Source organism: Phyllobacterium myrsinacearum, from assembly GCF_014138285.1.
Taxonomy (GTDB): Bacteria; Pseudomonadota; Alphaproteobacteria; order Rhizobiales; family Rhizobiaceae; genus Phyllobacterium; species Phyllobacterium myrsinacearum_A.
The window spans coordinates 1-115,343 of record NZ_JACGXN010000005.1 but is presented as its reverse complement, the minus strand read 5'-3'; the positions used below and the strand labels follow the sequence as shown (position 1 = coordinate 115,343).

The following is a 115,343-nucleotide window of genomic DNA, read 5'->3' as shown; positions in this document are numbered from 1 at the left end:
CGCGGTCAATCTCCGTATCTTCCAGCGGATTACCAAACATACCAAGAGTCGACATGGTTACATCGGCGTCACCGATGGCGTCCTTCAACTGAGATGCAAGTGTTGGAAGGTCTTTATTGACCACCTGCCAGAAAAAAGGCTCGAAGCTCTCAAATCCGTGCGGCAGGATATTTTTGACATAGGCGGCGGGATCCGGCGCATTGCCTCTGACCATGGTGCCAATGCGGATCGATTGTGCCGGGTTGCTCATTCCGAATCCCTTCAGATTGTGATTTCAATACGCCGTCCGGTTTCAGCGCTGTGAATTGCACCGAACACCATGGCGAGGCTTTTGATATTTTCAATTCCAGCGGTTTCCGGCGCAGGGCCGCCCCGGGTTGACGCGATAAAATCCTGCATGACTCCAAGGTGGCCGCCGATGCGGTGGGACGCATCAAGGGGAGGTATCTCGACGGCGGCCACCCCGGAAAACAGGCCATCCTTGCCTGACGTGACGGCTTCGGCCCGTATGTCATCATGCCCGTCCCAGACAATCGTTCCCTTGCTGCCGACAATGCGCCAAGCGCTTTCCCAACTGGTGCGCATACCGTCAGCACACCAGCTCCCGCGATAGGTGAAGATTGCACCATTGATGAATTCAAAGATCGCGGCCGCGGATGAACCCTGACTGTACCAGGAATTGCCGGGCTCCCATTCTCTGGCATAAACGGCATTGGCAGTTTCGCCCGCCAGAAAGCGCGCGGCATCGAACGTATGGATCGCCATATCCAGAAACAGTACATGCCGCATCTCTTCGCGAAACCCGCCAAAATGCGGTCCGAGAAAGAAATCACAATGCAGACTGGTCACATCGCCAATGGCGCCCGATGCGATGAGCTGACGGATGCGGCGGATTTGAGCGAGGTAGCGCCTGTTCTGCACAACGGCATGGATACGCCCCGCGGCATTGGCACGCCTGACAAGGTCGCTTGCCTCATCCATCGTTTCGGCCATCGGCTTTTCCGAAAGTACATGACATCCTGCTTCAAGACCGGCTGCAACGGTCGCATGGCGCGCAGCCGGGACAACGATGTCAAACAGCAGATCCGGATTGGTTCTCGCTAGAATATCAGAGAGATTGTCGGACGCGATTGCCGATGCCAGCGCGAACTCTTCAATGCGCGCTTCCGCGCGTTCCTTGGCCAGATCAACGACACCAACGATGTCGATATCGCCAATCGCACGGGCTGCCTCAAACCATGCTTTGCTCATGGCTCCGCAACCGACTAAAACGGCACGCTGCATTTCCTCTCCTCCCGACGAAATTCACCAGAAACCGAGTAAATCGGTTGCAAATGGCTTCCGTAAACGTTTACGATTTCATATCGGAGAATTATTTTTGTCAATCCCCCTTTCAGTGTTTTAAGAATGAAAGGGAACAGGCGCTGAGTCGTACAGGGAGAAAAAGCGTGAGCATACGGGATCTTGCCCGCCATCTCGATATCTCTATCGGAACGGTTTCCCGCGCCCTCAACGGGAAGGCTGACGTCAATCAGGAGACGCGTGAGCGTGTGCTTGAGGCGGCCAAACGTCTTGGCTATGTACCAAACCAGTCGGGCCGCAGTCTTCGCCAGGGCACTACCAACACGATCGGCTTCATGATTGAATCCACCATCGAAACGGTCGATACCGGCGGCAGCTTTTTCATGCCCGTTTTTGAGGGCGTTCAATCGGTGTTCCGACGCCATCACCTCGACCTTGTCGCGCTGCTCTGTGGTACAGATGAAGAGCCCGCTGCCTATCTCAACCGCGTTGTTGCCCGCCGCTTTGTTGATGGGCTGATCATATCAGCAACAACACGTCACGACCCCCGTATTGATTTCCTGCTGGAACGGAAGATTCCCTTCATCACACTGGGTCGCAGCGAAACAACAGGTGACTACCCTTGGATTGACCTTGATTTCGAGGGCGTTGCAACGGCTGCGGTCGAACGGCTCGCCGGATTGGGTCACAGCCGCATCGCTATTGCGGTACCCGCCAGCGACATCAATCTCGGCTATATCTTTCTCGATGCATACAAACAGGCCCTTGCTGCGAATGGAATCGCTTTTAACCCGGATTATGTATTCCGATCCTATGCCAACGAGGAAGGCGGCTACCAGATTGCAGGCGCCGTTCTTGCACAAAGACAAACGCCAACAGCCATCATACTGGTCAATGAGAATATGGCTCTTGGACTGTACCGGCGTTTCTACGAGTCCGATATTCACCCGGGCCGCAACATCGCCGTCATCGGTTTTCGCGAGAGTATACAGAGCCGGTTTCTGTCGCCCACGCTGACCTGTTTCAGGATTTCTCTGCGTGACCTCGGCATCAAGCTGGCGGAATCCCTGCTCTCAACCATGCCCGCTTATGAAGAGCATTACCCGCATGAGAAGGTGGAGCTTATCTGGCCGCTGGAGTTGGTGCCAGGTGAAAGCGATCAGGGGGAACTCTAGCTGTGCTCACGCCATGGACATGGCTTGATATTGAGTTGGCCTTGAAATAGCCGCAGAGCATGGCCATATGTATTTCACGCCGATGAATATATCCCGGCTGTCTTTGGAGCTCCGTGATGAGCTCAAGTTTTTCCCGCGAGAATGACAATGTTTGCTGTGGCTAGATTTTCAGCTCGCCATGACCAGTTTCCAAAAGACCTATTTTAACAGAAACGCTGCGCGACCTTATCGCGGCAGCCATGGACCAATATGCAAGAAATGATTCAACCAAAAGTCGCCATCACGCGGCCGATACCAATAAACCTGATCGGTCACGATCAATCACAACCCAAGCCTGACGAACACCGGAAAATTACGGCGTCGGGTTTCACACGCGAAGAGTTACGCCGGATTGTAGCGGATCAAATCGACTGATCCTCTCCGGCATTCTAGATCGAATAATCACAGGAGAGCCTCTCTTGGCTCAAACACCATCATGAATATGAACCTAACAAAATCACGTCCATCCGGCGCGCGCGCCATGCCGTTGCCTGGAAAAGCAACGGGTGCGCAATCAAGCCGCCTCCAAAAAGCCCAGCTGAGCTATGAGCGTTATCTTGCACAGGCGCGTGCGGAAGCGCTTGTTGGAAATCGAGTCGAGGCAGAAAACTATTACCAGCATGCCGAGCACTACTTTCGGTCAATTCGCGCGGACGACAAATAACGCGTTTCTACTGCTGGATACATGGATAGACCACAAGCCTGCAGAGGCCCTTCGCTGGCAATAGTGATGGAGCAAACGCCCCGGCCGACATCCTATAGTACACACTATTGTTGGGCATACGGCTATCAACTAGGTGGAACTACGGATTTTCAAAACACGACAACTTGCTAAAGTAGCACTTGAAGATCTGATCTTCATATAAGTGCTGCTTTTCAATGACCTATTCATTTATATAAACCAAACACCGGTCTGTCCCCCAGACCGGTGTTTTTTTATGATCTATTTCACATTCATGGACCGGTATGGGGCAGCTTTTCGGATTCGTTGCTCCATGAGCCTGAACGGCGACATCGCGGGTCGCCCTCCAAGAACGATGCACCTGCGATTGATCACAAATGCGCGAAATTCCACGTCTTCGATTATTCAGCAAGAATATTTTCGAGTTAATCAATAGCTAATATTCACTATACGAACTTCGTTGACGTTGCGTTACTTCATAATCTAGGGAGTTTAAAGTATTATTTGCACATCGCTATCGGGGGAACTTATGCGAAATATAGTATTTATCAGCTGCATCGCACTGATGCTGGCTGGGTGTCAGACTGCGCAGGAATCAGCTGTGGAGGCAAAGAACACATGTGACTCGGCCGGACTGAAACCAGGATCGAAAGCACATCGGCGTTGTGTGTCCGCAAGCTATGAGCAGAACCGCCGGCAATCCAACGAGGCCGGAAATGCGGCGGCCCTTGGTGCCGCGGTGGGTGTTCTGGGGGGCGTAGCGCTGGGAGCCGCAGTCGAGCGAAACCATTATCCAGGTTATTACCGGCGCTGTGGCCCATGGGGTTGCTATTACTGAGAATAAACATCGGGAACCGGGTGCGCCTTGCTCAAGCCAATTGGTATGGAAATGGCAGGTTGCACCGGTTGACCGAACTGACATATTCCCTGCGAACAAGACCGGCATAAAAAGGGTTACTGGCTCTTATGGAAAAGAACGCCGCCTTGGCAGGCTTACTGGCACGGTTGAGAGAATTACTCCACCGATACAAGCGGAAAGAGCAGGACACGGAACGCGCTCAGGCCGTCGTTCGGCTTATCATCATACCATTTTTTGTCAGTTACCTGACCTATGTAGGCCTAGCGCAGAACTCATCTCATGAACTCCGGATTATATACATATCCTATTGGATATATTATGTAATTTCTTCGAAACTTCTGTATTTGAGCATCGTTTTTTGGCCGGGAGTATACTTGCCACGGCGTATTTTCTCGATGTCGCATGACTATCTTGCCATGACATTTGCAATGTCCGCAGGCGGCGAGGCAGCGATGCCGATATATGCCATATTGCTATGGGTGACAGTCGGCAACGGATTGCGTTTTGGGCCCCGCTATCTCATTGCGGCAACAACGGTCGCACTTCTTGCGTTGGCGGCAACCACCTACTTCAACAGTTTTTGGCGTGATGACCCCTATGTTGTCGTGACGCTGGTCATTACTGCGGTTCTCGTTCCTGCCTACATCTATATTTTGCTCAATCGCGTTCACAAGGCCTACAACGCGGCGTTGGAAGCCAATCTTGCGAAATCACGGTTTCTGGCTCAGGCGAGCCATGATCTGCGTCAGCCCATTCACGCCATCAGTCTTTTCATCGCGTGTCTGCGTGACGCCCGGCTGGGCGTTGAAGAACAACAGATGGTCAATAATATTGACCGGTCGCTTCAGAGCGTGTCGAGATTGTTCCAGTCCCTTCTCGATATCTCAACTCTCGACAGCGGCAAGATATCGGAACAACCCGAGGACGTTGCCATAGGTGAAATTCTTCATGACATCGCGCAGCAGAACTCCGAAGCGGCACAATGGGCAGGCGTTGCGCTCAAGGTAGTGACAACGAAGAAATTTGTCCGCACCGATCCCAGCCTCCTGACAACAATGATCCAGAACATCATTTCCAACGCATTGAAATATGCCCCCGGCCACCCTGTTCTGATGGGATGCCGGATCCGGGGCGGGGAGCTATCGATTGATATTCACGACCGCGGTCCGGGGATAGCCGATGAACATTTGCCACGACTTTTTGAAGAGTTCTATCAGGTACGCGAACGCGGCGATAAAGACATAGAGGGTGTCGGTCTGGGCTTGTCGATCGTGCAACGGCTCGCCAATCTCATGGGGCTGGAGGTGTCTTTGCGATCCGTTGAGAACCGGGGCACAACTGTCGTGATCAGTGGCCTTAAAATAGTCGCCCAGCCCGTTCGCAATTTAAGATCGACGCGTGCGAAACCTGCTTCGCTACTGGATGGTCTCCGCGTGCTTCTTGTGGAAGACGACATCAATATCCTTATGGCGACTGGAACACTCTTGGAAAGGTGGGGCTGTATTGTTCAGCAGGAGGACACGCTTCCTGATGGGAAAGATGTGACTTGCGACTTCATCATCACCGACTTCGATCTTGGCGCCAAGACAACCGGTACGGACTGCATCAATTACATCAGGCGAGCAAACGGCCGGAAAATCCCTGCGATTATTGTGACTGGTCACGATGAAAACCGCGTGCGGGATGATGTAGGCGATCCCGAAATACCAATCCTGTCCAAGCCGATACGGCCTGCCGAATTGCGGTCAACCATTCTGGCATTGAAACTGAAGGCAGAGCGGCAAATGACCGACGCTTGATGTCCCTATGAAGCGGCGCCAATATCGAGTTCCCACAACAAGGCGGAACCATAGATGCTAACCGCAAACGGCGGGATATCGAGGGCCGGTCCGATTTCGTTGTTTGATTTTCCCTGCTCAATCAGCTGCAGGATTTCACGCTGACAAAGTCGAAAGACCATCGAAGGTCCACAGCGCCCGTCAACAGTAGTGAACTTGCACTAATGGCTTAGAGCCGAGCCCCATCCCTATACTTTGAATCAGTGGGCCGGGACGCGGTATAAGAGTTGTTTGCTCTGAATATCGTTGCCCGGCCTGGCATATGTAGATCCGACAGACTTCGAGGGGCAGTATCTTGGGCAGTAAAACCAGACCGAAAACATTGAAACTCAATCTCCTAAGCACAACGACATTGGCGCACATGCGCACCGGCATCGTTTCGGGATTGACCTTCTCGACTGTTCTATTTGGAGCAAGTTTCAATCCAGCGCTGGCGCAGACGCAATGTGTAACGACAGGCACTGGCAGTAACGCGATTACCGACTGCACGTTGGCTTCTGGCGCTGATAACTGGACATCTGCAAACGGAACGAATGGCGCTATCAACGGCGATCTGAGAGTGGGGACTGTCAACGGCGTGCAAGCCGACCTGCTGATATCGGGCATCAAAGCATACAGCAAGAACGGGTATATCGGCCAAGGCGGGAGCAAAGGCAATTCTTACTCCGGTGTCGTGACCGTTTCGGGACCCGGCGCCGAGTGGAATCTTACCGGAGGCGACCTCTACATAGGCGGTCTGGGCAATACGTATGGCAAAGGCAAGCTGATTATTGAAAATGGAGGCGTGGTAAACGCCAATTCTGTGCAATTGGCCACGGCGATTTTTGCTGGCTCTCAGGGTGCTCTCGTGGTTAAAGGTGAGGGTTCCATTCTCAACGCCGACGAACTTGTCGGGCTCTCCGGATATGACCGTATTGAGCCCAATCCGATTACGATTCTCGATAAGGGACAAATCGTCACCAACTCTGTTTCTTTGGGCAGGCAAGGCGGCGCAGCGCTTGTAAGTGGTGCTGGATCCCGGTGGCTGAATAGCGGTCATATGGCAAGCCGCAGTGGACTGGCCATCGAGAACGGTGGCGAGGTCAAAACCAAGTCGCTGCTTCTCGAATCATTCAGTAAGGTGACGGGCCAAGGGTCAGTGCTCCATGTCGACGAGGGGTTTGCCCAAGAAGCGGAATTTGGTGTGGGCGGCACCACCGTTTCAAATGGTGGTCGCGTCGAAGCGGCTAGCATTGCGATTAACAGAGGCTACTTCAATCTTGAGAGTGGTGGTCTCGTAACAACCAAGTCGATGAAGGTGAGTGATCTCGGCTCCCTGTCTGTCGCCGGTGAAGGCTCATTGCTCGATATTGACGGCAAGCTGACGGCCGAAGGTTTTGTGACCGTTTCGGATGGTGCTCTTCTGAAAACCAAGAGCGGGATGAGCCTCAATAGTGTTCTCTTTATCGGCGGCGGAGTCAAAGAAGACCAGGACGGAAATACCGTGCTGGCTGATGCGAAAGCAGCTGGCCAGATAAATCCGGAAACCGCCATCAAGTTCGTGAATGACCCTCTTTCCAATACCAAGCTGGTCTTCAACCATACAAACAGCGGATACCTGTTCTCAAACACGCTGACCGGCGGCGGTCAGATTGACGCCTATTCCGGCGAAACAATTGTGACAGGTGATCTTTCGCAGTTTTATACCGGGAATGGCGGTGATGGTACCATCAATGTTGATGGCAAGGACGCGAAACTCGTCATCAAGAGTAATTTGGACACAACCAATCTTGACACGGATGTGGGAGACGAAAGCAAATCCAAATTCGCTGTTAAAAGTGGTACGCTGATCATCGATGGCATTGTAGGGCGCACCTATAAAACCGTTGGTAGCGGAACAGAATTCACGCACTACAGTAACGATATTGAGGTTTGGGGAACCCAATCCAACAATGAATTTGACGATCGTGATCCAACCCTTTTCGGACGGCTTGGGGGTTCAGGTACCGTTGGTTCCGTTACGCTGGAGACGAATGCGCGAATTGCTCCAGGGAACAACTCGGCGGGAACGCTGACTGTCATGGGTGCGCTGGAGTTCAAGGACGGCTCGGTCTATGAGGCTGATGTCGCAGGCAACGGCACCAGCGATAAGATTGTCGTTAAGGATATCGGTCCCAATGCGATTATTGGACTTTTCCGGCCCAGTGGTGTCGCCCAAATCGGAAACAATGTGAACGTCGAGGTGAATGCCCTCGATTCTGCAACAAGCTATCAGAACGGCCAAACCTATACGATCCTGACGGTAGAGAAGGGTATTGATGGTCAATTTGCGCGAGCTGTGTCGAAATCAGCGTTTCTGGATGTGTCGCTGGATCAGAAGGAAAACCAGGTCGATCTGAAGATTGCGGTTAAAAGCACCGGACCAGGACCAGTTGACCCAGGCGGACCCACCGGACCCAAACCCGGTGACCCTGGACCTGGAGAACCTAAGCCAGGTGAACCTGGACCGGGTAACCCGAACCCCCGTCCGGTCAACCATGTATTCCAGACGGTCGCCAAGACGGACAATCAGTACAACACGGCAGGCGCCCTCGGCAGCCTTGCCCAGAGCGGTCCATCGCTGGCGCTGTACAACCGCATTGCAGTGCTGAGCGCTGCAGAGGCCCGCACGGCCTATGGTCGCTTGTCTGGTGAGGTGCATGCTTCGACCAAGACGGCACTGATCAATGACAGCCATCAGTTGCGCAATGCGGTCAATGACCGGATCCGGGCAGCCTTCGGTGATGTGGCTGCAGTGGATGTACCCGTCATGGGTTATGGCCCGGATGCCAAGGCACTTGCACCGGCGGATGTGCCTGTCATGGCGGCGTGGGGGCAGGCATTCGGCGTATGGAGCGAGACAAAGTCGAATGGCAATGCGTCAAAGCTCGACCAGTCGACTGGCGGCTTTGTCACCGGTTTTGATGCGGCTCTTGCCGAAAGCTGGCGGCTGGGTGTGATGGCAGGCTATAGCCGTTCGACCTTCGACGTGGATGCCCAGGGCTCCTCCGGCAACAGCGACAACTACCATGTCGGTGTCTATGGCGGCGGTCATTGGGGTGCGCTGTCCCTGCGCTCGGGTCTTGGCTACAGCTGGCATTCGATCGAAACTGCCCGCTCGGCAGCCTTCTCCGGGTTCGAGGAACATCTGAAAGCCGATTATGATGCGGCAACATTCCAGGCCTTTGGTGAAGTCGGTTACCGGATCGACACGAGCCGAGTCTCGTTCGAACCCTTTGCCAATCTGGCCCATGTCCGCGTGAAGACCGACGGCTTTACGGAAAAGGGCGGCATTGCCGGATTGACGGCCCGCAGCGATACAACCGACACGACCTTCACCACGCTGGGTCTGCGGGCATCGACGCCGTTCTCGCTAGGAGCAACGGATGTGGAGGCACGCGGCACACTCGGCTGGCAGCACGCCTATGGCGATATCACACCGGCCTCAACACTTGCCTTTGCCACAGGCAACGCCTTCTCGACCGCAGGCGTCCCGATTGCCGAGGATACGGCTCTGGTCGAGGCAGGCGTCGACTTCAGGCTCAGCCGCCAGGCGACACTGGGAGTGAGCTACACCGGCCAGTTCGGCTCCGGCCTGACCCAGAATGCCGTTGATGCAAAGCTCGGCGTGAAATTCTGATGAGAATGAAGCATCTGATCCATGGAGTGGCGGCAGGCATGCTTGCCGCCACTCCGCTCCATGCCCAGACAGACACAGTCAAGCCAACAGCCGCTCCCTCATCCCTAGCGGAAACCTATGACGACTGGAGTGTGAATTGCGGGGTCGAGGAAGCCGGCCGCCGTTGTGTCCTGGTGCAACAACAAATGCACAAGAACGGCCAACGAGTTCTGACACTCGAATTCACACCTGAAAGCGAAACGGGATTGAAGGGCAATCTCGCCCTGCCCTTTGGCCTTTATCTCGACAAGGGCGTCTCGTTCCGTATCGATGACAACCCGGCAGGCAAACCTTCGCGGTTCCGTACCTGCACACCGGCGGGCTGCATCGTTCCGCTTACTTTCACCGAAGCGACCACCAAGATACTGCGCAAGGGAAAGATACTGAACCTCGGGGCTTTCGCCAGCGATACTGAAAAGGACATTACCTTTCCGGTATCGCTCAAGGGTTTCGAAGCCGCCCTTAACAGAACAATAGAACTCCTGAAGCAGTAGGAAAGCCTAAGGGTTCAGGTAGGCCAGGACTTCGAGAGATCCCCGATAAATCATCTCCAGGGCGACATAGAGAATGATCGCAAGGCCGATATAGGCAATCCAGCGATGCCGTTGCAGCAGACGGGCAATGAAACTTGCCGCCAATCCCATCAAAGCGATGGACAGCACCAGCCCAAAAACAAGAACCGCAAGATGCTCGCGGGCGGCGCCTGCCACCGCCAGCACGTTGTCGAGAGACATCGACACATCCGCGATAACGATCTGCCATGCTGCCTGGGCAAACGTTTTGCGGGTCGTGCCTTCCTGATCTTCGGCCGTGTCGGAACCATCCGTGTCGCTTCCACCGCCATCATGCAGCTCCCGCCACATTTTCCAACACACCCAGAGCAGGAGAATGCCGCCGGCAAGAAGAAGCCCTATGATCTGCAGCATCTGGCTGGCGACCGTGGCAAAAATGATCCGAAGCACCGTTGCCGCGATGATACCAACGAGAATTGCCTTGTTGCGCTGCTCGCGCGGCAATCCAGATGCTGCGAGGCCAATGACAACCGCGTTGTCGCCGGCCAGAACCAGATCCATCATGACAACTTGGAAAAGGGTTGAAAGTGCCTCGGGAGTAAGGAGTTCGTTCATGCTGCCGTCCCATGTTTCTGCGCCGTGAGTCTAGCCCATAGACGTAATCAGGAACAACCTCGATCGGTTCCTTTTGTCTTCTGCGAAACGTTGATCAACCTTTCACAGCGCCGGATGTCAACCCGGCAACGATCTTCCGCTGGAAGATCAGCACAAGAATGAGCAGAGGCAATGTGACTGTCACCGATGCCGCCATGATCTGCCCGAACGGATATTCGTATCGGCTGCTGCCGGTCAGCAAACCAATGGCAACCGGGACTGTCCGGTTCTCATCGGTCAGAATGAACGTCAGCGCGAAGAGGAACTCATTCCATGCCAGAATGAAAGCCAGCAACCCTGTGCTCGCAATGGCTGGTCCCATCAGCGGTAACAGCACGTGCGTGAGAATCCTCATCCGGGAACATCCGTCGACAAGGGCAGCCTCTTCAAGCTCGACCGGCAAATCACGAATGAAACTCGTCAGGACCCAGGTCGTAAAGGGCAGGATCAGCAAGAGGTAGGAAAAGATGAGCGCTGCGGGGCGATTGTAAAACCCAAGCCAGCCAATCACTTCGAACATGCCGGAAAGAACAACCACCTGCGGAAACACGGATATCATAAGGACGCAAATGAGAACGATCCGGCTTAATTTGAAATGCAGACGCCCGAGCGCATAGGCCGCAAGAAGACTGATGACCAGAGAGAGAATGCTACTGGAAACCGCAACAATGGCCGAATTGACGATCGCTCCCATGAAGATGGGATTGTTGAACAGACTGATGTAATTGCTGAAATCCAGCGATGGCACCAGACTGAAACTGTAGAGGTTCTCGCGGGTTTTGGTCGAGGAGATGATCGCCCAATAATAGGGAAACAGCATATACACGAGGACCAGCGCTACCCCCAGATAGAGGCCGATCCGTTTCACGGTTCTCAATCTGCGATATGTTCTGTTCGAATAGCGTTGTGATGTTTGGGTCATGGGCTGCATCTACGCCGTGTTCCGGTCGAGCCGCAGCAGGCTGACGATCAGGATGGCAACAAGCCCGACGATCAGAAACACCCACGTCGAAGCGGCCGAACCAACGCCGAGATCCTGAAAACCGATGAGCTGATCGCGCGCATATATCGACATCGTCATCGCTTTTTCATTGTTGGCGGCAATCACATAGCTCAAATCAAACATGCGCAGGGCATCAAGTGTCCGGAAAAGAACCGCAACGCCGATTGCGGGCGCGGCCAGTGGCAGGGTTATCGACCACAACCGCTTCCAGGCCGGTACGCCCGACACTTCGGCTGCCTCATAGATCTCCTCCGGGATAAGCTGCAATCCGGCAAGAATGAGCAACACCATAAAGGGCGTCGTGACCCAAATATCGATGAAGATGACCGTTCCAAGGATCAGGGATGAATCGGCGGTCCAGGCGATGCCTTTGTCCAGAAACCCCAGCCAGATAAATGCTTTGTTGATCAGACCGAATTGATCGTTGAGCATCCATTCCCAGATCTTGGCGGAGACAACCATCGGCATTGCCCAAGGCACGAGAATGGCTGCGCGCACCAGACCGCGGCCGGCGAATGCACGGTGCAGTAGAAGCGCTATGGCGAAGCCAAGCACTGTCTCGAAGCTGACGGATAGGACAGTGAAGATCATGGTGTTTTTCACCGCGCCCCAGAAAACCGGGTCTTCCACGACGGTGACAAAGTTTTCCAGACCGACAAAGCTGTACTCGGACGGATTATCCAGAAAGGCATTGGTGAAGGAAAAATACACGTTGCGTGCGAGCGGCCAGACCGCAACAGCCGCCAGTGCCACCAGAAGGGGCACGAGAAAAAGCCATGCTGTCCTTGTCTCCCGGTTGTGCATTGGCATTCCGGTCCTCAACTGCGTACAGCCGCAACGGGACCGCGCGCCGCGGCGGCATCGACGCGTGTTCCGGCCTCATCGAAGAGATAGAGATCCTTGATCTGCCAGCCCAATCCAACGGGCTCGCCCGGAACATATCGCGAAAGAGGTTCCGTTGAACGGACCGTCCAAATCAGATCCCCGGATATGCGGACGTGAGCGATATGTTCGTAACCGAGATCTTCCCCCCTTTCGAAGGTGCCGCGTATGGATTGCGGAGTTCCGGCCTCGACAATTCTCAGCGCCTCTGGACGCAGCCCGAGTGTTGCCGGATTGGAATTTCCGGTGTTGCTGATTGCAAAACTGAAACCGGGCGGGCCCTGCAAAATGCCGGAAGACACATCGACGCTGATCGGAGCGAAATTCATGCGCGGACTTCCAAGGAAACCAGCGACAAATCGGTTTGCTGGCCGGTCATAAAGCTCACGCGGAGTCCCGACCTGTTCGATACGGCCATGATTGAGAATGACGATCCTGTCGGCCAAAGTCATGGCCTCGGTTTGATCATGTGTAACATAGATCATGGTGGTCCCGATCTCGGCATGCAGCTTGGCGATTTCGAACCGCATTTCCATGCGCAGATCGGCATCAAGGTTTGACAGCGGCTCGTCGAACAGGAACAGCTGCGGCTGGCTGACAAGCGCACGTCCGATAGCGACACGCTGACGTTGGCCACCGGAGAGTTGTTTCGGCCTCCGGTCTAGCAGGTGCCCAATCTTCAGCATGTCGGCCACTTTCATGAGGCGCTGACGAATTTCAGCCTTCGCCATGCGCGCGGTTTCGAGCGCAAAACTGATGTTTCGCGCTACGTTCATATGTGGATAGAGCGCATAGGACTGAAAGACGAAGGCAATGCCCCTTTTCGATGCGGGAACATCGGTCACCAGCTCTCCGCCGATAAAGACATCGCCATTGGAAACGGGCACCAGACCGGCAATCGTGCGCAACAGTGTGGATTTACCGCAGCCGGAAGGGCCGACGAAAACAATGAATTCACCATCTTCAATCGTCAGGTCAATCGACTGCAGCACATCGAATGCACCGAAGCTCTTGCTCACTTCCTTGAGAGTGACGGATGCCATTTCGCTGTCCCCGGATATTCGTCGGCCACTGTTTCGCGATGATTGTCGGCCCACCGCATGCAGCAGGCCGACGATGACAACCTAGTTGGCCTTCACGTCGCGCTTCAGCCGCTTCTCAAGCTGCGCCAATTCTGCCTCGATATCACCAGTTCCCGAAATGATATCATGAACAGAGCGGTAGAAAGAACGGGAGACGCGATTGTAATCCTTGCCCGTAACTGCCGATGGACGCGCTACGGATTCTTCAAATGCGCTTTTGGCCATGGGCAGGAAGGGAATTTTGGCAAGGACGTCGGCATCGGTGTAAAGCGCTTCAACCGTTGGGTTATAACCGCCCTTAATCGCCCGCATCTTCTGGTCCTCAAGACCAACCATGTAGCGCAGGAGATCCGCAGCCTTTTCCTTTTTTGTCGAATATTTGGAAACGGCAAGATAGGCGGTCCCAAGTGTGCCGCTGGATTTCTGACCTTCCGCTCCAACAGGGAGAGCAGACACGCCGACCTTGCCTACAAGTTTGCCACCGTCCGCTTGCGACGTGCCCCAGACATAGGGCCAATTGCGATGAAACACTGCATTGCCGCTTTCGAACAATGCCCGCGAGCTTTCCTCGTCATAGTTGAGCACACCCTTTGGAGAAATAGTATCGATCCATGCCCTCGCCCGTTTCAGCGCGGCGACGGTCTGAGGATTGTTGACCGTAACAGCGCCCTTGTCGGACAGAATTGTTCCGCCGCCGCCGGAGGCCATCCACTCGATGGCATCACACGTAAGTCCTTCATAGCTGCGGCCTTGCCAGGAATAACCCCACATATCCGCATTGCCTGCCTTGCGCTCGCTGTCCTGGATCTCCTTGGCCGTCGTCGTCAGCTCGTCCCATGTCTTCGGCGCTTGCTTGCCGTATTTTTCCAGGAGATCCTTCCGGTAGAACATCAAACCCGTATCGATGTAGAATGGCATGGCAATCAGCTTTCCATCGATGCGGGCTGCATCGACAGCTGATGCGAAGTGGGCTTTCACTTCAGCTTCAGGAACAAGTTTGCTGATGTCTTCGAAATGATCCTTCATCATGCCAAGCCAGATGACATCGACATAGAGCAAATCGACATCGGGGGAATTCGAAGCAAACAACTGCTGATAGATTGGAATGGCGTCGTCAAGGTTCTGCGGCGTGCGGTTGATCTTGACTTCATTGCCGGATGATTTTGCCCATTTCTGCGCGCCCTCCTCGCACAGTTCATAATCCGTCGCCGAGCAGAACATGGAGATTGTCTCGGCCTTTGCGGGAAATGCCATCGTCATTGCCAGGATTGCGAGACCTGCGAGTAACTTCAATTTATGTTTCATGATCGTTCCCTGATTTTCTTGTTTATTGAAGTGAACTAGATCGCGGCTTGATACCGTCGATATCGGTGGAGATCGGAATGAAAAGGTAAATTCCGGCCGCCGTAGCCGGTCACAGCCCGCGAGCCGCAGATCACCGCGACGTCGAGTGCGGAATAGAAATCCGGTTCATGCAATAACCCATGCACGAACCCTGCATTGAAACTATCGCCAGCGCCGGTGGTATCAAAGACGTCTACCGCCAGTGCCGGAACGTGGTAGCTTCGCCCTTTTTCCGACGCGATTGCACCGTCCGCACCGCACTTGATCACAACAGTGGGACAATATTGCGCAAGGACAGTCAGCGCGGTTTTGATGTCGGTTTCACCGGTCACCGCCTTTGCCTCGCTCTCATTCGGCAGGAATACGTCAATCTGCCGAAGGGCTTCAATCAAACCCGGCGCTGACAGGTCTATTTCAATGTGCTGACAATCGGAAACCACCTTGATCCCGAGACGCCGCGCCGCATCAACGAGGGCAAGGCGCTCCGGATCTAGCGAAAATCCCTGTAGGAGCAGAATTTGAGGCCGGATACGCTCCAGGTCCGCAGGAACGGGGCTCGGATCACGGTCCTCGCTATAACTGATGAAGCCCCGATCGTGGGTGAAGGAGAAGGCGGAACTGAGACGGCGCCACGGTTTCTGGAAATGTATGAAAAGCCCTTCGTCAATACCTTCACGCCGTGCCTCCTCAATGATCATCTGGCTGAATACATCGTTGCCGAATGCGCACCACCAGCCCACTTTTGTGCCAAGCCTCGACAGCGCCAAAGCCGTCGAAAACGCGGCACCGGGAACCCATTCGAATTCCTTGGCCCACAGGTCAGCGCCAATCTTCGGTATGTCAGGCAGTCCGCGAAAGATCAGGTCGAAGTAATATTCCCCGACAACCATCACGTCATAGTGCACGTCCGATGCGGGGGTCACTTCCATTCTCCCGCATACTGGGCATGCGCGGCGAGATATTCATCGACCAGCGGCACTGCACGGGAGTAGGACAGGACGAGCGGATGCGCCATCAATGCCTCGACTGCGACGTCACGGCTTCGCTCCCGGATAGCCTTGACCGCAAGACGTTCGTATCGCTTCACATTTTGAACAAGCTGGAACTGTGCTTCAGGCATTGCGCCAGTTTTCAGCGGCCTAATTCCGGATTTGTCGACCACGCAGCTCACCTCCACCACATCATCGGCACGCAGTCCATCGATAGCGCCTTCATTGCGGACATTCAGCCCGCTATAGCAAGGTTTACCTGTCTGCAGCGCATCGATGAGATTGAGCGCCACTCCGGCATACCCCTCGCCTTCTTCACCATGGCCTGCCTGCGCAGGAGCATCCGTCAGATGATCCGCCTCTTCCATAGAGGGGGCATTATCGAGCGCGTAATGCATGTAGGTGGCACTGCGCCGACGCTCATAAGCATAATAGCGCGCCAGCGCTTCATCGGCACTCGTTTCAAGATTGATTGTCCCAAGCGTTGCCATAAGCGCCTTGTTGAGATCCTTGACCTCTTCGCCGCGGGTGCGTTCGTCCGCATTCAGGGCAGCAACCGCCTTCTCGGCATAATAGTAATAGTAGAGATACTCGTTGATCCAGTTGCGTTGATGCCGGATCAATTTCGTGTCGAACATGCGTTGCGAGGTCGCATTCAGGAAATTGTCATCATCGAGAAGCGGCTGCAGCACCTCTTCACCATTGATTTTTGCACTGCGTGTGAACGAGAGATGATTCAGCCCGGCAACTTCCGCATGCACGTCATTTTGAGGAACCTTGAACCATCGCGCCAGCGCCTCCTGAGCACCGTTCGCGCCGTCACATATGCCGATCGTGCGGTGATAACCTTCATCCTGGAGCGCCTGAGCGACAAGACCAGCGGGATTGGTGAAGTTGAAAAGCCAGGCATCGGGACTGACTTTCTTCAACAATTCCGCATATTTCAGAATGACCGGGATACTGCGCAAGGCCATGGCGAACCCGCCGGGACCCGTGGTTTCCTGCCCGAGCACGCCGTGGGAAAGTGCAATCCGCTCATCCTTGATGCGGCCTTCCTCATCGCCGGGCCGCACTGTTGTTACAACATAGTTTGCACCTTCCAGCGCCCTCTCGGCATCGCGCGTCATGGAAATTTTCACCGGCGACTGGTTGCGCCGCGCCAGTTCCTGACTGATCCGGCCGAAGAGTTCGAGCTTTGTCTCGTTGATGTCCTGCAGGCAGATTTCCGTCAGGCCGCTTCTTTCCGCACGCCGAAGAGCGGACCCCACAAACAAGGGTGCACGAACCCCGCCACCACCAACCAACGCAAGCTTCATCGATTGCTCCAATGCTTCAATTATGGTATCGGTACTGGTTATAACCAGTTATGTCAATCAAGCCATGACAACAATTTCAGACTTGGATTCCCGATGCTCGAACCGGCATTCACAGGCAAATTTCCCGATAGCTTGTATTGAATTGGCGAAGGTGCAATCTGAATGGCCGATATTGAAATCGCAGAAAGCAAAGAATCGAGATGGCAATGAAAGCGCCGCCCGGTGGCACCCTGATAGACCGCAATCATCCGGAGCCGCTTTACGTTCAGTTGCGCATCATCCTGAAATCCATGATCGACAACAGAGAGTTGCAGCTGAATGACAAGCTGCCCTCCGAGCGCGAGCTCGTGGAAATCTATGGCGTCAGCCGGATTACCGTTCGGCAGGCCATAAAGGATCTGGAGAATCTCGGCTTTCTCCAGACGCGCGCCGGAAAAGGTATCTACGTCAGCGAACCGAAACCCACATACGAAATTGAGATTGTCCGCAGCTTTACCGAAACCGCTGAAGCAAACAACCGCAAACCGGGTATGCGACTGCTGACCGGTGCTGTCATTCAGGCTGATCTGGAGATTACACGCCCGCTTTCGCTGCCTGCCGGGTCGAATGTAATCTTCCTGGAACGGCTGCGTTTTCTGGATGATCTGCCCGTGGTGGTGCAGCGGGACTGGTTTGCCGAAGCAATCGCGCCCGGAATTCTCGATATCGACTGGAACAATGAAAACAGATCACTCTATGCGGAGTTCAACAACCGGTACGGGGTCATACCTACCCGTGGGCAATCAACCCTCAGTGCACGGCTTGCATCCGAACAAGAGGCAAAATTGTTGCAACTGGATCTACCCGCAGCCGTCCTCACGCTGGATCAGATCGCCTACGACAATGAGTATCGGCCGGTCAATGTCAGCTCCATGGCCTATCATCCAGTACGCTATCCGCTCTCCCTGACACAATCGCGGCGCAGGGTGTGAGCTGGACAAAAGTCCCGATCATGGGCTTTGCAGAACAGGCAGCTACGGCTTTTGCGCGGGTTGCGCGGCGGTATTTGCACCAGTCTGCGGGATGTTCGCACGGTTCGGAGTGAGCGTGCCCAGAAAAATGGCAATACCGGCTATCATGACCATAGGCAGGAAGATGATTGCCAGTCGCACCGGCCCGAATGAACGTTCGGCCAACTGGTCCGCCGGAACCGCTCGTGCCTTAAAGTATCCGACAAGCGCTGCAACCAGCATGGTTCCAAAAACCCCGCCCAGGATCAGACCTGTCAATTCGGGGCCAAGGGGAACGGGATTTGCTGTGATTATCCTCAAGCATGTCCCGATAAATCCAAGACCAAAGCCGATACCGATGTAGCGAATGATAATTTCCGTGCGGCGTCTCATTCGGATTCGATCTCCCTTGTTGCAAGCAGGCTCCGGGCACGTTCAGTCAACAGGCACCCTTTGTCCTGCAATATTGCAAGAGCCTCGGCAGCATTCTGCCGGCTGGCTGTGTTTGCTGCAAATGTGCGCATGGATGTTCGAAACTCAAATACAATATTCACGGTACCAATTGCCGTGCGCAGGTCAACCGAAGACACCTCCGTGTAAGGCCGTCGTTTCGCACGGATCACCCTGTATTCCAGATCACTCTCATGCAGCACCAGCAAGGGCGCAATCGACGAACTGCTGCTGGCAACCCAGGGTATGAATTTCCAGCCGCCGAAAGCTGCCACCAAAGGGACGTTGATTCCGCCATCCGGACGTTTCGTCAGACCCTGACTCTGCACCTGCCGCTGTTTGGCACGAAACACAGCAAACAAGAGCCAGAAAGTCAGGCCAACCCCAAGAGCCGCCACGAAGATAAATAGAACAGGCAAGTATGATGGCATATTCATATGGCCGTCCCGCATTGCCATAACCACCACATGTGACGGTCCGCCAACAACTTCTCACTCGGGAAAGGGGCAGAGGAACAGTTCATGCAAGCCTCAGCGGCATGGTGAGCAAAGCCCGAAACCGTGATGGCGATACAGGGCCTGCCACCAAAGTTCCCGATTGGGGGAAGCGCGTCTGTATGCGATGGGCAACGTTGGAAAGGCCGATACCAAGCCCAGTCCTGTCAGGGATGTTTACCTTATCACTGGCTTTGGAATCATTCTCGACCAGCAGCTTCAACGATTGTCCTTCGCGGAAAGCGCTGATGACAATCTCCAGATTCCCGGATGAGTAACCCAACCCGTGCTTCACGGCATTCTCAACCAAAGGCTGCAATATCAAGCTGGGAACGAGTGCTCCTTCAAGTTCGTGAGGAACGTGAAGTGTCACGTTCATCCGGTCCGAAAAACGTTCGCTCTCGACTTTGAGATAGGCTGCCTGCAGCGCGAGTTCATCGGCAAGCGGCAGATCGCGCAACGGATCAAGCTCGAGTGTGCTGCGCAGAAATGACGAGAGTGACATGATCATCCGGCTTGCGCTCGCCGGTGCTCCCTCTTCGATCAGTCCAACGACCGAATTCAGCGTGTTAAAGAGGAAATGCGGGTTAATCTGATAATGCAGTGCTTGCATTTTTGCATTCAGAGCCTCTTCACGGGATGCTGCCAACCGGCGCTCATGTGCACGTATCTCAAGGTTGTACAAATACGCGACAAAAAAACTGGACCACCCAAAGAACAACGAAAGACCATAGAAGAGCGTATAACAGAAATTTGCCAAATTATATTCGATGGCAAGCGATGGATGAACAGCGTTATATAAATAATAATCCAAAACAGATGTGAGCGTTGAGGAAAGTATAGACAGAACAAAGCATATAAATACCTGAATAATCAGGTTTATATTCCTCATATAGGCAATTATATACGTGACGATCAATGTCAGAATAATTGACAGCAAAGAAACCACTGCCTTTATTGGAATATACTCCCATGGACTGACGCCCAGAATGGTCCAAAGGAGGCAGCAAATCATAAACTCCGCCGCCCAGAAGCCGGAAACAAGCAGGAGCGTCATGCGAAAAATTTCCAGTGCACTCCGGTCTATATCTAAATTTTTCATGTCCCGATCTCGAGGTTCGTAGCGGACCTGCGCCGGGGTCAGACCCCTAATGATCACACCCCTGGCTGTGTATCATAAAATGCGTCGACTGAGGCACCACGCGTATTTACGCACTATTGGATAGGAACTGATAGTCGACCAATGCGGGAGACGACGGGACAATCCGCGAACTTCAGACCGAACTATGCGTGGCTGTCAAATCCCGCAAGAACCGCCTTTGCGGCGGCGGCTGATCTTGAGCTTACACTCAAAACACGCAGGAGCGCCGATACATGGATGCTTACCGTGTACGGTGAAATATCCAATTTCCGGCCAATTTCCTTGTTGGTTTTTCCTTCTGCAATCAAACGCAGGACCTCACGTTGCCGTGCTGTGAGAAAAGAAAAATCAGTTCGACGGCTGCTGGCAGACGACATCACCGACGATGATCGTTTGATGACAAACTCGCCGTCTTCGATACTGCGGATCGCAGCGCTCACTTCATCAGGCATCACCGCTTTGCTGATGAAGCCGTTCGCTCCCATGCCTACAATCCGATCGATTGTGGCTGTATCATCAAGCATTGACAGAATGATTATCGAGGAATGTCTGAATTCCTGCCGTAACTCCACAATTGACTTGGCAGGATCGAGACCAGGGAAAACCCAGTCAAGAATGAATGTATTTGGCGCCGGTCCGGTGCGAGCCAAAGCCAGCATTTCATCGAAGGTGCCCGCTTCCTGCACTTCGGCAAACGGATAAAGACGCTGAACGATACGGCACAATCCTTCGCGAAACAGTGGATGATCATCCGCTATAATCGTTCGACTTTTTTCTGACCGTTCCGTCACTTTTATTCCACAGGCAATGGGGCTTCTATCAAGAGCTGAAATGCCCTTCGTATTGGCGCGAGATAGCACCACACACAAAGCGCTACAGCAAACCCAAAACCCGAGGAATTCACCTTTCTACGAACGACATCGTCGCCGGACGAAGCGCTTGGCTTTTCTACGAACTGCTGGTTTTGATCGACGAGTGGTTCTCGACAGAGAGGACGCGTTAGAAGATAAAGAGCATATGGGACAAGTGAGCGATGCAAAGCAGTCAGATGGCGGGTTCTATGGTGCCAACATACGCCGTGCCACGCTTTGGCTGGGTATTTTTTACTGGTCAACCGAGTTCATCATAAGCAGCATATTGTGGGGAATTCTCGGCGTCGACCCCCTCGAATCAGCTATAGGCAAACTCGTTTTGATGCTGTTCAGCATCGGCATGACGTTCGCGATTTCATTCATCATCTACCGGCTGCACAATGTGCATCTGGCGGTCAAAATCATAACCTGTTTCACTTTGGCCCTCGTTGCAGCAGTGATCAACGCCTACATCGATTTCATCATCTACTCCATCTATATGTTGCCTCAAACGGCCGAGTTCAACTGGACCAACTTTGGATACACACTTGTTTATGGCATGTCCGTTTTTCTCGGCTGGTCCTGCCTCTTCGTCGCCCTGCTTTATAGTTTCGAAATAAGGGAAAACGAGCGGCGACTGGCAGCGTCTCGTGAGGAGGCCCTGTCAGCCCAGATGCGGGCGCTGCGCTATCAGGTAAACCCACATTTCCTTTTCAACACGCTCAATTCGATTGCAGGCCTCGTTGAAGAAGGAAATACGGCGGGCGCAGGTCGCATGGTCTTGTCCCTTTCCTCGTTCTTGCGTACCACCCTCGAGCTTGATCCCGTCAATGACGTAAGACTGGCTGAAGAGCTGACATTGCAAACCGGCTATTTGAATATCGAGGGTGAACGCTTTTCGGATCGCATGAGGGTACGTGTCGATGTGGCACAGGAGCTGGAGAATGCGCTCGTGCCTAGCCTCATCCTTCAGCCGCTCATCGAAAATGCCGTCAAGCATGGCGTCAGCGGCAAGCCCGGCATGGTCGAGATTCTGATCACTGCCGGTCGCGTTGGCGAAGTCTTGAACCTCTCCGTCGAGAATGATGTCTCTGATGCGCCGAACCCGCGCCGGATGCAAGGTATGGGTATCGGCCTGAAAAACGTGGCCCATCGCATGGAAACACGCTTTCCGGGTGCAGGTTCATGTATAGCAGGATATATCACCCCAAGCCGTTTCAAAGCCTCCCTGACAATGCCTTTGAGGCTCGCATGAAGGACCTCTCGGTACTTATCGTTGACGATGAACCATTGGCGCGCCGGCGGCTGGTTCGCATGCTGGAAGCCGTGCAGGGATTTCGCACAATAGGAGAGGCTGGCGACGTCCGTCAGGCTTACAGCCGTGCCAGGGAATTATCGCCCGATATCATGCTGCTCGATATTCAGATGCCAGGCGGCAGCGGGTTCGATGTGCTGGACCAACTGGGAAAAGATGTGCCTGTTGTTATCTTAGTGACAGCATTTGATCACCACGCCCTTCGGGCTTTCGACGCAAGCGCCGTTGATTATGTTACCAAACCCATTGAGCCATCCCGGTTGCATTCCGCTTTGGCTCGCGCCCGTCTGGCCGTGGAGGCACGCAATGGTGTCGAACGTGTCGAAGAACTTCAGGAAACAATTCTTGCCTTGCGCCTGGCCTTGCGCAAAGACCAGGCGCGGCAGACTGATCTTTGGCTCAAGCACCAAGGCGACGCCATCCGGCTTCCGCTGGACAAGATAAACTGGATCGAAGCGGACCGGGATTACGTCCGCATTCACACCAGCGATCGATATTTTCTCCACCATGAAAGCCTCGCATCGATGGAACGACGGCTTGATCCCACCGAATTCATGCGCATTCATCGCGGGGCGATTGTGCGCCGGAGCTGCATTGCCAGATTGAAGCAAGCGCCCTTCTCGGCATTGATTGCGGTTTTGGCCGACGGCAGCGAAATTCGTGTCGGCCGGACATACTCAAGAACAGTTCGCATGTTTACCGGCGTCTGATCGTCATGATGGAGCGTCAAACGCTAGCTTGTTCTTTTGAGGCAGCGACGGAAATGCAAGTGCGATAGCCGCCGCTCCAAGCCCAACCAGCGCCGATCCGATGAACAGCCACGAATAATTGTGGAACGTGTCAAATATCCAGCCACCGATAAGCGGTCCGAATGCCATGCCGATACTGGAGAGCATTGTTGCAGCGCCAAACACCGTCCCTATGATACGAGGGCCGAAATACTCTCGGGCCAATACCGCATAGAGGGGCATTACGCCGCCGTAGGCGCTGCCAAAAATAACCGCGAGGGTATAGAACTCGCCCAGCTGGCTGACAAACAGATATGCGGAAAGGGCGACCGCCTGTACGAGCAGCCCTGCAATCAGAACAGGTTTCACACCAATCCTGTCAGCAAGTCCGCCATAGAGCAGGCGTCCCCCAAGACCGGCCAGTCCCTCGACGCTGTAGATGCTGACGGCAGCCATCGGAGCAATGCCGCAGATGGTGGCGTAACTCACCATGTGGAAGATCGGTCCGGAATGGGCGGCACAACAGGCGAAGAACGTAAAGCCTAGGACGAGAAATTGCGGCGACCGGAACACGCTGGACAGCGAAGGTGTCACATTCCCTGAAGAGGAGGCAATCCCGGGATCGTCAACTTCTGCCGGCGCCCGGCGCACAAGCAGTGCCGCGGGCAAAAGCAGCACCCAGGCCGAAACACCGATGATGAACATGGCGGTTCGCCAGTCATACGCAGTAATGAGCCAGCGCGCGAACGGGGAAATGGTCATTGGCGCAACGCCCATACCGGCCGATACGAGGGAGACTGCCAGGCTTCTGTTCGTATCAAACCAAGCAGTCGTAGCCGCAATCATAGGTGCAAAGAATGTGCTCGCGGCCAGACCAACAAGGATGCCATAGGTCAATTGAAACTGCAGAAGCGAACTGGCGCGGCTTGCCAGCACAAGCGCAAGCCCCAGCAGGACTGCCCCGATGAGAACAACAATGCGGGGACCAAAGCGATCACTTGCGGCGCCCCACAGGAAACCGCCAATCCCCATGACGATGAAGTTGAGGGTCATCGCGCTGGAGATACCGACGTGTGACCAGCCGGTATCCGACGCGATCGGCTCCTGAAAGATTGCCAGCGAGAACATTGCTCCGAGAGCAACGCATGTCATCAAGGCGCCGGCAGCAACGATAATCCAACGATAGGAAATGCTCATGTTCATGCAACTCCTCATTACATTGATCAAAGAGAGCACATAGACCTGTGCGATCGTGTGCCCCTTGAATCTAAGGACGTTTGAACTGCCGCGATTTCGACAATGGTACTGAATTTTTTTTGCAAATACTGCAAAATAGCAGGCAACAGGCTTTTGGCAGCCTCGGTGGCGCCACTCTTTCAGAACAGTCATCCCAGCCTCCATGCCGCATTTTGCGGCCAAGGCTGGGATGACGACAGTGATGTCTGCTTATTTCAGAAACAACCCAACCCCCGGTGCCAGCGGGAGTCCGACTTCGATCCAAAACACGAGAAAGGCTGTCCAGGCAACGAGGAAGCCGACCGAGATCGGCAAGGTCATTGCCGCAAGCGTTCCGATGCCGACATCCTTTCGATAGCGCTGCAAAAACGCGAGGCACACCGCAAAATAGGGACTCATCGGCGAGATGACATTGGTGGCTGAATCCGAGATACGGAAGGCCGCCTGCACCAATGCCGGCTCCATTCCGACGAGCATCATCATCGGAACGAAAATCGGCGCCATGAGCGACCACTGGGCCGAGCCTGATGTGATGAAGATGCTCATGATGGTCGCCAGCAGGATGAATGCAAGAACAAGCGGCGTGCCGCCGAAGCCGCTGGCATCAAGCAGATGCGAACCGCTGATGGCAATCCACTCGCCAAGGTTGGTCCATTTGAACCACGCCAGGAACTGCGAGATGGCGAAGAACAGCACCAGCGTCGGTGCCAGTTCCTTCACCGAGTCGGTCATGAAGCCAATGCCGTCGCGCGCGCTTTTGATCTTGCCGACAGCCACACCATAGATCCAGCCAAGCAGCAGGAAGAAAGCCGCCAGAATGGCTACGACACTCTCCAGCAGCGGCGAAGGCACCAGTCCACCCGTTTCATTGCGCAAGGGTGATCCGGCAGGCAGCACAGCCACTACAATGACCGCAGCAAAAGCCAGTGCTGCCCAACCGACACGCTTCAGGCCGCGTGTTTCCACCTCGCCTATCGGCTGCAGATCCAACGCGACATCACCCGTGTATTTCCCGGCCATCGGCTCCACGATGCGTTCGATGACCAAGGTTCCCACAATCGACAGCAGCAAAGCAGAACAGGCAATGAAATAGTAGTTGTCGAGCGGTGAAACGTAGGCCTTCGCATCAATCGTGTGCGCCGCGCTGGTGGTAATACCAGAGAGAATGACATCGACCGGCGTAATCAACAGGCTGGCATCATAGCCGGCGCCTACCGCCACATAGCCGGTAACCGCGCCCACCAGGGGATTGCGGCCGACAGCCTGAAAAATCATCGCGGAAAGAGGGATCAGGACGATATAGGCTGCATCGGATGCAACGTGGCTGCACATGCCCACAAGGAAGATGACAAAAGTGGTCAAATGCCTTGGAGCCTTCATGACGCTGACCTGCATCAGGCTGGCGATCAGGCCAGCGCGATCGGCAACGCCAATAGCCAGCATGATGACCAGAATCACGCCGAGCGGCGGGAAATTGATGTAGTTCTTGGCCAGTGAAGTCAGGGCGAAAACAAGCCCATCTCCGGAAATCAGGCTCTGGACAAAGATTTCCTTACCGGTTTTCGGATTGACCCCGGCGGCGCCGTTGAGAGCCATCAGCCAGGAGACAACAGCAACAACAACGCAGAGGATCAGAAATAGAATAAAGGGATGGGGAAGCCGGTTGCCGGCCCGTTCAATGACATTGAGCAAACGTTGCATGGATCTGGATACCCTTAAACGGCTAGTTGGAAACAGCGTGACCAAGACGGCGTTCGGCAATGGCGAGAAACATTCCGGCAGCGACCGGCAGGATCTCGTCACGGTAGTTGTAAAGCGGATGGTGCAGGTAGGCTCCATCTTCTCCATTACCGACAAAGAAGAAGCAACCCGGCACCCGCTCCAGATAGAAGGCGAAATCCTCGGCGCCCATCGTCGGGAGGGTATCTATCCTGCCTGCCTGATCCGCGCCGTAGATCTCGATGGCCGTAGCAACCGTGAAATCAGTCTCGTCCGCATTGTTGACAACAGGCGGAATACGCATCTGCTGTTCAACCGTCGCAACGGCACCGTGAGCCTCACAAATCTGTGCGACAACGCGGCGCAACTCCCGGTCTATGAGCTCGTAAGCTGCCGGCGATCCGTCACGGGTGTTGATTGATAATTTTGCAGCCACGGGAATAATGTTGTGACTGTTGCCACCATGGAATTGGGTCACTGTCACAACACCTGATTCCAGGGGGGACAGACGCCGGGAGATAACGCTCTGCAGCCCCTGCACCACCGCCGTGCCGACAAAAATCGGATCAATCGCCAGATCGGGCCGCGATGCATGCCCGCCTTTACCAGAGATCGTCACGTCATAGAGCGTACTGCCGCCCATGGCAGGTCCAGTCTTGGCGAAAACGCGGCCGAGCGGATATCCCGGACGATTGTGATAACCATAAATGGCGTCGACACCGTTCAGCGCCCCAGCTTCTATCATGCGGGCAGCACCGAGGCCGCCCTCTTCGGCGGGCTGAAACAGCAGTTTCACCTGACCGCAGAGCCGGTCATGAATTCCGGCGAGCCCCCTGGCCGCCAGCAGAAGCGATGCAGTGTGCCCGTCATGCCCGCACGCGTGCATCTTGCCCGGATTGCGCGAGGCATAGAGCAGGCCCGTTTCTTCAACAATCGGCAACGCATCCATGTCGGCACGAAATGCGATAGTCGGGCCCGGACGTCCCGTATCGAGCACTGCAACAACCCCGGTTTCCGCCAAGCCGGTGGTGACCGCATAACCCAGATCACGCAGCCGCGTTGCCACCAGATCAGCGGTTGCGTGTTCTTCGTACTTGAGTTCCGGATTCGCGTGTAAATGCTGGCGTGTTGATGTTGCCTCTGCAACAGCCTCGGCCGAAAAGACGGTCATGGCTTCCTCCTGTTTTTGAATTGGTAGTTCCCTGTGCCGGATACATGCAGTTCCGGTTTTTTTCGTTGATACCAACAGCAGTTTGATGCCACAATCGCTTTAATTCGCACAAATCATTGCCGAAACGGCAAGGCAAGGTCTCTCATGCAAAGCACCGGGCTGCGCTATTTCCTGGAAGTTGCCCGATCTGGCTCCATCGCCGATGCGTCGGTTCGTCTGAATGTTGCCGGTTCGGCCATCAGCAGGCAGATAGCCAAACTTGAGCGGGAACTGGGTGTCGAACTTTTCGAGCGAAGGCCAAGGGGAATGGTTCCAAGCGCGGCAGGAGAAGTACTGGCCGCCCATGCCCGTCGAACCACACTCGATGCGGAGCGGGTGATTACCGATATCCGCGAATTGCAGGGGCCGCATCGAGGCTTCGTACGGCTTGCCAGTTATGAGGGTTTTGCCGTCGATATTCTGCCCGAGGCGATAGCCAAGTTCCGGAGAGAGTATCCGGGGGTGCGCTTCCATCTTTGGGTCGGCAGTTCAATAGAGATTGTCCGCCTGATCCACGATGGCGAGGCAGATATCGGCACGACATTCAATTATGCACCGCCGCGCGGTGTCAAGATCGAACAAATCATCCGCCGGCCAATGCACGCGCTGATTCCACGCCATCATCCGCTTGCGGGCCACATGAGCGTGACGATGGCCGAAACCCTGCCCTATGCCGTTGCCCTGCCTGATAAAGACCGGACTCAGCGGCACCTGATCGACACGGCTTTCGCCATGCAGGGGCTGACGATCGATCCGGTGCTGTCCACCAATTCCATTTCTGCGCTGCGCCGTTTTGCGGATGCGGAGGGCTGCATCCATTTCAGCAGTGCCATACGCGTGCCTGGCCGGGTGGAAGTCGGCGAGTATATCGCCATTCCTGTGTCTGATGACGTGATGACAGACAGCGTCCTGCAGATTTTAACCATGGAAGGGCGTGTACTGCCAGCAGTCGTCCAAACCTTCCTCAATCAATTGCTCACAGATATATCGATTACGCATCAGAAGTAATCCGGCAATGCTACGCCCGTCTCACTTCATATAGTTGGGCAATGCGGCCGCAAGCGCATCGACAGCAAGACGGACCTTCAATGGCAATTGCGGTGTCTGCAGCCACACTGCGTGAACATCGTAAGGGAACTCCGGTTGACCTTGGAACAATTGGACAAGTGCCCCGGTCTGAATGCGAGCCCGAACGAGCCAATATGGCAGCCAGGCAAGTCCCATACCCGCGATGGCGGCGTCGGCCATTGCATCGAGATCGTCCAGTCGCAACCGGCCAACTGGCATGATCTCTATCGGGGATTGATCTTTTTGCGGAAATAGCCAGGGTCGAACACGGCCGGACCGGCGATAGATAATGGCACTATGCCTGCCAAGTTCTTCTATCTCCTGCGGCTCGCCCTGGCTATCCAGATAGGACGGAGACGCACAGACTATCATGCGCTGACGCGCCACGCGGCGCGCAATCAATCCGGCCTTGTCATCCAGGTCACCGGTCCGGATAGCCAGATCGTAATCGTCCTCCGCCAGATCCGCGAAACGATCGCTCAATGAAAGGTCCAGTTCCAATGATGGATAGCGCTGTGCCAACTCGAGCAAAACGGGTGTGACGCAGCGCCGGCCGAAGTGCACAGGCATGGTGACACGCAATCTGCCGTGTGGTTCGGAAAGTTGATCGGCTGCCAGTGCATCGGCCGCCTCGGCCTCAGCGAGGATCGCCCGGCAGCGATCATAATATGCTCTCCCGAAATCTGTCAGGCTCTGGCGACGCGTCGTACGGTTGATGAGGCGCACACCCAGGCGTTCTTCAAGAAACCGGATGTGCTTGCCAACCATAGGGCCCGAGATTTCGAGCGCTTCGGCGGCAGCCGCAAACGAACCCAGGTCAATTGATTTGACAAAGACACTCATGCTGGTAAGGCGATCCACTTTTCGAAACTCCTGGTTTCTACTGTTCTTCCTTTCACCCAATTTATCCGTGTCTTGCCGCGTGTCATAGCCTATTCAGTTCAATTATTTTGGAGTGATTGATATGGCTCGCGTTGTTCGCTTTCATGAGTATGGAGGCCCCGAGGTTCTGCGCATCGAAGAAATTGATGTTCCGAAACCTGGCCCCGATGAGATTCGAATCCGTATCAAAGCACTGGGTCTGAACCGGGCCGAGACACTGTTGCGTTCGGGGAATTACATCGAAACACCAACCTTGCCTTCTGGTCTCGGACTTGAAGCTGCAGGTATTATCGAAAGCATCGGCAAAGACGTGCAGGCTTTGGTGCCGGGCGACGCCGTCAGTATCGTACCGCCAGTATCCATGGTCCGCTGGCCAACCTATGGCGAGCTCATGACATTTCCAGCCAGACTCGTGGTCAAGCACCCGGCATTGCTTAGTTGGGAAGCCGCCGCCGCCGTCTGGATGCAATATCTCACCGCTTACGGCGCTCTGATCGACATGGCCAAGCTGCGCAAGGATGATTGCGTTGTGATCACCGCGGCGTCGAGCAGTGTCGGGCTCGCAGCCATCCAGATTGCCAACATGGTGGGAGCGACAACGATCGCGGTAACCCGGACATCCAGCAAGAAGCAGGCCTTGCTGGAATTTGGCGCTGCCCATGTCATTCCCTTTGCGGAAGAGGATCTGGAAGCCCGGTTGAAGGATCTTACCGGACCCGCAGGCGTGCGGGTTGTATTCGACCCGATCGGCGGACCGATATTCGGACCTCTGACAGCTGCGATGTCACGCGGAGGCATTCTCATCGAGTACGGCGGCCTCAGTCCGGAACCGACACCGTTCCCGCTGTTTGCTGTGCTTTCCAAAATGCTGACATTGCGTGGTTATCTTGTGCACGAGATCATCAGCGATCCCGTGCGGCTGGAAGCTGCCAAGGCTTTTATCATCAATGGATTGATATCTGGCGCACTCAAGCCGGAAATCGCCAAGACCTTTCCGTTCGACCAGATCGTCGAAGCGCATCGCTATCTCGAGTCAAATGAACAATTCGGCAAGATTGTCGTGACGATCTGATCGCAGCCGATAGAGTCAGGCACCCGGTTCGCGAATACTTTGCTTGAGGTGTCCGTGATTCGCTCGCTCCCGAAGGTGTTATCCCTGCCGCAGAGACTGCTATTTTGCGAGTACCGCAACACGATCCTGGGCCTCGGCGAAGCCTTTCAGGGAAATATTGAGGACGAGTGGCTTGTTATCGGCACTTGCAACCGCGTTTACTTTCAGAAGTTTGCCTTTTCTTATGGCCGCCAGTTTTTCTGCGCTGAAAGATAGAGGCACAACACATCCCACGGGAAAACACGTTTTGAATGGTATGGTCGTATCTGGTTTGCCCTCATCGACCTGCAATGTCGCACCCGAGGCGAGTGCTAGGCCAAAAGGCAGCACCAGATTGCCGCCAACACCTTTCGCATCGGCCGTTGTGAGCTCAATGCTTAGAATGATTTGGCCATTTTGCTGAGTTTGCTGCTGTGAAAACGAGCAACGCTTTTCGGCTTGCTGCTGCACACAGGAAACCCGCCAATCCTGGTACGTTTCCTGAATGGAAGAGGCACCTCCTGGCAGCGTGGACGGGGTTTGAGCAAAACTTTGGTTACACAGGAAGAATGGGACTGCCAGTACTGCTCCGAACCGCCTCATCATACTGTCACCACCTGCCCTTGTTCATTGAACCCGTATTGTGGGTTTGATTATAGCCGCCACCCGAAACAATACCATACCACATTCGTCTACTGCTGCCGCCAAAGTTCTGCAGTTGCAACGACTCAAAAAAGAGCCGGACCAAAGGGTCCGGCTAAGTTGTGAAGGCCAAAGCCTTCCCTTGGGGTGGGTGTCAGCACAATCGGAGTAAACTGCGCCGACATTTTTCGATGTAATCCTGCTGTCAGACACATGCAACAAGAATGTCAGCCAATCTGCCATATACCGGAGTTATGGGAGCGTATCAGGGTTTTGATCCTATGATAGGTTATCACGGAAGAACGCGGCGACTTTCGTCTCGACTTCCCTATGGATCGCTGCACGATCAACGCCCTTCGCATCCTCGCATACGTCTGGCGCTTCGGCTTTCAAAGCCGGCGGACAGATATCGGCGAAGACAAAATGCCCACCCGGCACATATTGAAGTGGCGGCGACACAGGCAGATGCTTCACGAGACCCCGTGTGTTTTCTTCACCCAACTTGCTGTGTTTTGGCCGGAAGAGAAATACCGGAGCTTTGACGTTTCTTAAACCGTCCTGATCATACAGGACACTCAAAGGGTCGAGCAGCACAATGGCCTTCAAGGGAAGGCCAGACACCGATCGTTGTATGTCCTGGTGTGATGTCTGGCTCTCATCGCCGCGGGGACCCGCATTGCACGACTGAACATCGTCAACATGGGTCGCACAATAGTTGACCAGATGTTTCAAATTGGGTGTACCGCCCGCGAGACCGAGCGAGACCGCGCCACCCAGCGAGAATCCAACCATGCCTACCTTGTCGGAAACGGCATGCTGACGAAAACGGGAATCAGCCAGCACAGTGTCGAATGCGGCCTTGACCTGAATCATCCGGCCGAAAATATCGGCTTTACCATGCACCGGTGCGATAACGATAAATCCGTGACGTGCAAGGGATATCGAAAGATCACGCAGCAGGAGCGGCGTCCCTCCCGTCTTTCCTCCCCCATGCGAGATCAAAACCACAGGAAACGGGCCTGCGGCGACCGGTGCATCGCGACTCGCTTCAATCGGAAACGGGCCGGAGTGCCAGGCAACTTCTTCTGCCTCCGTGGGATACCATATCCATGTGTCCGAAGAGTTATTCGCCGATATAGTAACCCGCGTGACACCGGCGCGGAACGCCGTCGGCTTCGACCAGGCCATCGAGACGAAACAGGTGGCCAAGATAGCAAAGGCCAGAAAGACTGCACGCATAATCGCTCCCAATCGTGGAGTCCCACTAAGCCCATCGAGCGGGCGAGACGAGAAGGTGTCAAACTGAAACGCGATGATGCCCTGCCGGTGCAGAAGCAGCATTTGCTCACTTGGGTTTGTATTTAACACCAACTCTGAATGACGCCAAGTAGCACGGAGCCGCGCATTTGTCGCCGCGACCGGTGGTGGAAAGTATCTGGCCAGTTAATCGTTTTGCGGTCATTGTAGGATCTATCACGTCGTCGGACGCTTCTTTTTTGAGGCGTCTGCGTAGATTCATTGAATTGCGCTCGCAATTGCCCACCCAACATAGTGTCAAATGAGGTGAGTTGAATGCTTCGTCCCATCATTATCTGCATATGTCTGCTTTTCGCCAATCTGCCATCGGCGTTCTCCAAGGACACACTGGCCGTTTCCCGGCTGGATACCATCCTTGAGACTGGTGTCCTGAAGGTCGGTTCCACCGGCGATTACAAGCCCTTCAGCTACAAGGACCCTGCCAGCGGCTCATTCTCCGGCTTTGACATTGACCTGGCCGAGAGCCTCGCCAGCGCACTTGGTGTAAAACTCGAAATCGTACCCACCACGTGGCCGCAACTGGCGCAGGATTTCGACGCAGGCAAATTCGATGTTGCCATGGGCGGTGTTTCGATCACATTCGACCGGCAGAAGACGGGGCTGTTCTCCATTCCCTATATGCGTGAGGGGAAGACGCCGATAGCCCGTTGTGCCGACAAGGAAAAATTCAAGACGCTGGCGGATATCGACAACCCGCAGACAACGGTCATCGCCAATCCAGGCGGCACCAACGAGAAATTTGCTCGCGCCAATCTCAAGCAGGCAAAGATTGTCATTTTTCCCGACAATACGAAAATATTTGACGAAGTTGCTGCAGGGCGGGCCGATCTCATGATGACCGACGCGTCAGAGACCCGGTATCAGGAGAAACTGCACTCCGGCGTTCTGTGTGCCATACACCCCGATGAACCGTTCAATTTTGCCGAGAAAGCGTATTGGGTGCAGCGCGACATCGGTCTCAAGGCTTTTGTCGATCAGTGGTTGCATCAATCCATTGAAACCGGCGCCTATGAGAAAATCTACAACAAATGGTTCAAATGAGAGGCAGCCAGAAGCATTGGTGTGCATCCATGCGGACTGTGAACTGCCGTTACGGCCGACGTACATTCCACGCAGATCGAAGACGAGCTGCCGAAAAACTAGGGCGCGTACTCATACGTCCTATTGATAACCGTTTAAGTCCGAAAGCAACGCAGTTGCTGCGTAGCGGCAGAACGGCTCCGTATACATAAAGCTCTAGATCACGGCAGCCATGATTACGTGTGCCTGAATTTTGGCAGCCACCTCGCCGCTGCCATGTTTGCCTGCAATCGCAGATGCGGCATAGTCGGTTGCAGCTTCCAGCTTTCCCGCGTCTCTGGCCTCGATTTCGTTGCGAAGGAGAGTTCCCTGGCAATAAGCGACCGCGGGAAGGCGCGGCGAAGATGCACGGCTTTGTTCGGCTCTGGTCTCGATCACCACACGGGAAAAACCTGCTTCTTCCAGCTCGCGGCGGATCAGCGCCGTATCGTGGTAGCCATGCGGCGTGCGCGCCAGAAAGCGCGGTGGATCGTTCGGAAAAAGCTTTGCGAGAGCATTCGTCACGTCATCCGCAAATACATTCTCCTCGATGCGATCCCATACGTTGAACAAAAAATGTCCTCCAGGCTTCAGGACCCGCTTTGCTTCACGGTAAGCAGATGAGCGATCGGGAAAGAACATCGCGCCGAACTGACAACAAACGAGATCGAAGGCCGCATTTTCAAACGGTAGCGCCAGAGCATCAGCCTGACGCCATTTGATGCAGCTGTCGGGAGTTTGTCGCGAAGCGGCACAGTCAAGCATCGGCTGGTTAAGGTCGGTTGCGACATAGCTTGCGCCAGGAGACAATTTTGGCGCCAGTGCGCGGGTGACAACCCCGGTTCCCGCGGCGGTTTCCAAAACGGCGCTGGGAGACAAGCACGCTGCTCGTTGCGCAAGATCCTCGGCGAATGGCTCGAAAATCAACGGCACCATATAGCGGTCGTAGTTTTCCGGAATCGAGCCAGCAAACACCTTATCCGTTTCCAACATTACTCCCCCGCCGTCCATTTGATGGTCGCGAGAATAGCACATAACTGCAGATATGACGCGGACTGGATCAGGGAGCATGGGCAAACATTCCACTGAAACGAAATTGCAAGAATCAAGCAATGTCGGCGTGTCGCAAGCAGATATGACAAGCTCGCAACCAACTATCTAGCGTTTGTCAAACTCGCATCAGTTCGATTTTGCCTGCGTTAATGAGCACGCATTACACACACATGCATCGACTACATCGTTAGGCCGTTCGAATAGTCTATACACGCGGGTTCAACGGAATTTTGCCCGCATGGCATCAATACCCGGAATCTTTCCCATCAACGGCCGGTGCTTTTCCTCAAAGTTCTGAACAAGCGAGCGCTGTGTTTTGCCGACAAGGATTGTGAAAATATAGGATGCATGGCCCGGTGAGGTCGCCGTAGGGTGATAGCCGGTCGAAAAAGCGAATGTGTCGCCATGACGCGTAACATGCGCGTGCGGCTCCTGCCCCTCCTCGTACCATAGTTGTGTACCAAACCCGGTCTGGGGTTCGAAACGCCAGTGATAGAGTTCCTCGTGGGCAGTCTCACCTGGCTGGTCGGTATCATGCTTGTGCGGCGGATAGCCGGACCAGCAGCCTTCGTCAGCATAGAGCTCACTGACGAGCAGCCGCCCGACTCGATCAGCCTGTCTGTTACCCAGAATATGGAAGATGCGACGGCGCGACTTTGTCTCGTTCGAACCAACGTCGACCATATCGACATCGCCAGGCGGAATGCGAAACGCCGGCATTGGCTCGCTCCAGCGACCGCCAGCAACAGCGATCTCGCAATCTTCACGCGCAGTGATCGTTACCTTGGCATCCGGGCCTGCATAAACGGAGTCCGCCAATCCATCCCATACGCCTTTACGGCCACCAATCGCCTCGAAAGTCGTTGTATCAACGTCGATGTCACACCGGCCCGACAACGGAACAATGGCCGTTTCAAAATTCGGCAGGCGATAGGTATGAGACTGGCCCGCTCCAAGTTTCACCAGATTGAAATGAATGCGTTTCGCCGGCTCATCTCCGGCGAGTATTGATTGGTTGGCATTGTCGTAAGCCCGGATCATTTGCGAAGACATGGGTCAGTTCTCCCGGCTGCCGAGCACTTGCAGGAGTGCTGCAATGTATCCGTAACTGAACGCAAAAGCCGTATTCTCTGGATCCCGCCCGGAAATCTGCGGGACATGGTCCGGCATGATCATGTACTGATAGCCCACCTCCTCATAGGTCTGGAGGGACTTCCACATGTCCATATCGCCTTCTTCCGGGAACGTTTCCATAAAGGAAAGCTTGCCTCCGCGAATGTTACGGAAGTGGACATTGAAGAGTTTGCCGCGTGTACCGAACCAACGAATGACATCAAAGATCTCATCGGCGGGCTTATCGAGCATCTCACCGACAGTTCCCTGACAGAAGTTGAGCCCGTGGTACGGATTTTCCCGCAGCAGTACGAATTTTTTCAGACCTTCGACCGTGCCGAGAACCCGGGTCACGCCGCGATAGCCGGGTGGGGTGTAGGGATCGTGCGGATGGCAGGCCAACCGTACCTTGTTCGCTTCGGCAACTGGAATGACCCGCTGCAGAAAGTAGTCGATCCGTTCCCAGTTCTCATCTTCGTTGACAACACCCGCTATGGTTGGCGGTGCATCATGGTCGGCCTTGTCCCAGCGGAACGCCTCGTTGCGCGAACCGCCACGACCCGCTTCCAATTCCGTTCGCGGGATACCGATAATATTCAGATTGTATTTCACCGCGGGGATTCCGGCCTGAGCCGTGCGTTCGATCAGGCGACAGATCGAGTCGATCTGCCGATCGCGTTCCGCGCCGGCGGACAGAATATCGGGACTGTACTGCTTCTCGATCACGTGCGAACTCAGCGGCAGCTGGATCATATCCAGAGTCAGGCCAAAACCTGCAAGACGATCGCGGTGCCGCTTGAGAATATCAAGCGTCCAGTCATGCGGATTTCCGTCCGGATCAGCACATACATGCTCGATACCGAGCTGGGCCATGATACGGTAGTCATCATCGTCGCGCGCACGAAATTGTGTCCCAAGAAACATACCTTACTCCTGTTAAGCCCTTGCCTGAGCAGCATCGTGCGGGTCTTCCCCGTAGGCTTCGCTCGCTGCAATCAGTTTTCTCGTGTATTCCTGCGTCGCTCCCCCATGAACAAGTGCATCAACGCCGAGGGTTTCGACAATGACGCCTGCCTGCATGACGGCCGTGCGTTTACACATGTGTGCGACGACGCCCAGGTCGTGCGTGACCATGAGATAGGTCAGCCCGCGTTCATCCTGCAGGTCACAGAGAAGATTGAGTATTTCCGCCTGCACCGACACGTCGAGCGCCGATGTCGGCTCATCGAGAAGCAGGATTTCGGGGTCCGACATCAGCGCCCGTGCAATGGCAACACGTTGTCTCTGTCCTCCGGAAAGCTGATGCGGATAGCGCCACAAGAGGCTGCGGCTGAGACCCACGGCATCAAGTGCCGCATGGCCTCGCGCCTCTGCACCCTGAATATTCTGGATGCGTGCCGGTTCCATCAATTGCCGCCACACCGTATGGCGCGGATGCAGGGCTTCATAAGGATCCTGAAAAACCATCTGCACCTTGCGATAGAAGTCCTTGCCTCGCGTCTTGCGGATGTCAGCGCCAGCAAGACGCATGACTTTTGCCTCGTTGGCAACGAGCCCCGTGATCGCCCGCAGGATCGTCGATTTACCCGAACCGGACTCGCCGACAAGCCCAAAGGTTTCGCCGCGGTTGACCGAAAAACTCACCCCGTCCACGGCGCGGCGTTCATCGCCGTCCACACCGAACGTGACCGTAAGATCTTCAATCTCGATAATTGGTGTTGCTGTGTTCATGCCATTTACCACGCCGCATCGCGCGTAAGAACCGGCAGACGCTTGCGGGGCGTATGAATGCGCGGCATCGCGTCCAGCAGGCCTCTCGTGTAGGGGTGTGTTGCCTGATCAAGGTCAGAGGCTTTGAGTGTTTCAACCACCCTGCCGCGATACATGATCAGGACGCGGTCGCAGAAGCGGCGGACCAGATTGAGATCATGGCTGATGAAGATGAGACCAAGACCGCGCTTTTGCACCATGTCATTGAGAAGGTTGAGAATCTCGAGCCGCACCGTGACATCGAGCGCCGATGTCGCCTCATCGGCGATGAGAATTTCAGGTTCGGAAACCAGCATCATGGCGATCATGATCCGTTGCCCCATACCACCGGACATTTCATGCGGATACATGCGATAGACCCGTTCGGGTTCACGGATCTGCACCGCACCGAGCATAGCCACGGCCCTTTCCCGCGCCTGCGCGGATGACGATCGTGTGTGGATACGATAGGCCTCGGCGATCTGCTCTCCGACAGTTACAACCGGGTTGAGCGAGTATTTCGGGTCCTGCATGATGAGACCGATACGGCGGCCCCGAATATCATTCATGGTCGCTTCGGAAGCGCTGAGAATATTCACCTCGCCAAGTTGTATACGCTCTGCGCGCACCATTGCGGCGGGCGGTGTCAACCGCATGATAGCCCGGCCCGTCATGCTCTTGCCTGAACCGGATTCACCAACAATGCCGAGTTTTTCGCGGCCAAGATCGAAAGATACGCCGCGGACCGCATCGAATGTGCCTGATGCGCCATGGAAGCTGATTTTCAGGTCACGCACTGAAAGAAGAGTGTCAGTCATCGCACTTACTCCTGTCTCGGATCAAGCGCATCGCGCAGGGCGTCACCAACCAGATTGAAGGCCAGACTGACAAAGAGGATCGACAGACCCGGCATGGTGCCAACCCACCAGCTATCCAGCATAAAACGCCGGCCCGTGGAAACCATGGCTCCCCATTCGGGGCTTGGCGGCTGTGCGCCGAGGCCAAGAAAACCGAGGCCCGCCGCAGTCAGAATGATACCTGCCATGTTCAGCGTGATACGGACGATCACCGAAGGAATACACAGCGGCGCGATATGGGCGATGACGATGTGCAAGCTGGAGGCTCCCATGAGGCGCACCGCGGAAATATGATCCCGGTTGCGCAGACTCAGCGACTCGGCACGCGCCAGACGGGCGATCGGCGGCCATTGGGTGAGCGCAATGGCAATGATCGCATTGTTCAGGTTTGGCCCCAAGGCGGCAACAAAGGCCAGCGCCAGGATCAGACTTGGGAAGGAAAGGAACAGCTCGGTGACACGCATGAGGATAGTATCAAGCCAACCGCCATAATAGCCGGCGAGGCACCCGACGATGAGGCCAATGGGTGCGACGATGACACTGACGATCGCAACGATCGAAAGCGTGATACGGCTCCCCCAGAGGATGCGGCTCAAGATATCGCGGCCAAGTTCATCGGTGCCGAGGAGATGCTGGCCATTTGGCGCCATCAATGTCTCGCGCAGATTCTGTTCGAACGGCGAATAGGGAGCAAGCCATGGCACGAAGACCGCCACGAATACCAGAAGCAGAATGATGACGAGACCAGCAACACCAAGCGGATTGGATGCAAACCGTGACCATACACGCCAGATATTCTGCAGCGTCGCGTGTCTGGCACTGTTTGGCTCTTCTGTCGTCAGCCAGGCAGTCAGCCCCTTGCTTGCGGTACTCATTTGATCCTCGGGTCAAAAAACTTGTAGAGCAGATCGGAAATTACGTTGAGTGCGATGAAGACGCAGCCGATGATGAGCGTGCAGGCGACGACCACGTTCATGTCCCCGATAACAAGCGCATTGGTAAGGTACTGGCCGAATCCCGGCCAGCCAAAGACTGTCTCGATCAGAACCGCTCCTTCCAGCATACCGCCGTAGGAAAGGGCCACAACCGTGACAAGCTGAACCCGGATGTTCTTGAACGCATGCAACCAGATCACGCCACGCCGCGACACGCCTTTGGCTCGCGCCGTGATGACATATTCCTGGCTGAGTTGTTCCAGCATGAAGCTGCGCGTGATGCGGCTGATATAAGCGATCGAAGCATAAGCAAGAACAGATGCCGGCAGGACGATATGCGTAACGGCGCTCCAGAAAACTTCCATATCACCAGCGAGCAAAGCGTCGATCAGCAGAAAGCCCGTCACATTGGGAACAATGTCCTCGTAAAACAGATCCAGTCTTCCTGATCCGCCAACCCAGCCAAGCTTTGCATAAAACAACATCAGGCCAACCATCCCGATCCAGAAAATCGGTGTGGAATGACCAAGCAACGCGATCAGCCGCACCGCATGATCGGCAAACCTTCCCCGGTTTACCGCCGCATAGACACCAAGCGGAATGCCGATACCAGCGCCCAGAATAATGGTTACAGTGGCCAGTTCGACGGTTGCCGGAAGAACCCGGGCGATATCCTCCATGACCGGCCGGCCCGTGAGCAGCGTTGTCCCGAAATTCCCATGCAAAAGGTTTTTCAGGAAGATCCAGAACTGCTGCAGAACAGGCAGATTCAGTCCGAGCTCCTGTTTGACCTTGAGATAGGTTGCCTGGTCAGCATCGGGACCCACCACCGCGATAACAGGGTCAATCGGCATCAAGCGTCCAATGATGAATGTCAGAAGAACCAAAAGAAAAAGCGTGGTGAGGACGCTTGCAAGCGAACCGCCAAATCGACTGTATTTTCGCAGTCCCAGCCGTCGTTTTGCCGGTGAGATTGCCGTTTCCACTTGATTGACCATGCGCTGGCGCCCTGACCTTCTATCTTAGTCCTGCTTTTCGACCCGATCCCAGCGGGTCATCCAGCCAATATCACCCACATAATTTTTTAGCCGGGCACTTTTTGCGTAAGGATCGACGCGCTGTGAAATCGGGATGATGGGCGGTGCGGATTCTTCGAACAGTTTCAAGGCCTGCTTGTAAAGCTCAACCCGCTTCGCCTCGTTGTCTGTAATCGCTTGCGCTTCATCCATCAGCTTGTTGACATCGGGCAGTTCAAAGGATGCACGCCAGGCCTGAAGATTGCTAAGATTGGCATCGTCCTTATTGTCAGGATTGTAGACGTGTGTTCGCAACCAGCCATCGGCATCCGTCTGCGCCGATGACGCCGTACGCCCGACACCCAACTGGAATTTTCGGTCGCGCATCGGCCCATAGGTTTGATCACCATTGCCCGTCAGTATATCGACCTTGATGCCCGCGACCGCGAGGTTCTGCTGGATCGCGGTTGCCATATCGGCGTAGGGAGTGGAATTCAACGAGAGCAGTTGCTTGCTGAAGCCTTCGCCATAACCCGCATCGGCCAGTCCCTGCTTGCATTTGGCAGGATCGTATACATTGCCAATGTCCGGGATGTAGCCCGGAATATCAGCCGGGATGAATGTCGTGGCACTCGTGCCATAATTTTTCATGACGACATCGTTGATGTCCTTGTAGTTTATGCAGTAGCGCAAAGCCCTGCGCACTTCCGGCTTGGCAAATTCCGGATCCTTGGTGCTCATGATCAGATAGTAAAAGCCCGACCCGACAAGACGATCAATCACGATATTCGGGTTCTTCGCCAAACCATCGATATCAGCGGATACCAACTGGAAGCCGACATCCAGATCACCTTTTTCAAGCTGCAGTCGTTCTGTCTGCGATTCCGGCAGGTGGCGCACGAGAACGCGCTTCATCTTCGGTTCACCACCCCAATAGGCATCAAACCTGGAAAGCACGACAATATCGTTCGGGTTCCAGCGATTGAGTGTGAATGGCCCGGAACCGGCAGCATTCGACGCAAGCCAGCCACGCCCCATGTCGCCATCTTTCTCGTGCTTGGCGATGACTTCCCTGTCGAGAACTGCGCCGTAAACGCGCGTGAGAGCATTCAGCTTGAGCGACGGTGCCACCGGCGTCGCGACCTCCATAACAAAGGTCCTGTCATCCTTTGCCCGGAATTTCTGGTCCACGTTCGCTGCGTCGTAACCCCAATTGGCGTAATAGGCTCTGGCCAGCAGACCCAGCTTGACCGCACGTTGAAACGAGTAGGCAACATCCGCTGCCGTTATTTTGCGGCCACTTTGGAATGTGGCCCTTTCATCCAGCGTAAACTCAAGAGTACCGTCCGGCAGCACGGTCCAGGACTTGGCAAGACCGGGCACGACCTTACCCGGTGTATTGGGATCGCTGCGCAGAAGCGTGTCGTACAGATTAGCAATGACGTGATAGGATTCGTAGGAATTCGCGTTGTGCGGGTCGAGAGTGGTGAGGTTCACCATGTTCATCCCGATAACCAACTGGTCCTGCGGCGTCCTGGCCTCGGCCACATTGATTGTCACGGCAGCGATCAATACGGCTGCCCCCGTCAGACAGGCACGAAAATGCGGCATGGTTTCCTCCCCTACAGCCATCGTTTTCTATGTTGTATGACATCGTAGTATTGTTTTTCCGAGCAGGCAAGGCTAAATTTGTACGAACTGCACCGTGTAATAGCCAACGGAACCAATGGAGTGCCGTTTTTTGTATGTCTTCGGGCTCCCAAGGCTGAAACCGACCGAATACAGATGAGGGTTGAATATATGATATCTTATGCTGCAAATAGATTTCTGTTAATCGCCGCGCCTCGGCTCTCGGACCAAGGTGACAATTTCAATGCGTTCCAGCCTCTTTCCGAAGAGCCTGGACGGAATGCGGAGTAATCTCATGTCAGGTATTGGCAAGCGAGAAACCCTTACGGGTCAATTGGTTAAGGCTATTGCCGACCGCATAACGTCCGGCCAATACAGGCGTGGAGAACGCCTGCCAACCGAGCAGGAGATGATCGGAGAGTTCAATGTCAGCCGGACCGTTGTCCGCGAGGCCATCGCCAATCTGAAGGCAAAGGGTCTGGTTCATACCCAGCAAGGTATTGGCGCCTTCGTCTTGAAGGATCTGCAGACAGCGCCTTTCAGGATCGAAGAAGACAATCTTGAACTGCTCGAAGAAATTATCAGTGTCATGGAACTGCGCATCAGCATCGAGTTGGAGGCAGCAGCTCTGGCGGCCGTGCGTCGTGACGAGACCGAACTTGCCAGAATCAAGGATGCACTCGATATGATGAAAGCGGCAATTGAACAGGGGGAGAGCTCCGTTCAGGCCGATCTGGAATTTCATCGCGCCATAGCGATTGCGACGAAGAACAGACATTTTCTTAGTATGTTCAATTACTTGGGAGAAATGCTGATACCCAGGACGCGCCTGCAGACTCACAAAATCAATGGCCTCCCCCAGCGGGAATATCTGGAACGGGTGAACCGGGAGCACGACCAGATATACCAGTCAATCAAGGCACAGGATGTGGAAGGGGCGCGTGCGGCCATGCGCCTTCATCTCGGCAGCAGCCGCGATCGGCTGCGCACCAATGCACCCACAACGGGCAAAAAGCTGCCCTGATTTCGTACCCAACAGACGGGCAACAAACGCACGCGTCAGAATTTTATAGTTGTATGATGACATATGAGATGCTAGGCCTAATCAACTTTTGACTTCCCGCGAGGCTTTCATGGATTACCAGACACTCAAGAAGACAATCAGTTCCGGTCTTCTCTCTTTCCCTGTCACTGATTTCGACGACAATGATGATTTTGCGCCATCGGCCTATGCCGAACGCCTGGAATGGCTTGCCCCCTTTGGCGCATCGGCGCTGTTCGTGGGCGGCGGAACCGGAGAGGGGTTTTCGCTAACCCCGGACGAGCATGAAAATGTCGTTCGCACCGCCGTCGCAGCGTGTGGAAAGACAGTGCCGATACTAGCCACGGCCGCCTACGGAACACGTATTGCAATGCAAATGGCGCGCAATGCCGAGAAGAACGGCGCAGCAGGCCTGCTCCTGCTTCCTCACTATCTCACGGAAACAAGCGTCGAAGGCATTTGCCGCCATGTGGAGGCAGTGTGCGCTGCGACCGGTCTTGGCGTCATTGTTTACAACCGCAATGTCTGCAAACTGAATGCCGATGCGCTGGAACGGCTGGCGGAGAAATGCCCAAATCTGATCGGCTTCAAGGATGGTATTGGCGAAATCGAGAACATGGTGTCGATCCGCAGGCGCCTTGGTGACCGCTTTGCCTATCTTGGTGGTCTGCCGACTGCAGAGGTTTATGCGGAAGCCTACAAGGCCATGGGCGTCAACGTGTATTCATCAGCCGTTTTCAACTTCATTCCCCGTACTGCTCTCGATTTCTACAAGGCAGTCACCGACAACGATCAGAATACGACGGTGCGCCTGCTCAGTGATTTCTTCCTGCCTTACATTGCCATTCGCAATCGTGTTCCCGGCTATGCCGTCAGCATCGTCAAGGCAGGTGCAACCATCGTGGGACGCTCGGCAGGGCGGGTACGCACACCATTGGTCGATTGCAATGAACGAGACATTGCGGACCTTGCCGCGCTGATTGCAAAACTCGGCGCACAAGGTTAGATCGCGGGAGTTCTTTAAAGATTCAGGCTGGACCCGAATGGAACAAAACATGGGAATCCAGCCTCATTTCCTTGCTCGAACTCATGTACTCCTGCGAGCATCGTCCGCTTAGAGGCTGGGTGTGTTCTTCATGATCGTGACCGGAACACCCTTTCCAACCAGCGCTTGTAAAGCCACAATATCAGGCCTTTGGGGTACAGAGGCCAACGCCTTCTCCACCGATGGCCCATTCGCCTGGGCAATGAACGCCGCCATCAATATGCTTTCGCCGGCCGGGATATCGCAAAGCAGCTGAGGCACGGTTGTTTTCGCGGAAACGAGATTTGTATTGGGCGGCGCGAGGTGCAGCCGTGCAGAACGAACAACCGTCGAGCCCAGATCGATAATCGCCGACATATCATTCAGCGTCCGGATGGATGCACGGCCTTTTTCGATGCTGGTAATGTCCTGATCCGCATCTCCGCGCGCGACTGCGAAACCGCCCTCTATTGCCTTGAACGGCCTTGGTGTTTCGATCCGATGAACCCGCACATGAAATGGACCGTCCCAGTAAAGCCAGGTGTGAACAAGCACATCGGGGTAAGGCCGCCAGGTTGCATATATCGTTTCATCCGCGATCATCGCGGTTTCGTTTGTCTCGCGTACTCTGAAATGCTTGCCATCGTCGGACAAGCCAATCATTCCGTCGAGCACCGCCTCATCAAAGCGCACCTGATCGCTCTCGACACTGAAACCGTAGCGCGCGGAGTAGGCGAACTTGGCATATTTTTCAGCGCCGTGGCGCATATGCAGACATTGCTGGCCGGAAGAGAGGACGATTGCGTCTCCCGGCGGATTGGCAATGACAAAACCGGGGTGCTTTTGGACCGAAAGCGCACTGGTTACCGGATAAGGCATTTCGTCTGCGGACCAGAACGGATGATCTTCCGGCAGCGCCAGCGGCAGGAAGGCCTTCAGGGCCCAATAGGGCGACTGAGGGGAATTGTAACTTTCCGACATCAGCAGATCGGGATAGGCATATCCGATGGAAAGTATGCCGTCGCTATGGGCAATCGGCCGGGAAGCCCACCAGCGGAGGTGACGGAGATACAATCCCTTCAATACGCCCCACGGCAAAACCTCTTCGCCTGCAAATGCCAGCGCACCGAAAAACCCGGCTGGCGCAAATCGATAGGTCAGCGAACGGCCAAAAACGATGCCAGCGCCATCATCTGCAAACCAGCGGCTGATATCCGATGCAAACAGATGCGCGCGCTGTCTGTATCTCTCATAGGCGGGCTTATGGTCAAGCGTGGCCAGGATCAGTCCGTAGAAATGGAATGCAAAGGGAATATAGTAGTCTACACGCCGGATGGGACCATCACTGTACCAGCCGTCACCGAGATAGAACGCTTCGAGTTCGGCTTCATAGGCGTCATCAAGGCCCTGATCGTAGTCAGCACCAATCGCGCGTAACCCCATCCCCATGAGAAGGCGGAAGAATTTCCAGTTATTATCATGACAAGGGCGGCTGTGCCCGGCGACGAGATAGGTGGTTACGTTTCGCTTGGCTTCCTCATCAAGCGGATCCCATATTTTTGAGGGGACCAGCCTAAGCGCAAACCCAATGGCGGCCAGTTCGACAAGACGCTGGTTGCGATCGGGGACAGCGCCCCAATATTCGGGGTGCTGCGGGTTCGTTCCGGCGGCAAGCCCCCGAACAATGGGATCCCAATCGATCCAGTCGGCACCGCCCACCTGTGCGGGAACAAGCCCCCAAAGAAGTCTGGAAAAACCTTCCAGATCAGCGGAAGCCTGATCGAAATGCGCTGCTCCGATCCCGCATCTGACACGTGCGCCTGCCTGTGAGCGGAAATGCTCAACGGGCCGCGTAATTGTCGCGACGGCCCGCTCCACGTCTGCGCGCGTCAAAAATGGATTGTTTTTCAGCGGTCGGAAGGCATTTGCCGGAAAGTGTATGTCTGACATTGCTGGGTTCCATTGCGTGCTTGCCGAAGAACGCGGAGTGGATTCGCACCACGTTCTTCACTTTGACTATCCGGAATGCCGGTTCTCAGCCTTTGAGTATTCGCTTGCCCTGCGCGATCAATTCCTTCCCTGCTTCGGCGGGTGTTAGACTGCCAAAGGCAAGTTTCTGAGCAACGGGCATGAAGGCCCGCGTGTCGAACTCGGCTGCTCCCAATGGAATGGGTGGCGGGTACGGGCCAACACGATCCGCAATTGCATTGATAAAATTGACCGTTTTCTTCGCTATCGCATTAATATCAGGAGTGATGGCCTGCTGGACATCAAGATTGACCGGAACACCTCGTTCGATGCCAAGCACCTTACCAGCTTCCATGCCGTTGATAAAAAAGTCGAGGAACTCGGCCGCGAGGTCAGGATTCTTGCTCGTGGTCGCAATGCTCCATATCAGCGCCGGCCGGTAAAACAGACCGGTCGGAGCCTTGGCGTCTTTGATGGGCGGGGCAACAATCTCAAGTGGCCCCTTGTAAACAGCCTGGTAGGCGGGAAGAAGATTGGAGTAGGTCAGGGCAATAACCGCATTGCCCGTCGTCAACGGGTTGGTTTCGACGAGACGCTTGTCCATGGATTGGATTTCTGCGGGTGTACAACCGCCTTGCTTTGCCAGAGCGGTCCAATATTCGTACCACTCCGTCGCGTCATCAGCCGTAAATCCCAAGTGCCCTTCTTCCGTGAACATCAGTTTATCGCGTTGCTTGAGCCATGCGGTAAACACGGAATTATAGTGGGAGCAATTCCCCACGGCCCAGACATTGTCCTTACCAATGGACTTTGTAAGTTCAATGCAGTCTTTCGCAAAGTCGTCCCACGTCGTATCGTCAGAGGGTGGCTTTATTCCTGCTTTTGAAAAGACATCGGTATCGTAGAGCATTGCGCAGGCATTCAGCGCAATCGGTATACCCCTCACCTTTCCGTCAACCCGAACGAGATCCAGTGCGCCTGGGGCCAGGCGATCTGTGCGGATGGTTTTGCCCAGATAGGGGTCAAGCGGAAGTGCGGCATTGCGGCGTCCGTAGTCGGCAAATGTGCCGGGCTCCAACTGAAAAATATCCGGCAGATTTCCACCAGCCATCATCGTGGTCAATTTGGTCCAGTAATCGGAACCGGCCGTTTCGGCATTGACCGTGACGCCTGCGTACTTTTGTGAAAAGAGTTCGGAAACACCCTGCGTTCGCTTCAGGCGATCGGGTGTGCCCCACCAGTAAAGCCGCAGCCGCGTCTCCTGCGCGATGGCTGCTGCCAGATTTGAGAACGATGCAATGGCACCCGCGCCCAGCATGGCGCCATTCAATAACATCTGCCGTCTGTTGATCACTTGCTCCTCCATCATTGCGATCAAATGCCTGAAACAGTCCGGACTCCCCATCCGGCTTTAATCGTTCAAGCGATTACCGTCCTGTCCGAAAAGGTGGCAATGCTCGTGAGCGATACCCACATTCAGGGTATCATTCGTGGCGATTGCCCTTTGGCCTTCCAGCACGATTGTCAGGCTCTGGCCATCTTCAAGCCGCCCATAGGCAAGTGTCTGGCCACCCAGTTGTTCCACATGGCTTACCGTGAGTGTGCCCAGCTTCACTTCGGCCGTCTTGCCCGTTGTAATGTGTTCCGGCCGAACACCGAGAACAGCTTTCGTTCCCGCGCCCATGTCCTCGGATGTCTTCACAACAATCTCTTCAGCCGCCAATTTGAATACCGTCCCCTGGACACGTCGTTCTGCGAATTCGATATCGAGAAAGTTCATTTTCGGACTGCCGATAAAGCCAGCAATGAATCTGTTCGCCGGTTTGTTATAGAGATCAAGCGGCCGTCCGCATTGTTCAATGATGCCACTTCTCAGCACCACAATACGATCCGCCAGGGTCATTGCTTCAACCTGATCGTGCGTCACATAAATCATTGTGGCGCCGATCTCCTTGTGAAGTTTCGCGATCTCAACCCGCGTCTGTACACGAAGCTCCGCATCAAGATTGGACAACGGTTCGTCGAACAGAAAGATACTCGGTTCACGGACAATGGCACGACCGATTGCAACACGCTGGCGTTGCCCGCCCGACAGGGCCTTGGGTTTGCGGTCGAGCAAATGACTGATCTGAAGAATATCGGCGGCCTTCTGCACCCGCACCTTGATATCCTTACGCGGCAAACCCGCTGTCTCCAGCCCGAACGCCATATTCTTGTAGACGCTCATATGCGGATAGAGCGCATAGGACTGGAATACCATGGCAATGCCGCGCTCCGACGGCGGCACGTTGTTCATCACCGCATCATCGATGATCAACTCGCCGCCACTGATGGGCTCCAGACCGGCAATCATGCGCAGCAACGTGGATTTGCCGCATCCGGATGGCCCGACAAACACAACAAATTCGCCTTTGTTGATTTCAAGATTGACGCCATTGATCACTTCAATGGAGCCAAAGCGTTTCACGACATCTTTGAGTGCGAGATTTATCATGCTGAGCTTCCAGAGATGTGGCTCGCGGGAACGAGCAAGGCGGGTTTGAAATGCATCATCGTTTCATTCCCGTCGTGGCAATGCCTTCGATCAGCAGCCGCTGAAAGGCGATGAAAAGGATGAAAATGGGAAACACTGTCAAAGTGGACATAGCGAAAAGCGCGCTCCAGTCGGACTGCGCCGTTGAATCGACAAACGAACGCAAACCAAGCTGAACCGTGTAGTTCTGGATATCGTTGAGATAGATCAGCGGCGCAAAGAAATCGTCCCAGGTCCAAATGAACGAGAATACCGCTGCTGTCGCCATGACAGGACCTGAAAGCGGCAGGATGATTTTGAAGTAAATGCGCCATGGACCGCAGCCGTCCATAATGGCGGCTTCATCCAGTTCGCGCGGCAAGCCGCGAAAAAACTGCACCATGAGGAAGATGAAGAACGCGTCAATGGCCAGAAACTTCGGCACAACAAGCGGCAGGATCGTGTTGACCCAGCCCAGTTTCAGAAACAGAACATATTGCGGTATGAGCACAGCATGCTGCGGCATGATCAACGTACCCAGCATCAAGGCGAACCAGAAATCACGTCCGAAAAAGCGTAGCCGGGTGAAGGCATAGGCCGCCAGCGAACAGGAAATGAGATTTCCGATCACAGCCAGGACAGAGATAAGCAGGGAATTGAAGAAAAGTCTGCCGAAACCGCCACTCAGGCCATTCCATCCCCGTACATAGGCATCGAGGGTTATCTTGTCAGGCAGCAGGGAAACCGACGTGAAGATTTCATCATTCGGTTTGAACGAACTCGAGACCATCCAAAGCAACGGATACAGCATCACGAGACTTGCCGCTGTGAGCAGGCAATACGAGAGAACCCGTCTTGAACTGTGGGCCCAACCTGACCGGCGGTCGCGGGATAGAGTTGCGTCAGTCATCGTAATGCACCCAGTATCTTGCGGACAGGAAGGACAAAGCCGTGAAAAAGGCGATGATGACGACAAGGACCCATGCGAGCGCGGAAGCATAGCCAATATGGAGATTCACAAAGGCCTCCTGAAACAGATAGAGCGTGTAAAACAGCGTGCTGTCGATTGGCCCGCCATCGCCGCCGCTTATGACAAATGCCGAAGTAAAGGCCTTGAAGGCGTCGATGGTCTGAATGACCGCATTGAAAAAGATGACAGGCGTCAGCAACGGCAAGGTGATCTTGAAAAACTGCCGCGCCCTGCCTGCGCCGTCAATGCTCGCCGCCTCGTACATATCCTGCGGGATTTGCCGAAGTCCCGCCAGAAAGATGATCATGGACGAACCAAACTGCCAGATTGCAAGCAGAACCAATGTGTAGAGCGCGGTGGACGGGCTGGAGACCCAGCCGGGACCGTCATATCCGAAAAGGTACTCCAACCCCCGGTTCAGGAGACCGTCGCGGGAAAAAATCTGTCGCCACATGAATGCTATGGCGACCGTACCGCCCAACAGTGACGGCAGATAAAAAATCGCACGAAACACCGCGAGCCCGCGAAGCCCTTTGTTCAGGGCTACGGCCACAGCAAGAGCGAACGCCAGTTTCAACGGTACCGATAGAAGCACAAACGTGAAAGTAACATTCATCGCCGTCCAGAAGCGCGGGTCGTCCGAAGCAATCCGGACGTAATTCTCCATGCCGATCCACTGCGGCGGGGACATGAGACCATAATCCGTGAAAGACAGGTAGATTGAGGTGGCAATCGGCCCCACGGTCAGCGCGAAAAATCCAATCAGCCAGGGGATCAGGAAGCTGTAGTTAGCAACCTGTCTGCGAAACCCCGCTCCCGCCGGACCGCGTGCCCTCATTGAGCACGACTCGCCAATGGGCGACAAATACACGAAAGTTCCGAGCGAAACTTTCTTTGTGTTTTCGCTAACATAGCATCACCCTCCCACATTTCTGTTCCGAAACTCGTCTTTTCGGATTTCATGATTGTCCGTTCCACGAAAAAATGTCAAACGAAAAAATACAATTGACGAAACTTACGCATAATGCGAAAAAGATTTACGTTAGAGAGGAACACCCATGAAGATGCCTACCGACAATTATTTTACCAATGCCCTACGCCCGGCCAGCCTTCATCGCGCAGAGCACCAGATTGCTCTCGAACGATGTGTCGGGAAAGTTCGCAAGACGTTGCCTCTCATGGGCGTTCGCAATCCCAAGATAGGGATTGATAATCTGAAATGGTCCTATTGTGCACCGGGCGACTGGGTTATCAGCTTCATGTCAGGACAGCTCTGGCTGGCCCTTCAACTGACGGGCGATCCGGTTTTCCTGAACGCTGCCCGGGCGCGGCGCCCGGCTTTCCGCGATATATTGCGCAACCGCCGGTCGCAAAACCACGATCTTGGCTTCCAGTTTTCCCTGAGCTGCGTGGCTGACTGGCGCATGACCGGAGCAAAAGAAGCACATGATATGGCTCTGGATGCGGCGCGCGGCCTGGTTACACGCTATTGTCCGCGCGGCCGTTATATTCAGGCGTGGAATGCCCTTGCAAGCCAGGATAGCACCCGGGCAAAATTCGTCGCTGGCCGTATGATCGCTGATACCATGCAGAATCTGGCACTTCTGTATTGGGCATGGAACGAAACTGGGAATGCAGATTTTCGGGATGCGGCAGATGGCCATGCGGAGACGACAGCTCAATATCTGATACGGCAGGATGACACGAGCTTCCATACATTCCTGTTCGACGTTGTTACGGGAGAGCCGATCCGTGGCGAGACCCACCAAGGTTTTGCGCATGATTCCTGCTGGTCACGCGGTCAGGCCTGGATGATCCACGGCTTTGCCCAGTCCGCGCGCACAACCGGGAACAACGTTTATCTTGATCTTGCGAAGCGGCTGGCACGCAAGGCCGAGGCATTGATGGGCGACGACGACGTCCCCGTATGGGATTTTTCCGTATCGGACAGCAATGCGCCACGGGATAGCTCAGCGGCTGCGATTATGGCAGCAGGCATCTATATCATCGCTGATCTGTCCGATAACGAGGAGTCCTCCCGCTGGAAATCGCAAGCCGATCGCTTGATTGGCGGCTTGCTGCGCAGTTGTGACATCAGCGGAAATCCTGAAAGCGAAGGGCTTCTTGCACATGGTGCGGCGCACGTTACGGCGGGATATTCCGATACGATGCTGCCCTATGGCGATTACTATTTTATGGAAGCCCTGATGCGCTCGCTTGGCCATACGGATTTCTTCTGGTAGTCGAGACAGATCACATTAAGACGCTTTCGCCGCACCGGTGGGCTTGGATACCACGATATGACAGATAAAACGGAAGCTGCCGTCACACTTCAGGACATTGCAGATGCGGCGGGGGTGTCGGTCGCTTCCGTTTCCAAAGTGCTGAACAACCGGCCGGGTGTTGGCGATGACAGCCGGCGCCGCATCATCGGCATTGCCGACAAGATGGGCTACCAGGCCCGTGCTTCGCGTGGACACTCCACTGCAAAATCGAGAGACATAACGGTCGTTACCCCCGGAGAATATTACTCCAATTCGCAGTTTTATGGCGACGTCATTCAAGGCATGCTTGACGAGGCAAAATCGCGGGGTGTCGAAGCAAATGTCCGGTTGATTGCGCGTGATTTGCCGGAAGCGGAGTCTGACATTGTCAAGATTCTGGGCGATCCCGGCACAACGGCCGTTTTGCTCGTTGGCCTCGACTACCCTGAGATGATCGAGCGCATTGTTCAAAGCGCGTTACCTGCCGTCATCGTCAATGGTACTGATCGTTCGATGCGGGTGAGCAGCGTGACCCCTGACAACAGGTCCGCCGGTTGGCTCGCCACATGCCATTTGCTGGCCGCCGGGCATCGCAACATTGTCCACGTCACGTTCCCCCACCGATCCTCTCTGGTTCGACGCATGGATGGTTTCAGGGATGCAATGGAGGAGGCAGGAATCCGGTTTGATCCCGCGCATCATGTTCTCGACCTGAGCAAAGAGGGTGTTCGTGATTTCGAGGCTGCTCTTGCCATAAAGCAGGCCCTGAAAGACGGGCGCCTTGACGGCACCACGGCGTTCTTCTGCAGCACCGATCTTGTCGCTCTTGGCGTCATGGAGGGCCTGAAGGAATCGGGATACGACGTGCCGGGTTCGTATTCCGTCATTGGCCTTGATGACGTGCCGATCGCGCATTACAGCCGTCCTCCTCTCACAACTATCCGGGTGGATAGAATGGAACTGGGGCGGGTTGGCTTCTCCATGCTGCAGGAGAAGATCGTCAATCCCGCCATCAGCGTCAGGCATGTGGATCTCGGCGTGGAGCTGATAGAACGGCACACCATCAATCCGCCGGCCTGACCGAAGATGCGCTCAGAGACTTATGGGAAGATCAACGAACGGTGCGCCGCAACACCCGCCAGCACACCCGATGCAGACGCAAATGTTGCATTGGGCATCGGGCTTGCAACATCACCCGCCGCATAGACGCCTTTCACGGATGTGAGTTTGAAATCATCCACCCGGATGTAGGGACCGGTCGGCCCACTTTCGAGCGCGCAGCCAAGCTGAGCCGGCAAGTCACTGACTATGTGAGTCCTGGGCGCGATGAACAGGGCCGAAAGCGGCACGAGGCGACCATCGGCCAATCGCACTGTTTCCAAGGCAGGAGCAGATCCCAGCAGTTCGGCGACAGCAGAGCGCTCAATACGCACCCCTCGTGCCGAAAGCGCGGCAAGCTCACCGCCGTCCGGCTCATAGATGCCCTGCGTGAACAAGGTCGTAGGCCCCCAATCCGCGACAAGCATTGCCTGATGCACCGAAAGCGGCCCCGCCGCCAGAACACCCAAAGCCCTATCGCCATATTCGTAACCATCGCAATAGGGACAAGCCACAACGGATATGCCCCAACGCTCGCCTAGGCCGGGTACAACGGGCAATTCATCCCTTATGCCCGTCGCCAGTATCAAGCGCGCACCTTGAAGAATGTCTCCATTGCGCAAACCGACCCGGAATATGTCACCTTCCGGGACGGCTGAGATCGCCTCGCCGTCGATCAGTTCCACTGTGGGATAGCGACTGAGTTCGCCACGGCCCGTGGCGACGATATCGCGTGGATTTCTTCCATCCTGACCGAGAAATCCGTGGGATGCTTTCGAAAAGCGATTGCGGGGTGTTGCGGCATCGATCAACGCAACGCGACGGCGCGCCCGCCCGAGTTGCATAGCCGCCGACAGCCCGGCAAAGCTGCCCCCGACAACAATTACATCAAATTCCATCTGCCTGCTCCATGCTGGTGTCCTTCGACCCGAGAAGAGTTGAGACTGTCACGGGCGGCGTCCGCATCGCTCCCGGTAGCCAAAAGACGCTGCCAACTTCTTGGGTTTCGTTACTTTATATGTTACAGATAATCACAAATCAAGACTCGTAACTTTGTTTGTTTCGAGTAGGTGCGCCATACCCGAGGCAAAGGAGAACAGTTGTGAGACGCGACAGCCGCTTATCAAGAATGCTTCATGTGCTCATCCATATGGACCGGCACAGCAAGCGCATGACGTCAGAGACGATCGCCCAGATGCTTGGAACGAATGCCGTCGTCGTCCGCCGCACGATGGCTGGCCTTAAGAAACAAGGCTACGTTCGCTCGGAGAACGGACATGGCGGCGGCTGGGAACTCGCGCGTGACCTCGCCGGAATCTCGTTGCTGGATGTCTATCTGGCGATCGGGGCCCCATCGCTGTTTGCCATTGGTCCCTCTTCTGAAAATCCCGCTTGTCTCGTGGAGCAAGCGGTCGATACTGCGCTCGACGATACAATGCGAAATGCAGAACGCCTGTTGCGGGCCCGGTTCGCGGAAGTCACCATCGCAGATCTGGCGTCTGATTTTGATCAGCGCTATGCCGCTTTGCAATCTTCGGGCGAGATTTGCGCAGTGAAAGCCTAGGTTGATGACGAGAGGCGCTTTGTCTCGCGCGCCATACCTACCACAGGTCACCCGTAACAGACGCGAGATAGTTTGCATCGCATTTGAAGCCCTGCGGGTATAGTGTGTTTGCACTATTGCACACGCGTCTGAAGTCTATTGAACTGCCTGTATGGCCACAGTTCTGAACTGCAACGGGGGTATCCTATGAAACTCTTAAAAGCAGCCGGATTCGGAGCAATTGTCCTTTTGTCTGCGATTGCCCGTGCCGAGGAGAAAAATATCTCCAATGATCCAATGCAGACTATTCGCGAGTCGAACCAGATTATCCGCCTCGATCCTTCAAACGCTTTGGCTTATGGCCGCCGCGGCAATGCCTATGTGGAGATCGGGAAGTATGATGAAGCAATCGCCGATTTCAATCAGGCGATCAAACTCAATCCTAATCTCGTCAATGCATACAACAATCGGGGAAATGCAAGCTTCAATAAAGGTGACATCAATGCTGCATTGAGTGACTTCGAACGAACAATTGCGCTCGATCACAATAGTGCAGCTGGCTACAACAGCCGCGGTGGGGTTCGCCTGCACTTGAATGACCTGGATGCGGCGATCGCTGACTTTAATCAGGCAATCAAACTCGACGGCAAATATGTGATGGCTTACAACAACCGCGGGTTAGCACGGTTCAAGCAGGGCGATGTAGAAGCTGCTATCGCTGATTACGATCATGCGATTGAACTGAGCCCGACATATTCAGCGCCATACAACAATCGAGGATCTGCCCAATTTTATAAAGGCAATGTCGAAGAAGCCCTCACAGATTACAATCAAGCGATCAAACTCAATCCCAAGAGCGCAGACGCATATGGCAATCGGGGGGAAGCCCGTATCAGGAAGAATGATCTTTCTGCGGCAATCGAAGACTTTGATATGACGATCAAACTCAGTCCCTCCCTTGCTGGTGCGTATGTCGGGCGTGGTCTTGCTTTTACCCAATTGGGAAATCTGGACAGAGCAATCTCCGATTTGGATCGGGCCATCGAACTCGACCCACAATCTGCTGCCGCGCATACGCACAGAGGATTTGCCCGCATAAAACTGGGTAATTTCGATGGGGCAATCAGTGATCTCGACGAGGCAATCAGACGCAATCCCAAGGACGGGAGTTCATACAATTTTCGCGGTATGGCTCGCTCCAGGCAAGGTAACCTGAGCGAAGCCCTCGAAGATTATGAACAAGCGATCAAACTCAATCCCCAATACGCCGATGCATACAATAATCGGGCGTTGGCTCAATTCAACCGGGGCAATTTTGACGACGCGATAAATGATTTCGATCGGGCAATAAAACTCGATCCGAAAAACTCAGCCACCTATAACAATCGAGGCATAACTCGCAAGGAAAAGGGCGATCTGGACAAGGCTATGGTCGATTATGACCAAGCAATCAAACTTGATCCCCAAAATGCTGCCTCATACCAGTATCGGGGGATTGCCCTCATTGAAAAGAAAGATTTTACCGGTGCGATAGCCGATTTTGATCATGCAATCCAACTCAGCCCCGCCTCCTCTGATGCTTACGTGGGTCGTGGCTTTGCTTATGCTCAAGTCCAGAATCTAGACAAAGCTCGTTCAGATCTGGAGCAGGCCGTCAAACTGGCCCCTCATTCTGCCGCTGCCTACAAAAACCGGGGATATGTTCGCATAAAACTCGGTGATTTCAACGCAGCGATCAGTGATCTCGATGAGGCAATCAAGCAAAATCCCAATGATGCGCGGTCGTATTTCTACCGAGGTACAGGTCATTTCCAGAGAGGAAACATTGCTGAAGCTAAAAGTGATTACGATCAGTCGATCAAACGCGATTCCGGATTTGCCGACGTATACACTATGCGCGGACTGGTTCGCTTCAAGAGCGGCGATGTGAAGGGGTCAATCCTTGATTACGAGCAGGCCATCAAACTCGACCCCCATAACGTCGATGCGTACGGCTATCGTGGCGATTCTCGCTATGCCCAACGTGATATCGACGGGGCGATTGCCGACTACAATCAGGTGATAAAACACAACCCGGAATATGCAAGGGCCTACAATAATCGCGGATATGCACTCTTTGAGAAAGGAGACATCAGTGCAGCGATAAGCGATTTCACCAAAGCTATCGATCTCGATCCGAATTACGCGCAGCCGCGTAGCAGCCGTGCACATGTTCGCCTCGGCCGGGGTGAGTTCAAGGAAGCTTTTGCTGATCTGATCGAGGTTGTGCGGATCGAACTCGGTAATATGCCCACGGAGCTGTCCCTCGCTGCTGAAAGCGCCAAAAGCAATGATCCGGACCAAGATATCGCTGAATTGAACGCGTTGATACAACAGGGCCAGCGGAACGCTACCATCTATCTCAGACGGGCAATTTCACAAGGCATGAAAGGAAATCTCAGCGGAACGCTGGCTGATCTTGATGAAGCGCTGAAGATCGACCCGGAATACAAGCCTGCATTGACGTTGCGCAAAGAGCTGTTGGCGGCAAAGAACAAATACAAGGACATCTGAGCACTTAAAAAATCAACCCCACCAAAGATGTAGACGGGGTTGATAGTCATTGGCTCATTCGGCAAATCACTTTGCATCAGAACACGTCTTTTACTTCTCTGGCCGCAGAGCTGCCAAAAACCAGATCCAGCGATAATTCTCATCGGAGTTGGTCGATTTTGGTAGCTGATTATAGGGCCACACCACATAGAAAGGGCCGCGATCCGCATCTGTCAGCGGCCTGAATTCCTGCTCTTTTGTACAGGTTGCTGCAAGCCGGTCTGAGTCTACGCAGTCAACTTCCGTCGCAATGATGGGATCATAGGATTTGATTTCCTTCATCTCCAGCTTGGCTTCAAAGCCGTCCAGTGCGACACCCGTAACAATTTTCGCATCGGCTGAACTATACTTTGCGAGAATGTCTTTAAGGGAGGACCCGCGATAACGGCGTTTCTCACCATTGGTCCATGGTGTCGCTGTTTCAAGCAGCTTGGATGGGAACGCCTTGCCCAGTTCTTCGACGGTGTAGGTGGCAATAGGCTTTCCGGCCTCCTTCTCAATGGTCAATACATTTGGTTTGTTATCTGCGGCATTTGCCAGCGTGAGGCCAGAAAGGAGCATCAGAGAAGCAGCAAGAGATATTCTATACTTAAGCATGAATTTTCCTTTTGATCAGTTAGATGGGGCGACCCATTCTCCCGGCAGACGACCACCTGGGATACCGGCAGCACTCCCGGTGTAGTGAAGCAGCCATCGAGGTCCTGCGTCCGTGCCGTACTAAGCCCGGGAAATCATGAAGAGCGGATATCAGAAGCGGGTGCGCGGATGAGGTCGAACCCAGATCCGAGACATGCGCTCCTGCTGTTATTCTCTTGCACCAAGTTTGGAGACCAGTGGCAGTAATCCACTTCAATTGATGATCCCTCCCCCGAAATGATCATTCGCAGCCAGCTATCTCGTCTTATCGAATCTGTTCGACCGCAACAATATATGACTGGTAAGGGAAGAAAATATACAGATGTCGTGCGGGTCGCCCACGGTTTGCACACATAGGGCGTTGAAACGCCCTATCGGGATTATGGGGATCTAATCCACGCATTCGGGTCTGAATAGTGCTTTTGCCCAGCGCAACAAGCCCTTGATCCCTGTCAACGATCCGGGACTTGTGCGTGAACCGATTAGCTGCGCGGCTTGGAATGAAGCGTCAGTTTCATATGACGATTGACATCTTTATAGAGCAGATAACGGAATGGCTCCGGACCACCGGCGTAACAGGCCTGCGGACAGAAGGCGCGCAGCCACATGAAATCGCCGGCCTCGACTTCGACCCAATCCTGATTAAGGCGGTAAACCGCCTTCCCCTCAAGCACGTAGAGACCATGTTCCATGACGTGTGTCTCGGCAAACGGAATAACGGCTCCAGGCTGAAGGGTGACAATTGTAACGTGCATATCATGGCGCATGTCCGCGGGATCGACAAAACGGGTGGTCGCCCATCGACCGTCTGTGTCGGGCATTACCGATGGCTTGATGTCGTTTTCATTCAGAACAAGCGGCGTTGGGACCTCGATGCCGGCGACAGCCTCATAGGATTTGCGAACCCAGTGAAAGCGTATGGCGGCATCCGTGGTGTTCAGAACCGACCATTCTGCCGCCGGAGGAATGAACGCATACCCACCAGGGCGCATGACGTGAGTCTGGCCGGCAAGCGTCAGCTGCAACTCCCCTTCCACAATGAAGAGTACTCCCTCGGCATCTGCATCCAACTCGGGACGAGTGCTTCCGCCCCCAGGCGCAACTTCCATAATATATTGCGAGAAAGTCTCGGCAAAGCCGGAAAGAGGCCGAGCTATAATCCAGCAACGTGTCTTGTCCCAAAATGGCAAAGCACTGGTGACAATATCCTGCATCACACCTTTCGGAATGACGGCATATGCTTCAGTGAATACAGCACGCCCCGTGAGCAACTGGCTTTGTGAAGGATGTCCGCCGTGAGGCGCATAATAAGTATTTCGGGACATGAGAGACTCCCCAGCTTGCCCAAGAATGTTTGACCGAAAGTTGCGTAATCCTGTCGCCGGTTCTACGCACATAAGTCAACCTAATGTCATACATTTTCGAATTGTGTTGAAGATATACTGAACACTGCACCTCTGCCGGCGAGGCAATATGTGCAGCAATGGCCATCATGCCAGATTGCTCAGGTGTTCAATATCGGAAGCTAAAGGAGACGATTTGATCCGGGGGAAATCGTACCCATTCACCTTGGATGTCATATATCCCGCACCTACCAGCGCTTCGGCGAGCTTGACTGCAGCGGTAACGCCGTCGATGACAGGTGTGCCGGTTGCGGTGCTGAGCCGTTCGCACAGCAATGACATGCCCGCGCAACCCAGAACAATCGCTTCGGCGCGGTCTTCCAGTTTGGCCTTTTCGATTTCACATACAAGAAGACGCTCGGCTTCCACGGGGTCTTCATCCAACCCGAGTACAGGCAGATTGATAGCACGCACATTGCGACAATGATGATCTGCTCCGTAGGCGGTTACCAGATCTTCGATAATCGGGATGGAGCGGGGTAACGTGGTGATGACTGTGAAGCGCCGGCTGATGGTCATCGCAACTTGCACGGCAGCCTGGCAGATGCCGATAACCGGACCGCGGGCTATCTCTCGTGCAGCATGCAGTCCCGGATCATCGAAGCAGGCAATCACATAGGCATTGACGCCTTGCAGTTCACCCTTGCGAATCTCGGAAAGCATTCCCGGAACGGCCATCGCCTCATCCGCCCCGCCCTCAATACTGACCGGCGTTTCCAGCGGATTGACGGCAGTGACACGCGTGGTGGGATAGGCGACCCGGATTGCGCTTTCCAAGACCTGAGATGTCATTGAAGCTGTGGAATTGGGATTAACCAGAAGAATATGCACGGTCGAGTTCCTTCCTCGCCTCAGTCGCGGCGGGACTTGATGAAATCAGTAATTGACGGGGGTTCCAGAACGAACTGTCGATCAGAGGTAATGTAGTTGTCGGCGTGAAGGCGGGCTATCGGCTGATAGACACCGGGATTGACGTAGCGTCCCTCAGCATCGAGACAATCACGACGTACATGCATGTGGACGACTTCTCCCAAAACCAGCACGCGACGCGGAAACTCGATCAGGCGTTCAACGCGGCATTCAAGAGCGCAGGGCGCGCTTGCCACGTAATTGGCATCGATTTGATTGCACTGCATCGCTTCGAGACCTGCCATCTCAAGTTCGTCGACCTCGCTGTCAAAGCCCAGCCCGCAAACAAGCATTTGCTGCGATATCGCCATATCCACCATATTGACCACGAACTCACCCGTGCGACGGATGTTGACGATCGTGTCTTTCTCCTCGCCGGACAGGCGTGGCTGAACACCGAGGATCAAGATGGGCGGATCGTGCGAGAACACATTGAAGAAGCTCATGGGAGCTGCATTGTTTTGCCCGGCACTTGAACGGGTGGTTACCAATGCAATCGGCCGGGGCCCGATAAAATTGGTGAGCAGGCGATAGCGGCTCTCCGGCTCAAGCTCCGTGAAATCAAACTGCATCTCAGGTCTCCCGATTCAATTACATATCGTGTACAATTTTTAGGTATTATTGTCTACAATAATGCAGACAAATTAAGTTGACATTTTTCATTGGATCGCGATTGTCTGTCACAATCGGGAGACAGGCAAATGACTGAACAATCAGGGGTTTCAACACAGCAGATTGTTGAACGGGTATGGCTTTCCATAGCCGAGCGCAGACTTCGACCTGGCGTGCAGCTCAAAGAAGGGCAACTGGCGACTATCTTTGATGTCAGCCGTGCCCGCATCCGGCAAGCTCTCGTTGCGCTCGAACGGGATGGGCTCGTCATGATCATCCCCAATCGCGGTGCATTCGTGTGCCAGCCGTCGGTAGATGAAGCACGTGACGTCTTTTTTGTTCGCAGGGCCGTTGAACGCCGCATCGTGGAACGGCTTTGCCAGTCGATCTCCAAGGTGAACGTCGCACGTCTGCGCACGCATATTTCCAAGGAACGGACCGCCAACACCCAGAATGTCACGACCGATATCATCAAGTTGTCGGGTGGCTTTCATCTGTTGCTCGGGGAGGTTGCAGGTTCGGATTTTCTCTTTGCAACCATGCGCGATCTGATCGCAAGAAGCTCGCTGATCACAGCAGTTTACCGGAATACCAATCGCTTCAACTGTGGTCCCGACGAGCACGCTGAAATTGTCGAGGCAATCGCAAGGGGTGACGTGTCGACGGCAACCAAGCTCATGGAACATCATCTGGAGCATGTGGAAACCGAACTCGATTTGAGCGAAATCCGGGACCTCCCGCATGATTTGCGTTCAGCTCTGGCCTGAAGGGCAGCGCGTTATACCGATACATCAGCCGCTCTCTCATCCACCAGATGGCAAGCCACGCGGGTCCCGTTTGTGAGTGTACGCACATCGGGAATTTCCACCGAACAGCGCGCTGTTGCGACCGGACAGCGCGGATGAAAGGCACACCCCGATGGTGGCTTGAGCGGGCTTGGCACCTCTCCTCCCCCGACAACACGGTCCCTGTTTGGCTTCTGGACATTCGGGATCGTCTGCAGCAGGAGTTGCGTGTAGGGATGACGAGGATCGGCAAAAAGTTCTTCCGTATCTCCCTCTTCCACGATACGTCCAAGATACATGACCGCTATGCGATCCGACATGTGGCGCACGACACTCATGTCGTGGCTGATAAACAGGTAGGTAAGGCCAAGTTCGTCCTGCAATCTGCGCATGAGATTGAGAACCTGCGCCTGCACTGACACATCAAGCGCAGAGGTTGGCTCGTCGCATACGAGGAACTCGGGCTCGCTGGCGAGCGCCCGAGCGATTGAAATGCGCTGGCGCTGACCACCGGAAAACTCATGCGGATACTTTTCACCATCAGACGCTGACAACCCGACTGTCTCCAGCAGCTCCTCAACGCGGTCGGTGATTGCAGCCGAGGTCTTGAGCAGCTTCAACTCACGCAGTGGCTCGGCAACGATATTTTTCACACGCCAGCGGGGATTGAGCGATGCATAGGGATCCTGGAAGATCATCTGCACCGAAACAGGTGCGCCATTGCGGCCAGGCGCGAAGCGGAGTTCACCACCGCTTGGCTTGTGCAGCCCTGTTACAAGACGCGCCACCGTTGATTTACCGCAACCGCTTTCTCCAACAATGCTCAAGCACCCACCCGCCGGTACGGTGAAGCTGATATCATTGACAGCCTGCAGAAGCTGCCGTGGTTTGCGTTCAACGACCCGGCTCAGCCACGGTGCAGAGACATCGAATGTCTTGACGAGGTGTTCAGCCGTAAAAGCCGGCATTTTCTGTCTGATCTCGGTCATTGGATTCCTCCCGCATTGAGCCAGCATGCGCTCGCACCATCCCCGGCTGGCATAAGCTCAGGCCTTTCGCGAATACAGCGCGGGCCTGTCGATTTGCAGCGTGGATTGAAAGCGCAACCATTCGGAATGGCACCGGGCCGCGGCATTGATCCATCGATCTGATTGAGGCGCTCCACCCGCGCCGCAAGCGCTGGAATCGAAGCCATGAGCCCGCGCGTATAGGGATGCGTAGAGGCATGCAGCACCTGATTGACCGAGCCAAGCTCAATCAGCCGGCCTGCATACATGACAGCAACCCGGTCCGCTGCCTCTGCAATAACGCCCATATCGTGCGTGACAAGCATAACAGCGGTGCGCTTCTCCTTGCAGAGTTTGCGCAGCAGCGAAATAATCTGTGCCTGAATGGACACATCCAGCGCCGTGGTTGGCTCGTCTGCAATCAGGAGCTTGGGTGATGCAGCAAGTGCCAGAGCGATCACGACCCTTTGCCGCATTCCGCCGGAAAACTGGTGCGGGTAATGATTCACCCGCTCATCCGGTGAGGGAATACCAACTTCTCCAAGCAGTTCGACAGCCCGTGCTCTCGCCTGTGTTTTGTTCATGTTGAGATGCTGGCGGATCGTCTCGCTCAGCTGAGCTCCTACGGTGAAAAGCGGATTGAGCGAGGTCAGCGGATCCTGGAAGATTGCACCGATCTCCCGGCCGCGAATCTTCTGCATCTCATAGTCATCGAGGGTATCAATTCGACGCCCCTTGAGCCAGATTTCGCCACCACTGATGTGACCGGGACGTTCAAGCAAGCCCTGTATTGCCAATCCGGTCATCGACTTGCCGGCGCCGGACTCGCCAACCACCCCGAGAATTTCGCCGGCCCGAATGTTGAGGCTCACGTCCGACAGTGCGGCAACTGTCCCGTGGCGCCCAGGGAATTCCACCGTGAGATTGCGAACCTCGAGGATGGGCTGATCGGTTGTTTCACCCATTTGCATCACTCTCTATTGGATAACTCGGAGGAAATATTTCGGAGACGGATGGAAGCGCCCAGCTTCGCTCGGGGTATTTGGCAACAAGCGCGTCGAACTGCCTTTGTGCCCGTTCACGGGCAGACTTCATGTCAATGCCGGCAACCTCGCCGAAGAGCATGGAGGGCCGTCCATCGACAAAGACTGCTCGCGTCACCTTGCCCGATCCGCCTGCGACAAGCGTTGTGATGGGATCAATCGACGGCGCCATTATCGCGTCATCAAGGCCAAACACCGCAATATCAGCACGTGCTCCTGATGAAAGATGGCCAAGGTCGGGTCTGCCGAGAGCCCTTGCACCGCCAAGCGTTGCAGCGTCGAAGAGATCGGCACAGCGCACCCGGTCTGGCACGCCATCATTGATACGGGAGGTGACCAGACCGACAAGCAGATTCATCAGCATATCGGCTGGCGCCGTGTCGGTCCCCATGGCAATGTTGATCCCGCGGGTGCGGCATGCTGAAAACGAATTGAGCGTGCTACCACCACGGGCAGAAACCAGCGGGCAATGCACAATTGAGACGCCGTTCGCTGCATAAAGACGAAGATCTTCGTCCGTCGCATTGGTCGCATGGGGAGCAATCAGCCGATCGCTCAATAGTCCTGATTTCGCGAGCCACACCGGCGCTGTTGAGCCATGCAACGCACGAACCGTATCCACCTCCATGATGCCTTGCGCCATATGCAGGCGAATCTTGCAGCCAAGCTCACGCGCTGCGGCATCGGTGCGCTGGAGCAATCCGAGTGTACACGTTTCAACACGGTCAGGAGCAAGCAAGCCCCTCACAAGGTCTCCATAACGTCCAGTTTGCCGTTCAATGAAACGCACCGCGTCTTCCAGGCCGCGCAAGCCGCGTTGCTCATCGAAAACCGGAAGTATCTGCCCCGGATTTTCAAGAACCATCCCGCCCGAACGGTAAGCTGGGCTGAGATAGATCCGCAAACCAAGTTCTCCCGCCGCATCCGCAGCGGCATCGAATTCAGCAACCGTCTCACCCCACTCGCGATAGAACAGCGAAGCGATTGGTGCAGCTGTGGTTATACCGTTCAGCAGAAGCTGACCGAAAGCAAAGCGCTTCTGGAAAGCCAGCTCTTCGGATGAATACATTTCATAGGGACCAGTGTCGACATAGGAGCGAGGCCAGACACGGCCCTTGGCCCAGCCCGGATGGTTGTCGATACCCAGGATGGTCGTATCGAGATCGGACAACGCATCAAGATCAATGAAGCCCGGACTGATCAGCGACTTACCGAAATCGACCCGGCGCGCCACCTCTCCCGGAAAGCGATGACCGGCGAACAGAATTTCGCCGTTCTCGAATACCACTTCACCGTTGGGGAGAAGGCGATGGGTTCCGTCGCGGTGACCAAGCACCCAATCCGCAGTCAGCAGCGTTCGTCCCTCTGGCCTGCCACCGAGCGTTAGTGTCTCAAGTCCGGCTTTTGTCATGGCATGTCCACAACGGCTTGGCCCTGTCGAGCAGTGATACGCCCGCCTTTGACGACCAGCGGACGCGGCCCAATATCAACAACCGCATGCGCCAGCGTTTCGCCTGTCAGAAGTGTCAGGTCAGCCGTGCAACCAACCTTCAGGCCATAGCCTTCGATCTGCATGACATCAGCGCCACCTTGTGAAACGATATGAAGAACATGCTCCAGTTCGCGATCCTTCCTGAGCCCGTTCTTCATGCCGATGATCTTGGCACGGTCGAGCATGTCGGGCTGGCCCCATGGCCCCCAAGTGTCACGAATACCGTCACAACCGCCACCAACGCGTATGCCCGCCTCTTTCAGCCTCATGACCGACGGAACAGCAGCAGATGGCGCGCCTGTCGTCAGGATCGCCACATCAAGCGCCACAAGTTCATCAATCAACTTTCCGACCCGGATGTAGTCATTCATCCCAAGCGCAAACGCGTGACTTATGGCAACTTTACCCTGCATGCCGTGCGCACGAATGCGCTCAAAAATAAGCTCCATGGTGAACGCACCAAGATCAGCGGCCTCGTGCAGATGGATATCGATTGGCCGTTGATGCTTCACGGCAAGTGCAAATATGATATCGAGTTGGCCCTTCGGATCGCGATCAATGCCGCAGGGATCGATCCCTCCCAGCACTTCACAGCCTTGGCGCAGAGCCTCGTCAAGCAATTCGGTGGTACCTGGCATAACCATGACGCCGGACTGGGGGAAGGCAACGATTTCGATATCAATGATGCCACGCAGCTTTTCGCGCGTTTCCCATACGCCTTCGACGATGGACAGTCCGTGGGTGGGATCGATGTCGACATGACTGCGGATATGCGTCGCGCCATGCGCTGCCAGCCCGATCGCGTGCCGCATGGACTGCCGGTGAGGATCAATTCCGATCGCACTGCGGTTCTCACGCTCGAAATCGATGCGCTCGCGCAGTACAGCCGCCCGATTGTTCTCATGCCACGGCATGCCCCATGTTGTCTTGTCGAGATGTGTATGAGCATCGATAAGACCGGGAATGACAATGGAGTTGCCTCCATCCTCGACTGGCATGCCGGGCTCAGGCGCAAATTGACCGAAACCGGCTATTTTTCCGTCCTTGATCAGGACATCACAGTTATCGCCAGCCATGGGCCGTACGTTACGGAGCAACAAGTTGGACATGTTTTACCTACCTCAATTTCGGATTTAGGGCATCACGCAGCCAATCGCCGAGCAGGTTCACAGCAACGACGAGAAGGCAAAGCTGGAGCACCGGAAACAGCACAATCCACCACGAGCCTGAAAACAGGAATTGGTTGCCGATGCGGATCAATGTCCCCAGTGACGGCTGGCTCGGCGGCATGCCAATGCCCAGAAAGGAAAGTGTAGCCTCGGTAAGAATGGCCATGCCGAAGTTCAACGTCGCAGCCACAAGAACCGGCGTGAGCGTATTTGGCAGGATATGGTTCGCCATGATCCGGCGAGCAGGCACCTTGATCAGCCTTGCCGCATGCACGTAGTCCTTGCCGCACTCTACGATCGTTTGAGCACGAACCGTCCGGGCATATTGAACCCATGCCGACAGGGCAATTGCAAACACCAGCACGGCCGAGGCACCAATCTCGCGAAGTTCCACCGGAAGCATTTGCCGAACGACGGTCGAAACCAGGATCGCAACAAGAATGGTTGGGATCGAAAGCGTGACATCGCCGATGCGCATCAGAAGATTGTCGACAAAGCCCTGGAAATAACCCGCCACGAGACCCGCGCTCATGCCGATCAGCAGGGACAGAGCAACCGATGCAATGCCAATGAAAATGGAGATGCGCGTCCCGTACAGGATAGCCGAGAGCATATCACGGCCCTGTGTGTCGGTTCCCAGCAGGTAGGGCCATTCGCCACCCTGCTGCCAGATGGGCGGAAGTTCTGCTTTCCACATATCCAGTTGCGCCCCGTCATAGGGATTCTGGACGGCGATCAATGGCGCAAACACGGACGTGAGGATCAAAACTGTCAGAATAATGGCGCCAGCCATTGCTATCTTGCTGTGCGTGAACGACCACCAGAGGTCGCTGTTGCGCATGCGCCTCAGCAGCGGCGGGCGCGCCGGCCTTGGCGCTTTTGGCGTCTTCGATACATCGATTGTCATCGAACAGGTCCCTAACTCTGGGTCTAACGTGCGCTGCGCAAACGTGGATCGATGACCGCATAAGCGATATCCACCAGCATGTTCAGAACAACGAAAATGAAAGAGATGATGCACAGATATGCCGCCATTACGGGGATATCGATGAATGTCACCGCCTGGATGAACAGCATGCCCATGCCCGGCCACTGAAAGACGGTTTCGGTGATCAGTGCGAAAGCGATGAGGGAACCGATGTTCATTGCCGTCATTGTAACGACCGGCATCAGGCAATTTCTCAATGCATGCCGGAAATAGATGCGCCAGCGGGGAATGCCCCTCGCCCGTGCAAATTTAATGTAATCAGAACGGAGCACTTCCAGCATTTCTGCCCGCACCAGCCGCATGATCAGCGTGATCTGGTAAAGTGACAGCGCAATGGACGGCAGAATGAGTGCTGCACGCCCCGAAGATGTCAGCAACCCCGTCGACCACCAGCCAAGCCTGACGACGTCACCACGTCCGAATGCAGGCAACCATCCCATGCTGACCGAGAACACCAGGATCAGCAGGATACCAACGACAAAGCTGGGCAGCGACACTCCGACAATGGAGATGAACTGAAGGCCTTCCGTATACCATTTGCCGCGTTTGATTGCTGTCAGAACGCCGAGAGGAATACCGAATACCAATGAAATCAATGTCGCCACCAGCACCAGTTCCAGGGTTGCAGGAAACCGGTCCGCGATCAGCGTCAGAACATCCTGGCCATTACGATAGGAGATACCGAAATTGCCCTGCGCCGCATGAATGACGAAGCGGACGTACTGGGTCGGCAGATTATCGTTGAGACCCAGGCGTTCGCGCAGATTGTCGCGATCCGCCTGTGTCATCTGTTCATTTGCCATAAGTTCAACTGGATCGCCGGCAAGCCTGAAAATCAGAAAGGCGAGCATGGCCACTGCGAGCATCACCAAGATTGCGTTTGCCAAGCGCCTCACAATAAAAACCAGCATATGTCGCCTCCCTTAATTCTGTTTGCCTTGAGCCAATCGAGGCGAACCGCCCAACCTACTCGGCAAAATGCGTCAGCCAATGCCGGGATTTGTTGTCAGGCAGTTGAACGATGCGATCGATCTTGTCCGTCATCACCCAAGCCATCGGCTGCTGATGCAGAGGAAGCATGATGATCTCATCCTTGACCATCTGCAGGGCTCTGGTCTGCAGTTCCAGCCGCTTGTTCCTGTCCATTTCTGTCGAGGCCTGCACGACCAGCTTGTCAATTTCGGGATAGCTCCAGCCGCCCCAATTGAAGACACCGGCATTGTCTGTCTTCGTCTCGATCATCTGAAGCAGGATGGAATAGCTGTCGAGCATCGGCTCGTTCGCCCATCCGATCAGATAGACGTCAGCCTTGCCATTCGTACGCTTGGGTGTCTGCGCAGCTACCGGTGCAATGTCGAGCTGCGGCTTGAAGCCTGCACGGCTGAGCATATTGACCATGCCCTGGCAGAGCTCTTCCTCGTTGACATAAGCATCCGTCGTGCACACGAACGTAAAAGCAAAATCCTTTGCTCCAGCCTCTGCCAACAGCTTCTTGGACAGTTCCGGATCATAGGAAACCGGCTTGTCGAGCGCCTCCGTATAGCCCGGAATTTCCGGTGCAATGATTGCACCCGCAGTGCGCGACTTACCCCGCATAATGCGCTTCTGGATCAGTTGGGGGTCCAGAGCATGTGCGAAAGCCTGACGGACGCGCAGATCATTGAATTTATTGTCGGTGTCATTGGTGAGCTTCGGCTTGCGATTGAACCCGATCATAACCGTCCGCAGATCAGTGCGCTCCATGACCTTGAGTTCGGGTTGGGCCGAGAGCCGGGGCAGATCTTGAGACGGTGCATTGTCGGTGAAATTGATCTCGCCGGACAGAAGAGCTGCAACACGTGTTGCCGCAGATGTTATCGGAGTGAATTCAATACGGTCGATATTCGTTTCAGACTTGTCCCACCAATTCGGATTTTTAACCAGAACCGTCTTGCTGTCCGGTACGCGGCTTTCAATGATGAAAGGGCCTGTGCCGTTGGCATGATAGGTAGCATAACCCTCAAGCTTTGCACCGACATCGGTCGGTTTCAAGGAGTTGTTGTCTGCCAGCCAGGTCGCATCAAAGATGTGAATGTTCGTGAGGTCATTCAGCAGAAGTGGATATGGGCCCGTCAGCTCAATGTCGATGGTATAATCATCGACTTTCTTGGCAGATTTGTAGGCAGGCAAATTCCCGCGCAAAGGCGAGGTCTTGTCACTCACACGCGTCAGTGACGCCAAGACGTCATCGGCGGTGAAGTCCGCACCGTTGTGAAATTTTACACCCTTGCGCAGATGGAACCGCCAAATCGTGTCCGACACCGTCTCCCACGACGTGGCCAATGCGGGTTCGATCTTGAGCTTGGCGTCATACCGGACAAGGCCTTCATAAACGTGGTTCAGGAAAGCAAGCGTGTAGCTGTCACCGTAAGAATACGGATCGAGCGAGTATATATCATGGGGCGCGCCCCATTTGAGTGTGGCGGCTTGGCTGGGTAAAATCAGGCTCATTGCCACCGCGGCTGCGAGGCCTAGTTGCTTCAACATTTTGGTTTGCTCCGCTTCTGGACGTTTGCCGCCTCCTTGAACGGAGGTCTTGCTGGTTATCAGACAGCGCCAAAGGCGCTGCAGATCAGTCGGTCATGCGTGTCAGCCAATGCCGAGGCTTGTTGTCGGCCCGGATGACCACACTTTCAATCTTGCTGGTCATGGCCCATGCCATCGGCTGCTGGTGCAGCGGGATCATGATTGCCTGATCCTTTGCAAATTTCAGCGCAGCAGTTTCAATCGCCAGACGTTTGTCACGATCCTGTTCCGCGGCAGCCTGTTTGACCATATTGTCGAGTTCGGGATATGACCAACCGCCATAGTTTGCGACACCATCGGCACCACGACGGGTGGAAAGCACCTGAACCAGAATCGAATAGGCATCAAGCGTGGGTTCGTTCGCCCAGCCAACCATATACACGTCGGATTTGCCGCTTGAGCGTTTTGGCGTCTGTACGGCACGCGGCCCGATGTCGAGGGTTGGCTTGAAGCCGGCGCGCGTCAGCATATTGACGACGCCTGAGCAAACATCCTCCTCATTGACGCTTTCATCATTCATGCAAAGATAGGTGAATGCGAGATCGCTCTGCCTCGCTTCAGCTAGAAGCTTGCGTGACAATTGCGGATCATAGGTCGCTGGTTTGTCCAGCTCTGCATCGTAGCCCGGTATCTCCGGGGCAACCAACACGCCGGCCGGATGTGCCAGACCGCGCATAACCTTTTTGTTGATCAGGTTCCGGTCAATCGCATGGTCGAATGCCTGCCGCACGCGCAGGTCATTGAACGGATTGTCGCGCCCGTCCGCCAGCTTTTCACGGCGATTGAATGCGATGGAAATCGTCCGCAAATCCGAGCGTTTGTCTACTTTGATTTCCGGCGTTGATTCAAGCCGGCTGATATCCTGAATAGGTGCAGCATCAACGAGGTCGACCTCCCCTGACAACAAGGCAGCTACCCGTGTTGCAGCAGACGTAATCGGTGTAAATTCGATGCGGTCAATATTGTGCTTCTTCTCATCCCACCAGCCGTCATTCACAACGAGAATTGTCTTGCTGTCCGGAACGCGGCTCTCGAGCTTGAAAGGCCCAGTTCCATTGGCGTGATAGGTGGTATAGCCCTCGACTTGCGCACCAACGTCGGTGGGCTTTTCACTTTTGTTGTCGATGAGCCACTGGGCATTGAACATGAAGATGTTCGTCAGATCGTTGAGAAAGAGCGGCGACGGTGCCGAGACTTCAATGTCGACCGTATAATTGTCCACCTTCTTCGAGCCAACATAGAGAGGAATATTGCCTCTGAGCGGCGAGCTTGGGTCACTCACACGTTTGAGCGACGCAATGACATCATCAGCAGTGAAAGCCGCACCATTGTGAAATTTCACGCCCTGGCGAAGTTTGAAACGCCAGTATTTGTTGTCGATGAGCTGCCATTCCGTGGCTAGCGCCGGAACAACCTTGAACTCGGGCGTATAGCGCACCAGCCCTTCATAAATATGATTCAGAAAAGCCAGATTGGACGTCGATCCGTAGGAGTAGGGATCAAGGGAGAATATGTCCCGCTGCCCGGCCCATCGCAGCGTTGCGGCTTCGGCCGCCGTTCCAAACAGCAACAATGATGTTACCGCTATCAAGACGGATTTTCGCAGTCGCGTCATCAGTACTTCCTCCTCCCATGAGCGCTGTCGCTAGGCACGCCTGCGACTTTTATTCCCCCTTCCATAGGCCATAGGGATTTCTCTTTGTCAACTATATTGTCGACAATTTTCTCAATCATTGGCGCCAATAAAGTATACATTCTACACGGAACATCATTGAATTCGCAGCCGCCCATAAAGACGGTGGTTAGGTAACAAAGATGCCCCTATGATTTGTTTTGCTTACGGCAAGTATAAATTGATTGTGTCGAATGCTTGCGTTATCAAAATACTGAATAGTCTGTGATACTTCCCCATGAGGTGCAGCATGCAGAACCCATTCCCCGCGAACATGAGCAGCTATGTTGCCGGGCAAATTGCCAAACTTGAAGATGAGCAACGACGTCAGGCAGAGATTACCGCAGCCTATGCGGCATCAGACATTTTTGCAGGGATTGATGGGACTGGCGTGTTCAATAACCAGCAATATCAGTTGGAGTTCCAGAACAGCTTCGTCAATCGAATATTTCGGGAATGGAATACCCCCGCGAAGTTTTACAGGCGCGGCCCGAGTATAGATGGAGTTGCGACAGCTAATCTGGCCTTTGCAGCCTTTGAACATGTCTACAAGTTGTATAGCCAAAAAAATGGCAGGCCCAAGCGGATTTTTCTCGCTGGTTACAGCCGGGGTGGAGCAGCGGCTACCAAAGTCTGTGACCTGCTGCAGGACCGCGGCGTTCCCGTTCATGGCCTTTTTCTGTTTGATGCCGTTGACCGTGCAATGCTGATCACGCCCGGCTTCATTCCCAAAAATGTAGAGTACTGCTTCCATGCTCGGCGGGATCCTCGAAGCAATTCAAGAAACAGTTTCGGAAGCTACGGGACGAAAGCCCATCGCGATACGACGGTCTATCGCGAACGGTTCTTCTACTGCACCCATGGCGGCATGGGCGGTGTCCCCTGGCTCCATGCCGATCCGGATGGTTATATCAACGAAGCAGAGAATATAAATTTAGGAAAGCCTATCATACAAAACCCTGTTCTTCGCAGCCTGGCGTTGACCAATCCGGCCACCGCAGGATTGGTGATATCCGATCATCTGGCGCGCCAAGGAAATAATGCCTATCGTGCGGCTGGCCGCACGAACGTAACGCTACAACAGGACAAGGCAGGTTCTGCAGAAGTTGGACAGTGGATGTTTGCGGCACTCAGGGAATTGCGCAAAGACAATGCAACTGCCCACGTTCCAACCTCTTGACGGCGAACAGCAAAGATCACGCTGCGTCATCGGCCAATTGCCCTGGCAGCCATCAGTCTGACGTGATCAAGCCTGCTAGTGGTGAATATGTTCGCCCGTCACCCAATCAAACTCGTCAGCGGGTGGTTGCTGTGCGCATCGCTGTGCGATTTTCGCTATAGCCTGCGCAGCCTCTGGCACATCCCACCCAGCTTCCGTGGCCTCTCTTATGAGGGCGTAAAATGCAGCATTCAACGCGCGCTCGCACTCGGCTTCACGACCCTTACGATCAATACCAATTGTGGGATGATTGATCTCAATCATTCTACAGTTCTCCTTATGAAGGTGTGTAGTAACAACTGTTCACCTCCAGTTCGGTTCCTAAAAAGTTAATCTACACGTTCATCCGCTCCGGATCGGAACGATCGTTCCATGCGTCATTTCTCATCACGGCCGGGCCGGTTTTCTCCTGCATGCGTCGCTTGACCAAGCCAAGCTTGCACCATGGCAGGCGATTCAACCCTCGACCGTGCTTGACTGACATGACCGGGCGAGCCGACGAGTATGGATTGACCGCTCAGCGTGTTGGCAACTTTGAACATCGCTTCATCGGTAAGATCATCTCCAATCGCCAGCGGCAAGCGTTTCGCAAATGGCGGCGAACGCATGAATTTTGCCAACGCACTGCCCTTATTGGCTCCGCTTGGACGAATTTCAACGACCATTTTGCCATCCTGGCGCGTCCAATGCGGGCCCAGTTTCAGGAATAGCTGCGTGACGCATACATCGATTTCTGCAAATGCGGCCGGCGCCTGACGATAGTGAATGGCCAACGCGGCCCCTTTGTCTTCGAGGATAACTCCGGGCCACTTTGCAACAATCCCTTCGAAGGATCGCTTTGCATTGTCCAGACGATGTTCATCAACTGGTGTACGGCTGACTGATCCGTCCATCTCATGGCGCATTTCATTTCCGTGCAATCCGGCAACGGGAAACCTGTATGGACGGAAGAGTGTATCGACAGACTGAATTGAACGGCCACTCACCAATGCCAATGCTCCATCCAGACGAGCAGATAAATCCGCAATCTGGTGCGGTAGCTTGGGTGGCATGATCACCCCATCGGGCGTATCGGCGAGATCGATCAATGTGCCATCGACATCCAGAAAAAATGCCCATCGCCTTAAATCATCGGGGAACACCTGGCTAATGCCCGTCATAACTGCTCCTTTTTGCCATTCCCACCCACTGCAAAAGGGGGGAAATCGTTCCAGGGAAAGCGCAACAAAGTCAAACGCTCCTGATAAGGGAACATATGAGGAGCCAAAAGGTTACATCCTATAACCCGTAAAAATGTAAGGATGCTCCAATGGAACGATTAGTTGTAATCTCCAATCGCACCGGCGATCTTGAAAACAAGACTCAGACCGGCGGGCTTGCGGTAGGCATTGTTGACGCCTTAAGAAGCCGCGGCGGCATGTGGGTGGGATGGAATGGAGAGGTTGGAAGAGAGTCGAAGGCCTCTCGCAAGACCTATGACAACGTCATCTCGCTCACGATGCCCTTATCGGAAGAAGAGCATGAGCAATATTATCTCGGATTTGCAAACAAGGTTCTGTGGCCCGCATTCCACTATCGATTGGATTTGATGGATCACAGAACTGAATTCGTCGACCGCTATGCGGCGGTGAATCGCAAGTTTGCCGATATGACCTGTCCGCACCTTCGGGAAGATGATCTGATATGGATCCACGATTATCATCTTATACCGTTGGCGGCAGAATTCCGGCAGCGGGACTGCAGACAGAAAATCGGATTCTTTCTGCACATTCCATTTCCGTCGGCTGATGTATTTTCTGCCATCCCCTATCATGACTGGCTGCGCGAGTGCTTTCTCCAGTTTGATCTGATTGGCCTGCAGACAAAAAATGACGTTCAGAATTTTTGCCGTTATCTGAGAGAGCATTCCGACGTTGAATTCATCACATCGAACACCGTGCGATGGCATGACCAAGTTATAACCATTGCGGACTTCCCTATCGGAATCGATGTTCAGCAATTCGCGGAAATGGCCCATCAGGATGATGACACGATAGAACTGGAACGTATGCGCCGCACGGTGTTGAAGCGCTTCCAGATCATTTCAGCCGACCGTCTCGACTATTCAAAAGGCCTTCCTCAACGCATGAAAGCATTCCGGAAATTCCTTGAGGATTGTCCGGAATATCAAGGCCGCGCCGAATACCTGCAGATCGCTTCGCCTTCAAGGGAGGATGTGTCCGCTTATGCCGATATCCGCGCCGAGCTCGAAGGGTTGACCGGAGCCGTGAACGGCAAGTTTGCCGATTTTAACTGGGCACCCATCCAATACATAAACCGCAATATCCCCCGAGAACAATTGGCACAACTGTTCCGGTGCAGCTTGGTGGGCCTCATCACGCCTTTGCGCGACGGGATGAATCTGGTCGCGAAGGAATATGTTGCTGCCCAAGACGACAAGGATCCGGGAATACTCATCCTGTCAAAATTTGCCGGTGCTGCTGAAGAGCTGGATCAAGCAATCATTGTCAACCCGTATGACATTCATGACGTTGCGCAGGCCCTCAAGAGGGCAGCAGTCATGTCAATGGATGAACGGCGCGAACGGCATCGCAGCCTCTTGAAGCAAGTCACTGGAAATGATGCCAACCAATGGAAGGACAACTATCTCGCAGCATTGCAGTCCGCCGGGACCTCCGGAGAATTAAAGAAGCGCTTTGCGATTCATCGGGCAGGTTGAGAAACATATCCCGCATCCCTCCCGGTATGCCAGGTTCGATTTATAGTTCAAACTGAGACTCACGCATTAAATGTTTTCAATAACTTGCGTGAGACCGAAGTGCATATCGTGTCACTTCATGTGAGACGGCAGAGGATATTTGTTACACTCAAAGTGGGATGGATGGACCGGTCGATCGACCGTAAGGACGGTCAAGAAAAAATCATTGTAACCAGCTTTGGAAAAGGAAAACGTGTTCGCCTGACCTGCCAAAAACTTATACCTCCACTGAGATTCCAATTGAAAAATTCCCCATTGGAATGTCAAAATTGGTTAAAAACTCTGAGAATCTCAATTGAACTATAAATCGACAACGGGAATACTGATTTTTGTAGCGAATTCGCTCGCAGAAACCTGCCAAAGCCGGGGATACTTGCGACGGAAATTGTCTGCGACAAGCAAAGCACGCTTCAAAACGGGGAACAATCATGAAGACAGCGATTGTGTTCGACTGCGAATTTCTTTGCGTCGAGGGTTCGCAACGCCGGTATTGGTGCGCAGCGATTGACCCTGACCCGGTTATAGCGCAAATCGGGGCCGTCAAGCTCGGCCTTGAAGGTGCGTTTCCTATCCTGGATACATACAGATCCTATGTTCGGCCCATCGACCGCTTCGGTAAAAGCTATCCGCTTGATCCATACTTCACGGATCTGACAGGCATCACCCAAGAGAGCATCGATGCCGAGGGTGTTGACCTGCAGAAGGCTCTTGCTGGCGTTGACAGATTTTCGGAAGGCGCCCGGTTTTGGTCATGGGGCAAGGATGAACTGAACATGGTTGCCATCAGTTGCTATGTCGCAGGGGTTCAGCCTTCCATCCCAGCTTGCCGCTTCGACAATGCTGTCAAGCTCTTGATCGCAGCGGGGATGCCAATCGAGGATCTGGCGAAGACGCCAAGCAACAAGCTGGCCAACTATTATCAACTCGAATATCCTCCACTACAGGGGCACGATGCACTGGATGACGCTCTTTCTGTAGCATATACGCTGCAACATCTGATGAAGACTGGAAAATTGCAGCCAGAAATCTTCGACCGCAGATAACAGCCGCGCCTTTTCTAAGTTTTAGGACACTTCGCCCGGATCTGTCGTAAACTGTTCATAGCTTGAATGGGCTTGCAGGTGACGTCGCATTATCTGTTGATATGTGCGGTGATGCCATCTTGTCGAACTCAAGCGGCCAAGACGACGGCCGTCCACTCCGCCATTACTTTCAGACGATGAAGATGGAGCGATGGCAGAAAACGAGCTTCAGGCACCGGCTCGTACGGCATCGATGAAAACCCGCAACGCGGGTGCCATATGGCGCTGTTTGGGATAGCACAGGAATAGCCCCGGAAATACAGCGCACCAGGGATCGAGAACGCTGACGACCCTTCCTTCAGCAATGTGGTCTTCAACGGTGTCTTCGATTGGAAATCCGATCCCTATCCCTTTGAGGGTCGCGCTCAGCGCCATTTCCTTGTCACTGAAAATCAGCGGACCACCAACGGAGACGCTGAACCAGGTTTCATTCTCGAAGAATTCCCAAGCATAGGGCGTCGCCCGGCCCGGCCAGCGCCACCGTATACAACGATGATTTATAAGATCGCGCGGATGCTTCGGGCGCCCATGTCGTGCAAGGTAATCAGGTGTCGCCACCACCACCTGCCGAAGCTCTGATCCCAGACGAACAGCGATCATGTCGCGCTCGATCACCTCCCCTATACGCAACCCCACATCGAAACCGCCAGCGACTATATCAATGACCTCGTCATCCAGCGTGATGTCGAGCAGTATCTCGGGGTAGCGTTCGGTGAAGCTGGAAAGAATGGGTTCGATGTGCTTGCGGGCGGCAGATCGGAACGAATGCACCTTTACCGTCCCAGCAGGATTCTCCCCCGAAAGGCGAGCCTGTGCAACAGCACTTCCGAGCTCGAATGCAGCGGGCCTGACCCGTTGAAGCAAATTTTCACCAGCCTCCGTCAGTGACACGTTTCGCGTCGTCCGGTGGAGGAGGCGCATCTCCACTCGCTCCTCGAAACTTCGTACCATCTGGCTCAGCGCTGAAGGCGAGACGCCGAGGCTGTCGGCGGCCCGGGAGAAGCTCAGAAATTCAGCAACGGCGATGAAAGCCCGCAGCTGGTTGTAGTCATGTCCGGCAAGCAAGATATCCATTTTTGCACCATACATTGCTTAGCTCATCTAACAAGTGCTGTAATTTCTGAATGCATTATAAAGGCGTCGGCTTTGTGTCATTTTCTCTCTGAGAAATTGAAAAGGGTACAAAAATGACAACGTGGTTCATCACAGGGATTTCACGCGGCCTTGGCAAAGCACTTGCCGCGGCGGCATTGGCAGAAGGGGATACTGTTATTGGAACGGTTCGAACGGGGTCATTCGAACTTGATCATGATCGCGGCACATTGCATGTCTTGAATGTTGATCTGGCCGACGGCCAAGCCGCAGCTGCCAGCGTAACGAGGGCCTTTGAAATAGCGGGGCAGATCGACGTTATCGTAAACAATGCCGGATACGGCCTGCTGGGCGCATTGGAAAAGGCATCCGATACGGATGTCGAGAGACTGTTTGCTGTCGATGTTTTTGCACCGTTTCGAATTATTCGCACGGCATTGCCTTACCTTCGTGCGCAAAGGTCCGGGCACATCATCAACATCACTTCGATCGCCGGGCGCGCGCCAACCACCGGGTCGGCCGTCTATGCTGCCGCCAAATACGCGCTTGAAGGGCTTTCATCAGCATTGGCACTCGAGATCGCATCGCTTGGCATCAAAGTGACGGCAGTCGCGCCTGGTGCATTCCGGACAGACTTCCTTTCGTCTCACTCAATCCGCAAAAGTGACGCCGAAGATATTGCCTATGCCGAGACTATTGGAAGGAGTTCTGCTGCCTTCGATTCCGTTGCGGGCCGGCAGCAGGGCAATCCCGATCTCGCGGCACAGGCGATCATTGACTTGGTCCGCTCCGATAAACCACCTCTTCATTTGCTGCTCGGCAGTGACGCACTGCGCCGTGCCCGAAGCAAACTGGATCAGATTGCCGATGAGATCGATGCCTGGGAAGCCGTTACCCGCAGCACCGATTTCGAGCACGGCGCATAACATGAATAGTCAAATCCCCCACGGATGGGATCTGTCGGGTAAAGTGGCGGTGGTGACCGGTGCCGCGCGCGGTATCGGTCGCGAGACAGTGCTGTTGTTCAACGCTCGGGGTGCTCGCATCGTCGCCAGCGACCTCAATCCGGCAATACGGGAGTTGGAGAATGAAGATGTCGCGATCATTTCCGGCGACGTTGCCGAAGAGAAAACGGCCGTACGCACTATGGCGCTTGCCATGGAACGCTTTGGCGCAGTGGACATCCTCGTCAACAATGCCGGGCAAACCATGAACAAGCCGTTGACAGCAATGAGTGTCTCAGATTGGGACCGCATCATGGCGGTGAATGCCCGCGGCAACTTTTTGCATTCGCGCGAGGCGGTGAAGATCATGGTCAACCAACGGGGGGGCGTGATCGTCAACGTTGCCTCGATCGTCTCAACCGTCGGCATGAAAGATACAGCGGTCTATGCAGCTTCCAAGGGCGCAATCGCCCAGCTTACCAAAGTCATTGCAGTCGAATATGGCGATCATGGTATCCGCGCCAACGCCGTCGCACCAGGTGTCGTCGAAACCGATATTCTCGAAGGCATTGTGGAAGACAGCAAGGCGACACTGGCGAGCTACGCCGGGGTCCATCCCATCGGACGCGTCGCCCAGCCAATCGACATCGCCGAGGTCATCGCCTTTCTTGCCTCTCCCGCCTCTGCATTCATGACCGGAGCCCTGGTCATGGCTGACGGTGGTTACACAGCTCTATAATCCTAGGGGAAACGAACCATGACGCAATCCATTCTTATTGTGGCGGCCGAACGTGGGCTTGGCCTTGGGCTTGCGCAGCAGTTCTTCAACCGGGGTTGGTCTGTTGTCGGCACCGCTCGGGCGGGCTCGGATACAAGCGCCCTTGAGGACATCGGCAGAACCGATCCAAACCGTTTGGCAATCGCAGCAATCGACGTCACCGATGCGACGCAGATCGCGCCTTTTCTGGCATCATTGGCGGATCGTCGTTTCGACGTCATCTACCTCAACGCTGGCATCTGGGGTGCGTTCCACCAAAGCGTGACCGAAGCAACAGATGAAGAATTTGCTGCGATCATGCTGACCAACACCTTTGGGCCTGCCCGTCTGGCGCGGCATCTTCTCGGCAGGCTCATCATGCCTGGCGGCACACTGGCCTTCATGTCTTCTCATCGGGGCAGCATCACCATGAATGTGGAGGGCGGACTCGAGCTCTACCGGACAAGCAAGGTCGCACTGAACATGCTCACCCGCGGCATCTTTGCCGACAACAAGGAAAAAGGATTGACGGTGCTCTCAATCCATCCCGGCTGGGCGCGAACGTCAATGGGCACACTCGACGGTGCCATCGAGCCGGAGATCGAAGTTGAGCCCAGTGTTCGCGGAGTCGCGGATGTCGTTGAGACCCATATGGGTACGGGAGAGAATCTCTATCTCGACTATCAAAACAATAGGCTCGACTGGTAGAGATTATCTGTGATTGCCAGTTGATCTTCCCGCCATTGCGGCGGGATGATCGTGTGCCGGTTCAATCCGCACTTAATTGGTCAGCCGACATTTTACCTGACCGGTTGTCACGCACCAGTTCGTAATTAATCTTCTGACCATCATTGAGACTGCGTAATCCCGCACGCTCAACTGCCGAGATATGCACAAATACATCTGCACCGCCGTCGTCAGGCTGGATAAAACCAAAGCCTTTTGTTGAATTGAACCATTTAACTGTTCCTGTGGCCATGGTGAACCTCCCTCTGGCGGATTTGATAAGTATCGCGCGAAGAACACGATGGTCACTTTTAGTATTTTTTATGCCAGAGCGTAAAGCCCCAAAGGGCGTTGCCCTGACGGGCAGCTGCCTTTGCATAGAATTCGATTGATGCATAGACCACGTGCTGTTGCTGCCTACAAACGGTTCAAGAATTTCAGGCACAACGTCTCGCTAATCGCATTCCTGCTGGTGTGGCGGCAGTCGTCGATTGCTTCCTCTGCGATAGGAGTTGTCTTGGCACATCAATCAATGATCGCTGCTCCAGCTGATAAATCAAAGGTAAGAATGTGGGCGAAATTCTCTGTTGCCCCGTTCTCCACAATTTGTAAATCGCGATTGAAAGCAATGAGCAAGCAGCGGCGCGCAAAAGCCTTCTTGGCATTGGATTCGCTGATCCGAACCGAAATGCAGGGCCCGCTTACACACCCTCAAATCCCTGTGACTACTCAGCAGGTAAACTGTCCATGTTCGTAAAACGGGAGCGTAAGCGCTTTTCAAATGCCCCGAATGCGGCCATAGTCACCGCGTTCGAATTGGAGGATTAAATGAAAAAAATTCTGATCGCTGCAACAACGATGTTTGTTGCTTTTGGGTCAGCGGCATATGCTGACGGAACTCTCGACAAGATCAAGTCATCTGGAAGCATCACGCAGGGTGTAAGAGAGTCTTCCGGGTTGGCCTATACACTCGGCAATGGCGTCTACACTGGTTATCACTATGATGTCTGCCAGAACATCATTGCTGACATCAAGAAGAAGCTCGGACTGGAAAAACTGGAGATCCGGTATCAACCCGTCACATCACAGAACCGCGTGCCATTGGTTCAGAACGGTACTGTCGATCTCGAATGCGGCTCGACAACGAACAACACAGCGCGCGCAAAAGACGTAGCGTTTGCTGATACCGTCTATGTCGAGGAAGTGAAAATTGCTGTCCGCGCTGACTCGAGCATCAACAAACTTGAGGATCTGAGCGGTAAGAATGTGGCGACCACGACGGGCACCACCTCAGTACAGACTCTGCGTAAAAACAAGCGCGGCAAGGACATTACGTTCAACGAGGTATACGGCAAGGATCACGCCGACAGCTTCCTGCTCTTGCAGAGCGGTCGCGCGGACGCTTTCGTGATGGATGCGTCGATTCTGGCAGCCAACATTGCCCGGGCGCAGAAGCCTGCGGATTTCAAGATTTTGCCGGAAGTGCTTTCTGTTGAGCCTATTGCCATCATGATCCGCAAGGACGATCCTGAGTTCAAGAAGGCGGTCGATGAAAGCGTCGTGGAACAGATCAAGGCCGGCACGATTGCCAAGCTTTATGACAAGTGGTTCATGCAGCCAATCCCGCCGAACAATGTTTCGCTGAACATGCCGGCATCGGAAGCAACCAAGGAAGCATGGGCTAATCCAAACGATAAGCCGACTGAGGAATACAAGCAGCCTGGTCAATAAGGCCGGATTGTCAAAAACTTGAGTCTGAATAACTTGGACGCGGTAACCCCGGTGGATATCGCGTCCAGAGTGGTTTAAAAGGGCCGTCCTTTGACACGCCAAACGGTCCGGCCATGAGTGTTGCTTCTGTGGAATATCTGCCGCTGCTTCATTCGGGCTGGCTAGTTAGAGATTGATTTGTGGGCGAGAGATAATGACATATTGGCAGGACGTGTGGGATCGCTGGCAGTTTCTGTGGGAAGATCGGGGCGACGGTGTCACCTACTTTCAATGGATGATATCTGCCTGGGGATATACGGTTGCGGTAGCAGCTACCTCCCTCGTCATCGCCCTGGTATTTGGCATTCTCATCGGCACATTGCGGACGATTTCCGGGCATAGGGTTATCTCTGCGTTCGCAGCGGCGTGGGTTGAGTTGTTTCGCAACATCCCCATTCTCGTCCAGCTCTTTATCTGGTTCTTCGTGATTTCGGAGTTGGTCCCAGGTATGAAGAGCTTGCCAGGCTTCGTTCTCGCCTGCTGCGCTCTCGGTTTCTTCACCTCGGCCCGCATTGCGGAACAGATACGTGCAGGTATCCAGGCATTGCCTGCGGGCCAGCGCAACGCTGGTCTGGCCGTCGGCTTTACCCAGTTCCAGACCTATCGCTATGTGATTCTGCCGCAGACCTTCCGCATCATCATTCCCCCGCTGACGAGTGAAGCCATGAATATCGTCAAGAACTCGTCAGTAGCCTTTGCGGTATCGATTCCCGAGCTGATCAGCTTCGCCATGCAGACGCAGGAAGAGACCTCGCGCGGGATCGAAGTCTATCTTGCGGCGACGCTGCTGTATGCGCTGACCGCGCTCATAGTCAATCAGGTTATGTCCTTCCTGGAGCGGCGGACCCGAATACCGGGCCTGACGCCCCAAGCACAGGGGGCGCACTGATGTCTACGCTTGATTTTTCATTCTATACCTGGGCCAATATCAGCAATTACCTTATCAGCGGCCTCTACTTCAGCGTCTCTCTTACGATCGCCGCCACGATCGGGGGCATCGCTCTGGGAACAATCATTGCGCTGATGCGCCTATCCAACATCAAGCCGTTGGAATATGTGGCGACCTGGTACGTCAATGTGTTTCGCAGTGTGCCGCTTGTGATGGTGCTTCTGTGGTTTTTCCTGCTGGTTCCCTCGGGCTTTTATGATCTGTTTCCGGGCGAGACCGGCCAGAAGTACCGAGCCGAAATTTGCGCCCTGATTACGTTCATCGTCTTTGAAGCCGCGTTCTTCAGTGAGATCGTGCGTGCCGGTATTCAATCCTTGCCGCGCGGGCAAATGAACGCGGGACAGGCCCTTGGCATGACCTATGGACAGAATATGCGCTATATCATCCTGCCCCAGGCGATCCGCAACATGCTGCCGGTGTTCCTGACCCAAACCATCGTGCTCTTTCAGGACACGTCACTGGTCTATGCCATCGGCGCCTATGACATTCTTAAGGGATTTGAGATCATGGGCAACACGTTTGGCAGGAGGATCGAAACCTATCTGCTTGCCGCGGTGGTCTATTTTGCCATCTCTTTTACCTTGTCCATGCTCGTAAAGAGCCTGAACCAAAAAATCCGCATCGTGCGCTGAACTAAAGGACATCAATCACAATGATCGAAATGAAGAGCGTTTCCAAATGGTATGGCGCGACTCAGGTCCTCAACGACTGCTCCGTCAAGATCAACAAGGGGGAAGTCGTCGTCGTCTGCGGGCCCTCCGGTTCGGGCAAGTCCACCCTGATCAAGACCATCAATGCCCTGGAGCCCATCCAGAAAGGCGAGATCTGGGTCGACGGCATCGCTGTCCACGACAGGGCCACGAACTTGCCGAAGATGCGCAGTCGCGTGGGCATGGTCTTCCAGCATTTCGAACTGTTTCCGCACCTGTCTGTGGCTGACAATCTCACCATTGCCCAGGTCAAGGTGCTTGGGCGCCGGAAAGATGAAGCAAAAAAACGCGGCCTGCAGATGCTGGAGCGTGTCGGCCTGATAGAGCACCAGCATAAATTCCCTGGTCAGCTTTCTGGTGGCCAGCAGCAGCGCGTAGCCATCGCTCGCGCGCTATCGATGGATCCGATTATCATGCTTTTCGACGAGCCTACGTCGGCACTTGATCCAGAGATGGTGGGTGAGGTGCTTGATGTCATGGTCGGTCTTGCCTCAGAGGGCATGACCATGATGGTGGTAACACACGAAATGGGTTTTGCCCGCAAGGTCTCAAATCGCGTCATCTTCATGGACGTCGGCGGGAGAATTCTTGAGGATACAACCAAGGACGAGTTCTTCGGCAATATTGAGGATCGTCAGCCACGTACCCGTGAATTTCTCAACAAGATTCTACAATATTAACGCAACACGCCCGGTCAAATTGCCAGTGAACGTTGCCCGGGCAAGAAAGGTCTCGAGGCCCCTTGCCGGTCAGCGGCTTCATTCGCTTTGCGCACAAGGCGCTTTGGACAATCTCAACCGCTCCTGCTGCTTGAGCCCGGATTGAGCTTAGGTCCCAGCCGAATAAACACCGTACCCATCAGCCACGGCTGCGCCATGCCTGGGTTCGGGAAAGCACGGCACGTGACAGAAATGCATGAACAAGGCGTGCCACCACATTGGTGTAGAAGATCATCATCCCCATAGCGGCCGCCGGCGCAATATCGCCGGCATCGTCCATGTTCAGCACTGCGACTGATGCCAGAGCCGTATCCGTCGAATAGATGAAGACCACAGCCGAGACTGTCGTCATCGCGTTGACGAAGAGATAGATTGAAATGTCCAGAATGGCCGGCAGACACACGGGGACTGTCACTCGTGCAAACAGCTTGTAAAAAGGCTGTTTCAATGAAGACGCCACGGATTCAAATTCACCATCAATTTGCTTGAGCGCCGTCAGAGCGGTCAGATGGCCGACCGTATAGAAGTGCGTGATGGTGCAGATGACCAGAATGGCCATCGTGCCATAGATGGGATGCAGCGGATTGGCCGGATTGTTGAAGAAAAAGATATAGGCAAGACCCAGCACCAGGCCCGGCACAGCCATGGGCAACATTGCCAGGAAGTGAAACACGGCGCGGCCCTTCCAGAACCCTTCCGTCTTTTCCACCATGTACGCACCGGTGAAAACGATAATCGTTCCGAAGATAGCCGTCAGCCCAGAAAGCTGGATAGAGTTTTTGTATGATCCCCAGCCACCGCCATCCATATGGTTGAAGGCAAAATTCTTCAGGCTTGGAGTAAGATCATAGGGCCAGAACTTGACCAGCGCCGCCAGCTGGCAAACCAGCAATATGCCGATGATGAACGCAGCCACAAGGCTGCACCACCCAAGGCACAAGCGATCGAACTTCCGGTTTGGCTTCGGCGCATAGGGAACGGAGCGGGCCGAAAGCAGCGCAACCTGTTTTTTCTGAACAAGGCGGTCGACCAAAAACGCAGCAAGAGCCGGTACGAGCAGGATCACCGAGACAACCGCACCCATTTCAAAATTCTGCTGGCCGATAACCTGCTTGTAGATATCGACGGCCAGCACATTGTACTGACCGCCGATCACCTTGGGCAGCCCGAAATCGGTGATCACCAGCGTGAAAACAACGAATGCCGCCGAGATCAATCCGAAACGAGCCCCCGGGATGGTGACTGTCCAGAATGTCCGCCATTTGCTTGCACGCAACGACGCGGCCGCCTCGTAGTGGCGTTGATCGGAAATGGCGAGCGCAGTTGAAATAATGATCAGCGCGTGCGGAAACGTAAAGAACACCGACCCGATGATGATCCCAAGCGGTCCATAGATCGAGGCGCCAAAAAGCACATCCCTGATCATGCCCTGATTACCAAACAGATAAATCAAGGCAATGCCCGGCAAAAGTGATGGTACAAGGATGGGCGCCATCGCGATCAAGCGAAATACTCCCTTGAAACGCATGCAGCTGCGACTGATCGCATAGGCGAAACCAAAGGCGATACCCACCGTTAAAGCCGTACTGATGACAGCGATAAACAGTGAATTCTCGATGGAGCGAAACAGCGTTGGCGTGGAGAAATAACTGACATAATTACCGATGCCAGTCGAGCGTGCCGATCTGAGTGCAACTCGGCGAAACGTGTTGGAATCCAGTTCCTGCCATTCGGTTCCGCGATGCAGGTCCGAGCCTATCAGATAGGCTGCGTCATCGGTCGTGCCGCGTATCCTGTACTTCACCGGACTGCGAAAACTGAAATCGGGAAAGAAGCTTGTCGCCGCGAGTCTGCCATCGGCATTGGTTGCCAGCTTATCCCGTGTGAGAACCGAGAGCCGGTCATTCAGCACTGCGGCAGTTGTTGTTTGGCCGAAATGGCCGGCCGCATCGCTTACCTGAAACTCGTACCGAGTGAGATCAAAACTGTAGGTCGAGAATGATTTCGACAGCATCACATAGAGCGGCGCGGCGAGCGAGACGATCAAATAGAGCGAGATGACAACCATCAGACCGCGCTTGACTAGATCATCCCGGTCGAGCCGCTGGCGCGGCAAACTGCCTGATGGCATGAGCGTGTCAGTGACCGCTGCCATGGTCACCTCCTTGCGGGAATACCAGAAGCCGCTCTGCAGGCAGTTCTACCGTTAGAAAACCACCTTCGGCGAGGCCAAGACGGCGGGCGGCATTAATCGAGAAATCGGCAAACAGAACTTCGTCGCCAAGCTTTTTACCACGCAGGCGTGTCCGCCAGAAGGAGCCAAGAAACTCCATCTCGCCGATAACCACGTCGATGAGATTATGCGCCTCTCCAGATTTGAAACCGGTTTCGTGGGGGATCACATCTTCGGGACGGATGGCAGCAATAACGGGCTGGTCTGCATCAAAAGAATGTGGTGCGCAGCGCAACTCGCCTGTGCCAAAAGCCACGCCATTCTTGTTCGTTGCCCGCGCTTGAAGCTTGTTGGTTTCGCCAATGAAATCCGCAACGAACAAGGTCTTCGGATGCCGATAGATTTCCGTGGGGGTGCCTACCTGTTCGATCACGCCGTGGTTCATGACCACGATACGATCAGCCATGGACAAGGCTTCTTCCTGATCATGGGTCACCATGATTGTCGTCACCCCGAGCTTGCGCTGCAGTTCCTTGATCTCGTGACGCAGGTGTACCCGTACTTTCGCGTCAAGAGCCGACAATGGCTCATCGAGCAACAACAGACCGGGAGAAATGGCAATGGCGCGGGCGAGGGCGATGCGTTGCTGCTGGCCGCCGGAGAGTTGTGAGGGATATTTGTTGGCTTGATCCGGCAGGCCAACAAGGGCCAAAAGCTCTTTTACCCGCGCCTCGATTTCAGCCTTCGGCCGTTTTGTGTTCTCGAGACCGAAGGCGATGTTCTTCGCAATGGTCAGGTTGGGGAAAAGCGCATAGGACTGAAAGACAATGCCATAATCGCGTTTTGATGGTGGCAAGGTGGAAATGTCTCTTCCGCCCTGCCTGATCGTACCTCGGCTTTGCAGATCAAGTCCCGCGACAGCGCGCAGAAGGGTCGTTTTTCCGCAACCGGATGGACCCAGGAAGCAAACAAATTCTCCCTCCTTGATATCGAGGGAAACATCCTTCAGGGCATGGAACTCACCAAACGCCTTCCATAAATTCGAGATTTGCAGATAGGCCGGATTACTGGATGGTGCCATTGGGCGCACCTCGGTGGGTATTGCCGTAGAAGGAGCAAGCGTTTCATGTCTCATCGGGCACCTCGCAAGGATTGACGGAGGACGCCGCATGGACGGCGCCCAGTTCAAATGCAGAACGCCCTAGCTCTTGGGTTCCGATTTGGAATCGTAGCGGGTGCTCCATTCCTTGAGGATCGCATTGCGGTTGCTGGCGGCCCACTCAAAATCATTCTTGATCATCTTGGAGGCAACATCCGGCGGCAGGTTTTCGACAGGTTTGGCAACACCTGGCATCGCCAGTACGGCATAACCGACATTGTACATCTCATTGGCCTTCTTGCTGATCGACCAATCCATCAGCACCTTTGCCGCATCAAGCTTCGGTGTACCTGCAATGATAGCGCCAGCTTCTGCTTCCCAGCCCGAGCCTTCTTCCGGGAAAATGATGTCGATCGGTGCTCCGGCGGACTTTGCCTTGGCGCCAGGAAACTCAAAAGAGACGCCAATGACAGTCTCGCCAGCACCTGCCATCTTGCAGGGCTTCGAACCAGAATGGGTGTAGCTTGAAATATTCTTGTGCAGCCCGTCCATAAACGCCCAGGCGTCTTTCTCTCCGAAGAGCTGCAGCCAGGCAGACACATCAAGGAAACCCGTCCCCGACGATGCTGGATTCGGCATCACAATATGGTCCTTGTACTCAGGCTTTGTCAGATCTTTCCAGCTCTTTGGCGGCGTCAGGCCAAGCTTCTTTGCTTCGACGGTATTATAACAGATGGCCGCGACATAGGCGTCCATGCCCACCCAGCTTGGCGGCGTGGAACTGTCGACAAATTTCGGATCAAGTTTTTCGACCCCGGCCGGCGCATAGGGCTCCAGCATACCCTCGCCCTTCAGCATCAGCAGAGAAGATGCAGCAACACCCCACACAACATCCGCCTGCGGATTGTCCTTTTCAGCAAGAAGTTTTGCAGTCATCACACCGGTGGAATCGCGCACCCAGTTGATCTTGATATCGGGATGATCGGCATTGAACGTATCCGCATAACGCTGCAGATCGACGGCCTCGAAGGCGGTATAGACGGTCAATTGGGTCTCGGCATAGGCAGCCGATGACAGAAGCGTAAAGGCAAGGGCGGCAAGCGCCACAGATTTGTGCGTGTTCATGACTTTGTTCCCATTTTTAAAGATCGGCTTATGCCATTTTGCTTGGGAAAGGTTCGCCGCCGTCAACTGAGAAATGCCTCATCTTGCCAGAATGCGCCCGGTCCATTCGTCAATAGTGAGGAACGCTCTTCGATAAGTAAAATCTATTTATCTGATATTATTGTTGGAAAAATCGATGATGTGACTGATAATAAAAACAGAAAAAATCCAGCATTTACAAAAGAAAAGAGAGCGCACAGCGCTCTCTCACGTCTAAAATAGCGTACCATTCAAGACCAGGGCAACGAATAGGTCTTGATGTTCGTGTAGCTCTTCATGGCTTCGGAAACGCCTTCCTTGTAGCCATTCCCGGAATCCTTGATGCCACCGAACGGAGACATTTCAATACGATAACCCGGCACCTCCCAGATATTCACTGTGCCAACGTGGAGACCCGCAATGTATTTTTGCATACGGCGAAAATCATTGGTGCACACACCGGACGAGAGGCCAAAAGCAGTGGAATTGGACAGCGCGATCAAGGCATCGTCATCATCCGGAGCACGAATAATCGGAATGATCGGGCCAAATGTTTCTTCCATAACAAGCTCCGAAGCATGCGGGACGTGATCGACGACAATCGGTGGTAGCAAAGCACCTTGTCGGCCAGGATTGTAGAGAATCTCTGCGCCCTGCTCTGCAGCCATGTGCACCCGTGCTTCGAACAAGGCGGCTGCCTTCTCGTGAACCACAGTTCCAAGATCGGTAGAGCGATCCATCGGATCGCCGAAGCGGAGTTTCTTCGCCCGTTCCAGTACCAGCGGCACGAACCGGTCAGCTACCTTTTCCTGACAGAGGATACGCTTGACTGCCGTGCAGCGTTGTCCGGAATTCTTGGTCGCTCCGGCAACCGCAAGGTCGGCCGCCTTGGCAAGATCGTCGTCGCTCAGATCATTGAGAATAATCAGCGGATCATTGCCACCAAGTTCCAGCACAGCACGCTTGTAGCCCGCCGTGTTGGCTATCATCTTGCCAACAGGCACTCCCCCAGTGAAGGTGATGAGTTCGATGTTCGGATTGGTGATCATTTCCATGCCGATATCGGCGGGCCAACCGGTAACAACGGACAGCATTTCCGGCGGGAGCCCCGCGTCGTACAGGATGTCGGCCAACACCAGAGCTGTCATCGGCGTGAGTTCCGTAGGCTTGCAGACGACACAATTATTTGTGGCGATAGCCGGCGCGATCTTATGCGACACCATGTTGAGCGGATGGTTGAAGGGCGTGATCGCCGAGATAGCCTGTAAAGGCTCGCGCATGGTGAAAATTTTGCGCGCTTTGCCATGTGGGGTCAGATCGCAGGAGAATATCTGGCCGTCATCCTGGATGCACATCTGCGCCGAGAGTGTAAACACGTCATAAGCGCGCCCCACCTCATAGAGTGAATCGGCTTTGGAGATACCCAGCTCCAGGGTGATCAGATTGGCAATTTCCTCCCTGCGGCTGGCAAGCGCCTCAGCCGTGCGGAATAATATCTGCTGACGTTCATACCGCGTCAGCTTGGGTTTATAATTGGCGGCAATCTCAAAAGCCTGCCGTGCATGCTCCGTGCGGCCTGCCGGAACAGTACCTATCACCGCATTCGTATAGGGGTAGTGAACCTCGATGACATCATCCGCATCGACCTTCCGCCCTGCAATGCGCATCGGCTCATGCCGCACTTTGAACTCTGCTTCCACCCTGACCATAATCGTGTTCTCCGTGGCTTATGCCAAAGCCGCGGCCATGGCGGCATAATGGAAGGCATCGAAATTGCGCAGCACGGGCGTACCCGGCAGATCAGGCAATTTGCGGTTGACAATAAAAGGCACCACCTGTTCGGTCAGACCGCCATGCGAACGCAACGGTTCGTTGAGCGCTGCAAGATCATGCCGGTGCTCACTGGTGCCGAGTGTCTTGTTCTCCGTGGAGAGGAAAACGATGTCGCCAATACGGTCATTGGGCAATTCGAAACGCTCACATGCGGCAGCATTGTCGAGCACCACATCAATGCCTTCGATCTTCGCCAAACGCGCCATGATGCCGGCTTGATCAGCACCCTCCGGCAAATAAGCTGTTGCAAACGAACCAAGCGCCCCGTGGTGCACCACGTAAGGATCCGTAATCGGGAGAATGACGCGGGCCGCATCCTTGCCCAGCCATTCGTCCAGCAGATCCTGAACGTAGACGACGTCTGGTGATCCATCCGCCTTGTGCTTTGGCTTCATGCCGTGATCCGCTGTAACAACAATCGCTGCGCCAAGCGCATCAAGTTCAGCCAGATATTTATCGAACATCTCATAGAATGCGTTGGCTTCGGGAACACCCGGCGCATATTTGTGCTGCACGTAATCCGTCGTTGTCAGATACATCACATCCGGCTTGAAGGTCTTGAGCAGTTTAACACCGGCGGCAAAAACGAACTCCGACAGTTCCGCTGAATAAACTTCTGGCACGGGTCTGCCGAGCCATGCCGATGCATTGTCGATGCCATGCTCCGCCTTGGTCGACTGGTCGGACTTTTCCGACGAGAAGCAGATTGCCCTATCATCATCAAACGCCAGACCATGGCCGAGCAGGGCACGCAACTTGTCCTTTGCCGTTACTACAGCCACGCGGGCACCTGCATCGTAATAGGCCTTGAAAATGGTCGGCGCGCGCAGGAAGCGCGGATCATTCATCATCACTTCCTTGCCGGTCTCACGCTCGTAGAGGTAGTTGCCGCAGATACCGTGTACTGAAGGCGGGCGTCCCGTCGCAATCGACATGTTGTTCGGATTGGTGAAGCTTGGGATGACGCTATGCGCCATGCGCACGGTGCCCTTCTCCTTGATCCTGACCAGAGCGGGCATCAGCCCCGCCTTGATCGCCTCATCGAGATAGGCGGGCTCGCAACCATCAAGACAGATCGCGATTGCTGTCACACGCGGCCAGGCATAACTGCGGCCGTTGACGCTGACATTGACGGGGGACATCTGGTTCATCGGGGTATTCCTTGTTTATGAAGCGGTTCAGGCGGCAAGTTTGGCGCGCTCTGCGATAGCCGCAGCGGGAGGCGCCGCGGTATCGACACCCATCTCGCGCAGGGATTCTCCGGCAGCTTTAACAACGCGGCGCATAACGTGTTCATCCATGCGGCCAATGCAACCGACGCGGAAACTATCCACGACGGTCAGCTTGCCGGGATAGATGATAAAGCCCTTGTCCTTCATCAATTCATAGAAACGATCGAACGAAAAATCCGGATGGGCAGGGTTGAAGAAGGTGACGATGATCGGAGAGAGCCAGTGGTCCTTGAGCAGGGTTTCAAAGCCAAGCTCGCGCATGCCCGCAACCATCACATCGCGGTTGTTTGCGTAGCGCGCACCGCGTCCGGCAACACCACCTTCAACTTCGTGCTGACGCAATGCCACAAGGAAAGCGGCAACCACGTGGGTCGGTGGCGTGTAGCGCCATTGCCCTGTCTTGATCAGATGCGCCCACTGCGCATGCACATCGAGGCTGAGTGAATGGCTGCGGCCCTTGGCGGCTTCCAGTTCACTTTTGCGGGCAATGATGAAACCAAAACCCGGGACGCCTTCAATGCACTTGTTGGCGGAAGAGACCATGGCCTCATAGCGGATTTCATTCACATCGAGCGAGATGGCACCAAACGCACTCATCGAGTCGATCAGCAACTTGCGCCCCTTGCCATAGACGGTTTCCGAAATCTCATGCACCGGATTGAGGATACCGGAACTGGTCTCGCAGTGAACGATGATCACGTGGGTAATGGCAGGATCGGCATCGAGAGCGGCTGCGACTTCAGTTCCGCGTGGCGGCATGTAGTCGCCCTTGTCGATCACCGTATGGGCCCGGCCAAGATAGTTCAGCGTTTGTGCGATACGTTGACCGTATGCTCCATTGACCAGAACAAGTGTTTTGCTATCCCGCGGCAGGAAGCTGCCCAGCATGGCCTCAACGGCGAATGTGCCGCTGCCCTGCATGGGAATACAGTCAAATTCATCATTTTTGTCGCCCGTCAGCGCGAGGAGACGGCGGCGCATTTCTGCGGTCATGGCGCGAAAATCGCCATCCCACGAACCCCAGTCGCGCAGCATCGCCTGTTTAACCGCGTAGGAGGTAGTCAGCGGGCCGGGTGTCAGAAGATAAGGTTCGCCGAGTTCTGGCGTATCGAACGGGGCTTCCGCTGCAATCGGGTGTCCGGCCAACATGTCATTTCCTCCTGACTGGCATGGTCTGCTCTTGCCAATCATTTCCCACGGATGCGATATATATGTAAAATCGTTATTTTGTATCGATGTATAAGTTTATGCGATATATAATAAAGGAGTGAGACGACCCGGTTATGACAACCTTGATGCACCAAAGGAGATAATATGCGCTACGTTCAGCTTCGCGCCTTTCATCACGTGGCAATCTGTGGCGGATTTTCCCGTGCTGCCGAGATGCTGTTCCTGACTCAGCCAGCGATTTCCGATCAGGTCCGCAAGCTGGAAGAAGAATATGACATCCTGCTTTTCAACCGGAACAAGAAGCAGGTAACCCTGACCGAAGCCGGGCAGCACCTTCTGGAAATAACGCACCGCATGTTTGATACGGAGCAGCAGGCGCTGGAGCTGCTTTCAGAGTCGAGGGCGTTGCGCGCCGGTACCCTGCGTATCGTTGCCGATGCGGCGCATCATCTCCTGCATATTCTCGGCACGTTTCGCGAGAAATATCCCGGCATTCAGGTTTCGGTGCGGACCGGAAATACGGAAACGGTGATCAGCAGCCTCTACAGCTATGAAGCAGATATTGGCGTGCTCGGCGAGATTCCCACCGGACGTGACTTTGAAATACTCAAGCTCAACTCAACGCCTATCGTGGCCTTTGTCTCCACCGAGCATTCCCTTGCCGCAGCAAAATCTCTGACGCTGGAAGAACTGACACATCTCCCTTTGGTCTTGCGCGAACGCGGCTCCAAGACACGTCAAAAATTGCAGGACCGCGCCGCCAGTTTGGGCTTCGACCTCAAGCCAGCCATCGAGGCGGAAGGCCGGGAGGCTGTGCGTGAAATCGTGGCCTCCGGCGCGGGCGTCGGCTTTGTTTCATCCGCGGAATTCGGTCAGGACAACCGCCTTGTGCAGATCCCGATCGCCGGACCGGAAGTGCTGATGGATGAGGCCCTTATCTGCCTGCGCGAGCGCAGTGCTGGCAAACTGGTCCGTGTATTCCTTGATATCGCCAAATCATTGGCACCGGCAGGTTAAGCGGCTGCCTGCACCTTCCTGATATCGGCCTTCACCCGGTCCGACTTTGGATCGTAAGGGCTGCGCAAATGTGCCGTCGCGGCATAAAGTTCGCCCGCCAGATCGATCGAGAAACTGCCGCTTTCGATGAATTCCCTGCTGACACCCTCCGGGTGCTCAACCAGACCAAGCGCTACGGAACGGCCAAGCGTGTGGCCATAGGCACCGGAACGGACTTCGCCAACAGGCTTGCCATCCCGCAAAATCAATTCGCCACCCCAAAGCATCGGAGTACTATCGTCCACGGTAAACTGTACGATACGCCGGTGCGGCACACCTCTTTCCTTCGCCTTGATCAGCGCCTCCTTGCCGATGAACCCGCTGGGCTTGTCCAGAGCAACGGCAAAGCCAAGACCGGCTTCAAAAGGATTGATGTCGGGTGTCAGCTCGCGGCTCCAGGCGCGGAAGCCCTTCTCAAGGCGCAGCGCTTCAAGCGCGTAGTAACCCGCATCGATGAGCCCCAGTTCGCGCCCCGCTTCGTGCAATGTCTCATAAACGCCAACGGCAAATTCTGTCGGCACGATGAGCTCCCAGCCGAGTTCACCAACATAGGTCATGCGGTTGGCGTAGGCCGTGGCATAGCCGACGTCGATTTCGCGGATGGTCGCAAACGGGAAGCCCTCGTTCGACAAATCCGTTGACGTGACTTTACTGAGAACAGCACGAGAGTTTGGACCCATCAGTGCCAGCACTGAATAGGAGGAAGTAATGTCCGTGAGATAGGCGTGCGAACCCTCCGGCGTATTCCTACGGATCCAGTCAGCATCATGTACCGCCTGTGCCGAACCTGTCACGATCAGGAATTTATCAGCGGAAAGCCGCATCACGGTCAAATCGGTTTCATAACCACCGCGCTCGTTCAGCATACCCGTGTAGACAGACCGGCCAATCTCGACATCTATCTCGGCGGCGCAAATACGATTGAGCACGGCGCAAGCGTCCCGTCCCTGCACCAGCAATTTCGCAAAGGACGTCTGGTCGAAAAGTGCCACTGCTTCGCGCGTTGCCTTCATTTCATGCTTTACCGCGTCGTGCCAGTTCTGACGGCCAAAGGCATATTGGGTTTCCGGCTTTTCACCCGGCGTGCCAAACCAGTTGGCCCGCTCCCAGCCCATTTTGGAGCCAAAACAGGCCCCCTTGGCGGCGAGCCGGTCATAGAGCGGCGAACGGCGAAAGGGACGCGCTGTGTCTAACTCCCGGTTCGGCCATGGCATGGCATAATGCAGGCCGAGTGTTTCCTTGACCCGATCATGCAGCCAGCGCGGATTGTTGTTGAACGAGGCAAAACGCCGGATGTCTACGGGCCACAAATCCATGGTTGGCGCACCATTGACGATCCATTCGGCCAGCGCCCTCCCCGCGCCGCCAGCACTGGCAATGCCCATCGAATTGAACCCTGCACCCACAAAGAAATTTTTCAGCTCCGGCGCCTCGCCGAGAATGAAGTTGTTATCAGGCGTAAAGCTTTCGGGACCATTGTAGAACTTGCGCACTTCCGCGTGTTCCAGCTGCGGTACCCGGATCAGAGCATTCTGCATCAGTATTTCGAATTGATCCCAATCGTCCGGCAACAATGCGAACTCGAAATTCTCCGGAATGCCGTTCATTCCCCACGGCTTGGCTTCCGGTTCGAAACCGCCCATCACCAGACCGCCGACTTCTTCCTTGAAATAGATGTAGCCATCGGGATCGCGGAGCACTGGAAGATCCGGATGAACGCCCTCGACACGCCCCGTCACGATGTACATATGTTCAGCCGAGTGCAATGGAACAGAAACGCCGCACATCAGGCCCACTTGCCGTGCCCACTGACCAGCACAATTGACCACGATCTCAGCAGCGATATTGCCCTGATCCGTCTCCACGCCACAGGCAACGCCATTCTTGACGGTGATCCCGGAGACCTTGACCCGTTCAATGATGCGCGCACCGCGATTGCGGGCACCCTTGGCGAGCGATTGCGTCAAATCGGTTGGATTGGCCTTGCCATCCCCCGGCAGCCAGACAGCACCAACGAGATCGTCCGACGCCATGACGGGCCAGATATCCGCGGCTTCCTTTGGTGAAACGACATCAACGTCAATGCCCTGAGCGCGGGCCGAGGCGGCGGTGCGCTTCAGGACAGTCATCCGATCCTGTGTGCGGGCAACGGCCAGCGAACCGCAATTCTTCCAGCCGGTTGCAAGACCGGTTTCAGCCTCCAGCTCGCTGTAGAGTTTGGTCGAATATTTAATCAGACCCGTCATGTTGGCATGGCTGCGAAGCTGCCCGACCAGCCCGGCCGCATGCCATGTCGTACCACCGCTCAGTTGGCCCTGCTCCAGAAGAACCACGTCGGTCCAGCCCAGTTTCGTTAAGTGATAAGCGACCGAGCAGCCAATGATGCCGCCGCCGATAATGACCACGCGTGCCTGTGTTGGAAAAGTTTTCGCCATGACGACCCACCCATCAAAAAGAGATGGATAAACTTACGCACAGAAACGCAACAAATCAACAATTAAAATCACATAATGCAACATTTATGGTTTTTCAAACAAAAGCCTCATACCTTTATCGGCAAACACATCCAATAATTCACCCTTCGGCTTTTTATCCGTAATAACACCAGCAGCATTCCTGGAATTTGCGATCTTCATGGGCGTCAAACGTCCGAACTTCGAGCTATCGAGCACGAAGTAGGCTGTTTGCACCTTCGAGATCATCTGGGAGCGCAGCAACGAGCCGCTCGTCGTAAAATCAGTAACATCTCCGTCCGGAGATATGCCCCCTCCTCCGAGGAAGGCAACATCGATCTGAAAACGATCGACGGCATGCAATACATCCATACCGACCGTCGCTTCATCCTGGCGGTCGACTTCACCGCCTAAAATATGGGTCCTGATATTTGGCTGGTGACACAGGAACAAAGCAATGGCGAGGCTTGAAGTACATATTGTCAAATTCAAACGAGACGCCGCCAGCGCATGAGCGACCGCCAAAGTCGTGGTCCCGGAGTCCAGGAATACCACCATACCCTCGCCGACCAACCCAGCAGCGATTTCTCCAATGGCGTCCTTGCCCTCAGCATTTTCACGGGATCGTTCGCTCAGTCCCGGTTCAAGCGTATCAAATCGCACGGCTCCGCCATGTATGAGTTCCAGCTGTCCTTTATCCGCAAGGTATTTTAGGTCTCTCCGGATTGTTTCGCGTGAGACATCAAAGAAAGCCGCCAAATCCGCAATGCTTGCGGATCCGTCAGAAGCAATCCGCCTGAGAATTTCACCATGTCGGCGCGGCGCCAGCGTTCTGCTGACCTGGCTGTTTGATTCAGACATGATTACACCTTGACCGCATACCGCCCCTACTGGAGGAGACAGCAGCATTTAGTTGAATCTGGAGATAGGTGGAGACGTTCATAAGCTGACAATGTAATAAAAATCACATTTCGCAACATAATTATTTCAGGCATTCCCGATACCATGGAAAATTGCTCCATAGGCTGGCGCAAGGTTGAGCAACACTGCCGCAACTAAACTAAAAAGAATCATCGATTTCTGAAGCACTGCAAGCGGAAGCTCGAACTGATTGGCAAAAACGGGCAGCTGATTGAGATACTATCTCGAACAATACCCGCCGCTTCGGCCGATAACAAGTTGCGGCGGTGCTGCGCCATATTTTTTCAGCATTGCTGTAATACCTAGCCAGCCAGCACAGAACTCTTGAACCGAAAGTGAGAATCGGCGAAGTTTGGAACGGTAACATATCTTGCACAACGGCCCGGATTTGCGGCCAGTGTCGTCACAATCAATTGGTCTGGAAAATACAGTGAGCAGCGATGCGTTAAAGCGTGCGGCGAATAGGTCAGATTCGTTGGCGCACGTGAATGCAGCAGGCTGGGGTCGAGGCCTCTTCACCCTGGTCCGAATTACCCGTATGACGCTTCGTCATCCCTGGCAGACGACGTTTGCCATCGGCGCTACATTGGTCGCAGCCGGCCTTCAATTGATGATCCCGCGTCTCCTGGGTCACGCCGTGGACCAGACACAAACAGCCATGGCAGGCGGCGTCGCTGGCAAGATAGCCGAAAGCGCCCTGCTGACAACCGCACTGATCCTTTTAACTGTCAGCATTTTGCGCGGCCTTTTCACTATGGTGCAGAATTATTTTGCCGAAGCAGTGGGTCACCATATGGGTTACGAGCTGCGGCTTGCCTGTTATGAAAAGATTCAGCGCCTCAGCTTCAGCTTCCACGATGGCGTACATTCCGGCGATCTCATCACAATCGGCATGCTCGATCTTGAGGGCGTTCGGATGTATTTTTCGACCGCCCTGGTGCGCACGATCTTGTTGGCTATGCTGATTGGTCTTGGTGCTTACATGCTGTTATCGACAGATCTGGTACTGGGTCTGGTCGCGCTGAGCTTTGTGCCTTTTGTTGCGTGGCGCTCTTCGGTAACGCAGTTGCGCCTGCGTGCTACTTGGCTGGAATTGCAGGAACGGTTATCCGTTCTGACTCGCGTCATGGAAGAAAATCTCAGTGGTATCCGCGTCGTGCGGGCGTTCGCTTCTCAGGTCTATGAACTGTTGAAGTTCGACAAAGCCTCGCACGCAGCTCTTGAACTCGCTCACAAACGCGTTGGCATTCGTGTCAAAAACACCAGTGCGATGACACTCTCCTTCTTTGCGGCTATGGGTCTCGTGCTTTGGGTCGGCGGCAACAAGGTAATCGCCGGCGAGATAACCGTTGGCACGCTCACGTCCTTTCTGACCTTCATGACCATCCTGCAGATGCCGGTGAGGCAACTCGGCCTGATGGTCAATGCTTATGCACGGGCTTCCACTTGCGGTACACGGCTCTTTGCCCTGCTGGACCTCGACGTTGCCATTAAAGATGCGCCAGACGCAAAGGATCTCGAGATTTCAGAGGGCATATTGCGGTTTGAAGACGTTAGCTTCTCTTATCCGCAGGCCGCCAAACGTCCGGTGCTGCAGCATCTCAGTTTTGAAGCCCGGCGCGGTGAAACTATCGGTATCGTCGGCAGGCCAGGCAGTGGCAAATCCACCATCGCCCATCTCATTCCGCGCTTTTACGACGTCACCGGTGGAAGAATTACCATCGATGGCCAGGATATTCGCAACACGACATTGCGCTCATTGCGCCAAGCCGTTGCTGTCATACAACAAGATGCCTTTCTGTTCACAACAACGATCGAAAACAACATTGCTTACGGCGACCCCTGGGCGACAGAGCCGCGGATCGAACGTGCCAGTGAATCAGCTCAACTGCACAATTATGTCCTGGGCCTGCCGATGGGTTATGACACGGTCGTCGGTGAACGCGGCGTATCGCTATCCGGTGGCCAGCGCCAGCGACTGTCAATTGCCCGTACGCTGATGCTCAAGCCTGCCGTCATGGTATTCGATGATTCCACTGCAGCAATCGATGCAGGCACCGAACAGCGCATCCGTATAGCCATGCGTCGCTACGCCAAGGACCGCGTCACGATTGTTGTTGCACATCGATTGAGTTCGCTGATGCACGCTGACCAGATTCTCTTCGTCGAGGATGGCCGGATCGTCGAACGCGGCACCCATGAAAGCCTACTCGCGGCAGGCGGGCGCTACAGAGCTTTGTATGATCTGCAAGTACGGCCAGATGATAATATCGCGGCAACAACCAAGACGGAGGCACGGGTTTGACAGACGAACTCGAGACCGAGCGCGAAGATGGCCGTCGCCCTCCCCGTGCTGTCGTTGGTTCCCACCGCATCGAAGAGGAAATGTTTGGCAAGGTTTTCGACGGTAATATCGTCAAGCGCATCTGGGCATTCGTGCGTCCCTACAAAAAGCAGATGCTCATTGCTGTTTTTGCGGTACTGACCTTTACGGCCACACAATTGGCCATTCCACTGATCATCCGTTATGCGATCGACCACGGCATTGCGCCCGGTACTGAAGATCATTCGGCACTGCTTTATTCAATCATAGCTTTTGCGGCGGCCATCCTAATTAATTTCGGTGCCAGCTACGTGCAGGAAACCGTCGTTGGGCGCGTCGCAGAAGACGTACTGTTCGACATTCGCAGAGCAATGTTCTCGCATCTTCAACGGATATCTTTATCATTCATGGACAAGACCGAGGTCGGACGATTGATGTCGCGGCTTCAGGGTGACGTCAACTCGATGCAGGAGTTTCTGGAAACATCCGTGCTTTCAGTCGGAGACATCACACTGCTCTTCGGCATTGTCGGCGTCATGCTCTATCTCGATTTCCGCCTCGGACTACTGACGCTTGCCGTGCTTCCGATATTATTCGTCGTTCGTATTTACTGGCTACCGCGTGCGCGCATCGCATTCATGGCTGCACACGAGACCAATTCCGTCACCAACGGCGCTTTGGCCGAAGCAATCCATGGCGTTCGCGCTGTGCAAAGCATGGACCGGCAGGATATCAATTTCACGCTTTATGATGACAAGGCCCATGCCAATCTGAGAGCACATCTGACCGCAGCAAAATATGCGCAGGTCATGGTGCCAATCGTGGACTCTCTGACCGGCGTGGCCATGGCCCTCGTCATTGTCGTTGGTGGATCACGCGTACTCAATCAGGCGCTCGACGTCGGTGTCATGGTTGCGTTCCTGTTCTATATTCAACGCTTCTTCGATCCGATCCGCTCACTCACCTTGCAATATTCGGTGATGCAGCGTGCCATGGCTTCGGGGCAACGACTGACGGAAGTGCTTGACGTACCTATCGATATTATTGACGCGCCGAATGCCAAGGACCTGACTGCCGAGATGGACGGATCCGTTGAATTCCGCAATGTCGTATTCGGCTATGATCCAAAACACCCGGTGCTGAAGCATGTCAGCTTCAAGGTCAATCCCGGCGAGACGGTGGCGCTCATCGGCCCTACTGGATCCGGCAAGTCGAGCGCCATGGCACTGGTTCATCGTTTCTACGACGTGCAACAGGGCGAGGTTCTGGTCGGCGGCCACGATGTACGCGACCTCACGCAGGATTCTCTCGGGCAACAAATCGCGATGGTTCTACAGGAGCCGTTCCTGTTCACCGGTTCAGTCTTTGAAAACATTCGCTATCATAAAAGTGCGGCAACGCGGGAAGACGTCATCAAGGCGGCCAAGACGGTCGGAGCGCATGATTTCATCGTGAAGCTCACCGAAGGTTACGACACGGAACTCGGCGAACGCGGTGGAAACCTGTCACTTGGCCAACGGCAACTGATCAGCTTTGCGCGCGCTTTGGTGGCGGACGCCAAGATTCTCGTACTTGACGAAGCAACTGCCAATATCGACAGCTATACCGAGATGCTGATCCAAAAGGCGCTCGTCAGGTTGTTGGAGAACCGCACGGGTCTTGTCATCGCCCATCGCCTTGCCACGATCCGCGAGGCGGATCGCATCATCGTGCTGCAGAACGGCGAATTGATAGAAATTGGAAATCACGATCAACTGATGGCCAACGGCAAGCTTTACTCCAAACTCTACAATCTCAACTATTCTTCGTTCGACGATTTGCCTGACGAGGAATTGGAAGCCGCTACATCGGGAGATTTCAAAACGTGATTCACCGTCACCCGACCTATTCAAAGACTCCGTCTTTGAATAGGTCGGGAATAGTCGCTCAAGCTTTGTGCGAAACAAAACGCCCTGACTAGCATGACCAAGATCATGCAGCGAAATAAATCCAGCGCGCCGGTGCGGAAGCACTCTTCAATAGCGTCAGCGCGTTGTTCAGGCGTACCAGCGATAGACCGATGACCTGTTTGCGGGCACGCGTCAGACGCCTGTCATTACCTTTCCGACCATCGTGCGCAATGCATGGAGATCCTTCGCGAAAACACGGATGCCCTCAGCGAGCTTTTCAGTGGCCATCGCGTCTTCATTCATCATCCAGCGGAAGGTATTTTCGTCCAGATCGATCTTCGCGACTGATGTCGGGTTTTCGGGCGACAACCTGCGTACAAGCTTGCCCTCATCCTTGGACAACTCGTCGAGCAGATTGGGGCTGATCGTCAACCGGTCGCATCCCGCAAGAGCCTCCACTTCGGCAACACTGCGGAATGACGCGCCCATGACGATCGTTTTGATGTCATTGAACTTATAGTAGTTGTAGATTTCGCGCACCGAAATGACGCCGGGATCTTCTTCCGGCGTGTAGTCCTTCCCTGTTGATGCCTTGTACCAGTCCAGGATGCGGCCGACGAACGGAGAGATCAGAAACGCTTTGGCGTCCGCACAGGCAATCGCCTGTGCCTTGCTGAAAAGCAGTGTCAGGTTGCAATCGATGCCTTCCTTCTGGAGAATTTCCGCGGCGCGAATGCCTTCCCACGTCGACGCCAGCTTGATGAGAATACGGTCTTGCTCAATACCGCGCTCCTTGTAGCCAGCAATGATGCCATGGGCCTTTTCGACTGATGCCTTCGTATTGAAGGAAAGGTCAGCGTCAACTTCTGTCGATACGCGGCCGGGAACCAGTCTTGAAAGAGCGGCGCCCACGGAGATCGCCAGGCGGTCGGCAACCGCTGCCGATACGGCATCGGGATTGCCGCCCTGCTTCCTGCCCCAGATAACAGCTTCCTCAATGGCATCGGTAAACATCGGCGTGTTGAGCGCCTTGAGCACGATGCTTGGGTTGGTCGTACAATCCACCGGCTTCAAGCGGGCAACGGCTTCAATATCGCCAGTATCTGCGACAACAGTCGTCATGGTTCGGAGTTGCTCAAGTTTAGACGGCATCGTATTTTCCTCATCGTCTGGAGTGCGGGAAATCGTGGGCATGTTAGACTTACGCCTCATTCCGCGTGCGGCGAAGGTCGGTGGAAATTGCAAAATGGTGCTTGTATGTACGTCCCGATTCTAATTGGCCGGCCATCTATCCACCGACCATCAGCTTAACCACTTCATCGTGATTGGTCTCGGAAATTTGCCGTTCTCCGGCTAGGACGCCGCGACGAAGCACGACGATCCGGTCGGATACGGCAAATATGTCCTGCAGGTTGTGGGAGACAAATATCACTCCTCGACCCTGTGCCTTCAGTTTATGGATCAGCGAAAGCACTTTTCTCTGCTCAGGCACGCCAAGGGCAGCTGTGGGTTCATCCATAATCAGAATCTGTGCATCCCAGTAGACGGCGCGGCCGATAGCGACCGCCTGTCGCTGACCGCCGGAAAAATTACTGACGGGTGTCTCCGTTCGTGAAACATGAAAATCCAGAAGCGCCATGGTCGAACAAGCCGCCTCAGCCATTTTTCGCCTATCAAGGACAGGAAGAAATCCGAAAGCACGACGCATCGGTTCACGACCTAGAAAGATGTTCGCCCCAATGGAAAGATTGTCCGCTAGAGCAAGATCCTGATAGATCGTCTCGATGCCCTCTTCCCGCGCTTGTTGCGGATTTGAAAAAATAGCTGGCTTCCCATTCAACAGGAGCTCGCCTGCTGTCGGACGATAAACACCCGACAGCGCCTTGATCAAAGTGGTCTTGCCGGCACCATTGTCACCAACCACCGCGACGACTTCGCCTCTACGAACCACCATCGACAGATCGTTGAGAGCCTTGATCGGGCCGAAATGCTTTGAAAGATTTCGAACTTCAAGCAGAGGGATATTGTCGTTCAGATTATTCACTTATCCGTCCTCCACTCATCCGCCGCTGTGTTTGATCGATCAGGACCGAGATGATGATGACCACGCCGACCGAGATAAACTGCCAGAATGGTGCCACGTTGGTAAAAACCAGCCCGTACTGGATCACTGCGATGACGAACGCACCGGCGACCGTGCCCAGGATGGTTCCAGACCCTCCAAATAAACTGGCTCCACCGATAACCACCGCCGCCACGCAATCGAGCAGCAATGGTTCACCGGCCTGTGCCGCTCCTGCACTAAAGCGGGCCGCATAGAGCACGCCAGCCAGACCGGCGCAAAATCCGGACAGAATATAGAGCCTGAGCAGATGACTGTTGATATTGATTCCCGCCCGCCGGGCGGCCTGTGCACTCGCTCCGATGGCATAATTATGCTGGCCAAATCGGGTGTAGCTCAAGACATAATGCATCAACAAAACGAAAATTGCGGCCAGTATCACAATATAGGGTACCGACAGGATACGTCCGTTGCCAAGACCAGCGAAAAAGCTGTTGTTGACTGGTACCGTTGTCCCGCCCGCGAGTAGAAACGCCACGCCTCGCGCCACACCGAACATGCCTAGAGTGCCGATGAACGGTGGTACCTTTAAGCGCGAAACCAAAAGGCCGTTGACCATGCCGGGAACGCCGGCCAGCATTACCGCAGCTATGGTACCGGTCAGCACTGCCATCGGCATCGGCATGATGGGATTTGCCCAATTGATCACGTGCGCAGCAACCACAGCCGCCAGCCCCATGACGAAGCCCGCCGAAAGGTCAATTCCTCCTGCGATAATTACAAAGGTCTGGCCCATCGCCAACAAAAGGGGGGCTACAGCAAAAATGGCAATGGACTGCAGATTAAAAGGGTTCAGTACGAAGGTTCCGCCGAAACTGAATCGCGACCAGACCTCAAATCCGAGGATTAACATTGCAAGGAACAGCCACGCACGCAGATCGGCGACGTAGCGCATCACCGTGCGGGTGCCATCCGCGTGATCTGCTTGCGGCGCTACATGTTTCGAGGGGGCCGTGGGAATATTTTCCGTTATTATTTGTTTCATAATATCCAAATCCTAAAATCGCTGCGTTGCGCAAATCCTCTTGTCCCTGGTACTTGCAGGCCCAAGAGAACATCGTTTTCAGATCAGTCAGCGTAAATATATTTCGCGATGCTGGGATCATGCACATTGGATTTGTTGATCACCGTAAAGCCGGTGCCGATCGAGACCGGAATAGATTGGCCCGTCAGGTGCGCATAGGCCGACATCACTCCGTAATAGCCGATTTCCGCGGGATGCTGCGCTATGGCGACGTCAATCAGACCCCGATCGATATCGTCCACCACACCGCTCGGCGCATCAAACGCGACAACTTTTACCGCCCCCGACTTGCCCGCCTGCTGCACACCGTTCGCGGCACCCAAGGCTGAAAAGTGATTTCCCCCGAACACGCCCTTCAATTCCGGATGGCGGGCAAGGACGCCTTGCAATTGCGAGGCCGCCTTGTTCGCGTCATTCTCGTTGAACTGGGTTTCGAGAACGACAACCTTCGGGTAGTGAGCGGCGAGTTCGGTTTTAAACCCCTCCTCCCGCTGATCGGTCGTGGAGATTCCCGGTTTGTTGTTGGCGACAAAAACCGCGCCTTCGCCACCGATGGCGTCGGCCAGAGCACGCGCTGCCATACGGCCGCCAAGCACATTGTCGGAAGCGATGGAGGAAAGTGGAAAATCGGCGTTGCCTGAACCAATCTGATACATCCCGGTGCCAATAAACGTATCAACAGTGATAACCGGGATACCTGTATCATCGGCCTTGCGTAAGGGCTCAACCAGCTGAGTGACATCGGTGGGAGCAATAAGAATAGCGTCAGGTTTGCGCGCAATCACCGCATCGAGAACAGGCACTTGAAGCACGGGGTTAAAATCCGGAGCTCCCTGGAACACCAGCTCTACACCGAGAGCATCGGCCGCGATCTGCGCACCCCGACGCATGGTCGTGTAGAAAGTATCTGTCGTCAAACCCGGAATAAGCGCGACAGTGAATTTCCTGTCAGCCGCCGGAGCGGGCGAAAGCCCGCATGTTATCGAAATGATCGCAGCATTAGCAGCTGCGAGTATGGCGCGTCGGCACATAATCCATCCTCCCGTGATGATTATTAGTTCTTGGCACCGTCGAACAAATTCGAAGGTTCACGTCCATATCCACTCGATACTGTCATTCAGTCAAGTGCAATTAATTGCATTATAGTAATAATTGCACTTTACTGAAGTAAGGCAGATCTCGTTATAACGCCAGAGTATAAATTTTTTCAAATAGATACGTATCAACAGTTGCATATTCACCAATTGGAAACTCTCGTTGGAAGCGCATCAAATGGATAATTAATGCAATAAATTTCTTTATAAATCTAATTGCATTATTATTGGAATGCTGTTTATTGAGAGTGTCCGCCGGGTAAATCTGCTTCGATGGGTTCGTTAAATGACGAGGGGTTTCTTCAAATGGCCAAGCTGCTTGGTTTGGATATCGGCGGCACGAAAACAGCAGCCGTCATCGGTACGGAGGAAGGCGCTATACTGCAGCGCATAGAATTTACCTCTCGGGCAACGCGCGGGCCAGAAGCTCTGATTGATGACATTTTGACCGCGGCGCGTCGATTAATGGACCTCCATCCGGGTGTCGTCGCTGCCGGAGTGTCAGTCGGAGGGCCAGTGGATGTGCTGCGTGGACATATACAAGGGCCACCGAACCTTCCTGGCTGGCATGATGTCCCGCTGAGGGAATGGCTGTCCAACTCTCTTAATTTACCGGTCGCTGTTGAACATGACGCCAAGGCGGGCGCTCTTGCAGAATGGCGGTTCGGAGCTGGTCGGGATTGCAATAATCTCGTGTTCCTCACGCTCGGCACGGGTTTGGGTGCAGGCATTATCGCAGACGGGCGGCTGTTGCGCGGTACGTGCAATCTTGCGGGTGAAATAGGACATTGGCGGGTACAGCCTGATGGCCCGTTGATGTATGGGAAACGCGGCTCCTTCGAGGGAATGGCAAGTGGAGCAGGATTGCCCGCGCTCGCAGCGTTTCTCTATCCGGAGCGTGCGACAGAATTTGGCACAGCACTTGCGCTGAACACGCTCTGGAAAGAGGGTGACCGAGACGCAGAAGCCGTCATTATCTATTCCGCGGATATTCTGGGGCGAGGCATTGCCTTGATGATTGATCTATTAGCGCCTGAACGGGTCATTCTGGGTGGACTGGGTCCACGTCTTGGACCGGATTTCATTCGTATCGTGCATGATGCGGCGGCCGCAGATGCACTGCCCGGGCACTTTGCTTCCTGCGAGATCGTGAGTTGTCAACTTGCGGATAATATCGGCGACATGGCAGCGTTGAGCGTTGCGGAAGACCTTTGGAGAACATTGAAATGAATGAACAGTTCAGCGATTTTATTGCCGAGGCGCAGACAACCCTGGGTACGCTTGCAAATCTGGAAACAACGCTGGATCAGGGCATCCGCATCATTCTTGAGGCCTTGGAGAACGGGAAAAAGTTGCTCGTGTGCGGCAACGGGGGAAGCGCTTCCGAGGCACAACACCTGGTTACTGAGCTGGTGGGACGCTTCAGATCAAACCGCCAGCCTCTAACGGCTTTATTCTTGGGTGGAGATGCATCGCAGATCACGTGTATTGGAAACGATTTCAGCTGGGATGATATTTTCGCCAGGCCTCTGCAGGGCCTAGGCCAGCCCGGTGACGTGCTTATCTGTTTTTCCACCAGTGGCATGTCTTCAAACGTCGTGGCTGTATTGAAAACAGCACAAGAAATGGGGATCCCAAGCATAGCTTTCTTGGGTAAGGGTGGCGGGGTGGCAGGCCCGCTGGCGACATTGTCGGTGGTTGTCAACAGTGACAGCACGGCTCGCATCCAAGAAGGACATCTCTTTATGTTGCATTGGCTATGCGAACACTTGGAAGAGAAATTCCCACAGGGCATATAGTCTCTTGCTGAGTCGGTAGAGGATTAAGTGAGTTGGCCAGAACACAACGCAGCATTGAATCGATCGTTGAAATAGCGCGCATGCGCTATGACGAGCGTCAGACGCCCGTCGAGATTGCGTGGAAACTTGATATCTCGACATCCACCGTCAGCCGCGCCTTGAAATTGGCAATGCAGATGGGATTTGTCGAAATCAGGGTAACCGCTGCAGGATATCGCGATCTTACCCTTGAAGCTGCCCTCGTTCAGAAATTTGGTCTGCGCCAAGCCTTTGTCGTACGACACGAAAGCGGTGTGAATGCTCTGAACACAGTTGCGCGCGTCGTGGCCAGCCATCTTGAGGATCAGATGGTGGCGGGAACGATTCTGGGGGTTTCCGATGGCGAAAGCGTTGCGGCGGTGGCGGATTGCGTTCGCCGGGGTAAATCCGACGATATTGACATCGTGTCGATGATTGGTGGCGTCGGCTCGCCTCAGGTACATACACATTCCACCGAGATTTGCAGTGTGATGGCCAAAAATGCCAATGGTCGGACTTGGCAACTTCCCGCTCCTGCGTTTGTAGTAGATGTAAGGAAGGCTGCAGGATTCATGGAAGAAACACTGGTTCGATCCGTCTTCTCCATGATCGAACGCGCAACAATTGCTGTCGTTGGTATAGGCGCCATGTCGCCACAGGCGGCTATTTTCCGTCATGGAATGCTCGACGCCAAGGCAATGGACACGTTGTCGAACAAGGGGGCCGTGGGATCGATCTGTGCTCGCTTTTTTGATGCGGAAGGCCGCACAATCAATTCCGAATTCGATGACCGTACAATGGCAGTATCGTTGGAAGCCCTTCGCCGAATTCCCGATCGCCTCGGCGTTGCAGTCGGCACAGAAAAAATTACAGCGATCAGCGCATCAATGCGCGGCAGGCTGATCAATGGTATCGCCACGGATCGCGATACGGCTGAGGCACTCCTTTCAAACCCTCCTGAAGGTCATTCCTAGATGGCAAGCATTTCAAACTCTGAGAGGAAACTGACGGGCGTCAAGACAGAGTTCGCAATCGGAACCGGCAGAACCTCGATGGAAGTCGCCGCCTCTGGCTATCTGGAAGCCCAGGATGTCGCGGATGTCGTGCTCTTTGCAGCGATGCAGGGGCCGAATGCTCGAATGACACAGATTGATCTGATAGCACTAAACCAAGGAAATTAGCGCGGGGCCCGGCAGGGCATGCCTGATCGGACCAGCACGCCTTGGCTGCAGGCGGGCCCTCATTGCGTGCCAACCGGTCGTGGTGGATAGACTGCCTGCACCTGTGTCAATTCAGGTTCGCGGGATATCGCCCCTGTTGCCATGCTCGAAACCCCGGGGCGGGCTTTTCCGGCAACCAACATGTCTTCATGCACCCAGCCGATCATATCGGTGGCCGGAACCACTACACGATGCCATTTGCCAGTTTTGCTGTAGGAGCGCATTTCGCGTCCCTTCTCAACAGTGCCTGCCGGAGCAGATTTATCCCATGCATTGCGCCGCAAGGTCAGCCTTTCGCGTGCATAGACGACTGACGGTGCCATATTGGGCATATTGACACCGCGTGGCACGCGAATGTCTGCTTTTTCTACGGGTCCAACGGACCTATGCGGGCGTTGCACGGGCTTCGTCACCACAGGATTTTGTGGCTGTGCACCGACAGCGATGGAAGGACGCGGTATGGGAGTGCTGTTTGTACGGCTGTCCTCTTGTCGAGGTTCGATTTTCGCAGACTGCTTGACGCTTGCCTCAAGTTTTGCAGCAGGCGGTTGACTGCTATGCGCAGCTGAGCGCTCGAACAGTCTGGAGAGTATTGTCTGCGAGCCTTTGTGCTGCCAGATGCTTAGTGCTCCGACGCCAACAATCACTGCCAGAGCCAGAATCGTACCTGTGGAAGACCTGCGCGACGCAGACTGTGAAGATGATCGCTTCGGTGCGCGGGACGAAGAACGGGTGCTGCGCTTTCTCTTGGCCATATTGATCCTGCCCTCTTTAGCCCGGTCGCGGTTGGGCTAGGTCAAAGTCGAGTTTGATAACATTCGTGAGCGTCGAATCGCGATGCTACTGAACCTGACAGGGCTTCATTGGTATTTCGTTACCATGCTGCGCAAGTGGTGAACGTCACAACGGGCTCTCTCATGCGTCAAGCCAACCGCGACCCCTGAACATCGAGGGGCCACCCTTGTATTATAAATATGTTAGGCATAGGATATGCCTTATCAGAAAGTTTTCTCTGCATTTTTTTCCATTTATGAAAGTCACCCCATTTGCGGGATCATCTCGACCAGACCGATCGCCGGCTCGTCAAACTGCTGTCGCAGGACGCGCAGGTTGGTATCACCAGACTCGCTGAAATGATGGAGGTATCCGTACCGACTGTGCGGACACGTCTGCGCAACCTGCTTGACCGGAATCTTCTCAAGATCACGGGATTGTTGAACCTGACCGAGCGCCCTGAACTAATCTCGGCCATTGTCGGTGTTAACGCGCAGGGACGCGGGCGGGCTCGCGAGATTGCGCGGCGCATTGCAGAACTGCCCTTCGTGAATTCCGCGTCCGTTGTAACAGGACGATTTGATATCATAGTCGATGTCGTCGTCGCGGGGGATGTGGCCGATCTTTACCGGGTCACCAGTGAATTGATTCCTGCTGTTGGTGATCTGGGAGAGATCGTCCGTACGGAAACCTTCGTGGTGATGGCATCGTGCAACAAATGGGTCAATCTACCAGAAGGATGCTGGTCCGAAAGCGCAGAGGTGACGATTGGCGATAGTTGATCTGAAAGATCCTGTCCGAGGATGTCGGACCCGTATCGATAACGTCTAAAAATAGACGACACATAACGAGGAGGAACTAAGAATGAAGATTGCAAAGCTGTTCGTCGCAGGTCTTGCGATGCTCACCGCGGCTGGTGCCGCACATGCAGGAACGCTTGATGATATTGTCAAGCGCGGAGAATTGCGTGTCGCAGTACAGACGCAGGGACCACCTTTTTCCATGGTTGACCAAGCCGGAAAGCGCACGGGCAGCTCCGTGGAGCTTGCCGAATTGATGGCCAAGGAAATGGGCGTGAAAATCAGCTTTCTCGACTTTGACTGGGATGGGCTTATTCCGGCACTCCTGTCCGGAAAGGCCGATCTTCTGGTGGCCGACATGACCCCCACGCTGCCCCGCGCCATGAAAGTCGCCTTCACCAAACCTTTCATGTTCACGGGTAGCACCGTTTTTGCAAAAGCGGGCAGCAAGTTCACCACGATCGACTCCTGCAAGGCAGCGGGTACCAAAATCGCTGTGCTGCTGGGTGCGACCGGCGAGAAGGTTGCCAAGGCCACATTCCCGGACGCTGACATCAAGAGCTACAAGGGTGGAGGTCCGCTCCTGCTTGATGCGGTTAACAACGGTCAGGCTGATTGTGGTGTCAACGATGTCTCTGCCGTAAAGGGGCAATCGGCCGCCTATCCGGCCGGGACTTTTACGGTAATGCCTGAATTGCTGTCGAAAGAGCCTCTGGCATTTGCCACCCGCTACGATGAGCAGGATCTTCTTATCTGGATGAATCTGTTTCTGGATCAGGTAGCCATTGACGGTCGGCTGCAGAAAAACCTGGATTACTGGGTCGAATCCGATGCCTGGAAGAAAGATCACTAGGCATAGCGTTGGATGATCGCTTGTCGGTCTCAAACCCGGCAGGCGACCATCGGAGCGTCTGGAATACCACATCTGCACGGTCGGCTGAGGGATCACCCCGGACATGCTTGAGAATTTCAGCTTTCGTACCATTGTCGAGTATTTACCGCTGTTCGGACACGGCCTTCTCGCAACGCTTTGGTTGTCTGTCGTTTCCTTTGCTGGCGCACTTGCCGTTGGAATTATTCTTTGCGCAATGAATTTGCAGCGCTCGCGTTTGTCCAAAGTTCCGGCAAAGATCTATATCGATGCCATCCGGGCGACGCCGTTGCTGGCGCAACTTTATTTCCTTTATTTCGGTTTGCCTCGGCTGGGCGTTGTACTGCCGGAACTCGTTGTTGGCATTCTGGCATTATCGTTGAACAGCGGCGCCTATATTGCTGAGATCATCCGGGCCGGCATCCTGTCCATTTCCCGCGGGCAAGTGGAAGCGGGTATTGCATCTGGCATGACCTACACACAGCGCATGCGCTTCGTCGTCCTGCCTCAAGCCTTTCGCGTGACGATTCCGCCGCTTCTTGGCCAGGCCATCGTGCTGGTGAAAGATTCGGCCCTGCTGTCCCTGATTTCGGTTTCGGAACTGACCCGCGCCGGGCAGCTTCTCGCCTCGGACCGCTTCATGCCGGCAGAGGGCTTTATTACAACGGCGGCGTGCTATCTCGTACTTTATTACGGGTTGAAAGGTTTGGCTGCTCTGTCTGGGCGTTGGCTAGGCGTGCAGTCAGTCAGGAGCGGAGCATGATCTGGCAACAATTCCAAAGTCTCATCGGCAGTTATCCGCTGGCTTTACGAGGCCTCGGGATGACTGTCGCGCTGTCATTGATCAGTCTTGTTCTGGGTACACTCATCGGCTTTGCTCTCGGCATCTTACGAACAGGCGGTAATCAGCTGATCAGCCGGGTCATTGGTGCCTGGGTCGATCTGATACGCGGAACACCGTTCCTTGTGCAGATTTTTCTGATCTTCTTCATATTGCCTGAATTGGGCATTGAACTGGATGCCTTCACAGCGGGCATCATTGCGCTGTCCAACCTCGCCGCCTGCTTCATTTGCGAAATTGTCGCCGCCGGTATCCGCGCGGTCCCAACCGGCCAGGTAGAAGCCGCGCTTGCATCGGGTCTGTCCCGTTGGCAGCGCATGCGGCAGGTTGTCTTGCCTCAAGCGATGCGGATGTCACTGCCGCCGCTGGTGGGACAGTATGTTCTTCTTATCAAGGATTCCTCGGTGGTCTCCGCCATAGGCTTGACCGATCTCACCCGAGTCGGCTGGCTCGTCGTCCAGCGGGTGCCAAACGGCCTCCTTGTGTTCGCCATCGTTGGCATTGGTTATTTCGTCGTCTGTTATCCGCTCATCCTGCTCGCGCGCCGACTTGAAAGCCGAATGGGTGCTGCACATGGTGAGGTGCAATTGTGAGAGCCAGCCGATACTCCGTCAAGAAAGGTATCAAGCATGATTGAGTTTCGCGGCGTCAACAAATGGTTTGGAGCCCTGCATGTGCTCAAGGATATCACCCTCAGCGTTGAACCGCGTGAGGTAGTGGTGGTTTGCGGACCCAGTGGCTCGGGCAAGAGTACTCTGATCCGCTGCGTCAATGGTCTCGAAAGCACGCGAGATGGGGTTCTTGTCGTTGATGGGCACCGCGTGGGCGATCCGACAACTGACATGACGGAGTTGCGCGCAGAGATTGGCTTCGTCTTCCAGTCCTTCAATCTCTACCCACACAAGACGGCCTTGGAGAATGTCACGCTCGCACCAATCCATGTGCGGAAAATTGCTCGTTCCGCCGCTGAAGAGGCCGGACGCGAATTGCTGGCAAGGGTCGGACTTGCTGACAAATTTAACGCCTACCCGTCAGAACTCTCCGGCGGTCAGCAGCAACGTGTTGCCATCGCCCGCTGTCTTTGCATGCGGCCGAAAATCATGCTGTTCGACGAACCGACATCAGCACTTGATCCTGAAATGATCAGTGAAGTACTCGACGTTATGGTCAGCGTGGCCGAAGAAGGTATGACCATGATGGTCGTCACCCATGAAATGGGTTTTGCGCGTAGGGTTGCACAGCGTGTCGTGTTCATGGATGCAGGCGCTATTGTGGAAAGTGGTACACCTGAAGAATTTTTCTCCAACCCCAGGACCGATCGCAGCCGAGCATTCCTCGGAAAGATTTTGCGCCACTGACATCAGCTGTGATCATCGATTTGAATTATCGGCTATCCAGCGGGCCGTTGGTAAACTTTTGTACGTTCGATATGGCCTATGATGGAATATAGGATATTGTTTTCTTTATACAATTTTCTTATACGCGTACTGATAGATATGTTAGTTTCCTCATAATGGACTGGGCTTTGCTCTTCATCCTGTTGGATAAGTCGCGTGTTATCCAACCTGTGCTCATGCTGGTATCTAATCCGCTCTGTGATCGTCCATCTACCGGTTTAACGCGGTATTCGTGCCTTTTCTCGATGCTACAGCATTGCTTTTAATAGGTTTTCTGGAGGCCCCTGCCCTCTCCGCTTTGTCGTGTCACCCGCGTACTCGCCGGTGTTTTCCTCTTATCGGCATATACAACCGTTCGTTTTCTTATAACTTTCGAGTTTGTACAAACCCATTTCTATCATGGGATTTTTAAACCAAGTTCACGTTCCCGGCGCGCGGAGAGAGGTTACACGCGGGCTTTGCAGGTCTTGCAATCTTTATGAAGACAGCGGCAATTCCTTCAACGGATTCCACCATTTTACCCCCATCGGTCCAAAATGCTTTTCATTAGCGGTCAACACCGTCAGACCGTTGGCATCCGCGGTAGCAGCGATGGCGATGTCAGCAAATCCAGGTTCATGCGCTCGAGCACGATCAAGGATCGCGCCTGCGGCGTAAGCTTCTTTGCTGCCAAACGGGAGAACTCTATTTCCATACAGATTCTCTATCAGAGCTACCCAATTGCGGAGCCGTTTTGCCTTGGTTATGGCCTCAAGTCGTTCGGCTCTATGAATACCATGCCAGATTTCAGCGATGGTGACAGACGATAGATACACTTCAGAACCGTGAAGTTCGAGCCAGCCAAGAATTGGAGGCCGTGTATTTTGAGCTGCAGCTACGGGCGATGTCGCAGATACAATGTTGGTATCAAGCAAAAACAAGCTCAGAACTCCGAATTGTATGAGCGGGATGGCCTCTGGCTCCGTTCCGGAACGTCATCGGCGTCGCCTGGAAATGCTGCAAGAAGCTCGCCAAAGGTTGGGACTTTGGAGAGCCGCTCGTATTCCTCGAACGAGAGAACGACGGCTTCCTTGCGACCGTGACGAGTGACAATAGTAGGCTCGCCGGCAACGGCCTGATCGACGATGGCAGAGAAAGTAGCTTTTACGTCTTTCAATTGTGCTTCTTTCATTATGTCCACTCCAATATGACTACAGATAGTCATCTTATAGTCTGTAAGATTTTCTGCAAGAGCCTACACACCATTTTTGGCGCTCCGCTGTACTCTCAGGTCATACGCATGCCCATCGTATGCGCTTGACGAGCAAGCTAAGGAAAGTAATGCCATGCCTTTAATCACCGTTGCTACCTTCCTCATTCCTCTCCTCTCTTGACGAGCCTGACGTGCTCGCCATTGACCCTGACTTGGGCAAGAAGCATGGGCCAGACGGAGAATTCACCTTTTGCCGCCTTGTCGGTGAGCGATCGGAGATAGCCTCCGGCGGAATTGATCTGATCGGCGCGTTGCAGGATGCAGGCCATGGCGATGGCTGCGTTTTGCTGGCCGAGCACGGAGCAGGCTTCCTCATAGGCCGAAGGACTGACCCCGAGCATGGAGCGCACAACAATGGCTGCCCCCATCAGTTCAGACCAGCTGGCAAGGCCATTCCTGGCATAGGCAGCAATATCGGGACAGGCCTGGCGAACAAGCCCGAGCGGGATGGGCTTGGCGTCGAAGGCAGAGGCACCAGGCGCGGCCAGATCGACGTTGCGGCCGTGTAAATCGGTGCGCAGATCCGGGGCATCACCCGAACCGGACGGGATTGACGATCCATTCAGCCCGCCAGCCGCTATCCGTCCACCGGCCCCCTGCTCTGCCCTGCCAATATCCGGGTCCGAATTATCCACGGCGTGCATGGCGGTGTTTTCAGCACCGTTGGCAGTTTCTTGCCTTCCCGCTGTCTCAGCAGGTGGATTGCTTGCAGGATTATATTTGGCATTTCGGCCTTGGCCTTTTCTAAAGCCGGGTTCAAGGTCAGATGTGGATTGGGTATTTGAATTCTGTTTGTGGCGCTCAGAGTGGGACTCTTTGGCGCTTGTTTGTCGTAAATTCAGCTTATCCTGCAATAGTTTGGATATCTCCAGCTGGATGCACTCAAGTCCGTCCACAACCGG

The 115,343-nt window shown here is 54.5% G+C and carries 106 protein-coding genes and 1 pseudogene (1 of these 107 running past the window's edge); 41 read left to right on the top strand and 66 right to left on the bottom strand.

Translation table 11 applies throughout. The features are described 5' to 3' along the window. Positions 1-250: the start of a sugar phosphate isomerase/epimerase family protein gene (locus FHW16_RS16705; RefSeq protein ID WP_182550364.1), read on the bottom strand. It extends 647 nt beyond the left edge of the window; 250 of the gene's 897 nt are visible here — the first part of the coding sequence; the start codon lies at positions 248-250; the stop codon falls past the left edge of the window. A gap of 11 nt (positions 251-261) precedes the next feature. Beyond that, positions 262-1,284, bottom strand: a complete 1,023-nt coding sequence (locus tag FHW16_RS16700; protein ID WP_182550363.1) for a Gfo/Idh/MocA family protein — start codon at positions 1,282-1,284, stop codon at positions 262-264. Positions 1,285-1,448: 164 nt separating this feature from the next. Between FHW16_RS16700 and FHW16_RS16695 the strand changes: the two genes are divergently transcribed. From FHW16_RS16695 to FHW16_RS16685, 3 genes are all read left to right on the top strand, one after another. Further along, positions 1,449-2,477 (top strand): LacI family DNA-binding transcriptional regulator, encoded by a 1,029-nt coding sequence (locus FHW16_RS16695; protein ID WP_348643902.1) that lies wholly within the window; start codon positions 1,449-1,451, stop codon positions 2,475-2,477. 475 nt (positions 2,478-2,952) lie between these two features. Continuing rightward, positions 2,953-3,180 carry a DUF4167 domain-containing protein gene (locus tag FHW16_RS29295; protein WP_182550361.1) on the top strand — a complete coding sequence of 76 codons (228 nt, stop codon included), beginning with the start codon at positions 2,953-2,955 and terminating at the stop codon, positions 3,178-3,180. 1,251 nt (positions 3,181-4,431) lie between these two features. Continuing rightward, complete coding sequence (locus FHW16_RS16685; protein ID WP_246711812.1) at positions 4,432-5,856, top strand: hybrid sensor histidine kinase/response regulator; 1,425 nt, start codon at positions 4,432-4,434, stop codon at positions 5,854-5,856. A gap of 5 nt (positions 5,857-5,861) precedes the next feature. Here FHW16_RS16685 and FHW16_RS16680 read toward each other — a convergent pair whose 3' ends face one another. Then, positions 5,862-6,017, bottom strand: a complete 156-nt coding sequence (locus tag FHW16_RS16680; RefSeq protein WP_182550359.1) for a LuxR C-terminal-related transcriptional regulator — start codon at positions 6,015-6,017, stop codon at positions 5,862-5,864. 173 nt (positions 6,018-6,190) lie between these two features. Between FHW16_RS16680 and FHW16_RS16675 the strand changes: the two genes are divergently transcribed. Both FHW16_RS16675 and FHW16_RS16670 read left to right on the top strand, forming a co-directional pair. Further along, positions 6,191-9,553: an autotransporter domain-containing protein gene (locus FHW16_RS16675; RefSeq protein ID WP_182550358.1), complete on the top strand. Its 3,363-nt coding sequence runs from the start codon at positions 6,191-6,193 to the stop codon at positions 9,551-9,553. Next, a complete protein-coding gene (locus tag FHW16_RS16670; RefSeq protein ID WP_182550357.1) occupies positions 9,553-10,086 on the top strand; it encodes an invasion associated locus B family protein in 534 nt (177 codons plus the stop codon). Before FHW16_RS16675 ends, FHW16_RS16670 begins: the two co-directional genes overlap by 1 nt. A gap of 6 nt (positions 10,087-10,092) precedes the next feature. On the opposite strand, the gene FHW16_RS16665 is transcribed toward FHW16_RS16670, so the two are convergent. From FHW16_RS16665 to FHW16_RS16635, 7 genes are all read right to left on the bottom strand, one after another. After that, entirely contained in the window at positions 10,093-10,719 is a 627-nt protein-coding gene (locus FHW16_RS16665; RefSeq protein WP_182550356.1) for a TerC family protein, read from the bottom strand. Between the two features lie 94 nt (positions 10,720-10,813). Beyond that, positions 10,814-11,680, bottom strand: coding sequence for a carbohydrate ABC transporter permease (locus tag FHW16_RS16660; protein ID WP_182550355.1), 867 nt, complete (start codon positions 11,678-11,680; stop codon positions 10,814-10,816). A 9-nt stretch (positions 11,681-11,689) separates the two neighbouring features. Further along, a complete protein-coding gene (locus FHW16_RS16655) occupies positions 11,690-12,565 on the bottom strand; it encodes a carbohydrate ABC transporter permease (RefSeq protein WP_182550544.1) in 876 nt (291 codons plus the stop codon). A 14-nt stretch (positions 12,566-12,579) separates the two neighbouring features. Continuing rightward, on the bottom strand, positions 12,580-13,686 hold the full coding sequence (locus tag FHW16_RS16650; protein WP_182550354.1) for an ABC transporter ATP-binding protein: 1,107 nt from the start codon (positions 13,684-13,686) through the stop codon (positions 12,580-12,582). An 81-nt stretch (positions 13,687-13,767) separates the two neighbouring features. After that, the gene (locus FHW16_RS16645) at positions 13,768-15,030 is read right to left on the bottom strand and encodes an ABC transporter substrate-binding protein (protein WP_182550353.1); all 1,263 of its coding nucleotides are present in this window, start codon (positions 15,028-15,030) and stop codon (positions 13,768-13,770) included. A 35-nt stretch (positions 15,031-15,065) separates the two neighbouring features. Continuing rightward, on the bottom strand, positions 15,066-15,959 hold the full coding sequence (locus FHW16_RS16640) for a carbohydrate kinase family protein (RefSeq protein WP_246711822.1): 894 nt from the start codon (positions 15,957-15,959) through the stop codon (positions 15,066-15,068). A 29-nt stretch (positions 15,960-15,988) separates the two neighbouring features. Further along, complete coding sequence (locus tag FHW16_RS16635; RefSeq protein WP_182550351.1) at positions 15,989-17,374, bottom strand: 6-phospho-beta-glucosidase; 1,386 nt, start codon at positions 17,372-17,374, stop codon at positions 15,989-15,991. 206 nt (positions 17,375-17,580) lie between these two features. Between FHW16_RS16635 and FHW16_RS16630 the strand changes: the two genes are divergently transcribed. Then, positions 17,581-18,345 carry a GntR family transcriptional regulator gene (locus FHW16_RS16630; RefSeq protein ID WP_432652041.1) on the top strand — a complete coding sequence of 255 codons (765 nt, stop codon included), beginning with the start codon at positions 17,581-17,583 and terminating at the stop codon, positions 18,343-18,345. Between the two features lie 42 nt (positions 18,346-18,387). On the opposite strand, the gene FHW16_RS16625 is transcribed toward FHW16_RS16630, so the two are convergent. The 4 genes from FHW16_RS16625 to FHW16_RS16610 form a co-directional block, all read right to left on the bottom strand. After that, positions 18,388-18,756, bottom strand: coding sequence for a hypothetical protein (locus tag FHW16_RS16625; protein ID WP_182550349.1), 369 nt, complete (start codon positions 18,754-18,756; stop codon positions 18,388-18,390). After that, entirely contained in the window at positions 18,753-19,250 is a 498-nt protein-coding gene (locus FHW16_RS16620; protein WP_210278165.1) for a hypothetical protein, read from the bottom strand. Before FHW16_RS16620 ends, FHW16_RS16625 begins: the two co-directional genes overlap by 4 nt. A gap of 82 nt (positions 19,251-19,332) precedes the next feature. Further along, positions 19,333-20,409 (bottom strand): sensor histidine kinase, encoded by a 1,077-nt coding sequence (locus FHW16_RS16615; protein WP_182550348.1) that lies wholly within the window; start codon positions 20,407-20,409, stop codon positions 19,333-19,335. A gap of 182 nt (positions 20,410-20,591) precedes the next feature. Further along, on the bottom strand, positions 20,592-21,239 hold the full coding sequence (locus FHW16_RS16610; RefSeq protein ID WP_182550347.1) for a LuxR C-terminal-related transcriptional regulator: 648 nt from the start codon (positions 21,237-21,239) through the stop codon (positions 20,592-20,594). A 16-nt stretch (positions 21,240-21,255) separates the two neighbouring features. Here FHW16_RS16610 and FHW16_RS16605 point away from each other — a divergent pair, with 16 nt between their 5' ends. Both FHW16_RS16605 and FHW16_RS16600 read left to right on the top strand, forming a co-directional pair. Further along, entirely contained in the window at positions 21,256-22,554 is a 1,299-nt protein-coding gene (locus tag FHW16_RS16605) for a sensor histidine kinase (RefSeq protein WP_246711811.1), read from the top strand. Continuing rightward, on the top strand, positions 22,551-23,324 hold the full coding sequence (locus FHW16_RS16600) for a LytR/AlgR family response regulator transcription factor (RefSeq protein WP_182550346.1): 774 nt from the start codon (positions 22,551-22,553) through the stop codon (positions 23,322-23,324). The genes FHW16_RS16605 and FHW16_RS16600 overlap by 4 nt, the downstream gene beginning before the upstream one ends. Before the next feature lie 3 nt (positions 23,325-23,327). Here FHW16_RS16600 and FHW16_RS16595 read toward each other — a convergent pair whose 3' ends face one another. The 3 genes from FHW16_RS16595 to FHW16_RS16585 form a co-directional block, all read right to left on the bottom strand. Then, positions 23,328-24,539 carry an MFS transporter gene (locus tag FHW16_RS16595; protein ID WP_182550345.1) on the bottom strand — a complete coding sequence of 404 codons (1,212 nt, stop codon included), beginning with the start codon at positions 24,537-24,539 and terminating at the stop codon, positions 23,328-23,330. Positions 24,540-24,788: 249 nt separating this feature from the next. Further along, positions 24,789-26,279, bottom strand: coding sequence for an AbgT family transporter (locus FHW16_RS16590; RefSeq protein WP_182550344.1), 1,491 nt, complete (start codon positions 26,277-26,279; stop codon positions 24,789-24,791). Positions 26,280-26,301: 22 nt separating this feature from the next. Beyond that, the gene (locus FHW16_RS16585) at positions 26,302-27,468 is read right to left on the bottom strand and encodes a M20 metallopeptidase family protein (RefSeq protein ID WP_182550343.1); all 1,167 of its coding nucleotides are present in this window, start codon (positions 27,466-27,468) and stop codon (positions 26,302-26,304) included. Positions 27,469-27,612: 144 nt separating this feature from the next. On the opposite strand from FHW16_RS16585, the gene FHW16_RS16580 reads away from it, so the two are divergent. Then, entirely contained in the window at positions 27,613-28,515 is a 903-nt protein-coding gene (locus tag FHW16_RS16580; RefSeq protein WP_182550342.1) for a LysR family transcriptional regulator, read from the top strand. Between the two features lie 21 nt (positions 28,516-28,536). On the opposite strand, the gene FHW16_RS16575 is transcribed toward FHW16_RS16580, so the two are convergent. Continuing rightward, positions 28,537-29,436 carry a LysR substrate-binding domain-containing protein gene (locus FHW16_RS16575; protein ID WP_182550341.1) on the bottom strand — a complete coding sequence of 300 codons (900 nt, stop codon included), beginning with the start codon at positions 29,434-29,436 and terminating at the stop codon, positions 28,537-28,539. A 103-nt stretch (positions 29,437-29,539) separates the two neighbouring features. On the opposite strand from FHW16_RS16575, the gene FHW16_RS16570 reads away from it, so the two are divergent. Beyond that, positions 29,540-30,529, top strand: a complete 990-nt coding sequence (locus tag FHW16_RS16570; RefSeq protein WP_182550340.1) for a zinc-dependent alcohol dehydrogenase family protein — start codon at positions 29,540-29,542, stop codon at positions 30,527-30,529. A 99-nt stretch (positions 30,530-30,628) separates the two neighbouring features. Here FHW16_RS16570 and FHW16_RS16565 read toward each other — a convergent pair whose 3' ends face one another. Next, complete coding sequence (locus FHW16_RS16565) at positions 30,629-31,153, bottom strand: invasion associated locus B family protein (RefSeq protein ID WP_182550339.1); 525 nt, start codon at positions 31,151-31,153, stop codon at positions 30,629-30,631. A gap of 315 nt (positions 31,154-31,468) precedes the next feature. Then, a complete protein-coding gene (locus FHW16_RS16560; RefSeq protein ID WP_182550338.1) occupies positions 31,469-32,428 on the bottom strand; it encodes an alpha/beta hydrolase family protein in 960 nt (319 codons plus the stop codon). 333 nt (positions 32,429-32,761) lie between these two features. On the opposite strand from FHW16_RS16560, the gene FHW16_RS16555 reads away from it, so the two are divergent. Beyond that, positions 32,762-33,547 carry a transporter substrate-binding domain-containing protein gene (locus tag FHW16_RS16555; RefSeq protein WP_182550337.1) on the top strand — a complete coding sequence of 262 codons (786 nt, stop codon included), beginning with the start codon at positions 32,762-32,764 and terminating at the stop codon, positions 33,545-33,547. A gap of 195 nt (positions 33,548-33,742) precedes the next feature. Here the strand turns inward: FHW16_RS16555 and FHW16_RS16550 are convergent, their stop codons facing one another. After that, positions 33,743-34,558 carry a class I SAM-dependent methyltransferase gene (locus tag FHW16_RS16550; protein WP_182550336.1) on the bottom strand — a complete coding sequence of 272 codons (816 nt, stop codon included), beginning with the start codon at positions 34,556-34,558 and terminating at the stop codon, positions 33,743-33,745. Positions 34,559-34,666: 108 nt separating this feature from the next. Between FHW16_RS16550 and FHW16_RS16545 the strand changes: the two are divergent. Then, positions 34,667-34,768, top strand: a pseudogene (locus tag FHW16_RS16545) (IS5/IS1182 family transposase); the annotation flags it as partial. Positions 34,769-34,837: 69 nt separating this feature from the next. On the opposite strand, the gene FHW16_RS16540 reads toward FHW16_RS16545, so the two are convergent. The 7 genes from FHW16_RS16540 to FHW16_RS16510 are packed head-to-tail and all read right to left on the bottom strand — an operon-like array spanning position 34,838 to position 41,899. Next, entirely contained in the window at positions 34,838-35,671 is an 834-nt protein-coding gene (locus tag FHW16_RS16540; protein ID WP_182550335.1) for a 5-deoxy-glucuronate isomerase, read from the bottom strand. Between the two features lie 3 nt (positions 35,672-35,674). Beyond that, positions 35,675-36,655, bottom strand: coding sequence for a mannonate dehydratase (locus FHW16_RS16535; RefSeq protein WP_182550334.1), 981 nt, complete (start codon positions 36,653-36,655; stop codon positions 35,675-35,677). Between the two features lie 12 nt (positions 36,656-36,667). Further along, positions 36,668-37,462 carry an ABC transporter ATP-binding protein gene (locus FHW16_RS16530; protein WP_182550333.1) on the bottom strand — a complete coding sequence of 265 codons (795 nt, stop codon included), beginning with the start codon at positions 37,460-37,462 and terminating at the stop codon, positions 36,668-36,670. 5 nt (positions 37,463-37,467) lie between these two features. Then, positions 37,468-38,298: an ABC transporter ATP-binding protein gene (locus FHW16_RS16525; protein WP_182550332.1), complete on the bottom strand. Its 831-nt coding sequence runs from the start codon at positions 38,296-38,298 to the stop codon at positions 37,468-37,470. Between the two features lie 5 nt (positions 38,299-38,303). Continuing rightward, positions 38,304-39,212 carry an ABC transporter permease gene (locus tag FHW16_RS16520; RefSeq protein WP_182550331.1) on the bottom strand — a complete coding sequence of 303 codons (909 nt, stop codon included), beginning with the start codon at positions 39,210-39,212 and terminating at the stop codon, positions 38,304-38,306. Next, positions 39,209-40,270 (bottom strand): ABC transporter permease, encoded by a 1,062-nt coding sequence (locus tag FHW16_RS16515; RefSeq protein ID WP_182550330.1) that lies wholly within the window; start codon positions 40,268-40,270, stop codon positions 39,209-39,211. The genes FHW16_RS16520 and FHW16_RS16515 overlap by 4 nt, the downstream gene beginning before the upstream one ends. 24 nt (positions 40,271-40,294) lie before the next feature. Next, positions 40,295-41,899, bottom strand: coding sequence for an ABC transporter substrate-binding protein (locus FHW16_RS16510; RefSeq protein ID WP_182550329.1), 1,605 nt, complete (start codon positions 41,897-41,899; stop codon positions 40,295-40,297). Positions 41,900-42,212: 313 nt separating this feature from the next. On the opposite strand from FHW16_RS16510, the gene FHW16_RS16505 reads away from it, so the two are divergent. Both FHW16_RS16505 and kdgD read left to right on the top strand, forming a co-directional pair. Then, positions 42,213-42,941, top strand: coding sequence for a FadR/GntR family transcriptional regulator (locus tag FHW16_RS16505; protein ID WP_182550328.1), 729 nt, complete (start codon positions 42,213-42,215; stop codon positions 42,939-42,941). A gap of 109 nt (positions 42,942-43,050) precedes the next feature. Then, positions 43,051-43,965 carry a 5-dehydro-4-deoxyglucarate dehydratase gene (kdgD, locus tag FHW16_RS16500; RefSeq protein ID WP_182550327.1) on the top strand — a complete coding sequence of 305 codons (915 nt, stop codon included), beginning with the start codon at positions 43,051-43,053 and terminating at the stop codon, positions 43,963-43,965. 108 nt (positions 43,966-44,073) lie between these two features. Here the strand turns inward: kdgD and FHW16_RS16495 are convergent, their stop codons facing one another. From FHW16_RS16495 to FHW16_RS16475, 5 genes are all read right to left on the bottom strand, one after another. Further along, the gene (locus FHW16_RS16495; protein WP_182550326.1) at positions 44,074-45,933 is read right to left on the bottom strand and encodes a DUF2264 domain-containing protein; all 1,860 of its coding nucleotides are present in this window, start codon (positions 45,931-45,933) and stop codon (positions 44,074-44,076) included. Between the two features lie 85 nt (positions 45,934-46,018). Further along, the gene (locus FHW16_RS16490) at positions 46,019-47,305 is read right to left on the bottom strand and encodes an extracellular solute-binding protein (RefSeq protein ID WP_182550325.1); all 1,287 of its coding nucleotides are present in this window, start codon (positions 47,303-47,305) and stop codon (positions 46,019-46,021) included. A 57-nt stretch (positions 47,306-47,362) separates the two neighbouring features. Further along, on the bottom strand, positions 47,363-48,445 hold the full coding sequence (locus FHW16_RS16485) for an ABC transporter ATP-binding protein (protein ID WP_182550324.1): 1,083 nt from the start codon (positions 48,443-48,445) through the stop codon (positions 47,363-47,365). Positions 48,446-48,500: 55 nt separating this feature from the next. Further along, positions 48,501-49,274, bottom strand: coding sequence for a carbohydrate ABC transporter permease (locus tag FHW16_RS16480; RefSeq protein WP_246711819.1), 774 nt, complete (start codon positions 49,272-49,274; stop codon positions 48,501-48,503). A gap of 91 nt (positions 49,275-49,365) precedes the next feature. Then, positions 49,366-50,271 (bottom strand): carbohydrate ABC transporter permease, encoded by a 906-nt coding sequence (locus tag FHW16_RS16475; RefSeq protein WP_182550322.1) that lies wholly within the window; start codon positions 50,269-50,271, stop codon positions 49,366-49,368. 220 nt (positions 50,272-50,491) lie between these two features. Here FHW16_RS16475 and FHW16_RS16470 point away from each other — a divergent pair, with 220 nt between their 5' ends. Together FHW16_RS16470 and FHW16_RS16465 are read left to right on the top strand one after the other, a co-directional pair. Next, positions 50,492-51,676 (top strand): glycoside hydrolase family 88 protein, encoded by a 1,185-nt coding sequence (locus FHW16_RS16470; RefSeq protein ID WP_182550321.1) that lies wholly within the window; start codon positions 50,492-50,494, stop codon positions 51,674-51,676. 57 nt (positions 51,677-51,733) lie between these two features. Further along, on the top strand, positions 51,734-52,777 hold the full coding sequence (locus tag FHW16_RS16465) for a LacI family DNA-binding transcriptional regulator (protein ID WP_182550320.1): 1,044 nt from the start codon (positions 51,734-51,736) through the stop codon (positions 52,775-52,777). 20 nt (positions 52,778-52,797) lie between these two features. Here FHW16_RS16465 and FHW16_RS16460 read toward each other — a convergent pair whose 3' ends face one another. Further along, positions 52,798-53,694, bottom strand: coding sequence for an NAD(P)/FAD-dependent oxidoreductase (locus FHW16_RS16460; protein ID WP_182550319.1), 897 nt, complete (start codon positions 53,692-53,694; stop codon positions 52,798-52,800). Positions 53,695-53,897: 203 nt separating this feature from the next. On the opposite strand from FHW16_RS16460, the gene FHW16_RS16455 reads away from it, so the two are divergent. Together FHW16_RS16455 and FHW16_RS16450 are read left to right on the top strand one after the other, a co-directional pair. Next, the gene (locus tag FHW16_RS16455) at positions 53,898-54,359 is read left to right on the top strand and encodes an Rrf2 family transcriptional regulator (RefSeq protein WP_182550318.1); all 462 of its coding nucleotides are present in this window, start codon (positions 53,898-53,900) and stop codon (positions 54,357-54,359) included. 186 nt (positions 54,360-54,545) lie between these two features. Then, a complete protein-coding gene (locus tag FHW16_RS16450; protein WP_182550317.1) occupies positions 54,546-56,891 on the top strand; it encodes a tetratricopeptide repeat protein in 2,346 nt (781 codons plus the stop codon). Between the two features lie 90 nt (positions 56,892-56,981). Here the strand turns inward: FHW16_RS16450 and FHW16_RS16445 are convergent, their stop codons facing one another. The 4 genes from FHW16_RS16445 to FHW16_RS16430 form a co-directional block, all read right to left on the bottom strand. Beyond that, the gene (locus FHW16_RS16445) at positions 56,982-57,527 is read right to left on the bottom strand and encodes a hypothetical protein (RefSeq protein WP_182550316.1); all 546 of its coding nucleotides are present in this window, start codon (positions 57,525-57,527) and stop codon (positions 56,982-56,984) included. 521 nt (positions 57,528-58,048) lie between these two features. After that, the gene (locus FHW16_RS16440; protein WP_182550315.1) at positions 58,049-58,891 is read right to left on the bottom strand and encodes a bifunctional allantoicase/(S)-ureidoglycine aminohydrolase; all 843 of its coding nucleotides are present in this window, start codon (positions 58,889-58,891) and stop codon (positions 58,049-58,051) included. A gap of 165 nt (positions 58,892-59,056) precedes the next feature. Then, positions 59,057-59,800, bottom strand: coding sequence for an aspartate/glutamate racemase family protein (locus FHW16_RS16435; protein ID WP_182550314.1), 744 nt, complete (start codon positions 59,798-59,800; stop codon positions 59,057-59,059). Positions 59,801-59,820: 20 nt separating this feature from the next. Further along, the gene (locus tag FHW16_RS16430) at positions 59,821-60,450 is read right to left on the bottom strand and encodes a flavin reductase family protein (protein WP_182550313.1); all 630 of its coding nucleotides are present in this window, start codon (positions 60,448-60,450) and stop codon (positions 59,821-59,823) included. Positions 60,451-60,579: 129 nt separating this feature from the next. Here FHW16_RS16430 and FHW16_RS16425 point away from each other — a divergent pair, with 129 nt between their 5' ends. Then, positions 60,580-61,257, top strand: a complete 678-nt coding sequence (locus FHW16_RS16425; protein WP_182550312.1) for a GntR family transcriptional regulator — start codon at positions 60,580-60,582, stop codon at positions 61,255-61,257. 11 nt (positions 61,258-61,268) lie between these two features. On the opposite strand, the gene FHW16_RS16420 is transcribed toward FHW16_RS16425, so the two are convergent. The 8 genes from FHW16_RS16420 to FHW16_RS16385 all read right to left on the bottom strand — a co-directional run bounded on the left by FHW16_RS16420 (position 61,269) and on the right by FHW16_RS16385 (position 71,154). Then, positions 61,269-62,264: an ABC transporter ATP-binding protein gene (locus FHW16_RS16420; RefSeq protein WP_182550311.1), complete on the bottom strand. Its 996-nt coding sequence runs from the start codon at positions 62,262-62,264 to the stop codon at positions 61,269-61,271. After that, complete coding sequence (locus FHW16_RS16415) at positions 62,261-63,247, bottom strand: ABC transporter ATP-binding protein (protein WP_182550310.1); 987 nt, start codon at positions 63,245-63,247, stop codon at positions 62,261-62,263. The genes FHW16_RS16420 and FHW16_RS16415 overlap by 4 nt, the downstream gene beginning before the upstream one ends. Next, positions 63,240-64,736 carry an amidohydrolase family protein gene (locus tag FHW16_RS16410; RefSeq protein ID WP_182550309.1) on the bottom strand — a complete coding sequence of 499 codons (1,497 nt, stop codon included), beginning with the start codon at positions 64,734-64,736 and terminating at the stop codon, positions 63,240-63,242. The genes FHW16_RS16415 and FHW16_RS16410 overlap by 8 nt, the downstream gene beginning before the upstream one ends. Then, the gene (locus FHW16_RS16405) at positions 64,733-65,926 is read right to left on the bottom strand and encodes an amidohydrolase family protein (RefSeq protein ID WP_182550308.1); all 1,194 of its coding nucleotides are present in this window, start codon (positions 65,924-65,926) and stop codon (positions 64,733-64,735) included. The genes FHW16_RS16410 and FHW16_RS16405 overlap by 4 nt, the downstream gene beginning before the upstream one ends. A gap of 7 nt (positions 65,927-65,933) precedes the next feature. Next, the gene (locus FHW16_RS16400; protein ID WP_182550307.1) at positions 65,934-66,893 is read right to left on the bottom strand and encodes an ABC transporter permease; all 960 of its coding nucleotides are present in this window, start codon (positions 66,891-66,893) and stop codon (positions 65,934-65,936) included. A gap of 23 nt (positions 66,894-66,916) precedes the next feature. After that, positions 66,917-67,885, bottom strand: coding sequence for an ABC transporter permease (locus tag FHW16_RS16395; RefSeq protein ID WP_182550306.1), 969 nt, complete (start codon positions 67,883-67,885; stop codon positions 66,917-66,919). A 55-nt stretch (positions 67,886-67,940) separates the two neighbouring features. Then, the gene (locus tag FHW16_RS16390; RefSeq protein ID WP_182550305.1) at positions 67,941-69,500 is read right to left on the bottom strand and encodes an ABC transporter substrate-binding protein; all 1,560 of its coding nucleotides are present in this window, start codon (positions 69,498-69,500) and stop codon (positions 67,941-67,943) included. Between the two features lie 85 nt (positions 69,501-69,585). Continuing rightward, positions 69,586-71,154, bottom strand: a complete 1,569-nt coding sequence (locus FHW16_RS16385) for an ABC transporter substrate-binding protein (RefSeq protein ID WP_182550304.1) — start codon at positions 71,152-71,154, stop codon at positions 69,586-69,588. A gap of 307 nt (positions 71,155-71,461) precedes the next feature. Here FHW16_RS16385 and FHW16_RS16380 point away from each other — a divergent pair, with 307 nt between their 5' ends. Beyond that, a complete protein-coding gene (locus FHW16_RS16380; protein WP_182550303.1) occupies positions 71,462-72,391 on the top strand; it encodes an alpha/beta hydrolase fold domain-containing protein in 930 nt (309 codons plus the stop codon). A gap of 75 nt (positions 72,392-72,466) precedes the next feature. Here the strand turns inward: FHW16_RS16380 and FHW16_RS16375 are convergent, their stop codons facing one another. Then, the gene (locus tag FHW16_RS16375; protein WP_182550302.1) at positions 72,467-72,694 is read right to left on the bottom strand and encodes a hypothetical protein; all 228 of its coding nucleotides are present in this window, start codon (positions 72,692-72,694) and stop codon (positions 72,467-72,469) included. A gap of 113 nt (positions 72,695-72,807) precedes the next feature. Further along, positions 72,808-73,590, bottom strand: coding sequence for a trehalose-phosphatase (otsB, locus tag FHW16_RS16370; protein ID WP_182550301.1), 783 nt, complete (start codon positions 73,588-73,590; stop codon positions 72,808-72,810). A 149-nt stretch (positions 73,591-73,739) separates the two neighbouring features. Between otsB and FHW16_RS16365 the strand changes: the two genes are divergently transcribed. Continuing rightward, positions 73,740-75,149, top strand: coding sequence for an alpha,alpha-trehalose-phosphate synthase (UDP-forming) (locus tag FHW16_RS16365; protein ID WP_182550300.1), 1,410 nt, complete (start codon positions 73,740-73,742; stop codon positions 75,147-75,149). A 467-nt stretch (positions 75,150-75,616) separates the two neighbouring features. Continuing rightward, positions 75,617-76,231, top strand: a complete 615-nt coding sequence (locus FHW16_RS16360) for a 3'-5' exonuclease (protein ID WP_182550299.1) — start codon at positions 75,617-75,619, stop codon at positions 76,229-76,231. 207 nt (positions 76,232-76,438) lie between these two features. On the opposite strand, the gene FHW16_RS16355 is transcribed toward FHW16_RS16360, so the two are convergent. Then, positions 76,439-77,344, bottom strand: a complete 906-nt coding sequence (locus tag FHW16_RS16355) for a LysR family transcriptional regulator (protein WP_182550298.1) — start codon at positions 77,342-77,344, stop codon at positions 76,439-76,441. Between the two features lie 113 nt (positions 77,345-77,457). Here FHW16_RS16355 and FHW16_RS16350 point away from each other — a divergent pair, with 113 nt between their 5' ends. Genes FHW16_RS16350 through FHW16_RS16340 form a run of 3 tightly spaced genes read left to right on the top strand, consistent with a single transcriptional unit; the run spans position 77,458 to position 79,771 of the window. Next, positions 77,458-78,288, top strand: coding sequence for an SDR family NAD(P)-dependent oxidoreductase (locus FHW16_RS16350; RefSeq protein ID WP_182550297.1), 831 nt, complete (start codon positions 77,458-77,460; stop codon positions 78,286-78,288). 1 nt (position 78,289) lies between these two features. Further along, positions 78,290-79,045 carry an SDR family NAD(P)-dependent oxidoreductase gene (locus FHW16_RS16345; RefSeq protein WP_182550296.1) on the top strand — a complete coding sequence of 252 codons (756 nt, stop codon included), beginning with the start codon at positions 78,290-78,292 and terminating at the stop codon, positions 79,043-79,045. 18 nt (positions 79,046-79,063) lie between these two features. Then, on the top strand, positions 79,064-79,771 hold the full coding sequence (locus FHW16_RS16340; protein WP_182550295.1) for an SDR family NAD(P)-dependent oxidoreductase: 708 nt from the start codon (positions 79,064-79,066) through the stop codon (positions 79,769-79,771). A 61-nt stretch (positions 79,772-79,832) separates the two neighbouring features. On the opposite strand, the gene FHW16_RS16335 is transcribed toward FHW16_RS16340, so the two are convergent. Continuing rightward, the gene (locus FHW16_RS16335; protein ID WP_182550294.1) at positions 79,833-80,042 is read right to left on the bottom strand and encodes a cold-shock protein; all 210 of its coding nucleotides are present in this window, start codon (positions 80,040-80,042) and stop codon (positions 79,833-79,835) included. Positions 80,043-80,617: 575 nt separating this feature from the next. Here FHW16_RS16335 and FHW16_RS16330 point away from each other — a divergent pair. The 4 genes from FHW16_RS16330 (at position 80,618) to FHW16_RS16315 (ending at position 83,898) form a co-directional block, all read left to right on the top strand. Then, on the top strand, positions 80,618-81,520 hold the full coding sequence (locus FHW16_RS16330) for an amino acid ABC transporter substrate-binding protein (RefSeq protein WP_182550293.1): 903 nt from the start codon (positions 80,618-80,620) through the stop codon (positions 81,518-81,520). A gap of 193 nt (positions 81,521-81,713) precedes the next feature. Next, a complete protein-coding gene (locus tag FHW16_RS16325; protein WP_182550292.1) occupies positions 81,714-82,448 on the top strand; it encodes an amino acid ABC transporter permease in 735 nt (244 codons plus the stop codon). Continuing rightward, positions 82,448-83,140, top strand: coding sequence for an amino acid ABC transporter permease (locus FHW16_RS16320; RefSeq protein WP_182550291.1), 693 nt, complete (start codon positions 82,448-82,450; stop codon positions 83,138-83,140). The genes FHW16_RS16325 and FHW16_RS16320 overlap by 1 nt, the downstream gene beginning before the upstream one ends. 20 nt (positions 83,141-83,160) lie before the next feature. Continuing rightward, entirely contained in the window at positions 83,161-83,898 is a 738-nt protein-coding gene (locus FHW16_RS16315) for an amino acid ABC transporter ATP-binding protein (RefSeq protein ID WP_182550290.1), read from the top strand. Between the two features lie 178 nt (positions 83,899-84,076). On the opposite strand, the gene FHW16_RS16310 is transcribed toward FHW16_RS16315, so the two are convergent. The 6 genes from FHW16_RS16310 to FHW16_RS16285 form a co-directional block, all read right to left on the bottom strand. Further along, complete coding sequence (locus tag FHW16_RS16310) at positions 84,077-86,092, bottom strand: putative 2-aminoethylphosphonate ABC transporter permease subunit (protein ID WP_182550289.1); 2,016 nt, start codon at positions 86,090-86,092, stop codon at positions 84,077-84,079. Further along, the gene (locus FHW16_RS16305) at positions 86,076-87,245 is read right to left on the bottom strand and encodes a putative 2-aminoethylphosphonate ABC transporter ATP-binding protein (RefSeq protein ID WP_432652040.1); all 1,170 of its coding nucleotides are present in this window, start codon (positions 87,243-87,245) and stop codon (positions 86,076-86,078) included. Before FHW16_RS16305 ends, FHW16_RS16310 begins: the two co-directional genes overlap by 17 nt. Positions 87,246-87,311: 66 nt before the next feature. Continuing rightward, positions 87,312-88,334, bottom strand: a complete 1,023-nt coding sequence (locus tag FHW16_RS16300; RefSeq protein ID WP_182550287.1) for a putative 2-aminoethylphosphonate ABC transporter substrate-binding protein — start codon at positions 88,332-88,334, stop codon at positions 87,312-87,314. A 269-nt stretch (positions 88,335-88,603) separates the two neighbouring features. After that, the gene (phnY, locus tag FHW16_RS16295; protein ID WP_182550286.1) at positions 88,604-90,061 is read right to left on the bottom strand and encodes a phosphonoacetaldehyde dehydrogenase; all 1,458 of its coding nucleotides are present in this window, start codon (positions 90,059-90,061) and stop codon (positions 88,604-88,606) included. Positions 90,062-90,079: 18 nt separating this feature from the next. Further along, entirely contained in the window at positions 90,080-91,336 is a 1,257-nt protein-coding gene (phnA, locus tag FHW16_RS16290) for a phosphonoacetate hydrolase (protein WP_182550285.1), read from the bottom strand. Positions 91,337-91,363: 27 nt separating this feature from the next. Further along, positions 91,364-92,566 carry a 2-aminoethylphosphonate--pyruvate transaminase gene (locus tag FHW16_RS16285; RefSeq protein WP_182550284.1) on the bottom strand — a complete coding sequence of 401 codons (1,203 nt, stop codon included), beginning with the start codon at positions 92,564-92,566 and terminating at the stop codon, positions 91,364-91,366. Between the two features lie 165 nt (positions 92,567-92,731). Here FHW16_RS16285 and FHW16_RS16280 point away from each other — a divergent pair, with 165 nt between their 5' ends. Then, positions 92,732-93,604, top strand: a complete 873-nt coding sequence (locus tag FHW16_RS16280) for a LysR substrate-binding domain-containing protein (RefSeq protein ID WP_182550283.1) — start codon at positions 92,732-92,734, stop codon at positions 93,602-93,604. Here the strand turns inward: FHW16_RS16280 and FHW16_RS16275 are convergent. Both FHW16_RS16275 and FHW16_RS16270 read right to left on the bottom strand, forming a co-directional pair. Beyond that, positions 93,601-96,078, bottom strand: a complete 2,478-nt coding sequence (locus FHW16_RS16275; protein WP_182550282.1) for a GcvT family protein — start codon at positions 96,076-96,078, stop codon at positions 93,601-93,603. The genes FHW16_RS16280 and FHW16_RS16275 overlap by 4 nt on opposite strands. Positions 96,079-96,162: 84 nt before the next feature. After that, positions 96,163-96,957, bottom strand: a complete 795-nt coding sequence (locus FHW16_RS16270; protein ID WP_182550281.1) for a DeoR/GlpR family DNA-binding transcription regulator — start codon at positions 96,955-96,957, stop codon at positions 96,163-96,165. Between the two features lie 490 nt (positions 96,958-97,447). On the opposite strand from FHW16_RS16270, the gene FHW16_RS16265 reads away from it, so the two are divergent. Both FHW16_RS16265 and FHW16_RS16260 read left to right on the top strand, forming a co-directional pair. Next, complete coding sequence (locus FHW16_RS16265; RefSeq protein WP_182550280.1) at positions 97,448-99,322, top strand: ABC transporter transmembrane domain-containing protein; 1,875 nt, start codon at positions 97,448-97,450, stop codon at positions 99,320-99,322. After that, positions 99,319-101,208 carry an ABC transporter ATP-binding protein gene (locus tag FHW16_RS16260; RefSeq protein WP_182550279.1) on the top strand — a complete coding sequence of 630 codons (1,890 nt, stop codon included), beginning with the start codon at positions 99,319-99,321 and terminating at the stop codon, positions 101,206-101,208. The genes FHW16_RS16265 and FHW16_RS16260 overlap by 4 nt, the downstream gene beginning before the upstream one ends. 213 nt (positions 101,209-101,421) lie before the next feature. On the opposite strand, the gene tal is transcribed toward FHW16_RS16260, so the two are convergent. From tal to FHW16_RS16240, 4 genes are all read right to left on the bottom strand, one after another. After that, on the bottom strand, positions 101,422-102,381 hold the full coding sequence (gene tal / locus FHW16_RS16255) for a transaldolase (protein WP_182550278.1): 960 nt from the start codon (positions 102,379-102,381) through the stop codon (positions 101,422-101,424). A gap of 136 nt (positions 102,382-102,517) precedes the next feature. Continuing rightward, on the bottom strand, positions 102,518-103,264 hold the full coding sequence (locus FHW16_RS16250; protein ID WP_182550540.1) for an ATP-binding cassette domain-containing protein: 747 nt from the start codon (positions 103,262-103,264) through the stop codon (positions 102,518-102,520). Position 103,265: 1 nt separating this feature from the next. Continuing rightward, positions 103,266-104,336: an ABC transporter permease subunit gene (locus FHW16_RS16245; protein ID WP_182550277.1), complete on the bottom strand. Its 1,071-nt coding sequence runs from the start codon at positions 104,334-104,336 to the stop codon at positions 103,266-103,268. 83 nt (positions 104,337-104,419) lie between these two features. Further along, positions 104,420-105,406 carry an ABC transporter substrate-binding protein gene (locus FHW16_RS16240; RefSeq protein ID WP_182550276.1) on the bottom strand — a complete coding sequence of 329 codons (987 nt, stop codon included), beginning with the start codon at positions 105,404-105,406 and terminating at the stop codon, positions 104,420-104,422. 369 nt (positions 105,407-105,775) lie between these two features. Between FHW16_RS16240 and FHW16_RS16235 the strand changes: the two genes are divergently transcribed. Genes FHW16_RS16235 through FHW16_RS16220 form a run of 4 tightly spaced genes read left to right on the top strand, consistent with a single transcriptional unit; the run spans position 105,776 to position 108,467 of the window. After that, complete coding sequence (locus tag FHW16_RS16235; RefSeq protein WP_182550275.1) at positions 105,776-106,699, top strand: ROK family protein; 924 nt, start codon at positions 105,776-105,778, stop codon at positions 106,697-106,699. Further along, a complete protein-coding gene (locus tag FHW16_RS16230) occupies positions 106,696-107,268 on the top strand; it encodes a D-sedoheptulose-7-phosphate isomerase (protein WP_182550274.1) in 573 nt (190 codons plus the stop codon). Before FHW16_RS16235 ends, FHW16_RS16230 begins: the two co-directional genes overlap by 4 nt. A 32-nt stretch (positions 107,269-107,300) precedes the next feature. Beyond that, positions 107,301-108,260, top strand: a complete 960-nt coding sequence (locus FHW16_RS16225; protein ID WP_182550273.1) for a sugar-binding transcriptional regulator — start codon at positions 107,301-107,303, stop codon at positions 108,258-108,260. Next, the gene (locus FHW16_RS16220) at positions 108,261-108,467 is read left to right on the top strand and encodes a hypothetical protein (protein WP_182550272.1); all 207 of its coding nucleotides are present in this window, start codon (positions 108,261-108,263) and stop codon (positions 108,465-108,467) included. It abuts the gene before it with no gap. Positions 108,468-108,526: 59 nt separating this feature from the next. Here the strand turns inward: FHW16_RS16220 and FHW16_RS16215 are convergent, their stop codons facing one another. Next, positions 108,527-109,261 (bottom strand): hypothetical protein, encoded by a 735-nt coding sequence (locus FHW16_RS16215; protein WP_182550271.1) that lies wholly within the window; start codon positions 109,259-109,261, stop codon positions 108,527-108,529. Between the two features lie 291 nt (positions 109,262-109,552). On the opposite strand from FHW16_RS16215, the gene FHW16_RS16210 reads away from it, so the two are divergent. The 5 genes from FHW16_RS16210 to FHW16_RS16190 all read left to right on the top strand — a co-directional run bounded on the left by FHW16_RS16210 (position 109,553) and on the right by FHW16_RS16190 (position 113,150). Beyond that, positions 109,553-110,062 (top strand): AsnC family transcriptional regulator, encoded by a 510-nt coding sequence (locus FHW16_RS16210; protein ID WP_182550270.1) that lies wholly within the window; start codon positions 109,553-109,555, stop codon positions 110,060-110,062. Positions 110,063-110,144: 82 nt separating this feature from the next. Then, positions 110,145-110,933, top strand: coding sequence for an ABC transporter substrate-binding protein (locus tag FHW16_RS16205; RefSeq protein ID WP_182550269.1), 789 nt, complete (start codon positions 110,145-110,147; stop codon positions 110,931-110,933). A 103-nt stretch (positions 110,934-111,036) separates the two neighbouring features. Then, positions 111,037-111,714 carry an amino acid ABC transporter permease gene (locus FHW16_RS16200; RefSeq protein ID WP_182550268.1) on the top strand — a complete coding sequence of 226 codons (678 nt, stop codon included), beginning with the start codon at positions 111,037-111,039 and terminating at the stop codon, positions 111,712-111,714. After that, the gene (locus FHW16_RS16195; protein WP_182550267.1) at positions 111,711-112,385 is read left to right on the top strand and encodes an amino acid ABC transporter permease; all 675 of its coding nucleotides are present in this window, start codon (positions 111,711-111,713) and stop codon (positions 112,383-112,385) included. The genes FHW16_RS16200 and FHW16_RS16195 overlap by 4 nt, the downstream gene beginning before the upstream one ends. 36 nt (positions 112,386-112,421) lie before the next feature. Then, entirely contained in the window at positions 112,422-113,150 is a 729-nt protein-coding gene (locus FHW16_RS16190) for an amino acid ABC transporter ATP-binding protein (protein ID WP_182550266.1), read from the top strand. A 515-nt stretch (positions 113,151-113,665) separates the two neighbouring features. On the opposite strand, the gene FHW16_RS16185 is transcribed toward FHW16_RS16190, so the two are convergent. From FHW16_RS16185 to repC, 3 genes are all read right to left on the bottom strand, one after another. After that, positions 113,666-114,109 (bottom strand): PIN domain-containing protein, encoded by a 444-nt coding sequence (locus FHW16_RS16185; protein ID WP_182550265.1) that lies wholly within the window; start codon positions 114,107-114,109, stop codon positions 113,666-113,668. A 2-nt stretch (positions 114,110-114,111) separates the two neighbouring features. Continuing rightward, the gene (locus FHW16_RS16180; protein WP_182550264.1) at positions 114,112-114,360 is read right to left on the bottom strand and encodes a type II toxin-antitoxin system Phd/YefM family antitoxin; all 249 of its coding nucleotides are present in this window, start codon (positions 114,358-114,360) and stop codon (positions 114,112-114,114) included. Positions 114,361-114,542: 182 nt separating this feature from the next. After that, positions 114,543-115,337, bottom strand: coding sequence for a plasmid replication protein RepC (gene repC, locus FHW16_RS16175; protein WP_432652044.1), 795 nt, complete (start codon positions 115,335-115,337; stop codon positions 114,543-114,545). Positions 115,338-115,343: the final 6 nt, after the last annotated feature.

Bases quoted from the DNA above. Each gene is read 5' to 3' on its own strand.
- FHW16_RS16340 (WP_182550295.1), top strand. From the start codon at position 79,064: ATGACGCAATCCATTCTTATTGTGGCGGCCGAACGTGGGCTTGGCCTT.
- FHW16_RS16635 (WP_182550351.1), bottom strand. From the start codon at position 17,374: ATGAAGCTTGCGTTGGTTGGTGGTGGCGGGGTTCGTGCACCCTTGTTT.
- FHW16_RS16475 (WP_182550322.1), bottom strand. From the start codon at position 50,271: ATGAGGGCACGCGGTCCGGCGGGAGCGGGGTTTCGCAGACAGGTTGCT.
- FHW16_RS16415 (WP_182550310.1), bottom strand. From the start codon at position 63,247: ATGGGTGAAACAACCGATCAGCCCATCCTCGAGGTTCGCAATCTCACG.
- FHW16_RS16555 (WP_182550337.1), top strand. From the start codon at position 32,762: ATGCTTCGTCCCATCATTATCTGCATATGTCTGCTTTTCGCCAATCTG.
- FHW16_RS16665 (WP_182550356.1), bottom strand. From the start codon at position 10,719: ATGAACGAACTCCTTACTCCCGAGGCACTTTCAACCCTTTTCCAAGTT.
- FHW16_RS16390 (WP_182550305.1), bottom strand. From the start codon at position 69,500: ATGTTGAAGCAACTAGGCCTCGCAGCCGCGGTGGCAATGAGCCTGATT.
- FHW16_RS16305 (WP_432652040.1), bottom strand. From the start codon at position 87,245: ATGAGACATGAAACGCTTGCTCCTTCTACGGCAATACCCACCGAGGTG.
- FHW16_RS16440 (WP_182550315.1), bottom strand. From the start codon at position 58,891: ATGTCCCGAAATACTTATTATGCGCCTCACGGCGGACATCCTTCACAA.
- FHW16_RS16640 (WP_246711822.1), bottom strand. From the start codon at position 15,959: ATGGTTGTCGGGGAATATTACTTCGACCTGATCTTTCGCGGACTGCCT.
- FHW16_RS16615 (WP_182550348.1), bottom strand. From the start codon at position 20,409: ATGAAAAATTTAGATATAGACCGGAGTGCACTGGAAATTTTTCGCATG.
- FHW16_RS16580 (WP_182550342.1), top strand. From the start codon at position 27,613: ATGCAAAGCACCGGGCTGCGCTATTTCCTGGAAGTTGCCCGATCTGGC.
- FHW16_RS16405 (WP_182550308.1), bottom strand. From the start codon at position 65,926: ATGTCCAACTTGTTGCTCCGTAACGTACGGCCCATGGCTGGCGATAAC.
- FHW16_RS16535 (WP_182550334.1), bottom strand. From the start codon at position 36,655: ATGTTTCTTGGGACACAATTTCGTGCGCGCGACGATGATGACTACCGT.
- FHW16_RS16585 (WP_182550343.1), bottom strand. From the start codon at position 27,468: ATGACCGTCTTTTCGGCCGAGGCTGTTGCAGAGGCAACATCAACACGC.
- FHW16_RS16525 (WP_182550332.1), bottom strand. From the start codon at position 38,298: ATGACTGACACTCTTCTTTCAGTGCGTGACCTGAAAATCAGCTTCCAT.
- FHW16_RS16505 (WP_182550328.1), top strand. From the start codon at position 42,213: ATGTCAGGTATTGGCAAGCGAGAAACCCTTACGGGTCAATTGGTTAAG.
- FHW16_RS16400 (WP_182550307.1), bottom strand. From the start codon at position 66,893: ATGACAATCGATGTATCGAAGACGCCAAAAGCGCCAAGGCCGGCGCGC.
- phnA (WP_182550285.1), bottom strand. From the start codon at position 91,336: ATGAACCAGATGTCCCCCGTCAATGTCAGCGTCAACGGCCGCAGTTAT.
- FHW16_RS16355 (WP_182550298.1), bottom strand. From the start codon at position 77,344: ATGGATATCTTGCTTGCCGGACATGACTACAACCAGCTGCGGGCTTTC.
- FHW16_RS16645 (WP_182550353.1), bottom strand. From the start codon at position 15,030: ATGAAACATAAATTGAAGTTACTCGCAGGTCTCGCAATCCTGGCAATG.
- FHW16_RS16310 (WP_182550289.1), bottom strand. From the start codon at position 86,092: ATGGCAGCGGTCACTGACACGCTCATGCCATCAGGCAGTTTGCCGCGC.
- tal (WP_182550278.1), bottom strand. From the start codon at position 102,381: ATGCCGTCTAAACTTGAGCAACTCCGAACCATGACGACTGTTGTCGCA.
- FHW16_RS16200 (WP_182550268.1), top strand. From the start codon at position 111,037: ATGCTTGAGAATTTCAGCTTTCGTACCATTGTCGAGTATTTACCGCTG.
- FHW16_RS16430 (WP_182550313.1), bottom strand. From the start codon at position 60,450: ATGCAGTTTGATTTCACGGAGCTTGAGCCGGAGAGCCGCTATCGCCTG.
- FHW16_RS16530 (WP_182550333.1), bottom strand. From the start codon at position 37,462: ATGAACACAGCAACACCAATTATCGAGATTGAAGATCTTACGGTCACG.
- FHW16_RS16205 (WP_182550269.1), top strand. From the start codon at position 110,145: ATGAAGATTGCAAAGCTGTTCGTCGCAGGTCTTGCGATGCTCACCGCG.
- FHW16_RS16425 (WP_182550312.1), top strand. From the start codon at position 60,580: ATGACTGAACAATCAGGGGTTTCAACACAGCAGATTGTTGAACGGGTA.
- phnY (WP_182550286.1), bottom strand. From the start codon at position 90,061: ATGGTCAGGGTGGAAGCAGAGTTCAAAGTGCGGCATGAGCCGATGCGC.
- FHW16_RS16670 (WP_182550357.1), top strand. From the start codon at position 9,553: ATGAGAATGAAGCATCTGATCCATGGAGTGGCGGCAGGCATGCTTGCC.
- FHW16_RS16480 (WP_246711819.1), bottom strand. From the start codon at position 49,274: ATGCTGTATCCGTTGCTTTGGATGGTCTCGAGTTCGTTCAAACCGAAT.
- FHW16_RS16450 (WP_182550317.1), top strand. From the start codon at position 54,546: ATGAAACTCTTAAAAGCAGCCGGATTCGGAGCAATTGTCCTTTTGTCT.
- FHW16_RS16300 (WP_182550287.1), bottom strand. From the start codon at position 88,334: ATGAACACGCACAAATCTGTGGCGCTTGCCGCCCTTGCCTTTACGCTT.
- FHW16_RS16385 (WP_182550304.1), bottom strand. From the start codon at position 71,154: ATGACGCGACTGCGAAAATCCGTCTTGATAGCGGTAACATCATTGTTG.
- FHW16_RS16375 (WP_182550302.1), bottom strand. From the start codon at position 72,694: ATGATTGAGATCAATCATCCCACAATTGGTATTGATCGTAAGGGTCGT.
- FHW16_RS16360 (WP_182550299.1), top strand. From the start codon at position 75,617: ATGAAGACAGCGATTGTGTTCGACTGCGAATTTCTTTGCGTCGAGGGT.
- FHW16_RS16335 (WP_182550294.1), bottom strand. From the start codon at position 80,042: ATGGCCACAGGAACAGTTAAATGGTTCAATTCAACAAAAGGCTTTGGT.
- FHW16_RS16680 (WP_182550359.1), bottom strand. From the start codon at position 6,017: ATGGTCTTTCGACTTTGTCAGCGTGAAATCCTGCAGCTGATTGAGCAG.
- FHW16_RS16190 (WP_182550266.1), top strand. From the start codon at position 112,422: ATGATTGAGTTTCGCGGCGTCAACAAATGGTTTGGAGCCCTGCATGTG.
- FHW16_RS16315 (WP_182550290.1), top strand. From the start codon at position 83,161: ATGATCGAAATGAAGAGCGTTTCCAAATGGTATGGCGCGACTCAGGTC.
- FHW16_RS16350 (WP_182550297.1), top strand. From the start codon at position 77,458: ATGACAACGTGGTTCATCACAGGGATTTCACGCGGCCTTGGCAAAGCA.
- FHW16_RS16280 (WP_182550283.1), top strand. From the start codon at position 92,732: ATGCGCTACGTTCAGCTTCGCGCCTTTCATCACGTGGCAATCTGTGGC.
- FHW16_RS16515 (WP_182550330.1), bottom strand. From the start codon at position 40,270: ATGGTCAATCAAGTGGAAACGGCAATCTCACCGGCAAAACGACGGCTG.
- FHW16_RS16195 (WP_182550267.1), top strand. From the start codon at position 111,711: ATGATCTGGCAACAATTCCAAAGTCTCATCGGCAGTTATCCGCTGGCT.
- kdgD (WP_182550327.1), top strand. From the start codon at position 43,051: ATGGATTACCAGACACTCAAGAAGACAATCAGTTCCGGTCTTCTCTCT.
- otsB (WP_182550301.1), bottom strand. From the start codon at position 73,590: ATGACGGGCATTAGCCAGGTGTTCCCCGATGATTTAAGGCGATGGGCA.
- FHW16_RS16485 (WP_182550324.1), bottom strand. From the start codon at position 48,445: ATGATAAATCTCGCACTCAAAGATGTCGTGAAACGCTTTGGCTCCATT.
- FHW16_RS16625 (WP_182550349.1), bottom strand. From the start codon at position 18,756: ATGAGACGCCGCACGGAAATTATCATTCGCTACATCGGTATCGGCTTT.
- FHW16_RS16410 (WP_182550309.1), bottom strand. From the start codon at position 64,736: ATGACAAAAGCCGGACTTGAGACACTAACGCTCGGTGGCAGGCCAGAG.
- FHW16_RS16560 (WP_182550338.1), bottom strand. From the start codon at position 32,428: ATGCGTGCAGTCTTTCTGGCCTTTGCTATCTTGGCCACCTGTTTCGTC.
- FHW16_RS16605 (WP_246711811.1), top strand. From the start codon at position 21,256: ATGGGGCTTCTATCAAGAGCTGAAATGCCCTTCGTATTGGCGCGAGAT.
- FHW16_RS16365 (WP_182550300.1), top strand. From the start codon at position 73,740: ATGGAACGATTAGTTGTAATCTCCAATCGCACCGGCGATCTTGAAAAC.
- FHW16_RS16495 (WP_182550326.1), bottom strand. From the start codon at position 45,933: ATGTCAGACATACACTTTCCGGCAAATGCCTTCCGACCGCTGAAAAAC.
- FHW16_RS16650 (WP_182550354.1), bottom strand. From the start codon at position 13,686: ATGGCATCCGTCACTCTCAAGGAAGTGAGCAAGAGCTTCGGTGCATTC.
- FHW16_RS16235 (WP_182550275.1), top strand. From the start codon at position 105,776: ATGGCCAAGCTGCTTGGTTTGGATATCGGCGGCACGAAAACAGCAGCC.
- FHW16_RS16215 (WP_182550271.1), bottom strand. From the start codon at position 109,261: ATGGCCAAGAGAAAGCGCAGCACCCGTTCTTCGTCCCGCGCACCGAAG.
- FHW16_RS16395 (WP_182550306.1), bottom strand. From the start codon at position 67,885: ATGCTGGTTTTTATTGTGAGGCGCTTGGCAAACGCAATCTTGGTGATG.
- FHW16_RS16285 (WP_182550284.1), bottom strand. From the start codon at position 92,566: ATGTTGGCCGGACACCCGATTGCAGCGGAAGCCCCGTTCGATACGCCA.
- FHW16_RS16230 (WP_182550274.1), top strand. From the start codon at position 106,696: ATGAATGAACAGTTCAGCGATTTTATTGCCGAGGCGCAGACAACCCTG.
- FHW16_RS16460 (WP_182550319.1), bottom strand. From the start codon at position 53,694: ATGGAATTTGATGTAATTGTTGTCGGGGGCAGCTTTGCCGGGCTGTCG.
- FHW16_RS16620 (WP_210278165.1), bottom strand. From the start codon at position 19,250: ATGAATATGCCATCATACTTGCCTGTTCTATTTATCTTCGTGGCGGCT.
- FHW16_RS29295 (WP_182550361.1), top strand. From the start codon at position 2,953: ATGAATATGAACCTAACAAAATCACGTCCATCCGGCGCGCGCGCCATG.
- FHW16_RS16660 (WP_182550355.1), bottom strand. From the start codon at position 11,680: ATGACCCAAACATCACAACGCTATTCGAACAGAACATATCGCAGATTG.
- FHW16_RS16330 (WP_182550293.1), top strand. From the start codon at position 80,618: ATGAAAAAAATTCTGATCGCTGCAACAACGATGTTTGTTGCTTTTGGG.
- FHW16_RS16595 (WP_182550345.1), bottom strand. From the start codon at position 24,539: ATGAGCATTTCCTATCGTTGGATTATCGTTGCTGCCGGCGCCTTGATG.
- FHW16_RS16240 (WP_182550276.1), bottom strand. From the start codon at position 105,406: ATGTGCCGACGCGCCATACTCGCAGCTGCTAATGCTGCGATCATTTCG.
- FHW16_RS16270 (WP_182550281.1), bottom strand. From the start codon at position 96,957: ATGTCTGAATCAAACAGCCAGGTCAGCAGAACGCTGGCGCCGCGCCGA.
- FHW16_RS16510 (WP_182550329.1), bottom strand. From the start codon at position 41,899: ATGCCGCATTTTCGTGCCTGTCTGACGGGGGCAGCCGTATTGATCGCT.
- FHW16_RS16570 (WP_182550340.1), top strand. From the start codon at position 29,540: ATGGCTCGCGTTGTTCGCTTTCATGAGTATGGAGGCCCCGAGGTTCTG.
- FHW16_RS16245 (WP_182550277.1), bottom strand. From the start codon at position 104,336: ATGAAACAAATAATAACGGAAAATATTCCCACGGCCCCCTCGAAACAT.
- FHW16_RS16470 (WP_182550321.1), top strand. From the start codon at position 50,492: ATGAAGATGCCTACCGACAATTATTTTACCAATGCCCTACGCCCGGCC.
- FHW16_RS16380 (WP_182550303.1), top strand. From the start codon at position 71,462: ATGCAGAACCCATTCCCCGCGAACATGAGCAGCTATGTTGCCGGGCAA.
- FHW16_RS16550 (WP_182550336.1), bottom strand. From the start codon at position 34,558: ATGTTGGAAACGGATAAGGTGTTTGCTGGCTCGATTCCGGAAAACTAC.
- FHW16_RS16320 (WP_182550291.1), top strand. From the start codon at position 82,448: ATGTCTACGCTTGATTTTTCATTCTATACCTGGGCCAATATCAGCAAT.
- FHW16_RS16630 (WP_432652041.1), top strand. From the start codon at position 17,581: ATGAAAGCGCCGCCCGGTGGCACCCTGATAGACCGCAATCATCCGGAG.
- FHW16_RS16220 (WP_182550272.1), top strand. From the start codon at position 108,261: ATGGCAAGCATTTCAAACTCTGAGAGGAAACTGACGGGCGTCAAGACA.
- FHW16_RS16420 (WP_182550311.1), bottom strand. From the start codon at position 62,264: ATGACCGAGATCAGACAGAAAATGCCGGCTTTTACGGCTGAACACCTC.
- FHW16_RS16180 (WP_182550264.1), bottom strand. From the start codon at position 114,360: ATGAAAGAAGCACAATTGAAAGACGTAAAAGCTACTTTCTCTGCCATC.
- FHW16_RS16590 (WP_182550344.1), bottom strand. From the start codon at position 26,279: ATGCAACGTTTGCTCAATGTCATTGAACGGGCCGGCAACCGGCTTCCC.
- FHW16_RS16345 (WP_182550296.1), top strand. From the start codon at position 78,290: ATGAATAGTCAAATCCCCCACGGATGGGATCTGTCGGGTAAAGTGGCG.
- FHW16_RS16465 (WP_182550320.1), top strand. From the start codon at position 51,734: ATGACAGATAAAACGGAAGCTGCCGTCACACTTCAGGACATTGCAGAT.
- FHW16_RS16655 (WP_182550544.1), bottom strand. From the start codon at position 12,565: ATGCACAACCGGGAGACAAGGACAGCATGGCTTTTTCTCGTGCCCCTT.
- FHW16_RS16275 (WP_182550282.1), bottom strand. From the start codon at position 96,078: ATGGCGAAAACTTTTCCAACACAGGCACGCGTGGTCATTATCGGCGGC.
- FHW16_RS16700 (WP_182550363.1), bottom strand. From the start codon at position 1,284: ATGCAGCGTGCCGTTTTAGTCGGTTGCGGAGCCATGAGCAAAGCATGG.
- FHW16_RS16520 (WP_182550331.1), bottom strand. From the start codon at position 39,212: ATGAGTACCGCAAGCAAGGGGCTGACTGCCTGGCTGACGACAGAAGAG.
- FHW16_RS16540 (WP_182550335.1), bottom strand. From the start codon at position 35,671: ATGTCTTCGCAAATGATCCGGGCTTACGACAATGCCAACCAATCAATA.
- FHW16_RS16325 (WP_182550292.1), top strand. From the start codon at position 81,714: ATGACATATTGGCAGGACGTGTGGGATCGCTGGCAGTTTCTGTGGGAA.
- FHW16_RS16445 (WP_182550316.1), bottom strand. From the start codon at position 57,527: ATGCTTAAGTATAGAATATCTCTTGCTGCTTCTCTGATGCTCCTTTCT.
- FHW16_RS16600 (WP_182550346.1), top strand. From the start codon at position 22,551: ATGAAGGACCTCTCGGTACTTATCGTTGACGATGAACCATTGGCGCGC.
- FHW16_RS16565 (WP_182550339.1), bottom strand. From the start codon at position 31,153: ATGATGAGGCGGTTCGGAGCAGTACTGGCAGTCCCATTCTTCCTGTGT.